This window comes from Pseudomonas sp. Xaverov 259 (genome assembly GCF_019352915.1).
GTDB lineage: Bacteria > Pseudomonadota > Gammaproteobacteria > Pseudomonadales > Pseudomonadaceae > Aquipseudomonas.
The window spans coordinates 161,049-260,883 of record NZ_JAAAFV010000057.1; the positions used below are offsets into that span (position 1 = coordinate 161,049).

93 protein-coding genes are annotated in these 99,835 nt (G+C 60.1%); 49 read left to right on the top strand and 44 right to left on the bottom strand.

The genetic code is table 11. From position 1 onward, the window contains the following. The first annotated feature begins 91 nt into the window (after positions 1 to 91). Positions 92 to 1,318, top strand: a complete 1,227-nt coding sequence (locus tag K0H48_RS23435; protein ID WP_219269380.1) for a TIGR03862 family flavoprotein — start codon at positions 92 to 94, stop codon at positions 1,316 to 1,318. A gap of 123 nt (positions 1,319 to 1,441) precedes the next feature. Here K0H48_RS23435 and K0H48_RS23440 read toward each other — a convergent pair whose 3' ends face one another. Together K0H48_RS23440 and yedA are read right to left on the bottom strand one after the other, a co-directional pair. After that, positions 1,442 to 2,779: a DEAD/DEAH box helicase gene (locus K0H48_RS23440; protein WP_219269381.1), complete on the bottom strand. Its 1,338-nt coding sequence runs from the start codon at positions 2,777 to 2,779 to the stop codon at positions 1,442 to 1,444. Positions 2,780 to 2,842: 63 nt separating this feature from the next. Next, entirely contained in the window at positions 2,843 to 3,739 is an 897-nt protein-coding gene (gene yedA / locus K0H48_RS23445) for a drug/metabolite exporter YedA (protein ID WP_219269382.1), read from the bottom strand. 160 nt (positions 3,740 to 3,899) lie between these two features. Between yedA and K0H48_RS23450 the strand changes: the two genes are divergently transcribed. The 3 genes from K0H48_RS23450 to K0H48_RS23460 all read left to right on the top strand — a co-directional run bounded on the left by K0H48_RS23450 (position 3,900) and on the right by K0H48_RS23460 (position 6,027). Continuing rightward, on the top strand, positions 3,900 to 4,355 hold the full coding sequence (locus K0H48_RS23450) for an Lrp/AsnC family transcriptional regulator (RefSeq protein ID WP_219269383.1): 456 nt from the start codon (positions 3,900 to 3,902) through the stop codon (positions 4,353 to 4,355). Next, positions 4,345 to 5,043: a cyclase family protein gene (locus tag K0H48_RS23455; protein WP_219269384.1), complete on the top strand. Its 699-nt coding sequence runs from the start codon at positions 4,345 to 4,347 to the stop codon at positions 5,041 to 5,043. Before K0H48_RS23450 ends, K0H48_RS23455 begins: the two co-directional genes overlap by 11 nt. Positions 5,044 to 5,718: 675 nt before the next feature. Continuing rightward, the gene (locus tag K0H48_RS23460; protein WP_219269385.1) at positions 5,719 to 6,027 is read left to right on the top strand and encodes a DUF3077 domain-containing protein; all 309 of its coding nucleotides are present in this window, start codon (positions 5,719 to 5,721) and stop codon (positions 6,025 to 6,027) included. A gap of 132 nt (positions 6,028 to 6,159) precedes the next feature. Here K0H48_RS23460 and K0H48_RS23465 read toward each other — a convergent pair whose 3' ends face one another. From K0H48_RS23465 to K0H48_RS23475, 3 genes are all read right to left on the bottom strand, one after another. Continuing rightward, the gene (locus K0H48_RS23465; protein WP_099547600.1) at positions 6,160 to 6,771 is read right to left on the bottom strand and encodes a PolC-type DNA polymerase III; all 612 of its coding nucleotides are present in this window, start codon (positions 6,769 to 6,771) and stop codon (positions 6,160 to 6,162) included. Between the two features lie 42 nt (positions 6,772 to 6,813). Then, entirely contained in the window at positions 6,814 to 7,290 is a 477-nt protein-coding gene (locus K0H48_RS23470; RefSeq protein ID WP_017139349.1) for an NYN domain-containing protein, read from the bottom strand. A 118-nt stretch (positions 7,291 to 7,408) separates the two neighbouring features. Further along, positions 7,409 to 8,179, bottom strand: coding sequence for a DUF2076 domain-containing protein (locus tag K0H48_RS23475; protein WP_219269386.1), 771 nt, complete (start codon positions 8,177 to 8,179; stop codon positions 7,409 to 7,411). A gap of 180 nt (positions 8,180 to 8,359) precedes the next feature. Here K0H48_RS23475 and K0H48_RS23480 point away from each other — a divergent pair, with 180 nt between their 5' ends. After that, positions 8,360 to 9,019, top strand: coding sequence for a YciC family protein (locus tag K0H48_RS23480; RefSeq protein WP_219269387.1), 660 nt, complete (start codon positions 8,360 to 8,362; stop codon positions 9,017 to 9,019). A gap of 41 nt (positions 9,020 to 9,060) precedes the next feature. Then, positions 9,061 to 10,149 carry an endonuclease/exonuclease/phosphatase family protein gene (locus K0H48_RS23485; RefSeq protein ID WP_219269388.1) on the top strand — a complete coding sequence of 363 codons (1,089 nt, stop codon included), beginning with the start codon at positions 9,061 to 9,063 and terminating at the stop codon, positions 10,147 to 10,149. 139 nt (positions 10,150 to 10,288) lie between these two features. Here the strand turns inward: K0H48_RS23485 and hrpB are convergent, their stop codons facing one another. Next, entirely contained in the window at positions 10,289 to 12,796 is a 2,508-nt protein-coding gene (gene hrpB, locus K0H48_RS23490) for an ATP-dependent helicase HrpB (RefSeq protein WP_219269389.1), read from the bottom strand. A gap of 220 nt (positions 12,797 to 13,016) precedes the next feature. On the opposite strand from hrpB, the gene K0H48_RS23495 reads away from it, so the two are divergent. Further along, the gene (locus K0H48_RS23495) at positions 13,017 to 13,436 is read left to right on the top strand and encodes a polyribonucleotide nucleotidyltransferase (protein ID WP_138813719.1); all 420 of its coding nucleotides are present in this window, start codon (positions 13,017 to 13,019) and stop codon (positions 13,434 to 13,436) included. A gap of 8 nt (positions 13,437 to 13,444) precedes the next feature. Then, a complete protein-coding gene (locus K0H48_RS23500) occupies positions 13,445 to 14,338 on the top strand; it encodes a cation diffusion facilitator family transporter (protein WP_219269390.1) in 894 nt (297 codons plus the stop codon). Here K0H48_RS23500 and K0H48_RS23505 read toward each other — a convergent pair. Further along, positions 14,335 to 15,393, bottom strand: coding sequence for a DUF6515 family protein (locus K0H48_RS23505; protein WP_219269391.1), 1,059 nt, complete (start codon positions 15,391 to 15,393; stop codon positions 14,335 to 14,337). The two genes, K0H48_RS23500 and K0H48_RS23505, sit on opposite strands and share 4 nt — an antisense overlap. Positions 15,394 to 15,825: 432 nt before the next feature. Between K0H48_RS23505 and K0H48_RS23510 the strand changes: the two genes are divergently transcribed. Then, positions 15,826 to 16,305: an Lrp/AsnC family transcriptional regulator gene (locus K0H48_RS23510; RefSeq protein WP_003194418.1), complete on the top strand. Its 480-nt coding sequence runs from the start codon at positions 15,826 to 15,828 to the stop codon at positions 16,303 to 16,305. A gap of 45 nt (positions 16,306 to 16,350) precedes the next feature. Here K0H48_RS23510 and K0H48_RS23515 read toward each other — a convergent pair whose 3' ends face one another. Further along, a complete protein-coding gene (locus K0H48_RS23515) occupies positions 16,351 to 16,617 on the bottom strand; it encodes a hypothetical protein (RefSeq protein WP_078739244.1) in 267 nt (88 codons plus the stop codon). Between the two features lie 267 nt (positions 16,618 to 16,884). On the opposite strand from K0H48_RS23515, the gene K0H48_RS23520 reads away from it, so the two are divergent. Beyond that, positions 16,885 to 17,094: a DUF2788 domain-containing protein gene (locus K0H48_RS23520; protein ID WP_025999909.1), complete on the top strand. Its 210-nt coding sequence runs from the start codon at positions 16,885 to 16,887 to the stop codon at positions 17,092 to 17,094. Here K0H48_RS23520 and K0H48_RS23525 read toward each other — a convergent pair. From K0H48_RS23525 to K0H48_RS23540, 4 genes are all read right to left on the bottom strand, one after another. Next, on the bottom strand, positions 17,089 to 17,724 hold the full coding sequence (locus K0H48_RS23525; RefSeq protein WP_257627097.1) for a pseudouridine synthase: 636 nt from the start codon (positions 17,722 to 17,724) through the stop codon (positions 17,089 to 17,091). The genes K0H48_RS23520 and K0H48_RS23525 overlap by 6 nt on opposite strands. A 71-nt stretch (positions 17,725 to 17,795) precedes the next feature. Beyond that, positions 17,796 to 19,268 (bottom strand): AMP nucleosidase, encoded by a 1,473-nt coding sequence (gene amn, locus K0H48_RS23530; protein WP_162238864.1) that lies wholly within the window; start codon positions 19,266 to 19,268, stop codon positions 17,796 to 17,798. Between the two features lie 186 nt (positions 19,269 to 19,454). Then, positions 19,455 to 21,104, bottom strand: a complete 1,650-nt coding sequence (locus K0H48_RS23535) for an acyl-CoA dehydrogenase family protein (RefSeq protein WP_219269392.1) — start codon at positions 21,102 to 21,104, stop codon at positions 19,455 to 19,457. Positions 21,105 to 21,194: 90 nt separating this feature from the next. Further along, the gene (locus tag K0H48_RS23540) at positions 21,195 to 23,573 is read right to left on the bottom strand and encodes a hybrid sensor histidine kinase/response regulator (RefSeq protein WP_219269393.1); all 2,379 of its coding nucleotides are present in this window, start codon (positions 23,571 to 23,573) and stop codon (positions 21,195 to 21,197) included. A gap of 276 nt (positions 23,574 to 23,849) precedes the next feature. On the opposite strand from K0H48_RS23540, the gene K0H48_RS23545 reads away from it, so the two are divergent. The 4 genes from K0H48_RS23545 to K0H48_RS23560 all read left to right on the top strand — a co-directional run bounded on the left by K0H48_RS23545 (position 23,850) and on the right by K0H48_RS23560 (position 27,414). Then, on the top strand, positions 23,850 to 24,647 hold the full coding sequence (locus tag K0H48_RS23545) for a hydroxymethylpyrimidine/phosphomethylpyrimidine kinase (RefSeq protein ID WP_219269394.1): 798 nt from the start codon (positions 23,850 to 23,852) through the stop codon (positions 24,645 to 24,647). Between the two features lie 20 nt (positions 24,648 to 24,667). After that, positions 24,668 to 25,297 (top strand): thiamine phosphate synthase, encoded by a 630-nt coding sequence (gene thiE, locus K0H48_RS23550; protein WP_219269395.1) that lies wholly within the window; start codon positions 24,668 to 24,670, stop codon positions 25,295 to 25,297. Positions 25,298 to 25,308: 11 nt separating this feature from the next. Then, entirely contained in the window at positions 25,309 to 26,592 is a 1,284-nt protein-coding gene (gene hemL, locus K0H48_RS23555) for a glutamate-1-semialdehyde 2,1-aminomutase (RefSeq protein WP_219269396.1), read from the top strand. 237 nt (positions 26,593 to 26,829) lie between these two features. Next, positions 26,830 to 27,414, top strand: coding sequence for a tetratricopeptide repeat protein (locus K0H48_RS23560; protein WP_219269397.1), 585 nt, complete (start codon positions 26,830 to 26,832; stop codon positions 27,412 to 27,414). Here the strand turns inward: K0H48_RS23560 and K0H48_RS23565 are convergent. The 7 genes from K0H48_RS23565 to K0H48_RS23595 form a co-directional block, all read right to left on the bottom strand. After that, entirely contained in the window at positions 27,396 to 28,508 is a 1,113-nt protein-coding gene (locus K0H48_RS23565) for a succinylglutamate desuccinylase/aspartoacylase family protein (protein WP_219269398.1), read from the bottom strand. The two genes, K0H48_RS23560 and K0H48_RS23565, sit on opposite strands and share 19 nt — an antisense overlap. Positions 28,509 to 28,517: 9 nt before the next feature. Then, positions 28,518 to 29,228, bottom strand: a complete 711-nt coding sequence (locus K0H48_RS23570; protein ID WP_219269399.1) for an ABC transporter permease — start codon at positions 29,226 to 29,228, stop codon at positions 28,518 to 28,520. Further along, positions 29,225 to 29,941: an ABC transporter permease gene (locus K0H48_RS23575; protein ID WP_219269400.1), complete on the bottom strand. Its 717-nt coding sequence runs from the start codon at positions 29,939 to 29,941 to the stop codon at positions 29,225 to 29,227. The genes K0H48_RS23570 and K0H48_RS23575 overlap by 4 nt, the downstream gene beginning before the upstream one ends. A 31-nt stretch (positions 29,942 to 29,972) precedes the next feature. Continuing rightward, on the bottom strand, positions 29,973 to 30,743 hold the full coding sequence (locus K0H48_RS23580) for a transporter substrate-binding domain-containing protein (protein ID WP_219269401.1): 771 nt from the start codon (positions 30,741 to 30,743) through the stop codon (positions 29,973 to 29,975). Positions 30,744 to 30,779: 36 nt separating this feature from the next. Next, complete coding sequence (locus K0H48_RS31120; RefSeq protein ID WP_219269402.1) at positions 30,780 to 32,837, bottom strand: FAD-dependent oxidoreductase; 2,058 nt, start codon at positions 32,835 to 32,837, stop codon at positions 30,780 to 30,782. A gap of 75 nt (positions 32,838 to 32,912) precedes the next feature. Continuing rightward, complete coding sequence (locus K0H48_RS23590; protein WP_219269403.1) at positions 32,913 to 33,767, bottom strand: MurR/RpiR family transcriptional regulator; 855 nt, start codon at positions 33,765 to 33,767, stop codon at positions 32,913 to 32,915. A gap of 105 nt (positions 33,768 to 33,872) precedes the next feature. After that, positions 33,873 to 34,199 (bottom strand): DUF1820 family protein, encoded by a 327-nt coding sequence (locus K0H48_RS23595; RefSeq protein ID WP_003194436.1) that lies wholly within the window; start codon positions 34,197 to 34,199, stop codon positions 33,873 to 33,875. Positions 34,200 to 34,330: 131 nt separating this feature from the next. Here K0H48_RS23595 and miaB point away from each other — a divergent pair, with 131 nt between their 5' ends. From miaB to lnt, 5 genes are all read left to right on the top strand, one after another. Continuing rightward, the gene (gene miaB / locus K0H48_RS23600) at positions 34,331 to 35,659 is read left to right on the top strand and encodes a tRNA (N6-isopentenyl adenosine(37)-C2)-methylthiotransferase MiaB (protein WP_219269404.1); all 1,329 of its coding nucleotides are present in this window, start codon (positions 34,331 to 34,333) and stop codon (positions 35,657 to 35,659) included. A gap of 229 nt (positions 35,660 to 35,888) precedes the next feature. Further along, the gene (locus tag K0H48_RS23605) at positions 35,889 to 36,893 is read left to right on the top strand and encodes a PhoH family protein (RefSeq protein WP_219269405.1); all 1,005 of its coding nucleotides are present in this window, start codon (positions 35,889 to 35,891) and stop codon (positions 36,891 to 36,893) included. Beyond that, positions 36,886 to 37,359, top strand: a complete 474-nt coding sequence (gene ybeY, locus K0H48_RS23610) for an rRNA maturation RNase YbeY (protein ID WP_138813702.1) — start codon at positions 36,886 to 36,888, stop codon at positions 37,357 to 37,359. The genes K0H48_RS23605 and ybeY overlap by 8 nt, the downstream gene beginning before the upstream one ends. Positions 37,360 to 37,386: 27 nt before the next feature. Next, entirely contained in the window at positions 37,387 to 38,226 is an 840-nt protein-coding gene (locus K0H48_RS23615; RefSeq protein WP_015373027.1) for an HlyC/CorC family transporter, read from the top strand. 273 nt (positions 38,227 to 38,499) lie between these two features. Next, positions 38,500 to 40,023, top strand: coding sequence for an apolipoprotein N-acyltransferase (gene lnt / locus K0H48_RS23620; protein WP_219337600.1), 1,524 nt, complete (start codon positions 38,500 to 38,502; stop codon positions 40,021 to 40,023). A gap of 140 nt (positions 40,024 to 40,163) precedes the next feature. Here the strand turns inward: lnt and K0H48_RS23625 are convergent, their stop codons facing one another. Further along, positions 40,164 to 40,925 carry a YdcF family protein gene (locus tag K0H48_RS23625; protein WP_219269406.1) on the bottom strand — a complete coding sequence of 254 codons (762 nt, stop codon included), beginning with the start codon at positions 40,923 to 40,925 and terminating at the stop codon, positions 40,164 to 40,166. Between the two features lie 104 nt (positions 40,926 to 41,029). Further along, complete coding sequence (locus tag K0H48_RS23630) at positions 41,030 to 41,341, bottom strand: hypothetical protein (RefSeq protein ID WP_138813700.1); 312 nt, start codon at positions 41,339 to 41,341, stop codon at positions 41,030 to 41,032. Between the two features lie 262 nt (positions 41,342 to 41,603). Between K0H48_RS23630 and leuS the strand changes: the two genes are divergently transcribed. The 5 genes from leuS to K0H48_RS23655 all read left to right on the top strand — a co-directional run bounded on the left by leuS (position 41,604) and on the right by K0H48_RS23655 (position 47,774). Continuing rightward, positions 41,604 to 44,210: a leucine--tRNA ligase gene (leuS, locus tag K0H48_RS23635; protein ID WP_219269407.1), complete on the top strand. Its 2,607-nt coding sequence runs from the start codon at positions 41,604 to 41,606 to the stop codon at positions 44,208 to 44,210. Between the two features lie 88 nt (positions 44,211 to 44,298). Beyond that, complete coding sequence (gene lptE, locus K0H48_RS23640) at positions 44,299 to 44,904, top strand: LPS assembly lipoprotein LptE (RefSeq protein WP_219269408.1); 606 nt, start codon at positions 44,299 to 44,301, stop codon at positions 44,902 to 44,904. 39 nt (positions 44,905 to 44,943) lie between these two features. Beyond that, positions 44,944 to 45,981, top strand: coding sequence for a DNA polymerase III subunit delta (gene holA / locus K0H48_RS23645; RefSeq protein WP_219269409.1), 1,038 nt, complete (start codon positions 44,944 to 44,946; stop codon positions 45,979 to 45,981). Positions 45,982 to 46,222: 241 nt separating this feature from the next. Continuing rightward, the gene (arfA, locus tag K0H48_RS23650; protein ID WP_003176285.1) at positions 46,223 to 46,387 is read left to right on the top strand and encodes an alternative ribosome rescue factor ArfA; all 165 of its coding nucleotides are present in this window, start codon (positions 46,223 to 46,225) and stop codon (positions 46,385 to 46,387) included. A 61-nt stretch (positions 46,388 to 46,448) separates the two neighbouring features. After that, entirely contained in the window at positions 46,449 to 47,774 is a 1,326-nt protein-coding gene (locus K0H48_RS23655) for a lytic murein transglycosylase (protein ID WP_219269410.1), read from the top strand. A gap of 124 nt (positions 47,775 to 47,898) precedes the next feature. Here K0H48_RS23655 and K0H48_RS23660 read toward each other — a convergent pair whose 3' ends face one another. From K0H48_RS23660 to K0H48_RS23720, 13 genes are all read right to left on the bottom strand, one after another. After that, entirely contained in the window at positions 47,899 to 48,831 is a 933-nt protein-coding gene (locus tag K0H48_RS23660; RefSeq protein ID WP_219269411.1) for an LD-carboxypeptidase, read from the bottom strand. 119 nt (positions 48,832 to 48,950) lie between these two features. Then, complete coding sequence (lipA, locus tag K0H48_RS23665) at positions 48,951 to 49,952, bottom strand: lipoyl synthase (protein ID WP_057444888.1); 1,002 nt, start codon at positions 49,950 to 49,952, stop codon at positions 48,951 to 48,953. Positions 49,953 to 49,978: 26 nt separating this feature from the next. Next, complete coding sequence (gene lipB / locus K0H48_RS23670) at positions 49,979 to 50,626, bottom strand: lipoyl(octanoyl) transferase LipB (RefSeq protein WP_219269412.1); 648 nt, start codon at positions 50,624 to 50,626, stop codon at positions 49,979 to 49,981. Further along, positions 50,626 to 50,907: a DUF493 domain-containing protein gene (locus tag K0H48_RS23675; protein WP_017136054.1), complete on the bottom strand. Its 282-nt coding sequence runs from the start codon at positions 50,905 to 50,907 to the stop codon at positions 50,626 to 50,628. Before K0H48_RS23675 ends, lipB begins: the two co-directional genes overlap by 1 nt. A gap of 85 nt (positions 50,908 to 50,992) precedes the next feature. Beyond that, positions 50,993 to 52,150: a D-alanyl-D-alanine carboxypeptidase family protein gene (locus tag K0H48_RS23680; RefSeq protein ID WP_017136053.1), complete on the bottom strand. Its 1,158-nt coding sequence runs from the start codon at positions 52,148 to 52,150 to the stop codon at positions 50,993 to 50,995. A gap of 171 nt (positions 52,151 to 52,321) precedes the next feature. After that, positions 52,322 to 53,323 carry a septal ring lytic transglycosylase RlpA family protein gene (locus tag K0H48_RS23685; protein WP_219269413.1) on the bottom strand — a complete coding sequence of 334 codons (1,002 nt, stop codon included), beginning with the start codon at positions 53,321 to 53,323 and terminating at the stop codon, positions 52,322 to 52,324. Further along, positions 53,323 to 54,333, bottom strand: coding sequence for a lytic murein transglycosylase B (gene mltB / locus K0H48_RS23690; RefSeq protein WP_138813693.1), 1,011 nt, complete (start codon positions 54,331 to 54,333; stop codon positions 53,323 to 53,325). Before mltB ends, K0H48_RS23685 begins: the two co-directional genes overlap by 1 nt. A 17-nt stretch (positions 54,334 to 54,350) precedes the next feature. Continuing rightward, positions 54,351 to 55,454 carry a rod shape-determining protein RodA gene (gene rodA / locus K0H48_RS23695; RefSeq protein ID WP_065911239.1) on the bottom strand — a complete coding sequence of 368 codons (1,104 nt, stop codon included), beginning with the start codon at positions 55,452 to 55,454 and terminating at the stop codon, positions 54,351 to 54,353. A 31-nt stretch (positions 55,455 to 55,485) separates the two neighbouring features. Further along, positions 55,486 to 57,384, bottom strand: coding sequence for a penicillin-binding protein 2 (gene mrdA, locus K0H48_RS23700; protein WP_219269414.1), 1,899 nt, complete (start codon positions 57,382 to 57,384; stop codon positions 55,486 to 55,488). Positions 57,385 to 57,399: 15 nt separating this feature from the next. After that, positions 57,400 to 57,867: a 23S rRNA (pseudouridine(1915)-N(3))-methyltransferase RlmH gene (gene rlmH / locus K0H48_RS23705; protein ID WP_003176297.1), complete on the bottom strand. Its 468-nt coding sequence runs from the start codon at positions 57,865 to 57,867 to the stop codon at positions 57,400 to 57,402. A 9-nt stretch (positions 57,868 to 57,876) separates the two neighbouring features. Next, complete coding sequence (rsfS, locus tag K0H48_RS23710; protein ID WP_003215432.1) at positions 57,877 to 58,371, bottom strand: ribosome silencing factor; 495 nt, start codon at positions 58,369 to 58,371, stop codon at positions 57,877 to 57,879. 69 nt (positions 58,372 to 58,440) lie between these two features. Beyond that, complete coding sequence (gene nadD / locus K0H48_RS23715; protein WP_017136048.1) at positions 58,441 to 59,085, bottom strand: nicotinate-nucleotide adenylyltransferase; 645 nt, start codon at positions 59,083 to 59,085, stop codon at positions 58,441 to 58,443. Next, entirely contained in the window at positions 59,085 to 60,350 is a 1,266-nt protein-coding gene (locus tag K0H48_RS23720) for a glutamate-5-semialdehyde dehydrogenase (RefSeq protein WP_219269415.1), read from the bottom strand. Before K0H48_RS23720 ends, nadD begins: the two co-directional genes overlap by 1 nt. Before the next feature lie 174 nt (positions 60,351 to 60,524). Here K0H48_RS23720 and K0H48_RS23725 point away from each other — a divergent pair, with 174 nt between their 5' ends. Both K0H48_RS23725 and K0H48_RS23730 read left to right on the top strand, forming a co-directional pair. Further along, entirely contained in the window at positions 60,525 to 61,208 is a 684-nt protein-coding gene (locus K0H48_RS23725; protein WP_219269416.1) for a DNA-3-methyladenine glycosylase, read from the top strand. 155 nt (positions 61,209 to 61,363) lie between these two features. Further along, entirely contained in the window at positions 61,364 to 62,680 is a 1,317-nt protein-coding gene (locus tag K0H48_RS23730; protein ID WP_219269417.1) for a bifunctional DedA family/phosphatase PAP2 family protein, read from the top strand. Here the strand turns inward: K0H48_RS23730 and K0H48_RS23735 are convergent. Genes K0H48_RS23735 through K0H48_RS23745 form a run of 3 tightly spaced genes read right to left on the bottom strand, consistent with a single transcriptional unit; the run spans position 62,674 to position 64,355 of the window. Further along, positions 62,674 to 63,267, bottom strand: coding sequence for an LON peptidase substrate-binding domain-containing protein (locus K0H48_RS23735; protein ID WP_017136044.1), 594 nt, complete (start codon positions 63,265 to 63,267; stop codon positions 62,674 to 62,676). The two genes, K0H48_RS23730 and K0H48_RS23735, sit on opposite strands and share 7 nt — an antisense overlap. A 21-nt stretch (positions 63,268 to 63,288) precedes the next feature. Then, positions 63,289 to 64,005, bottom strand: a complete 717-nt coding sequence (locus K0H48_RS23740) for an LrgB family protein (RefSeq protein ID WP_219269418.1) — start codon at positions 64,003 to 64,005, stop codon at positions 63,289 to 63,291. Beyond that, entirely contained in the window at positions 64,002 to 64,355 is a 354-nt protein-coding gene (locus tag K0H48_RS23745; protein WP_219269419.1) for a CidA/LrgA family protein, read from the bottom strand. The genes K0H48_RS23740 and K0H48_RS23745 overlap by 4 nt, the downstream gene beginning before the upstream one ends. A 164-nt stretch (positions 64,356 to 64,519) precedes the next feature. Between K0H48_RS23745 and K0H48_RS23750 the strand changes: the two genes are divergently transcribed. From K0H48_RS23750 to K0H48_RS23760, 3 genes are all read left to right on the top strand, one after another. Continuing rightward, a complete protein-coding gene (locus K0H48_RS23750) occupies positions 64,520 to 64,975 on the top strand; it encodes a MaoC family dehydratase (protein WP_034117724.1) in 456 nt (151 codons plus the stop codon). Positions 64,976 to 65,080: 105 nt separating this feature from the next. Continuing rightward, entirely contained in the window at positions 65,081 to 66,799 is a 1,719-nt protein-coding gene (locus K0H48_RS23755) for a C13 family peptidase (RefSeq protein WP_219269420.1), read from the top strand. Positions 66,800 to 66,828: 29 nt separating this feature from the next. Further along, entirely contained in the window at positions 66,829 to 67,470 is a 642-nt protein-coding gene (locus K0H48_RS23760) for an oxidoreductase (RefSeq protein ID WP_056861956.1), read from the top strand. Between the two features lie 117 nt (positions 67,471 to 67,587). Here K0H48_RS23760 and K0H48_RS23765 read toward each other — a convergent pair whose 3' ends face one another. The 6 genes from K0H48_RS23765 to K0H48_RS23790 form a co-directional block, all read right to left on the bottom strand. Next, positions 67,588 to 67,872 (bottom strand): YceK/YidQ family lipoprotein, encoded by a 285-nt coding sequence (locus K0H48_RS23765; RefSeq protein WP_219269421.1) that lies wholly within the window; start codon positions 67,870 to 67,872, stop codon positions 67,588 to 67,590. Further along, positions 67,865 to 68,494, bottom strand: a complete 630-nt coding sequence (ubiX, locus tag K0H48_RS23770; protein ID WP_138813688.1) for a flavin prenyltransferase UbiX — start codon at positions 68,492 to 68,494, stop codon at positions 67,865 to 67,867. The genes K0H48_RS23765 and ubiX overlap by 8 nt, the downstream gene beginning before the upstream one ends. Continuing rightward, positions 68,491 to 69,840: a UDP-N-acetylmuramate:L-alanyl-gamma-D-glutamyl-meso-diaminopimelate ligase gene (mpl, locus tag K0H48_RS23775; RefSeq protein ID WP_219269422.1), complete on the bottom strand. Its 1,350-nt coding sequence runs from the start codon at positions 69,838 to 69,840 to the stop codon at positions 68,491 to 68,493. Before mpl ends, ubiX begins: the two co-directional genes overlap by 4 nt. Positions 69,841 to 69,954: 114 nt before the next feature. Next, positions 69,955 to 71,013, bottom strand: coding sequence for a hypothetical protein (locus K0H48_RS23780; protein ID WP_257627098.1), 1,059 nt, complete (start codon positions 71,011 to 71,013; stop codon positions 69,955 to 69,957). A 479-nt stretch (positions 71,014 to 71,492) separates the two neighbouring features. Further along, the gene (locus tag K0H48_RS23785) at positions 71,493 to 74,705 is read right to left on the bottom strand and encodes a hypothetical protein (RefSeq protein ID WP_219269423.1); all 3,213 of its coding nucleotides are present in this window, start codon (positions 74,703 to 74,705) and stop codon (positions 71,493 to 71,495) included. 382 nt (positions 74,706 to 75,087) lie between these two features. Beyond that, entirely contained in the window at positions 75,088 to 76,998 is a 1,911-nt protein-coding gene (locus tag K0H48_RS23790; protein WP_219269424.1) for a sigma-54-dependent Fis family transcriptional regulator, read from the bottom strand. 271 nt (positions 76,999 to 77,269) lie between these two features. On the opposite strand from K0H48_RS23790, the gene K0H48_RS23795 reads away from it, so the two are divergent. From K0H48_RS23795 to fic, 10 genes are all read left to right on the top strand, one after another. Next, positions 77,270 to 78,790 carry an aldehyde dehydrogenase family protein gene (locus K0H48_RS23795; protein ID WP_056861948.1) on the top strand — a complete coding sequence of 507 codons (1,521 nt, stop codon included), beginning with the start codon at positions 77,270 to 77,272 and terminating at the stop codon, positions 78,788 to 78,790. Positions 78,791 to 78,972: 182 nt separating this feature from the next. After that, positions 78,973 to 80,406 (top strand): ethanolamine permease, encoded by a 1,434-nt coding sequence (gene eat, locus K0H48_RS23800; RefSeq protein ID WP_219269425.1) that lies wholly within the window; start codon positions 78,973 to 78,975, stop codon positions 80,404 to 80,406. A 64-nt stretch (positions 80,407 to 80,470) separates the two neighbouring features. Beyond that, the gene (locus K0H48_RS23805; protein WP_177033929.1) at positions 80,471 to 81,865 is read left to right on the top strand and encodes an ethanolamine ammonia-lyase subunit EutB; all 1,395 of its coding nucleotides are present in this window, start codon (positions 80,471 to 80,473) and stop codon (positions 81,863 to 81,865) included. Next, positions 81,862 to 82,695 (top strand): ethanolamine ammonia-lyase subunit EutC, encoded by an 834-nt coding sequence (gene eutC / locus K0H48_RS23810; protein WP_219269426.1) that lies wholly within the window; start codon positions 81,862 to 81,864, stop codon positions 82,693 to 82,695. Before K0H48_RS23805 ends, eutC begins: the two co-directional genes overlap by 4 nt. A 92-nt stretch (positions 82,696 to 82,787) precedes the next feature. Next, the gene (locus K0H48_RS23815; protein ID WP_138813679.1) at positions 82,788 to 83,246 is read left to right on the top strand and encodes an N-acetyltransferase; all 459 of its coding nucleotides are present in this window, start codon (positions 82,788 to 82,790) and stop codon (positions 83,244 to 83,246) included. 313 nt (positions 83,247 to 83,559) lie between these two features. Further along, a complete protein-coding gene (locus K0H48_RS23820; RefSeq protein ID WP_056861943.1) occupies positions 83,560 to 84,213 on the top strand; it encodes a DedA family protein in 654 nt (217 codons plus the stop codon). A gap of 6 nt (positions 84,214 to 84,219) precedes the next feature. Further along, positions 84,220 to 85,050 carry a zinc-dependent peptidase gene (locus K0H48_RS23825; RefSeq protein ID WP_219269427.1) on the top strand — a complete coding sequence of 277 codons (831 nt, stop codon included), beginning with the start codon at positions 84,220 to 84,222 and terminating at the stop codon, positions 85,048 to 85,050. A 93-nt stretch (positions 85,051 to 85,143) separates the two neighbouring features. Continuing rightward, positions 85,144 to 85,671: an inorganic diphosphatase gene (gene ppa / locus K0H48_RS23830; RefSeq protein ID WP_003176323.1), complete on the top strand. Its 528-nt coding sequence runs from the start codon at positions 85,144 to 85,146 to the stop codon at positions 85,669 to 85,671. 214 nt (positions 85,672 to 85,885) lie between these two features. Further along, positions 85,886 to 86,656, top strand: a complete 771-nt coding sequence (locus K0H48_RS23835) for a S24 family peptidase (protein WP_219269428.1) — start codon at positions 85,886 to 85,888, stop codon at positions 86,654 to 86,656. Positions 86,657 to 87,153: 497 nt separating this feature from the next. Beyond that, complete coding sequence (fic, locus tag K0H48_RS23840; protein ID WP_219269429.1) at positions 87,154 to 88,275, top strand: protein adenylyltransferase Fic; 1,122 nt, start codon at positions 87,154 to 87,156, stop codon at positions 88,273 to 88,275. Between the two features lie 65 nt (positions 88,276 to 88,340). Here fic and K0H48_RS23845 read toward each other — a convergent pair whose 3' ends face one another. Further along, a complete protein-coding gene (locus K0H48_RS23845) occupies positions 88,341 to 88,577 on the bottom strand; it encodes a hypothetical protein (RefSeq protein ID WP_219269430.1) in 237 nt (78 codons plus the stop codon). Positions 88,578 to 89,131: 554 nt separating this feature from the next. On the opposite strand from K0H48_RS23845, the gene K0H48_RS23850 reads away from it, so the two are divergent. From K0H48_RS23850 to ycaC, 10 genes are all read left to right on the top strand, one after another. Next, complete coding sequence (locus K0H48_RS23850; RefSeq protein WP_219269431.1) at positions 89,132 to 89,704, top strand: DarT ssDNA thymidine ADP-ribosyltransferase family protein; 573 nt, start codon at positions 89,132 to 89,134, stop codon at positions 89,702 to 89,704. Beyond that, on the top strand, positions 89,701 to 90,345 hold the full coding sequence (locus K0H48_RS23855) for a DUF4433 domain-containing protein (protein WP_219269432.1): 645 nt from the start codon (positions 89,701 to 89,703) through the stop codon (positions 90,343 to 90,345). The genes K0H48_RS23850 and K0H48_RS23855 overlap by 4 nt, the downstream gene beginning before the upstream one ends. Further along, complete coding sequence (locus K0H48_RS23860) at positions 90,342 to 91,430, top strand: macro domain-containing protein (RefSeq protein ID WP_219269433.1); 1,089 nt, start codon at positions 90,342 to 90,344, stop codon at positions 91,428 to 91,430. Before K0H48_RS23855 ends, K0H48_RS23860 begins: the two co-directional genes overlap by 4 nt. Before the next feature lie 413 nt (positions 91,431 to 91,843). Then, positions 91,844 to 93,241: an amino acid permease gene (locus K0H48_RS23865; protein ID WP_219269434.1), complete on the top strand. Its 1,398-nt coding sequence runs from the start codon at positions 91,844 to 91,846 to the stop codon at positions 93,239 to 93,241. Then, positions 93,225 to 94,520 carry an aspartate aminotransferase family protein gene (locus K0H48_RS23870; RefSeq protein WP_219269435.1) on the top strand — a complete coding sequence of 432 codons (1,296 nt, stop codon included), beginning with the start codon at positions 93,225 to 93,227 and terminating at the stop codon, positions 94,518 to 94,520. Before K0H48_RS23865 ends, K0H48_RS23870 begins: the two co-directional genes overlap by 17 nt. Positions 94,521 to 94,594: 74 nt before the next feature. Continuing rightward, entirely contained in the window at positions 94,595 to 95,323 is a 729-nt protein-coding gene (locus K0H48_RS23875; protein WP_219269436.1) for a TetR family transcriptional regulator, read from the top strand. A 119-nt stretch (positions 95,324 to 95,442) separates the two neighbouring features. Beyond that, complete coding sequence (locus tag K0H48_RS23880; protein ID WP_219269437.1) at positions 95,443 to 97,440, top strand: acetoacetate--CoA ligase; 1,998 nt, start codon at positions 95,443 to 95,445, stop codon at positions 97,438 to 97,440. Continuing rightward, entirely contained in the window at positions 97,437 to 98,615 is a 1,179-nt protein-coding gene (locus K0H48_RS23885; protein ID WP_219269438.1) for a thiolase domain-containing protein, read from the top strand. Before K0H48_RS23880 ends, K0H48_RS23885 begins: the two co-directional genes overlap by 4 nt. A gap of 1 nt (position 98,616) precedes the next feature. After that, on the top strand, positions 98,617 to 98,997 hold the full coding sequence (locus K0H48_RS23890) for a Zn-ribbon domain-containing OB-fold protein (RefSeq protein ID WP_219269439.1): 381 nt from the start codon (positions 98,617 to 98,619) through the stop codon (positions 98,995 to 98,997). Positions 98,998 to 99,120: 123 nt separating this feature from the next. Continuing rightward, entirely contained in the window at positions 99,121 to 99,753 is a 633-nt protein-coding gene (gene ycaC, locus K0H48_RS23895; RefSeq protein WP_219269440.1) for an isochorismate family cysteine hydrolase YcaC, read from the top strand. Positions 99,754 to 99,835 lie beyond the last annotated feature (82 nt).

Below are 99,835 nucleotides of genomic sequence, written 5' to 3' on the forward strand. Positions count from 1 at the left end.
GGCTTGTAGGAAAGTGTACATTTTTTGATCAGGCAGCTACGCCGCCGTCGGGTAGAATGCTCGGCCTATTCAAGCGACCGTAGCCCTGCCCATGCCTCAGACCCCTTCCCAACACGTCACTATTATCGGCGGCGGCCCTGCCGGGCTGATGGCCGCTGAGGTCTTGAGCCAGGCGGGCGTACGGGTGGACGTGTACGACGGCATGCCTTCGGTGGGGCGCAAATTCCTGCTGGCGGGCGTGGGCGGCATGAACATCACCCACTCCGAGGCGTACCCGGCGTTCCTGTCGCGCTATGCCGAGCGCGCATCGCAGATGGCGCCGCTGTTGCGGGCGTTTGGTAGCGACGCCTTGTGCGAATGGATTCATGGCCTGGGCATTGAAACCTTTGTCGGCACTTCCGGCCGCGTATTCCCTACCGACATGAAAGCCGCCCCACTGCTGCGCGCCTGGCTCAAGCGCCTGCGCGACCAAGGCGTGGTTATCCACACCCGGCATCGCTGGCTGGGCTGGACCGATGACGGCGGTTTACTTATCCACAGCCCGGACGGCGATAAAACTGTCCACAGCGATGCGGTGTTGTTGGCCTTGGGTGGCGGCAGTTGGTCGCGCCTGGGCTCCGACGGTGCCTGGCTCAAGCTGCTGGAAGATAAAGGCGTGCCCTACGCCGCACTGCAACCGAGCAATTGCGGCTTCGAAGTGTCGGGCTGGAGCGAGTTGATGGTCAGCAAATTCGCCGGTGTGCCACTGAAGAACGTCGCCATCGGCCTTGGGCAGGACAAGCCTCGGCTGGGCGAATGCGTCGTCACCGCTATGGGCATCGAGGGCAGTTTGATCTACGCGCTGTCGGCGCCGATTCGCGAAGCGATCAACCGTGACGGCTCAGCCACTGTGCATATTGATTTGTTGCCGAGCAAGCCGCTGGACAAGGTGCAAGCCGCCTTGGCCAAGCCCCGTGGCTCGCGGTCGATGAGCAAGCATTTGCACAGTCAGTTGGGTTTGGATGGGGTCAAAGCGGCGCTGTTGCGTGAGTTGGCGCCAGCTGAACACTTTAATGATCCGGCGCAACTGGCGGTGGATATCAAGGCGCTGCCGCTGACACTGGTGAAGACTCGACCGATCGATGAGGCGATCAGCACGGCGGGCGGTGTGCCGTTTGAGGCTATGGATGAGCGGCTGATGCTCAAGCAATTGCCAGGCGTGTTTTGTGCGGGGGAGATGCTGGATTGGGAAGCGCCGACCGGCGGGTATTTGCTGACGGGGTGTTTTGCCAGTGGCCGGATGGCGGGGCGGGGCGTGTTGGAGTGGCTTAAGCGCTGAGGTTTGTGGCGAACTCAAAGCAGCCTTCGCGAGCAAGCCCGCTCCCACATTTTGAATGTATTCACAGATCAAAATGTGGGAGCGGGCTTGCTCGCGAAGAGGCCTTCAGCAGCACCTCAAGACTTACTTCTTCTTACGCGGCCCAGTATTGAACACCGGCACTTTGCGCACCGGTTTAATCGACGGCTCAGCCGGCGCCACGTCGCCACTGTCCACCCACTTACCCAAATTGCGCTTGCCGCCACCGCCGCCCGAGGTTTTAGGCTTCTTCGGCTTTTTCGGTTTCTTCACCACCTGCCCGCTGGCATCGGTGTCCGGCACGCGGTGCTCCGGTTCAAAATCCGGCTCCATCTTGCGGGTCAGCGTCTGACGCGTGAGCATCTCGATGGCCGACAGCATGTTCACTTCATCGGCACACACCAGCGAAATCGCCTCACCGGTGTTACCCGCCCGGCCAGTACGGCCGATGCGGTGGATGTAGTCTTCAGCCACGATCGGCAGGTCAAAGTTGACCACCAGCGGCAGGTCTTCAATGTCCAGGCCACGGGCCGCCACGTCGGTGGCCACCAGAATCTGCACGTCGCTGGATTTGAAACGGTCCAGCGCGCGTTGGCGCGTCGCTTGGGGTTTGTCGCCGTGGATACCGTCGGCATTGATGCCCAGGCCCTGCAACTTGTCCACCAGCGCATCCACACCGTTACGGGTCTTGGCGAACACCAGCACCTGCTTCCAACGGCCTTTGCGCATCAAGTGCACAAACAGCTCCGGCTTGCGCTTCTTGTCCACCGGCACCACCCACTGCTTCACGGTACTGGCGGCGACGTTGCGCGGGCTCACTTCGATGCTCAGCGGGTCGTTGAGCATCTGCCCGGCCAGTTGGCGGATTTCATCGGAGAAGGTTGCGGAGAACAGCAAGGTCTGGCGCTTTTTCGGCAGCATGCGGTAAATGTTCGCCAGTTCTTCGGAGAAGCCCAGGTCGAGCATACGGTCGGCTTCGTCCAGCACCAGGGTTTGCAGCTGGTTGAGTTTCAGCGCGTTCTGGCGGAACAGGTCGATCAGCCGGCCAGGCGTGGCGACCAGAATGTCGACGCCCTTGCGCAGCTTCATCATCTGCGGGTTGATGCTCACGCCGCCGTACACCGCGTAAGTGGTCAGCGGCAGATTCTGAGCGTACTCGGCGACGCTGGCGTGAACCTGCTCGGCCAGCTCGCGGGTCGGGCACAGGATCAGCGCACGCGCCGAGTTGGCGGCGACTTTCGGCCCTTCCATGGTCAGCAACTGCAAGAGCGGCAGGGCGAAACCTGCGGTCTTGCCGGTGCCGGTCTGGGCCGCGGCCATCAGGTCGCGACCGGCCAGCACCGCCGGAATGGCTTGCGCCTGCACCGGCGTCGGGGTCTGGTAGCCAAGCGTCTCAAGGGCGCGCAGCAAGGGTTCGATCAGGCCAAGTGTGGCGAAAGTCATGTGTTTACCGTAGGAAAAGTTCAGCGCCATAAGCGGGTAAAAAAAGCCGTAATGCGCCGCAGTTTACCTTATTTCCGGTTTTGGCTTACGCCACTGTGGCAGGCTGATCAATAGCACCGCGCTGATGATCACCAGCATCGCCAGGGCTTCTTCCATGCCGATGGTCTCACCGACGAACACAATCCCCAATAACACCGCGACTGCCGGGTTCACATAGGCATAGCTGGTCGCCGCCGCCGGGCGTACGTGCTTGAGCAGGTACATATAGGCATTAAAGGCAATGATCGAGCCGAACACGGCTAAATACGCCAGGGCCAGCCATCCGGCAAGCGGCGGCACAGCCTGCAGGCGTTCGCCGGTGAGCGCACTGCCCACCAACAGCAAGGCACCGGCGATGATCATTTCCGCCGCGCTGGCCATGGCACCGGCCGGCAATGGCAGGTGTTTGCTCCACACCGAGCCGAACGCCCAGGAGGCAGCGGCAAACAGCAGCAACATCGCCCCGGTCGGGCTCGATTGCAGGTTGGAGCCCATGTTGAGCATGGCAATGCCGATAATCCCCAGCACCACTCCGGCCCATTCCAGGCGGGTATTCCGTGCGCCCCAGAAATAGCCGCACAGCAAGGTGAACAACGGCACCGTCGCCACTGCCAACGCCGCCACACCCGAGGCAACCCCCGTGTGCTCGGCCACCGTCACCGCGCCATTGCCAAAGGTCAGCAGCAAAATGCCGATCTTGGCCGCAGCCTTCCACTGCACCCACGTCGGCGCAGGTGCCCCGCGCCAGCGCAAAAAGCCATACATCGCCAAACCCGCGACCAAAAAGCGAATCCCGCCGAGCATCAGCGGCGGCCAGTATTCAACGCCGATTCGAATCACCAGGTAGGTGGAACCCCAAATCACATACAACGCAAAAAAGGCAGCGATTAACGGTAACGGAAAGCGACGTGGGCCAGGCATTGGGCGGCTCTATGGCAGGAGGTGGGAGGCTTATTCTAAAAAGGCAGCACGCTAAACATAAGTTACAAAACCTGTTTAAAGCGCCCATACACTTTTCAAAACATGGTTATGAGGGCTATAACCCGTGCTTTCGAAAGCCACGCGTTCCTGGAGCCTTCTCATGGACAAATACGACCGCATGCTCCTCAGCGCCCTGCTCGAAGACGGCCGCGCGTCCTACGCGCAATTGGCCCGCACGGTAAACCTTTCTGCGCCTGCCGTGGCTGAGCGCGTGGCCAAACTTGAGGCCAGCGGCGTGATTACCGGGTATCAGGCCAAGGTGGACCTGTCCAAAATCGGCCTGCCGATCCAATGCACGATCGAACTGCGCTTGACCAATAACGGCAGCCAGAAGGTTTACGACGCCCTGGCTGAAATCCCCGAACTGACTGAATGCCACCGGGTCACGGGCGACCCGTGCGTGATCATGCAGGCGGCGGTGGGGTCGATGCCGGAGCTGGAGAATTTGATTAACCGGGTGGCGAAATTCGGCTTCAGCAAGACCTCGATTATTTTGTCCAGCGCGATAGAACGGCGGGTGCCGTTGGGGCAGTTGGAGGTAAAAAATGCAGGGTAAGCACAGCAAAATCGTCAGCCTCAGCCACCCGATCACTGCGCGCATTCCATTATGGCCGGGGGATCCGCCGGTGGTATTTGAAGACGTCGCGTGCCTGGAAAAAGACGGCTATTTCCTGCGCCGCTTCAGTATGGGCGAACACAGCGCCACCCACATGAATGCACCGAACAGCTTCTATGCCGATGGCATCGGGATTGACGGCTATCAACCCCAAGACCTGGTTCGGCCTGCCGTGGTGATTGATGTGCGCGCGCACACCCAAGGTAACCGCGACTACCAGATCAGCCTGCATGATCTTCAAGCCTGGGAACACCAACACGGGCGCATCGAGCCGGGCTCGGTAGTGCTGATGTACACCGGCTGGCAGCACCTCTGGAACGATCCCATCGGCTTTTTTGGCGAAGATGCCCAAGGCCTGCACTTCCCGGGCATTGGCGAGCCGGCGATACGCTGGCTGCTGGAACACCGACAGATCGCCGGCGTGGGCATTGATACCCACGGGGTTGATCCGGGGCAAAGCACTGCCTTTGCCACCAACCATGCCGTACTGGCCGGCAATGGCATCGTATTGGAGTGCCTGACCCATCTGGAGCGGCTGCCGGCCAAGGGCACCACCCTCGTGATTGGCGTACTGGGACTGGAAGGCGGCTCGGGATCGCCGGTCTCGGTGATGGCGTTTATTCCCTGACGACGCCATCGCAGCGGTGCGACGATTCGACAAGCCAGCTCCCACAATCGTCGATCGTTCCCACGCTCTGCGTGGGAATGCAGCCCAGGACGCTCTGCGTCCGCTCTTGAAGTCGTGACGCGGAGCGTCACAGGAGGCATTCCCACGCGGAGCGTGGGAACGATCAAAGGTCGCTTTCCTGCATGACGTAGTCCCTTTACGTAAATAGCAGGCGAGATGTTAAGTCGCAAAAAGGAGCGATAGACGGGTGAAGGGAAAAACCGGAAAGGTCCGACGACGCAATAGGGCTTCCCCTACTTACCATTCAGAAAGAGTGAAGAAGGCCCTAAAAACAGCTGATGTTTTGGTGGCCAGGAGGACCGATCCCTTTCATTTGCGGGACGTTTCCTAGAGAATTCCACGGCCTTGTTTCCGTCGGATCAGGTAGTTAGTCTCGCTCCGTCATCGAATGTTCGGTGGCCGGACGTGCAAGTCCGATCAGTGGAAAATGCGCAAAAGCCTTACCATCCAGGGCCTAATTTTATTAGGCGTTGGCACGTTATGGCAGCTGTGCGCGGGAGGCCATTCGGCCTGCTGGGTTTTCCGCCCCGGTCTTGCACACCCGCGTACTGCTGCCACCCTAATTCGCGTGCAAGCGAACGGGTGCAGCTTCTTACCTAGCGGAGAAGTTACACCATGGTCAAAATAACCCCCGATCCACCTCGCTCCAAACCCGACTTCCTCAGCGAAGACGCCCTCCTCAACCGCCGAGCCATCGACTACTACCTCAAAGCATCTGCCCCGGACGCGCCTAACTTTGTGCTCAATGACAACCTGAGCTTCGAAGACGCCCTCGCCCATGCGGCCGACTTGCTGCATTGCGCGGTGGAAACGGTGAATGTGTCGGGTGAGACGCTGAGCACCCAGCAGCGGGCGGTGATGCATTTGGTGGGGATGGCCAAAGGTGTGGTGGATCGGGCGTTGGATTGTGTGCAGCCTCGATAGCCAGCCGCCGATCGTTCCCACGCTCTGCGTGGGAATGCAGCCCAGGACGCTCTGCGTCCGCTCTTGAAGTCGTGACGCGGAGCGTCACAGCAGGCATTCCCACGCGGAGCGTGGGAACGATCATCGTCAGGGTTAGAACCCGCGGTGCTTCTTCAGGTGCTCGTTGATCTTCGCCGCCGGCACTTTCTGCAAAGTACACAGCAAATCGTGGGACAGTTCGCGCAAGCCGTGGGTGCCGCGCAGTTCCTGGGCGAGGTGCGCGGTGAGGTTGGCGGCCATCTCCGCATCGGCCATCGCCCGGTGAGCCTTGCCGGTGTGGGGCAGTTGGGCGAGCGCGTTCAGCGTGCCGAGCTTGTGGTTGGGCGCCGACGGCATCAGGCGGCGGGCCAGCAGCAGCGAGCAGGCGAATTTTTGCAGGCGGGTGCGGCGTATCAGGCCCAGTTCAAAGTCCCAGAACCTCTGGTCGAACGCGGCGTTGTGCGCCAGCAGTGGCGTGGTGCCGACAAATTCATTTACTTCATTCATCACCCGCTCGGCCGGTGGCGCGCTGCGCAGCATGGCGTTACTGATGCCGGTGAGTTGCTCGATAAAGCCCGGCACGCGCACGCCGGCGTTCATCAGGCTTTGGTAGCGGTCCACGATTTGGCCGCGCTCGAGGATGACCACCGCGATTTCCGTGGCCCGGCAGTGGCTGCTCGGGGTGATGCCGGTGGTTTCAAAGTCGATGACCGCTATACGTTCCAAACCTGTTCCAACTCCGTCTAACTATTGATTAAGCCGCAGCACTTATTTAAGCAGCAGCGCGCCTTCGATGGGCACGTAGCGGCTGGCGGCGCGTATCAGCGAGTTGGCCGTCAGCCCCGGCACGCCGTAGGCCACGGCTTCAACGCCGTGCTTTTGGATGATGCGTTCGAGCAGCATGTCGAAATCACCGTCGCCGGAAGCCAGCACCACTTCGTCAACGTGGTCGGCGGCGTCCATGATGTCCAGGGTGATGCCCACGTCCCAGTCGCCTTTAGCCGAACCGTCGGCGCGCTGGATATAGGGTTTGAGTTTTACCGTAAAGCCCAGGTTGCGCAGGATCTGCTGGAATTGCTGCTGCTTGCTGTCGCCACGGTCGATGGCATAGGCATACGCCTCGACGATCTGCCCGCGCGAGCTGATGTCCGCCCACAGCGCCGCATAGTTGAAGTGGCAACCGTAAGCCTGGCGCACGGTGTAGTAGAGGTTTTGTACATCGGCGAACACTGCAATTTTTTTCACCGCACTTCCTCATGACTGCCAGGCGCCAAGGCCCGGAAAGGTTGCCAGTATGCCAGCCATGGGAAAGTTTCAGCGAAAAATCAGCCCGGGGCGACGAAGCGCCCCGGTTGAGGATGGGTCAGACGAAGGAGTCGTCGTCGCCGAAGGAGGAGGAATCGTCGGAATAGTCGCTGTCTGCGAAGCTGTCGGATGAGTTGTCATTGCCCCAAGTGTCGTTGCCGGCAAACTTCTGGTCGTCATTGCCCCAGTTGCCGTTGTCGCTGGCCGGTGCCGGTTCTTCGCGGATGATTTCTTCCACTACCTGCGGTTGCTGCGAGTTGTGGCTGAACAGGCTGCTGATACCTTCGGCCAGCATTACACCACCGGCCACACCGGCGGCGGTTTTCAGCGCGCCGCCAAGGAAGCCACTGCCGATAGGCGCGGCGGGGGCTTGCTGCGGCTGTTGATAATTCTGCTGTGGGGCAGCGTAGTTCTGTTGCGGTGCAGGCTGGCCGAAAGACGGCCGCGCCGGTTCACGCCAGCCGCCACCCGAAGAAGGCGCAGCACTTTGTGCCGGCTGCGAGTCGCGGGAGCTGCTGCCACCAAAGATGCTCGACAGGAAGCCGCCACTGCTCGGCGCCGGTTGCGCGGCCTGGGCACGCGCCTGTTGCAGCTCATCCTGCAATTGCTGGATCTGCTGCGCCTGTTGCTTGTTCTGCGCGTCGAGGCTCTTGATCGCGTGTTCTTGCACCAGGATCGACTGGGTCATGTAGTACCCGGCGGCCGGTTGGCGAGTCATGTGCTCCTTGATCCGCGCTTCGGCCAGGGCGTCGCGGGGGGCTGAGTCCGTTTCGGCTTGTTGCAACCGTGAAAACAGTCCATCGATCAGGGTTTGCTCTTCGCTGTTCATGGCGACCTCGTTAGATTGCCGGTAGAAATCATGGGCCCGCCTGTGATCAGGCGAGCTACAGCCTAGTTATGGGGGTGTTACCAGACGTTTCAATGGTCTTTACGCAAGGTTTACGTTTGCTTACCTCTCGTCATGATCGGTTAAAGTGTTGGCCTTGCTTTTAGGCCTGTGACGAACCTGATGAATCCGTTAGACGTATTGCGCGACTCCTTCCGTTTCACCCAACGCAACCTGGGCGCCATCGTCCAGCTGTGCCTGCCGTTGGTGATCCTCGAAGCCCTGCTGCAACAGGTGCTTGACCACACGCTGGGCGCGGATGCGTTCCCCGGTTACAGCGTGGTCGTCGGGTTGTTGGTGTACCCGCTGTACACCGGCGCCTTGATTTTGTTTCTGGATGCACGCACCCGGGGTGAGTCGCCCAGCACTAAAAACGTGTGGGCCATGGCCCTGGCCATGTGGCCGCGTTTCGCCCTGCTGACGGCGGTCAGCACCTTGCTGATTCTGCTGGGGCTGTCGCTGTATTTCTTGCCGGGCCTGTGGCTGATGGTGGTGCTGGCGTTTGCCGAGTACCTGCTGGTGTTGCGTGGCATGTCGGCGCTGGAGGCGATGAAGGAAAGTTTTCGCCTGACCCGTGGGCATTTCTGGCGAATCCTGGTGTGCCTGCTGTGCGTGATGACACCGTTGTGGCTGCTCAAGGGCGCCAGCGTGGCGGCCTATCCGAACCCTGCGCCGCTGCTGGGTGTGCTGATCGACAGCGCCCACAGCTTCCTGCAACTGTTTACCAGCGTGGTACTTTTCCGTTTGTTCATGCTGATCGGTGGCGATGCCGACGCGCGGTGATATGCTCCGTGCCACCTCTGATAACGCTATAAGCCGAGCCAATGACCCGTTTATTGCGCATCACCCTGTTGAGCCTGTTGATCATCGCAGGCCTGCTTGCGGCCCTGATCTACAGCCTGACCTGGCGCCCTGTCGACAAGCAGACCCTGCCCGTCAGCTGCGTCGCGCCACGTGCGCCGACCTTGCTGCCGGGGCAGGCGCTCAAGGTCATGACCTGGAACGTGCAATACCTGGCCGGCAAGAACTATGTGTTCTGGTACGACAGCCCCGACGGCAAAGGCCCGGACGAGCGCCCCACCGTGGAAGACATGGCCTTCAGCCTGGACGAAGTGGCGCGGGTGATTCGCGACGAACAGCCCGACATCCTGCTGTTGCAGGAACTCGATGAAGGCGCCAAGTCTTCCCATTATCAGGATCAGGTAGCGTTGCTCCAGGAGCGCCTGGTCGACCTCTACCCGTGCAGCGCCCAGGCCTTCGACTGGAAAGCCGACTTTGTGCCCAACCTGCATATCTTCGGCAGCGTCGGCCGCAAGCTCGTCACGCTGAGCCGCTACCAGATCGAACATGCCGAGCGCCTGCAACTGCCGGTATCGCCGGCCAATTTCATCAGCCGCCAGTTCCAACCCAAACCGGCGTTGCTGCTCACCTATCTGCCACTGAGCGATGGTGGCCAACTGGCTGTGCTCAACACGCGCCTGGACGGCGATAAGCCTGGGCGTTCAGCCGTGCAGGAGCAGGTAAAAGCCACAGTAAAACTGCTGGACAAGTTCGAAGGCCGTGGCACGCCGTGGTTGATTGGTGGGGATTTCAACTTGCTGCCGCTGGGGCAGTTCCTGCGCCTGGATGCCGGCAAGCGTGGGCAGTATTCGCCCGACAGCGAGTTGCATTTGTTGTGGGATAAGTACCCGATGATCCCGAGTAACAATGAATCCAGTGGGATTGACCGGGCGAAGTGGCTGACGCACTTCCCCAATGACCCGAGTGTGGATGGGCCGGATCGGACCTTGGATTATTTGTTCTACAGCCCAAGGATCAAGCGGGTGGAGGCCAAGGTGCGGCAGGAGGATACGCTGCGTATCTCCAACCACCTGCCAGTGATCGCCCGGTTCCTGCTGCCGGCTGCGCAATAACCCGCACTACAGCACCCCCTGTGGGAGCGGGCTTTTGTGGGAGCTGGCTTGCCTGCGATAGCATCGCCTCGGTGGAACGGATAGACCGAGTCGTCTGTATCGCAGGCAAGCCAGCTCCCACAGTTGATCTGTGTTTGGGCTATTTGCGGGGTTTGATTCTGGCAGTGGGTTCGGCCACCAGTGGATCATCCGGCCAGTAATGCTTGGGGTATCTTCCCTTCAAATCCTTCTTCACCTCCGCATACGTACTGCGCCAGAAGTTCGCCAGGTCCTGCGTCACCTGCACCGGCCGCCGCGCCGGAGACAGCAGGTGCAGCTTGACCACCTGACGCCCGCCAGCAATGCGCGGTGTGTCCGCCAGCCCGAACAATTCCTGCAAGCGCACCGCCAGAATCGGCGGCTGTTCGCTGTAGTCCAGGCGCACCGATGAGCCCGAGGGCACCTTCACATGCTGTGGCGCCAGCTCGTCCAGGCGCTGGGGCAGCGGCCAGGGCAGCAGGTTGTGCAGGAAGCTGGAAATATCCAAATTAGAAAAGTGGCTCAGGCGCGAGACTTTGCCCAGGTAGGGCATCAGCCAATGCTCCAAATCGGCCAGCAAGGCTTTGTCGCTGATATCCGGCCATTCGCTGGTTTTACCCGCGTCGAGCTGGCGCAGCAGCATGACGCGCGCCTGCCACTGGCGCAGTTCTGGCGTCCAAGGCAGCAGCTCCAAGCCTTTGCGGCGCACCAGGTTGACCAGCGCCTGGCTACGGGCGGATTCGTCCAGCCCGGTGAGCGGTTCGCGGCTGAGCACCAGCTCGCCGACTTTGCGCTGACGTTCGGCGCGCAGCACGCCTTCGCGCTCATCCCAATCAAGCTGGTCGACCGTGCGCACTTGCTCGGCCAGCACGCTGTCGAACAGCGCCGGGTCAAAGTCCGCAGCCAGGTAGATGCGTTCTTCGCGCTGGCCCTGGCGGCTGCCGAGGTCGGCGATCACCAGCCAAGGCTGTTTCATCAGGCTGTCGGCCTCGGCGAACAGCGCGGCGCGGCCATTGGCCAGGCGGTATTCGGCGCCGCCGGGGCGACGTTGCTGAGCGACGCGGTCCGGATAAGCCAACGCCAACAAGGCGCCTAGCCAACGCGGGTGGTCGGGGTCGGGCACCGCTTGAGTCGGCTGGCCTCGCAGATAGCCACGGTACTGACGGGCCAGTTGCTTGGCCCGCTGCACGCCGCCCTGGGTGCCACGCGCGCGCTCTTCGCCGGACATCAATACCAGGCGGCTGTGCAAATCCGCACCGCCACCGCGCAAGATATCGCGCTCACCCAACAAGGCCGCCACATCACAGGCGGTCGCGGCCAGCCCCAGGTCCTGCCCGCGTAGCAACAGGTGGGCAATACGCGGGTGCGCGGGCAACTCCGCCATTTTCTGGCCATGGGCGGTGAGTGTGTCGTCGTTCAACGCGCCAAGGCGCACCAGCAAATCCTGGGCCTGGGCATACGCGGCGGTCGGCGGCACATCCAGCCACACCAGTTGCGTGGGCGTAACGCCCCAGCGCGACAGTTGCAAGGCGAGGCCCGCCAGGTCGGCGGCGAGGATTTCCGCGCTGCCGTAGGCGGCCAAACCTTCGTGCTGGTCTTCGGACCACAGGCGATAACACACGCCCGGTTCCAGGCGCCCTGCCCGGCCGGCTCGCTGGGTGGCGCTGGCGCGGGAAATGCGCTGGGTGTCGAGGCGGGTCATACCGCTGCCGGGGTCGAAACGCGGCACACGCGCCAGCCCGGCATCGATCACCACACGTACGCCATTGATGGTCAGGCTGGTCTCGGCAATGTTGGTGGCCAGCACCACTTTGCGCTTGCCGGCGGGCGCCGGGTCGATGGCGGCACGCTGGGCGTTGAGGTCGAGTTCGCCATGCAGCGGGCACAGCAGCACATCCGGGCGATCACCCAAGGCGTCGGCCAGTTGTTGATTGACCCGGCGAATCTCGGCCTGCCCCGGCAAAAACACCAGAATGCTGCCGGTTTGTTCCTGCACCGCGTCGAGGACGGTCTGCACCACACGCGGCTCGATAAATTCTCCAGCCTGGTACGGCCGCCCCCAACGCATCTGCACCGGGAACATGCGCCCTTCGCTGCGCAGGATCGGCGCGTCGTCGAGCAGACCCGCCAGGCGCTCGCCTTCGAGGGTGGCGGACATCAACAGGATTTTCAGCGGTTGCTCGTCACGAAACAGCTCGCGGCCATTGAGGCTCAGGGCCAGAGCCAGATCGGCGTCGAGGCTGCGCTCGTGGAACTCGTCGAAGATCAGCAGGCCCACACCATCCAGCGCCGGGTCGTCTTGCAGGCGGCGAGTGAGAATGCCTTCGGTGACCACTTCGATGCGGGTATTGGGGCCGACTTTGCTGTCCAGCCGAATGCGGTAGCCGACGGTTTCACCAACCTTTTCACCCAGCTCACTGGCCAGGCGTTCGGCCGCCGCACGCGCGGCGAGGCGCCGAGGTTCGAGCATCAGGATGGTTTGCCCGGCCAGCCAAGACTCATTCAATAAAGCCAAGGGCACACGGGTGGTTTTACCGGCACCGGGCGGCGCTTCGAGCACGGCTTCATGGCGACTCGCCAAGGCGTCACGCAGGGCGGGTAAAACATCATCAATCGGCAACGAATTCATACTGGCTCCAAAGCAGAGCGGCGAGTATAACGGCGAACGTTCGCCCTTAATTGGAATGCAGGTAAATGTGGGAGCTGGCTTGCCTGCGATAGCGGTGGGTCAGCCCGCCCATGTGGCACTGATATACCGCTATCGCAGGCAAGCCAGCTCCCACATTAGAGCGGCGTGGCTCAATAGAATTGTCATATAGTTTCTTATCAACCGTGTTCAGGAGCATTTCATGCGTATCGCTTCCCGTGTCATCGGCGGTGTCCTCGCCGTCACCCTGCTCAGCCAACTGACGGCCTGCGGCTCGATTTTCTACCCGGACCGTCGGGGCCAGATCGACGGCAAGATCGACCCGGCCATTGCCGTGCTCGACGCCGTGGGCCTGCTGTTTTATGTGATCCCGGGCCTGATCGCCTTTGGCGTGGACTTCGCCACCGGCGCCATCTACTACGAGCCGGGCAAGACCGCCCAGGTTGCACCCGAGAAGCTGCACGAAGCCATTGGCGCCGACGGCAAGGTCGACAACGCCAAGCTGCAAACCATCATTGAAAAGGAAACCGGCCGCCGCCTGCCGCTGGATGACCCGCGCATGATCCAGTTCAAGGGCAGCGTGCAACAGCTCGCGTCCCTGGGCCTGCAACCCGCCGCTTGAGGACTCGTATGACCAGCAGCCCCGAACACGCCAGGCTCCTGCGCCTGGCCACCCGCGCCTCGGTGGGCGTGGCCTGTGCGCTGATTATCACCAAGGCCATCGCCTGGTGGTTCAGTGGCTCGGTGAGCATGCTCGCCGGGTTGACCGACTCGCTGCTCGACGGCGTGACTTCGCTGCTGAACTTGCTGGCGGTGCATTACGCGCTGCGCCCAGCCGATGACGATCACCGTTATGGGCATGGCAAAGCCGAATCGCTGTCGGGCATGGCCCAGGCGTTGTTTATCGCCGGCAGTGCGGTGTTGATCGCGTTCCAGGCCTATCAGCGCTTGCAGCACCCGGAGCCGGTGGGAGCGCCGTGGCTGAGCATTGGCGTCATCGTGTTTTCACTGGTGATGACCGTGGCGCTGCTGATGCTGCAATATCGGGTGATCCGCGAAACCGGCTCCAACGCCGTGCGCGCCGACTCACTGCACTACCGCTCCGACTTGATGCTCAACGGCAGCATTCTGGTGGCGCTGGTGTTGGCAGGGTTTGGCTTTCATCAGGTGGACGCGTGGTTTGGCCTCGGCATTGCCGCGTATATCCTCTGGAGTGCGATCCAGATCGCCCGCGAGAGCTTTGCCGTGTTGATGGATGAGGAACTGCCGCCGGATGTGAGCCAGCACATGCTGGAGTTGGCGCGCAATGTACCGGGCGTGCTAGGTGCGCATGATTTGCGCACGCGCATTTCCGGCAGCCACTGGTTTGTGCAGTTGCACCTGGAGTTGCCGGGGGAATTGACCCTGTCAGTGGCCCACGGCATCAGCGACCAGGCCGCCGATGCCATTCACAAGGCTTACCCGCGTGCCGAAGTGCTGGTGCACGCCGACCCGCGGGAAGTGGTTACGGGCAACAAGGCCTAGTACTGCACCTGATAGCCGCGACTGGTCAGGCAGTTGCCCTGGGCCTGGCGGTAGGTTTGCACCACCGCCGGATCCGGGGCGTAGGTGACGGTGCGTGGGTCGAAGCCACTTTGCTGCACTGCCCAGCGATAACAGTCGTAGCCGTCCTGCTGGACCTGGGCCGGTGACTGGCCGTTGGCCGGGTAGGCCACCACGTCATAACCGTTGCCCTGCGGCGCGGGTTGTGGCGCCGGCACTGCGGTCGGCGGTTGTACCACCACGTATTGCTGGGTGGCGTTTTCGTAGGTGTAGTAAGAACCCGCCGCGAGGAAGAACAGCGCGCTGCCCACCCACACTTCCCGTGCGTAGTCCGGCAGGTATTGCACCCGGATGCCATAGGGCGGCGTTACCACCACGTAGCGCGGGCCTTGCGGGCGATACCAGTAGCCGCCGGAGAAGAAGTAATCCTGGCCACGGTAAGGCACGCGGTAGTTGCGGTCGGGGAAACGGTCGACCATGTAACCGGGGCGATACTGCGGGCCTGGCCCCCAGCCGTTGCCGTGCCCTGAAGGGCGACCCGGCCAGCGGTTGTCATTGGGGTGACCATTATTAAAACCGCCACCCGGACGTGGGCCTGGGCCATTGCCGGCCTGCCAGTGCTGGTTGCCATCATTGCGGCGCGGGATGTCCCGATAGTAGCCCTGGCGGGGTTCCTGGGTTTGGCGCACGGTGTCCGGGCGGCCCTGGATCGGCAGGTTGTTCGCCGGCTGCGGCGCCGGCCGCGGTTGCTCGTTATTTTGCGGGCGGCCTTGCCACTGCCCACCGCCGTGCTGCTGTTGCTCGGCACGGTCAAAGTGCTGGTTTTGTGGCCGTGGCTGGTTGTTTTCCGGACGTGGTTGATTATTCTGCGGACGCGGCTGGTTATTTTGCGGGCGCCCTTGTTCGTTACCGCGCCCGCTTTCCGGGCCTCTTTCATGCTGACCACCGCCTTCATAGCGCGGGTCATCGGCCATTACCTGCGTGCCGACGCTCACCATCAGCAAACCTACACCTGCCATACGCCAGATGCGCTTCATGCTATTCCTCACTGCGGGTTGGGGCCTGGAATGTCCGGCCTTACTGCATGAGACTGGAAAAGCCTCACCCGGTTCTGAGACAGGTTATCAGTCACAAGAAGAATTTTCTTAAGGCAAAAGAAAAGGGGCGACCCGTCGGCCACCCCTTGAGAATTTCGTCCTGGCTCAACGCTTTTGACGTTGGCTCACCTCACGCCGTCTTGTGGACAGTGTGCAGCCTGGAGGCCGGCTCAACCCTGCTGGGGCGGCGGCCGCAGCAGGCCTGATTGGGCTCGCTGCAGTGGACTGTTGTCCAGGCGGTGATTCTGTTGATAAAGATACAGGCCAACGTCCGACAGATGATTGCGAAGATTGCGTCAATAAACAGTGCTTGCGCAATTTTTAACCCTTCATAGATAATTCACCGCAATAGTTACGACAAAGGCCAACCCAATGAGCAAGCTTGACCGATACGACCTGAGTATTTTGGCGGAATTGCAGCGCGACGCGAGGATCTCCAACCAGGAGTTGGCCGAACGCATCGGCCTGTCGCCGTCGCCGTGCTCACGCCGGGTCAAGCAATTGGAAGACGACGGCTACATCGCACGCCAGGTCGCGCTGCTCGACCGCAAGATGCTGGGCTTGAGCCTTACAGCCTATGTGCTGATCGGCATGGACCGTCATACGCCTGAGCGTTTCGAGAATTTCGAAGCGGCGATCCGCACCCTGCCGCAAGTGCTGGAATGCAGTTTGGTCACCGGGATGGATGCGGACTATCAGTTGAAAGTAGTGGTGCCGGACATGGACCACTATCAAAAATTGCTGCTGGGGCATTTGACGCGGATTGAAGGCGTGACCAGCGTAAGGTCGAGCTTTGTGCTCAACCAGGTGCTCAACAGCACCGAGCTGCCGTTGACGCACCTGCGTACCTGAGTGCCGACTCACCGTAAAGCGAACGCCGACGATATCAGGCAGGGCTTAGGTATGCCCTCCTACCTGTAAAATGGTCACCGTACGGGTAGCCGTATCCACCAGGAACGTCGCGCGTTCGGAACCAGATAGACGAATTTGGTACTGATCCGAGGTTCCTAACCTTTTGTAGTCGGCGCTGCCGAGCATTTGAGCCGCGTCTCTTGGGTGAATACCCAAGTTATGGATCGCATTCTGGAAGGTATCAAAGTTGTTCTGTGCGGCGCGGGGAAGATGGGCGGTAAACGACGCGGTGACTTTATTCAGGTGCCACATTGGGTTGTGCTCCTATGACGTGCCTTGCATCCAACGAGCATTGAAGTTGACGCGGCTTTTCAATGAGCCAACTCAATAGCGTTAAACGCTGCGCACTGCACTGTTTTGATGACTTCAATAAAACAGCGCCACAGGCTTTTTTATTCCACGGCTTTCACACTTTTGCTTCTGCCTTCGTGTGCGACTGACCGACGCAGGTCAATTCCAGGTCGATGCCACTGCCCTATACTCGCTGTCTCCTCCGCCGGAAAAACGCCCATGAACTACATCGACCCCGCCCTCTTTGAAGAATGGATGATGACCGGCCTGGTCACGATCCTGATCATCTTCATGGGCTTTATCGTCTGGGACCTGGCAAAGAAATCCAAGGCCGGGCGCTTTGGGTCGTTCATCCTGTTTTTTGTACTGGGCCTGGGTGTGGCCGCGTTCATCATCAAGAGCGTGGTGATCGGCCTGATCGAGTCCGGCGCCTTATAAACGCGCTGGCACTTCTTTCCATTGGCCTTGGTCGAGACCATCAATCGACCAGTCACCAATACGCACACGCACCAGGCGCAAGGTCGGCAAGCCCACCGCAGCCGTCATGCGCCGAACCTGGCGGTTACGCCCTTCGCGAATCACCAGCTCCAGCCAGTGCGTCGGCACGCTTTTGCGAAAGCGCACCGGCGGGTTGCGCGGCCACAGTTCGGGCTCGTCCAACTGCCGCGCTTCGGCAGGCAAGGTCATGCCGTCATTCAGCTCCACGCCGTCACGCAGGCGTTGCAGCTGCTCTTCGGTGGGCTCGCCTTCAACTTGCACCCAGTAGGTTTTCGCCAGCTTGTGCTTGGGGTCAGCAATGCGCGCCTGTAGCTGGCCGTCGTTGGTCAGCAACAGCAGGCCTTCGCTGTCGCGGTCCAGGCGCCCGGCCGGGTAGATGCCGGGGATGTCGATAAAATCCTTCAGGGTCGCGCGCCCGCCTTCGTCGCTGAATTGGGTCAGCACGTCGAAGGGTTTATTGAACAGGATCAACTTCGGCTCGGCCGGTGGCGCCTTGGCGACACGCCGCGTTGCGGAGTACGGAGGTTTCACGCCAGGGCGGCGCGAATCGGGGCGGGTAGGACGGGACATGGCAAAGGAACATCTAGCGGTCAGGACCGACAATGCTAGTGGCCTGACCGCTAAATGACCATCCCAACCGCTTAGCGGAACGGCGGCTCGTCGAAGCTGCGCAGTTTGCGCGAGTGCAACGAGTTGAGTTCGGTGCGCAACAAATCCACCGCCTCGATGCCGATCTTCAAGTGCTGGCTGACCGCGCGCTCATAAAACGCGTTGGCCGAACCCGGCAGTTTGATCTCGCTGTGCAGCGGCTTGTCCGACACGCACAGCAAGGTGCCGTACGGAACCCGCAAGCGGTAGCCTTGGGCGGCGATGGTGCCGCTTTCCATGTCCACCGCCACAGCGCGAGACAGGTTGATCAGTGGCCGCTCTTGCGCCCAACGCAGTTCCCAGTTGCGGTCGTCGTAGGTCAGCACGGTGCCGGTGCGCAGGCGCTTTTTAAGCTCTTCGCCTTTCTCGCCGGTGACATTCGCAGCGGCTTGCTGCAAGGCCATCTGCACTTCGGCCAGGGCCGGGATCGGGATGTTCGGCGGCACGACGCGGTCGAGAATCCCGTCGCGACGCATATAGGCGTGAGCCAGTACGTAATCGCCAATGGTCTGGGATTGGCGCAGGCCACCGCAGTGGCCGATCATCAGCCAGCAATGCGGGCGCAGCACGGCCAGGTGGTCGGTGATGTTCTTGGCGTTGGACGGGCCAACGCCGATGTTCACCAGGGTCACGCCGTGGCCATCGGTGGCTTGCAGGTGATAGGCCGGCATCTGGTAGCGGTGCCATACCACGCCGGCAGCAATGGCCGAGGCTTCACCGTGGTCCATGCTCTTGTCGATGATCACGTTGCCCGGCAGCACCATGCGGATAAACCGCGGGTCGCTGCGCAGTTGCTCCAGGCCATGCAGGATGAACTGGTCAACATAACGGTGGTAGTTGGTCAGCAGGATCCACGGCTGCACATGGCGCCAGTCGCTGCCGGTGTAGTGCACCAGGCGGCGCAGGGAAAAGTCCACGCGCGCCGCATCGAACAGCGCCAACGGCAGTGGGTCGGTGTTTTCCCAGTCGTAGAGGCCATCGGCAATGCCGTCGGTGGCGGCCGACAAGTCGGTGCTGGGGAACACACGGGCGAGGGTCGCGGCAGTAACGCCGGAGCCGGCCAGTTCATCGCCCTGCTCCACCACATACGGGTACGGAATATTCTGCTGGCTGACGCCGACTTCCACGGTCACGGTGAAGTCGTGCATCAACGGCACCAGTTGCTCCAGCAGGTATTTACGGAACGCCGCCGGATGGGTGACGGTCACGCTGTAGGTCCCCGGCAATTGCACCTTGGCGTAAGCGCGGGTGGTCTGAGGGACTTCGCCGTGGCAATGGTAGGTCAGGCGCAGTTCCGGGTAGCGAAACTGCGCACGTTGTTCAGCGTCAGGCTCGACGCGGTCCTTGAGGTATTGCTTGAGGGCTTGGTTGAGCGCGCCGGTGGCACGCTCATGCAGAGCCGCCAGCCGGTCCACGGCTTCTTCGGCGGTTTGAACGACAACAAAAGCTTCGGTCACGGTAAGCATCCTGTGTTCTGACTTGCAGGCCTTTATCTTGCCTGTATCCCAGGCTCACCGAAACACCAGAGTTGCAATGCTGCTTTTAAAGGTGGGAGCTGGCTTGCCTGCGATGGCGGTGTATCAGCCAGCAAATGTAGGACTGACACACCGCTATCGCAGGCAAGCCAGCTCCCACAGTTTGACCGAGTTTTGTCAAAGGGCTGGCGTTGAGCGCGTGACAATCGCCGCCACATCCACACCACGCGGCAAAGTGCCGTACACCCGGCCGGACGATGCCCCGAGGCGGCTGGCGATAAACCCATCGCTGACCACCGAATTCCCGGCCTCCAGCAACAGTTTGGCCTGCAACGCCACGGCAATGTCCTCGGTCAACTGCCGCGCGCGGTACTGGATATCCTGGGTATCCATAAACGCCGACTTCAATTGCTCGATATGCCGCGCCAGGTGCTTATCGCCATGGCCATCGCCCAGTTCGACAAACAACGCCTCCAGCACGCCTGGTTCTTTGGACAAAGCGCGCAGCACGTCCAGGCACTGCACATTGCCGGAACCTTCCCACGTCGAATTCACCGGCGCCTCACGGTAAAGACGCGGCAGGATGCTGTCCTCCACGTACCCGGCGCCGCCCATGCACTCGGCGGCCTCATTGATCATGGCCGGTGCGCGCTTGCAGATCCAATACTTGCCCACCGCTGTCACCAGCCGCGCGAATTTGGCTTCCTGTTCGTTATCCAGATGGTCCAGCGCCCGGCCCATGCGCATGCTCAAGGCCAGGGAGGCTTCGCTTTCCAGCGCGAGGTCGGCCAGCACGTTTTGCATCAACGGCTGTTCACTGAGGACGCGGCCGCCGACCGAACGATGGGCGCAATGATGGCTGGCCTGGGTCAACGCCTGGCGCATCAAGGCGCTGGAGCCGACCATGCAGTCGAAACGGGTCATGGCGACCATTTCGATAATGGTCGGCACGCCCCGGCCTTCTTCGCCGATCATCCAGGCCAGGGCGCCACGGAACTCCACTTCGCTGGAGGCGTTGGAGCAATTGCCGAGTTTGTTTTTCAGGCGCTGGATGTAGAACTGGTTGCGGGTGTCATCCGGGCGATGCCTTGGCAGCAGGAAACACGTCAGGCCCTTGTCGGTCTGCGCCAGGGTGAGGAACGCATCGCACATCGGCGCCGAGCAGAACCACTTGTGCCCAACCAGCTCATAGGCCTGGCCAGGGCCGCCGGCGCCCACGGGATAGGCGCGGGTGGTGTTGGCGCGCACGTCGGTGCCGCCTTGTTTTTCGGTCATGGCCATGCCGATGGTGGCGCCGGTTTTGTGGGCGATGCCAACATTGCGCGGGTCGTATTCGGTGTTGAGGATTTTTGGCAGCCAGGTCTGCGCCAGGTCCGGTTGCAGGCGCAGGGCCGGGACGCAGGCGAAGGTCATGGTCAACGGGCACCCGCTGCCGGCTTCGGCCTGGCTGTGCAGGTAGGTCATGGCGGCGCGGGCCACATGCGCGCCGGGCTGCGGATGCGCCCACGGCAGCGATGGCAGGCCATGCTCGACGGCGGTGCGCATCAACTCGTGATAGGCCGGATGAAACTCCACCAGGTCGATGCGATGGCCGTAGCGGTCATGGCTGTTGAACACCGGTTTGTTCTGATTCGCCAAAAAACCTGCCGCCATCAACGGCCCACCGGCCAGCGCACCGTACGCATCAATACGTGCCTGTGCCCAGCCGGCGCCAAAGCGGCGCGACCATTCTTGCAGGGGCAGGTCGATGCGATAGAGGTTGGCACCGTCCAGGGACGGCGGCTGGTTAGTGACGTCGTGGGTCTCGGCAAACTGATGCAGGTTCATGACGGGCCTCCTGGAAAATAGGCCACGTGCAGTTGAGGCCTGAATTTCAGTTAAGCACCGTCATCGGGCTTAAAAAAGTGGCATACCCGCCTATTGTTCGGCGCTTTCGCCCTCTAACGGGCACAACAGGCGCCGTTCCAGCACCGTTTGCAATGCCTCGAAACGTACCGGTTTGCTGAGGCGATCGGTAATGCCGACCCCATGGCAGCGTTCGCGATCCGGGGCGTGCAGCGAGGTGCTCAGGGCAATCACCGGCAGCTCGCCGCAGCCGGGTAGCGCACGGATCTGACAGCACAACGAGAAGCCGCCCTCGGGTATATCCAGCAGCACCGCATCAAACGTCTGGTCCTGCAACAGCGCCAAGGCGGCCGGGCCGTTATCCACGGTTTTTACCCGGTAACCCAGTTTGAGCAACATGCCGCGTACCGCCAATTGGCCGACGCTGTTGTCGTCCACCAACAGCACCGTACATTCCTGGGGCGCTCGTTGCGCATGGGCTTTGTGCGTTGCGGGCAACGGCTCGGGCGGCACCGGGCTCACGCTCATGTCCAACTGGAAGCGGCTGCCCTTGCGAGGCTCGGAATGATGGGTGAGGCGCCCGCCGAGCAGTTCGATCAGTTGCCGGCAAATCGCCAGGCCGATGCCCAGGCCGCCGTATTCGCGCGTCATCGAACCGTCGACCTGGAAGAAGCGCTGATACAGCGTGGCCTCGTCGAGGAAAGCGAAGCCGATGCCGCTGTCGGTCACAATAAAGCTCAGGCGCAGCTCGCCGTCACTGTGCGGCACACCCACCACGCGCACGCGTACCGCGCCTTCGTGGGTGAACTTGAAGGCATTGTCGAGCAGGCAGTCCAGGCACTGTATGAGTTTGCCGGCATCGCCAATCACCCGGTCCGGCAGCTCATCGGCCACATCGATAGAAAACTCCAGGCCTTTACTCTGGGCGCTGGCGGTGAATTGCTGGCGCAAGGTGTCGAGCGTGCCCCGCAGGCTGAAGACCTGGGGCTGGGCGGTGAGGCGCCCGGCTTGCAATTCGGTGAGGGTGAGAATGCCGTTGACCATGCGCATCATGTCCCGCGCAGAACCGGCGGCGGTTTGCTGGTACTGGGTGAGGTCGTCGTCCAGCGGCACGGTTTGCATCAGCTCCAACGAGCCGATCACGCCGTTCATCGGTGTGCGCAGTTCGTGGGTCAGCGTGGCGAGGAACTCATCTTTGAGGCGGTTGCTGCGCGCCAATTGCTGGTTGAGCACTTCAAGCTTCTGGCTGGCGTCGAACAGGATCTGCGCCTGTTGCTCACGCATGCCGTTGATGCGGTCCGCCAGGGCCAGGGACAACAGCGCCACTTCGATGGCCGAGCCGAGCTGGCTGGCGTACATGGTGAGGAACATATTGGGCAGGTAGCCCAACACCATCATGGTGTTGACCACACCGCCGATCAGGAAAGCCGACCAGGCGAAAATGAAATAGCGCGCCATGCGCTGGCCGCAATACCAGGCCTTGATGGCGGCCACAAAGATGGTCACGGTAAACACCAGCGCAAGGCCGGTGGCCAGACGTAGGGCCACGGCGTAGCTGGTCAACAGCGCCAGCGCCATCACCACAGCACCAGCGGCCGCGAGCGCCAGCAATATCCGATCCAGCCAGCGACTGTGCTGCGCGGTGTGCAGGAAACTGCGCGCGAACAAGCTCCCGAACAACGCCGCCGAACCAATCAGGAATGGCACCGCCGCATTCGCCCACCACGGGTTGTTCGGCCAGAAATATTCCACCGCCACGCCGTTGACCGAGAGCTGATAGAGGCCGAACGAGGCGATATAGAGAATGTAATAGAGGTAGCTGGTGTCGCGCACGCTCAAGTAGATGAACAGGTTGTAAACCAGCATCCCCAGTAACACGCCGTAGATCGCCCCCAATACATACAGGCGCAGCGGCTGCTGCTCCAGGTACGCGGTGGCAGACCAGAGCGTCAGCGGTGCCTGGATCGAACCCTGGCTTTGCAGGCGCAGGTACACGGTTTGCTGCTGGTCGGGTACAAAATTGAGCTTGAACAGGTAGTTGGCCTGGCGCACTTCACGGCTGGAAAACGCCAGGGTGCTGCCCGTGCGGGTGGTCAGGCGATAATTGCCGGTGCTGTCGCGCTGGTACAGGTCCAGTTGGTTAAGCGGCGGGTACGCCAACTCCAGAAACCAGGTGCGCGGGGCGCGAGGGTCAGTGGCGGTGTAATGCAGGTCGATTTTTAGCCAGAACACCGAGCGTGAATAACCGGCGTTAAGGGTGGCTTTGTCATGGGTTTTGAAGTGGGCGGCGTAGGCCGGAGCGCTGACATCGGCGATGGTGAGGGCGTCGGTTGGGTCTTCGAGCACTTGCATGACGCGGCCCAGCGGCCGGCTTCGAGTGTCCGGGTTGAACTCGATGGCGCTGGCGAGCATCGGCAGCCCGCACAATAAAAAAATCAGCAAATAGCGCATAGAGCCCCAGCGTGGCCTGTCCGGTTATGTCAAAAGCCCCCATTCCTTTTGAGTAGACGTATACCGGCGATACATTAAGTTGTTTGGATCCACTCTAGCATAGCCGCTAGAGGCCATTGGACACCATTGAAATAATTTTTTGAAAGGCTCTAGAACGGGCCTTTCAAGCGCTTCCTGAATAAAAAATCAGCTAGGCCACACCTCTGAACATAAGCTGGAAATTCCCCTCGCGCCCAACAGCCACGCCAAAAGCGTTTGGTGGTAAGCTCGCGCACCATGAATATCTACAGCTCTCGCCCCGTTGTCCTCTGTCTCTCCGGCCACGACCCCAGTGGTGGCGCCGGCTTGCAGGCAGATATCGAAGCCCTGCTTGCACAAGGCTGTCATGCGGCCCCGGCCGTCACCGCCTTGACCGTGCAGAACACTGTGAATGTCAGCGATTTCCGCGTGCTCGACCGCGAGTGGGTGCTGGCCCAGGCCAATGCCGTGCTCAGCGATTCCGAAGTCGCGGCGGTCAAGCTGGGCATGCTCGGATCCACTGCGATGGTCGACACCGTGGTCGAGCTGCTGCAGGCGCACCCACACCTGCCGGTGGTCTGCGACCCGGTGCTGCGTGCCGGTGGCGGCGGCAGTCTGGGCAAGGACGAAGTCGGCTATGCCATGCGTGAGCGGCTGTTGCCGCTGTCGCTGATCGCTACGCCGAACTTGCCTGAAGCGCGCATCCTCGCTGAATTGCCCGAGGGCACGGCGGACGAATGCGCCGAGAAGCTGCTTCCGTATGTAAAGCATCTGCTGATCACCGGCGGCCACGGCGACGAGCATGAAGTACACAACCGCCTGTACAGCCGCGACGGCACGCGCCAGACCTTTACCTGCCAGCGCCTGCCCGGCAGTTATCACGGCTCGGGCTGCACGCTGGCCAGCGCCTTGGCCGGCCGCATCGCCCAGGGCGAAGGCTTGGCCAGCGCAGTGCAATCGGCGCTCAACTACACTTGGCGCACCCTGCGTGACGCCGAACAACTCGGCCAGGGCCAGTTCGTGCCGCGCCGTTTGCCGCTGGATTTCTGCTCTTAACCGCACAAGAGGCCTGCCCGATGAAACTACGTGGCCTTTACGCCATTACCGACAGCCAGCTGTTGGCCGGCAAATTCCTCGCCTACGTCGAAGCGGCGCTGGACGGTGGTGTCACCCTGTTGCAGTACCGCGACAAAAGCAGCGACGAAGCCCGGCGCCTGCGTGAAGCCGAGAAGCTGCGCGAGCTGTGCTCACGTTACAAGACCCAGTTGATCATCAACGATGACGCCGAATTGGCCGCGCGCCTGGGCGTCGGCGTACATCTGGGCCAAACCGACGGCCCACTGACCCCGGCCCGCGCATTGCTCGGTTCCAAAGCCATCATCGGCGCGACCTGCCACAGCCAGATCGAACTGGCCGAGCAGGCTGCCAAGGAAGGCGCGAGCTACGTCGCCTTCGGTCGCTTCTTCAATTCCAACACCAAACCCGGGGCGCCGGCCGCCACGCTCGACATGCTGGCCCAGGCCCGCACGCGCTTGCAGCTGCCGATCTGCGTGATCGGCGGCGTCACCCTTGAGAACGCCGAACCCTTGGTGGCCCACGGTGCCGACCTGCTCGCCGTGGTCCACGGCCTGTTCGGTGCCGACAGCACCCAGGAAGTCACGCGCCGCGCCCGCGCCTTCAACGACCTTATTAAAGTTAAAGTGTAGAGAGCCCGATCATGTCCCGTTCCGAAACCCTGTTTGCCAATGCCCAGAAACACATCCCCGGCGGTGTGAACTCCCCCGTGCGTGCGTTCAAGAGCGTCGGCGGCACACCGTTGTTCTTCAAGCATGCCGAAGGCGCCTACGTCACCGACGAAGATGACAAGCGCTACGTTGACTACGTAGGTTCCTGGGGGCCGATGATCCTCGGCCACAGCCACCCGGACGTGCTGGACGCCGTGCGCCAGCAACTGCAACACGGCCTGTCCTATGGCGCGCCCACCGCCATGGAAACCGAGATGGCCGACCTGGTGTGCTCCATCGTGCCATCCATGGAAATGGTGCGCATGGTCAGCTCCGGCACCGAAGCCACCATGAGCGCCATTCGCCTGGCCCGTGGTTTCACCGGTCGCGACAGCATCATCAAGTTCGAAGGCTGCTACCACGGCCACTCCGACAGCCTGCTGGTAAAAGCCGGTTCCGGCCTGCTGACCCAAGGCGTGCCAAGCTCGGCCGGTGTGCCGGCCGCGTTTGCCAAACACACCCTGACCCTGCCGTTCAACGACATCGCGGCCGTTGCGCAGATGCTCAGCGAAGTGGGCCAGGACGTGGCGTGCATCATCGTCGAGCCGGTAGCCGGCAACATGAACTGCGTGCCACCGGCGCCGGGTTTCCTGGAAGGTTTGCGCGAGCAGTGCGACAAGCACGGCGTGGTGCTGATTTTCGACGAAGTGATGACAGGCTTTCGCGTTGCCCTCGGCGGCGCCCAGGCTTACTACGGCGTTACGCCAGACCTGAGCACCTTCGGCAAGATCATCGGCGGCGGCATGCCCGTGGGCTGCTTCGGCGGCAAACGCGAAATCATGCAGCACATCGCGCCGCTGGGCCCGGTGTATCAGGCGGGCACCTTGTCGGGTAACCCATTGGCCATGGCTGCCGGCCTGACCACCCTGCGCCTGATCAGCCGCCCGGGTTTCCACGCCGAACTCACCGACTACACCACGCGCCTGCTCGACGGCCTGCAACAGCGCGCCGACGCGGCGGGTATCCCGTTCGTGACCACCCAGGCGGGTGGCATGTTTGGCCTGTACTTCAGCGGCGCCGACGACATTGTTACCTTTGATGACGTGATGGGCAGCGATGCCGACCTGTTCAAGCGCTTCTTCCACCTGATGCTCGAAGGCGGCGTTTACCTGGCGCCGAGCGCTTTCGAAGCCGGTTTCACCTCGATCGCCCATGGCGAAGCCGAGTTGAAACTGACCCTGGATGCTGCCGAGCGCGCTTTCGCCGCTCTGAAGTAAGCCCTGATAAAAGGGACACACACATCTGACGTTGCCCCACGCAGCGTCAGATTTGCTACTTTGCCTACAGAGATTTCCTGCATTTTTCGAGAAATCACCTGCAATCCGGCAGATAACTTGCCTACGCAGCAGAAAAACGAGTAAAGACTTTGTAAGCAGGGGCCTGCTTATTTCATAATGCGCGCTTATTGGACTCCCCGAGGGTCCGCGTGCCCCGTCAGAGGTAAGTCGATTCCCATGAAACGCACCGGCCGCACCCTGGTTCTGGGCTGCCTGTTGCTCCTTCAGCCGCTGCTGGCACATGCCCAGGCAGGCGGCAACTCGTTGTTAATCCCAGCGATGGGTCGTTGCACCCTCAATACCCAGCCAGACAGCCAGGCCGAAGCCCTGAGCGCGTGCCAAAAACAGGCCGAAGGTGGGGATGCGCAGGCGCAATACGAGTTGGGCGAGTACTTCCACGACGACAAAAACCCGGCCCGCGACCTCAACAAAGCCCTGAGCTACTTCGAGAAGGCTTCGCTACAGGGCCACGCTGAAGCCCAATTCAAGCTGGGCACCATGTTCTTCCACGGTGAAGGCGTACCGGCCAATAACGTCCAGGCGTACATCGTGCTGAAAATGGCGGCGGTCAACGGTGCCGAAGACGCGCTGGACACGGCCGACGAAGTTGCCGAGCACATGCAGCGCGATGAACTGGAAGTGGCCACCCAGGTGCTGGGCCAGATCTTCCGCAATTACCTGCAGGAATTGCAGAGTGCCGATGGGCGTTCGCCCTTCTCGCCCCTGCCCGACCCAGTCGCGCCTCAAGGCGACAACAGGTAGCCCTGCCGAAAAGCCTCTGCACCGGCAACATGCGCAATCGTCATGCCACTGGTGGCCATGCGCCTTAGTGACCGCACATACAGTAAACCTGCTCGAGTACAGGCAATGGCCGTCACGCTGTCGCTGATCGGGTCAATGATGTGTGCCACGACTTGCCCAGCGCTCAAATAATCCCCGACCTGCGCACAAAACACGATCAAACCGCCCACCGGGCTGACAACGGGCTCAACGCCGGCCAGCGGCGTGGGCGGGTTCAATAATGGCGGCAGCTCAGGCGCCTGGCCCTCGATGACGCCCGCGTGCGTGAGGTAGTCAATCAAGCCCTGACAATCCTGATCGGCCAGCTCATAACTCACGTCGGCCACACCTCTCAGCTCCAGCGTTACAGCAAAACCGGGCGGCGCCAAACGTTGCGGGAAGCGCGCCTCCATATGCTGCCAAAACAAGTTGAAGCACTCATCGAAGGACTGCCCACCGGCGTCTGTCGCCATAAAGCACGCTTGTGCCCCCAGGTAACGGGCCAGAGGTTCCACTTGCGGCCAGCAAACCGGCGACACATACAGATGCTGCACGGCCTCGAAATCACAATGCAAGTCGAGCACGATATCGGCATCGCAGGCCAGGCGCTGAAGCGTCAGGCGCATGGCTTGTACCTGGTTGGCAGGCACTTGGCTGGCGAGCATGCGAATCAGCACCGAACGAATCAACCGCAAGTTTTCCTCGGGGTCATCGGTCAGCCGTGCCTCGACGGCATCACCCACCTGCCGGCTGACATCAAGGAAGTGCCGATTGAAGTTCTCCCGGCTGTCGTAATCGAAACGGCCTTGAGGCACATCCATCAACACTTGCTCCAGGCCCATGGGGTTGGCCACCGGCACCAACACCACCGGACCGCGCAATAGGCCCTCGGCCTCCAATCGCAACAACCTCAGCTTCAGATGCCATACCACCAACATCCCCGGCAGCTCATCGGCATGCAGGGAAGACTGGATATAGACTTTGCCCACGCCATTGGCCGGGCCGTAGTGAAAACTATGGATCTGCCGCGTCGTGCCCGGCACGGTTGCTGGCAATTGATGCACGCGTTCATACATGGCGACCTCCTATCGGCCTGGGTCAAGAAATCTCAGCCAACGCTTCTCGGCCAGGTGAAAAAGGCCGACCAGAGCGAAGGTGATGCATAGATAAATAGCCGCGGCGATGCCGAAGGACTCGAACGTCAGAAAGGTCGCGGCATTGGCATCCCTGGCCACTTTGAGCACATCGGGGACCGTAGCGGTGAACGCCAACGTGGTGGAGTGCAGCATGAAAATCACCTCATTGCTGTAGTACGGCAATGAGCGGCGCAGGGCCGACGGCATGATCAGATAGGTGTAGAGCTTCCAGCCGTCGAACCCTAACGCCCTTGCCGCCTCCACTTCACCGCGCGGCATTGAGCGGATGGCACCGGCGAGGATTTCTGTGGTGTAGGCGCCCGTGTTAAGGGCAAAGGCCAGCAGTGTGCAGTTCAGCGCATCACGAAAAAAAGCGTCCAGAAGCGGCTGTTCGCGCACCGCCGCCAGGCTGTATATACCGGTGTAACAGACCAGCAGCTGGACATAGAGCGGCGTTCCCCGAAACAGATAAGTAAAGCTCTGCACCGGCCACCGTACCCAAGAGCGGGTTGAGACCCGGGCAATCGACAACGGCAATGCCACTAGCAGCCCAAGGCATAACGAAGCACTGGTGAGCCACAGCGTCATGGCCAGGCCAGTGATTTGCTGACCGTCGGAATAGAGAAACGGCCGCCAATATTCCTGTATCAGGTCAATCATCGCTGCGCCTCCTGCCCTGCACCGCCATAACGACGCTCAAGCCAGCGCAGCACCGCATTGGAGGCGCTGCTGAGGAGCAGATAAATAAGCCCCGCCAGCAGTAGAAAGCTCAATAGCTGCTGGCTGCTTTTGCCAGCCACCTGAGCCACCTTGACCAAGTCTGCCAAACCGATAATCGACACCAATGCGGTAGCCTTGAGCAAGACCATCCAGTTATTGCCCAGGCCCGGTAAGGCGAAGCGCATCATTTGCGCAAAGGTTATGTAGATGAAGCTTTGGCTGGGCTTCATACCCAGCGCTTTGGCCGCCTGCGCCTGCCCACGTGGCACCGCCAACAATGCGCCACGAAAGGTCTCGGTAAAATAAGCACCGTAGATAAACCCCAGCGTCAGCACGCCCGCAGTCAAAGGGTCAATTTCGAGGTAGGCCCAGCCCATCACAGCCGTCAGCCGGCTCACAGCGGTTTGTACGCCGTAAAAAATCAGCAGCATCAGCACAAGGTCCGGCACCCCACGAATCAACGTGGTGTAGGCCTGTGCTGAAACACGCCAGGCCCTGACGCGTGACAGCTTGGCACCCGCCCCGATCAGGCCGAAGATCAGCCCCAGCAACAGCGATAACAGCGCCAGCTTCAAGGTCACCCATACACCTTGCAGCAGTAACGGCGCAAACCCCTCCAGGGTCGCGACAAAGCGCGCAACGTTCTCCAGCATGACGACGCCCTCCAACGATGATGGCGGGCGGTCAATTGCCGCTGAACATGTCGACGCCTGGGAAATACTGTTCCTGCAGGCGAGCATAGGTGCCATCGGCATGCAGCGCTGCCAGGCCTTGATCGAGCAAAGTCTTCAGCGCCTGATTACCCTTGGCGATGCCAATGGCGCTCATGGAAGGCATCAGTTCGCTTTCTATGACCTTGCCCAATTCGAAACCGGCACCTTGAGGCGAGCGCAAAAAGCCACTTTGCGCCTGTTGGGCGTCCTGCAACGAAGCGTTAAGCCGACCCGCCACAAGGTCGGCGTAAACCTGTTCCTGATCGGCGTAGGCCACCACTTTCATGCCCTGGATGGCCAACACGCGCTTGGCGTAGGCTTCCTGAGTACTGCCCTGCAAATAGCCCACGGACTTGCCCTTGGCGTCGCCAAGGTCGGTGCCGACCTTGAACACCATGGCGGAGGGGCTGGAGAACACTTCAGAAGTGAAGTCGATGATCTTGCGCCGCGCTTCGGTCACGGTTACCGACGCCAGTATGGCGTCGATCTTGCCGGCCCTGAGGCTGGGTACCAGGCCGTCAAAGTCGCTTTCGACCCATTGGCAGCGCACCTTCAAATGTGCGCAGATGGCGTTGCCGATATCAATCTCGAAACCGACCAAAGTACCGGTATTGTCTTTATAGGCAAAAGGCGCGTAGTTAGGGTCAGCACCGAAGCGTATGACCTCATAGTTGTTGGCGGACACCCAGTTGCTCACCACTACGGAAGCCAACACCGATAACATAAGAACTAATTTTTTCATTATTTTATTCCTTGTTATTGTTTGCACAGCAGGAAGTTACAACACCTCTAAATGAGGAATTTCGCGACGCATGACCAACGAGCCGGCGGGCGCATCAAACTCACGCGCCAGCCGATGCCCTGAATACACGGCAGCTGCAATGGTTCCAGGCGCCAGGCAGTCCCCCACCAAAGCGATCGACTCAATACCCGCCTCAAAGCGTTGCTCAGTAGCCTCGTTGAGTGCCTGGTACAGGCCTTGCTCAGGCTCACGGGAGGTCACCAGCACCAACGACGCCACGGGAATGAACCTGGGCCGGCCGGTGTACATACAGCTGGCAACCGCACCTTCAGGCGTCACCGCCGCCAGCGAGTGGGAGGCGATGATCGTGACATTGAGTTCCAGCAGGCGACGCTGGATGCGGTGTTGTTCCAGCGTGTTATGGGTCCAGGTCGCCACATCCGGCGCCGGGGTGACAAAGATCACCTCCACGCCCAGCGCTACCAACTGCTCTGCCAACACACTGCCCATGTAGTAGTGGTCATCATCGAACAGCAGCACCGGTGAAGCAGGGACTGTCCCGGCCAGCAGATCATCCGGGGTCCATACCGGCAGATGTTCCAACCCCGGCAAGGCCTGGCGCAATGCACGCCCCAGACCATCGGCGCGCCAGCGCGAACCGGTGGCGATAAACACGTGGGCGGCGGCGAAGTCCAACACGTCCTGGGCTTGTAGCTGGCTTTCTCGATAGATCTCTACTGCAGGCAATCGACTGAGGGCGTCCAGCCGGTAGTCGAGCACCCGTGACCAACTCGCCAACCCAGGCAGCCTGGCTTCAAGAGACACGCGCCCGCCCAGCGTGCGCGTGCCTTCTACCAGCGCCACCTCCATGCCGCGCGCGCCCAGTATCCGCGCGCATTCCAGGCCGGCAGGCCCTGCCCCGACCACCAGCGCGCGTGCGGGGTTATGCGCACGGGGCGTCGACTCGGGGTGCCAGCCGCGCCGCCATTCTTCACCCAGGGTGGGGTTTTGTGTGCAGCGCAGCGGGGTGCTGGTGTGGTCACCACTGACACAGACGTTGCAGCCAATGCATTCGCGAATTTCTTCCAGGCGCCCTTCCTCTATCTTCTTTGGCAAGAAGGGATCGGCAATCGAGGGACGGGCAGCGCCGATCAGGTCCAACACGCCTCGACGCACCAATGAGACCATGGTGTCCGGTGAGGTAAACCGGCCCACGCCCACCACCGGCTTGGTGGTCAGCGCTTTGAGCCCGAGCAGGAACGCCTCTTGAAAACCTTCAGGGGCAAACCGCGAGGTCACGCTGTCGTTGGACCAGTCGGCAACGTTGATATCCCACAGGTCCGGCAGCTGCGCCAACAGCGAAAAAATCTCGCGGCCTTCGCCCTCGCAGGCCAGCCCGCCAGCGACCTGTTCATCCACGGCCAGCCGCACGGCGACTGCGCAACGATCACCCACCGCATCGCGGGTGTCTTCAATCAACTCTCGCAACAGCCGTACACGATTCTCCAACACCCCACCGTACTCATCGGTGCGCCGGTTATTGCGCGGGGTCAGAAAGTGAAACGGCAGCCCAAGGTCGTGGCCGGCATACACGTAGATAATGTCGAAACCCGCCTGGCGTGCCCGCAACGCAGCAGCACGATGCATCTGGCGCAGTTGCTTGATATCGGCGCGGCTCATGGCCCGGGCTTGCACCGGGTCGTAACCACGCACCGGTGTATTGGAAGGCGCCCAGGGGATTTCGCGGCTATAGCGATTGGGCGCCGAATAGCCATTGAACGCCAGTTCGACGCCGGCCAATGACCCATGCAGATGGACGGCCTCACACATTTTCGCCAGCGCCGGGATGTCGCGCTCATCCCATAAGCGCGCTTCTATATAGGGCGAAAACTCGCTCAGCGGGCTGATCTCGCACTCCTCCGTACACACCACCCCCCAACCCCCCTCGGCTTTGACCCCGCGCATGGCGGCCATGGCCGAGGGGTGCACATGGCCCATGCCATTACAGTGCGGCACTTGGTAAAAGCGATTACGGGTGCGAACCGGCCCAATGTGTACCGGCTCAAAAAGAATGTCATACCGAGGATCGCGCACAGGGCTACTCCCGAACCAATAAAGTTCGCTAATGACAGTTAAATAAAAAGCGTTAGTTAAATAACGCTTAAGCGGTCAACTCTGGGTGTAACCCACAAACGCCTGATGCAACTGGGCAATCGCATTCAAGTGTTCTTCCATTTCCGGGCCCAGTTGTTTGGACATAGCGTTAATCAACAAGTGAGTCAGCGATAACATGGTGGCCGTCGAGTCCCATAACAAATCAAACTCGGTCGACACCCGAAACACTTCGTTGGCGTTTTGCTCAGCCCACTCACAAAAGTTGTCGGTTATAAGCGTGACCGCAATGCCGCGTTTGCGTGCCGCCTGGCACAGCAGTAAAGACTGACGGGAATGGCGTCGCGCCTCATAGACAATCAGCATTGAATCGGCAGACGGCGCCAGCAACACCTCGCCGAAATGCCCTGACGCACCATCCACCAGATGCACGCCTGTGCGCAGGTATTGCAACATGTGAACCATGGAGCAGGCGATGCCCCGTTCGGTGCCGAAACCGGCGACAAAAACCTGCGGGCTTTGCGCCAGCCTTGAAGTCACCACGCGCCAAGGCTCGGTGCGGGTGTACTCGTAGACCCGCACCAACGCCGCGATCTCCAGTTGCAGGCTGTTGGCCAGCGGGTTTGCGTCGCCTTCTGCCTGGAACGCGCGCAGCCGGTCGCCGATCAGCCATGGGCTGTCACCCAGGTCGTCTTTGAGTTCGTGCTTAAGGTCTTTGAAATGCTTGTAGCCCAACGCCCGGCAAAAGCGGCCGACGGTGGACTCGCTGATCTGGAGCTTGTGCGCCACCTGCGCCGAATTCTCGAACGGCAGGTCTTTGAGGTTCGCCAGGATATAGGCCGCCAGCGCCCGATAAGCCTGGGACCTGGATGACAACTGGTGTTCGAGGGATTTTTTTATGGATGTGCTCATGGCGTCCTCTCTGCATGGGCACAAACTGCTATTTTTCTGTCAAGCCGTCAATCGCGACTGAAAAGTTTCAGAATCGTCTTACAAAACCCCACCACCAGCGCAGTGTTACTTTTCCGGCATGGGCATCGGAAACGGCATCACATTGCTGGTGCCACGCGCTTCGCTGATCTTCGGCGTGCCCAGGCGCTCGACTTCATCGATGCGCACAATCGAATGCATCGGCACAAAGCTGCGCACCACGCCTTCAAATTGCGCCTTGAGTTTTTCTTCGCCCGGGTCGACGACCAACTGGGTGCGCTCGCCAAAGACGAACTCTTCCACCTCCAGGAAGCCCCACAGATCACTTTGATAGATCTGCTTGGCGTACATTTCGAACACCTGGCCCTGGTTGAGGAAAATCACCTTGTAGATTGGAGCTTCACGTTTGGTCATGGTGGGCGAACAACACATCGGGGATATAAAAGAGGGCGCGAACTATAGCATGGCACCCGATGCACAGCGCTAGGAACCAATGGGCATGCCCCCTATAATGCGCGGTTCTTTACCACCAGTTGATGATTCCCATGGCCAAGAAGCTTTACATCGAAACCCACGGTTGCCAGATGAACGAGTACGACAGCTCGCGCATGGTCGATCTGCTGGGCGAACATCAGGCCCTGGAAGTCACCGCCCGCGCCGAAGATGCCGACGTCATCCTGCTCAATACCTGCTCGATCCGCGAGCGTGCCCAGGACCGTGTGTACTCCCAGCTGGGCCGCTGGCGTGAATTGAAACTGGCCAACCCGGACATGGTGATCGCCGTCGGCGGTTGCGTGGCCAGCCAGGAAGGCGCCGCGATCCGCGACCGCGCCCCCTATGTCGACGTGGTTTTCGGCCCGCAAACTTTGCATCGCCTGCCGGAAATGATCGACGCCGCCCGCATCACCAAGCTGCCGCAGGTGGACGTGTCGTTCCCGGAAATCGAAAAATTCGACCATTTGCCCGAGCCGCGCATCGACGGGCCGAGTGCCTACGTGTCGGTGATGGAAGGCTGCAGCAAGTACTGCACCTTCTGCGTGGTGCCCTACACCCGTGGCGAAGAGGTCAGCAGGCCGTTTGACGACGTACTGGCGGAGATCATCCACCTGGCCGAAAACGGCGTGCGTGAAGTGACCTTGCTGGGCCAGAACGTCAACGGCTATCGCGGCCAGACCCACGACGGGCGCCTGGCCGACTTGGCGGAGCTGATCCGCGTGGTGGCGGCGGTGGATGGCATTGAGCGTATTCGCTACACCACCTCGCACCCGCTGGAGTTCTCCGACAGCCTGATCCAGGCGCATGCCGAGGTGCCGGAGCTGGTCAAGCACCTGCATTTGCCGGTGCAGTCGGGTTCGGACCGCATTCTGGCGGCCATGAAACGCAACCACACGGCCCTGGAGTACAAATCCAAGCTGCGTAAATTGCGCGCCGCTGTACCGGGCATCTGCATCAGCTCGGACTTTATCGTCGGCTTCCCTGGCGAGACCGAGAAAGATTTCGAGCAAACCATGAAGCTGATCGAAGACGTAGGTTTCGACTTCTCGTATTCGTTCGTCTATAGCCAGCGCCCAGGCACGCCGGCTGCAGACCTGGCAGATGAAACGCCGGAAACGCTGAAAAAAGAGCGCTTGAACGCGCTGCAACATCGCCTGAACCAGCAAGGTTTCGAGATCAGCCGACAAATGGTCGGTTCGATCCAGCGCATCCTGGTGACCGACTACTCGAAAAAAGACCCGGGCGAGTTGCAAGGCCGTACCGAGAACAACCGGATCGTCAATTTCCGCTGTGACACGCCCACCCTGATCGGCCAGTTTGCCGATGTGCACATCGATGCGGCGCAACCGCACTCGCTGCGCGGGTCGCTGGTGAACTGATTGCTCTGACCTGATGAAGATCAAAATGTGGGAGCTGGCTTGCCTGCGATAGCGGTGGGCCAGTTAACACAATTGGCACTGATACACCGCAATCGCAGGCAAGCCAGCTCCCACAGTGGATTTTCATGGTTCTTGAGATTGAGCCAGCCTATATAAGTGCTTTCGCACGCCGAGCGCTGGCGTTATCCTCTCCTTCACCTAAACAGCCAAAGGGCGGCTAAAAGCAACCTTGAACGCACCCATAGCAGAACCCCATCGTTTTATCCTCGAGCCGTTTGAGGCTCGCCGTTTCGCCAACCTGTGCGGACAGTTCGACGAGCACCTGCGCCTGATCGAACAACGCCTGAGCATCGAGATCCGCAACCGCGGCAATCAGTTCGAGCTTATTGGTGAACCCCAGCACACCACGTCTGCAGAAAACCTGCTCCGCCGCCTCTACCGCGAAACCAAGGGTAGTGAGCTGTCGCCGGAGACCGTGCACCTGTATCTGCAGGAATCTGCCGTGGAAGACTTGGCCAACAACCCGGTGGCCGAAGCCAGCGTGGCCCTGCGAACCAAGAAAGGCATGATTCGCCCAAAGGGCTTGAATCAGCAGACGTACGTCAAGGCAATCCTCGGTAACGATATCAATTTCGGCATCGGCCCCGCCGGTACCGGCAAGACCTACCTGGCCGTGGCCTGTGCGGTCGACGCCCTGGAGCGCGAGCAAGTGCGGCGCATCCTGCTGGTGCGCCCGGCGGTCGAGGCTGGCGAGAAGCTTGGCTTCCTGCCCGGCGACCTGGCCCAGAAGATCGACCCGTACCTGCGCCCGCTCTACGACGCGCTGTACGAGATGCTTGGCTTTGAATACGTGGCCAAGCTGATTGAACGTCAGGTGATCGAGATCGCCCCGCTGGCCTACATGCGCGGCCGCACCTTGAGCAACAGTTTCATCATCCTCGACGAAAGCCAGAACACCACGGTCGAGCAAATGAAGATGTTCCTGACCCGCATCGGGTTTGGCTCCACGGCCATCATCACCGGCGACATTACCCAGGTTGACCTGCCCAAGGGCACCAAGTCAGGGTTGAGCCATGTGATTGAAGTGCTCAAGGACGTGCCGGGGATCAGTTTCACGCACTTCTCACCCAAGGACGTAGTGCGCCACCCGCTGGTGCAGCGCATCGTCGAAGCCTACGAGCGCTTCGAACACCGTGATGACGGTTTGTCCAAGGACGCCCGCCACAATGCTTGAGCTAGACCTGCAGCTGGCTACCGAAGCGCCAGCCCCCAGCGAAGATCAGTTCCGTCAATGGTGCGCCCTGGCCCTGCGCCAGCGTACCGCCGACTCGGAACTGACCATTCGCCTGGTAGACGAGCCCGAAGGCCGTGAACTGAATCACACCTGGCGCCAAAAGGATTACGCGACCAACGTGCTGTCCTTCCCCGCCGACGTACCGGATGAGTTACTGGATATCCCGCTGCTGGGCGACCTGGTCATCTGTGTCGAGGTGGTGGAGCGTGAAGCGAAGGAACAAGGCAAGGAACTTGAGGCCCATTGGGCCCATCTAGTCATCCACGGCTGCCTGCATCTCTTGGGTTACGACCATATAGACGATGACGAAGCCGAAGAAATGGAAACACTGGAACAAACGTTGCTTGCTGAACTGGGTCACCCTGACCCGTATGCAGACGACGAAATCGAAACGACACCTCACTGAAACAACAAAGGATTTAGAGTAATCGCTATGAGCGAAGACCGATCGAGCAACGGGCAGAAGTCATGGCTGGGTAAACTGACCCAGGCTTTTGCCCACGAGCCGAAAAACCGCCAGGAGCTGCTGGAGCTGCTGCGCGAGGCCCACCAGAACAAGTTGCTGGACAGCGAAGCGCTGGCCATCGTCGAAGGCGCCATCCAGGTGGCTGACCTGCAAGTACGCGACATCATGGTCCCGCGCTCGCAGATGATCAGCATCAAGGCGACCCAGACTCCACGGGAATTCCTCCCGGCCGTGATCGACTCGGCGCACTCGCGCTACCCGGTAATCGGTGAAAGCCATGACGACGTCATGGGTGTCCTGCTGGCCAAGGACCTGTTGCCGCTGATCCTCAAGGAGAACGGCGACAACTTCAACATCAAGGACCTGCTGCGCCCGGCCACCTTCGTGCCTGAATCCAAGCGCCTGAATGTGCTGCTGCGCGAATTTCGCGCCAACCACAATCACATGGCCATTGTGATCGACGAATACGGCGGCGTGGCCGGTCTTGTGACCATCGAAGACGTGCTTGAGCAAATCGTCGGCGACATCGAAGACGAGCACGACGTCGAAGAAGACAGCTACATCAAGCCGCTGCCCAGCGGTGACTTCCTAGTCAAGGCGCTCACGCCGATCGAGAACTTCAACGAGTTCTTCGACAGCGAATTCTCCGACGATGAGTTCGACACCGTGGGCGGTTTGGTGATGAGTGCGTTCGGGCACCTGCCAAAACGTAACGAAACCACTGAGATTGGCGCTTATCGCTTCCGCATTCTGAATGCCGATAGCCGTCGGATTCACTTGATTCGCCTGACCCCGATTGCCCGCTAAGGAAGGGGCGGGTCATCAGCTATTTCCTGTGTCGCGTTGCCCCTGAGAGCGGGCCAGGCAAGGCGCAGGCCGCAGGAAATGGCGTTTCCTTTTCAAGGCCTGCAACGCAGCATGGCCCGCTCTCAGGGGCAACCCGAAGGGCCGGGCCTGCTGCGGCACAGGGCTGCGTTACTCGTCGTTCATTTGGAAAAACCAAACCACACTCCTCGCGCCTTGCCCTGTGCCGCAGCAGGCCCGGCGCGACACAGGAAATAGCTGATGACCCACCCCTACATGCGCCGTCTCATCGCACCCGGCTGGCCCGGTAACTTGCTGGCCGTGGTGGCTGGCGCTATCACTACCCTGGCGCTGGCGCCCTTCGATCTGTGGCCGTTCGCGCTGCTGGCGGTAGGGCTGTTCTACATCGGGCTGCGCGAGCTGACGCCACGCCAGGCCTTGGGCCGTGGCTGGTGCTTCGGCTTTGGCCTGTTCGGCGCCGGCACCAGTTGGATCTACTACAGCATCCACCATTTCGGCGGCGCTTCGGTGTTGCTGGCTGGCTTTTTGATGCTGCTGTTTACCGCCGCGATTGCCTGGTTCTTCGCCCTGCCTGCCTGGCTGTGGGCACGGTGGCTGCGTCGCAATGAGGCGCCGCTGGCCGATGCGCTGACCTTTGCGGCGTTGTGGGTTGGCCAGGAAGCGTTTCGTGGTTGGTTCCTGACCGGCTTCCCTTGGCTGTACTCCGGTTACAGCCAACTCGACGGCCCGCTCACTAGCCTGGCGCCACTGGGTGGCATGTGGCTGATCTCCTTCGCCCTGGCGCTGACGGCGGCCGTGCTGTGCAACCTGCCACGTCTGTTGGCAAGCAAGCGCAACGGGTTTATCGGTGCGGGGCTGGTGCTGTTGGTTGCACCCTGGGCCATCGGCTTGGCGCTCAAGCATCACGCCTGGACCTCGCCCTCCGGCGCACCACTGACCGTGGCGGCGATTCAGGGCAACGTCGAACAAAGCATGAAGTGGGACCCCGCGCAGATCGATGCGCAGTTGGCGCTGTACCGCGACATGAGCTTCAGCTCCAAGCCGGTGGACCTGCTGGTATGGCCGGAAACCGCCGTGCCGGTGCTCAAGGAATCGGTGGAAGGCTACCTGGGCATGATGGGCAAGTTTGCCGCCGATCGGCACACCGCGCTGATCACCGGCGTACCGATCCGCCAGGAAGTGCACCACCAGAAGCGCTATTTCAACGGCATCACCGTGGTGGGCGAAGGTGAAGGCACTTACCTCAAGCAAAAGCTGGTGCCTTTTGGTGAGTACGTGCCGTTGCAAGACATGCTGCGTGGGCTGATCGCCTTCTTCGACTTGCCGATGTCGGACTTCGCCCGCGGCCCGTCCGACCAGGCGATGCTGCAGGCCAAGGGCTATCAGATTGCGCCGTTCATTTGCTATGAAGTGGTGTACCCGGAATTCGCCGCAGGCCTGTCGGCCCAGAGCGATTTGCTGCTGACCATCAGCAACGACACCTGGTTTGGCCGCTCCATCGGCCCGCTGCAACACCTGCAAATGGCGCAGATGCGTGCGTTGGAGGCGGGCCGCTGGATGATCCGCGCCACCAACAATGGGGTGACTGGCCTGATCAACCCGTTCGGGCAGATCACCGCGCAGATCCCGCAGTTTGAACGCGGGATTCTCTACGGCGAAGTGGTGCCGATGCATAACCTGACGCCGTACCTGCAATGGCGTTCGTGGCCGTTGATCATTGTGTGCCTGGTTTTATTTGGTTGGGCGTTGCTGGCAGGCCGGATGTCGAAAACCGTCTAAACGAACACCACAAAACCAGTGTGGGAGCGGGCTTGCTCGCGAATACGGTGTATCAGTTAACGAATAAGCTGACTGACACACCGCTTTCGCGAGCAAGCCCGCTCCCACATGAACCGCTTTCCACATTTGGAATTGCTGCGTTACCGGTAAAACACCCGATACCCCACCTGCCCCACCGCCTCGTTGATCAACTGCCCGCTGCGCCATACCGATACAAACTCCGGCATCCAGCCGCCCAGCGGCCGCGCATTGTCTACGCCCAAAAAGCCCACCGGCCCAGGCACCACGGTAAAGCCAGCCTTCTCGAAGCTCCACACCGCACGCGGCATGTGCCAGGCCTGGGTCACCACCACCACGCGCTTGATACCTTGCGGCAGCAGGATCTCGGCGCTCATCTGCGCGTTTTCCCAGGTGGTGCGGCTGCGCTCTTCTTTCCAGCGCACCGTAACGCCGAAGTCATCCTGCATCGACACGGCCATCAGCTCGGCCTCACTGGGCGGCGTGCCGTAATGCAAGCCGCCGCTGGTCAGCACCGGCAAGCCAGAGGCCTTGGCCAGTCGCGCGGCATAACGCTGGCGTTCAAGCCCTGTGCCGGTGGGTTGATCGAAGCCCCACGCGGGGTCGCCGCGTTCCCGCCCGGAACCCAGCACCACAATCGCATCGGCGCGCTGGGCCAGCGTCGCCCATTCTTCGCGGGCCAAGGGTGGCTCGGTCTCCAGGGCATGCGCGCCCCATTGCACCATCACTGGCAGGCTGATCAACCATAAGCCGCCCAACCCCACGGCAAAGCAGCACCCGGCCAGGCGCGGGCGACTTTTACGCAACCACCAGGCAAGCGCCAGCAGCAGCAAAAAAATGCCGGGCGGCAAGAGCAATTGTTTAATGAAATAACGAAAAGGCATCGGGCATCTCCAAAGATGCCCGAAGCCTAGATGCAACGGGGTTCAGCGACAATCTTTACCAACCTGTTTCGAGACGACTCAAAGGAAAACGCGGTGCTCCACGTTTACCGTACGGCCCGACGCTTATCGGGACCGCGACCAGCAGACACATCTTTCAGCCAGATCACCTTGGCCGAACGCAAAGGCTCTTGGGCGGGCGGGGCAGCCCGTTCCTGAGAGGCACGGTGGTGATTCAATTCCAGGTAGCACTTGATCAATTCAAGCTCGGCCTGGCTCAAGCCTCGCAACTCCAGCTCCAGAGGCCGTTCATCACGCAATCGGCCTGCGGTTCTTGCGGCATCCAATGCCCGACCCAAACGGTCGATCAGTCCTTCATACAATTGCGGTTTCATTAAAGTTCGCTGCGATTCAACCATCCCCTCACCTCATTGAAGATAAGACTCACTCCCCAATAAACAGCGTAGTCCCCGTGGCTGCGCCTGCCTGGCGCCGCGACAGACGGCCCTCGCCGCGCAATCAGGGTTTCCCTCGATAGAGTGGGGTCATGTATGCTACGGCGCTTCCTGTAACTCCACTTCCCGCAGGGTTTGGGCACGGACGCGCCGTTTTTTGGTGTCGATCAACCTGAATGTTGTACCGAAGAGGATTAGGCCACCCCTATTCAGTTCAAAAGTAGCCATGCACGAACAATATCAGCCCCGTGAAATAGAAAATGCCGCCCAAACTTTCTGGGACGAGCAAAAGTCCTTTGAAGTCAGTGAACAGCCAGGCAAGGAGACTTACTACTGCCTATCGATGTTCCCTTACCCCAGCGGCAAGCTACACATGGGGCACGTGCGTAACTACACCATCGGCGACGTGATTTCCCGCTACCAGCGCATGCTCGGCAAGAACGTCCTGCAACCTATGGGTTGGGACGCCTTCGGCATGCCGGCGGAAAACGCCGCGATGAAAAACAACGTGGCGCCCGCCAAGTGGACCTACGAAAACATCGCCTACATGAAGACCCAGCTGCGCAGCCTGGGCCTGGCGGTGGACTGGTCCCGCGAAGTGACCACCTGCAAGCCCGATTACTACCGTTGGGAACAGTGGCTGTTCACACGCCTGTTCGAAAAAGGCGTGATCTACCGTAAAAACGGCACCGTGAACTGGGACCCGATCGACCAGACCGTACTGGCCAACGAGCAGGTGATCGACGGTCGCGGCTGGCGTTCCGGCGCGGTGATCGAAAAGCGCCAGATCCCGATGTACTACTTCAAGATCACGGCCTACGCCGATGAGCTCTTGTCGAGCCTCGACGACATGCCGGGCTGGCCTGAACAGGTCAAGACCATGCAGCGTAACTGGATCGGCAAATCCAAAGGCATGGAAGTGCAGTTCCCGTACAACGTCGATTCGATCGGCGAAGCCGGCGCACTCAAAGTTTTCACCACCCGTCCGGATACCCTGATGGGCGCGACTTACGTCGCCGTGGCCGCCGAGCACGCGCTGGCTACCCAGGCCGCACAGAACAACCCTGAGCTGCAAGCGTTCATCGCCGAATGCAAAGGCGGCAGCGTGGCCGAAGCCGACGTTGCCACCCAAGAGAAAAAAGGCCTGCCAACCGGCCTGTTCGTCGAGCACCCACTGACCGGCGAAAAACTGCCGGTGTGGGTCGCCAACTACGTGCTGATGCACTACGGCGATGGCGCAGTGATGGCTGTGCCGGCCCACGACGAGCGCGACTTCGAGTTCGCCACCAAGTACAGCCTGCCGATCAAATCCGTGGTGCGTACCAGCTCGGGCGATACCAACCCGGCCCCGTGGCAAGACGCCTACGGCGAGCACGGCGAACTGATCAACTCCGGTGAGTTCGACGGCCTGGACTTCCAGGGTGCCTTCGACGCCATCGAAGTTGCCCTGATCAAGAAGAACCTCGGTGCCTCGCGCACTCAGTTCCGCCTGCGCGACTGGGGCATCAGCCGCCAGCGCTACTGGGGCTGCCCGATCCCGATCATCCACTGCGAAACCTGCGGTGACGTGCCGGTGCCGGAAGACCAGTTGCCGGTGGTGCTGCCCGAAGACGTGGTGCCGGATGGCGCCGGTTCGCCATTGGCGCGCATGCCCGAATTCTACGAGTGCGCTTGCCCTAAGTGCGGCGCACCTGCCAAGCGTGAAACCGACACCATGGACACCTTCGTCGAGTCCTCGTGGTACTACGCCCGCTACGCCTCGCCACACTATGAAGGCGGCCTGGTAGAAAAATCCGCAGCCGACCACTGGTTGCCGGTGGATCAATACATCGGCGGCATCGAACACGCAATTCTTCACCTGCTTTATGCGCGTTTCTTCCACAAGCTGATGCGCGACGAAGGCCTGGTGAGTTCCGACGAGCCGTTCAAGAACCTGCTGACCCAAGGCATGGTGATCGCCGAGACTTACTATCGCCGCGAAGCCAACGGCGCCTACACCTGGTTCAACCCGGCAGACGTCGAACTTGAGCGTGACAGCAAAGCCAAGGTGATCAGCGCCAAGCTGAAATCCGACGGCCTGCCGGTGGAAATCGGTGGCACCGAGAAGATGGCCAAGTCCAAGAACAACGGCGTCGACCCACAGTCGATGATCGATCAGTTCGGCGCCGACACCTGCCGACTGTTCATGATGTTCGCCTCGCCGCCCGACATGAGCGCCGAATGGTCCGATTCCGGGGTTGAAGGCTCGCACCGCTTCCTCAAGCGCGTCTGGCGCCTGGCGCACGCCCATGTCAGCCAAGGCCTGCCGGGCAAGCTGGACGTAGCGTCGTTGAGCGATGAGCAAAAAGCCATTCGCCGCAGCACCCACCTGGCCATCCGCCAGGCCAGCCAGGACGTGGGCCAGAACCACAAGTTCAACACCGCCATCGCCCAGGTGATGACGCTGATGAACGTGCTGGAAAAAGCCCCGCAAGCCACCGAACAGGACCGCGCGCTGGTACAGGAAGGCCTGGAAGCCGTGGTGCTGCTGCTGGCGCCAATCACGCCGCACATCAGCCATGACCTGTGGAGCCGCCTGGGCCACAGCGACGCGGTCATCGATGCGCGTTGGCCGGTGCAGGATGACAGCGCACTGGTACAAGACACATTGCAACTGGTTATCCAGGTTAACGGTAAACTGCGTGGCCAGATCGACATGCCGGCCAGCGCCAGCCGTGAAGACGTGGAAGCCGCAGCGCGCATCAACGAAAACGTGCTGCGCTTTACCGAAGGCCTGACGATCCGCAAAGTGATCGTAGTGCCGGGCAAACTGGTCAATATCGTCGCCAGCTAATCGGATCGGGCGCAGGGCTTGAGCCCTGCGCCGAACTAAACCTTTAAGGCCTCGATAAGGCCCACATGGTTTCAAGGGGAGCAACAAAATGATCAAACGCAATTTGCTGGTGATGGGCCTCGCTGTGCTGCTGAGCGCTTGCGGCTTCCAGCTGCGTGGCACCGCCACCAATGAACTGAGCATCAAGGAACTGGACGTCAGCGCGCGCAACGCCTACGGCGAAACCGTGACCCAGCTGCGCCAAACCCTGGAAAGCAGCGGTGTGCACGTCGGCTCCGGCGCGACTTACAAACTGAACCTGGTGGACGAGAAAGAAACCCAGCGTAACCTCAGCTACGCCAGTGCCGGCCGTGCGTCGGACATTGAGCTGAACACCCTGGTCGTCTATGAACTGCAAGGCCGCGACCACCTGCCATTGATGGGTGACAAGGTTGAAGTGCAAAAAGTCGTGAGCCACGACGGTAACAACCTGGTGGGCTCGGACTCGGAAATCATCCAGGTTCGCAAGGAAATGCGTCGTGAGCTGATCCAGCGCCTGATGATTCGTCTGCAACAGCTGACGCCAGAAAAACTGGCCGCCTTGCAGCTGACCGCCGACAACAAGGCCAAGGCTGACGCCGACGCCCTGAAAGCTGCGCAAGAATACGAAGACAACACGCCGAAACAATCGCCTGCCGAAGTCCCTGTCGAGTAAGCCAGACGGGGCGCCCCTGGCGCCCCGTTCGCCCCGCCTATGAAACTTGCCCCCGCCCAACTCGCCAAACACCTGCAAGGTGGCCTTGCGCCTGTCTATATCGTCAGCGGTGATGACCCGCTGCTGTGCCAGGAAGCGGCCGACGCGATTCGCACCGCCGCGCGCCAGCAAGGCTTCGATGAACGCCAGGTGTTCAGCGCCGACGCCAGTTTCGACTGGGGCACGCTGCTGCAAGCCGGTGCGAGCATGTCGTTGTTCGCCGAAAAACGCCTGCTGGAACTGCGCCTGCCTTCGGGCAAGCCGGGTGACAAAGGCGCGGCGGCGTTGATGGAATACTGCTCGCGACCGGCTGAGGACACGGTGCTGTTGATCAGCTTGCCCAAGCTCGATGGCAGCGCGCAAAAAACCAAGTGGGGCAAGGCGCTGGTAGAAGGCCCGCAAACCCAGTTCATCCAGATCTGGCCAGTGGACAGCAACCAGCTGCCGCAGTGGATACGTCAGCGCCTGTCGCAATCGGGGCTGTCGGCGACACAAGACGCCGTCGAGCTGATCGCCGCCCGGGTCGAGGGCAACCTGCTTGCCGCCGCCCAGGAAATCGAAAAGCTCAAACTGATGGCCGAAGACGGGCAGATCACCGTCGAAACCGTCCAGGGCGCGGTGGCTGATAGCGCGCGCTTTGATGTGTTCGGCTTGGTGGACGCGATTCTCAATGGCGAACCCGCCCACGCCCTGCGCATGCTCGAAGGCTTGCGCGGTGAAGGTGTGGAACCGCCGGTGATTCTGTGGGCGCTGGCTCGAGAGCTGCGAGTGCTGGCCAATATTGCCCTGCAATACAGCCAAGGCACGCCGCTGGAAAAGTGCTTCAGCCAAGCCAGGCCGCCGGTGTGGGACAAGCGCAAACCCCTGATGAGCAAAGCCCTGCAACGCCACTCGGCGCAACGCTGGGCGCAGCTGTTGTTGGAAGCGCAACGCATCGACGCGCAGATCAAAGGCCAGGCGGCCGGTTCGCCGTGGATGAGCCTGAGCCGTTTGTCACTGTTGATGTCCGGCCAACGCCTGACACTCCCCGCCGAATAACCCCACTGTCCCCTGTGGGAGCTGGCTTGCCTGCGATAGCGGTGTGTCAGCCACTGCATTTTTGCTGATGGACCGCTATCGCAGGCAAGCCAGCTCCCACATTGGCCGTGCCCACTTGAATAGGTGAAACCACCTACACATCGCCGGGCTTTACAGCCGCGCCACTTCGGCAGATGATTTGCACCGCTTCACCTCACCTCAAGCCCGCACCTCAAGCCCGCACCTCAAGAGAGTACCGACCATGAGCAAAAAGCCATCCAAGCATGGCCCCAACAAGGCCAAATCCATCATCGCCCAGCCACTGTTCCGCAGCCGTCAGGAACGCGCCGGCAAGGGCAAAGGCAGCTACCGCCGCGAAGCCTTCCAGTCTAATAGCTGGGAGGCTTCTTACTTTCTGGCTGCCTGAAGGCAAGTGCCCCTCCGGCATGATAAGGTCGGTACTTGATTTGTAATCCCTGGACCTGTGCATGCCCTCTAGCCTTTCCCGTCGTTGGCACCTTCGCCAACTGATCGCTGCCTCCAGCCTCATTCTGCTTGTCGCCTGCGCCGAGAAACCCACCGCCGCGGACGCGCAACCCCTGCCAAAAGTCCAGACCGTGCCGGCCGTCGCGCCCGCCGTGGTTCCCCCTTTGGCCGTGGACAATCTTGATATCCAACCGACCCAGACCTTTGCCGAATGGCAGGCGGGCTTTCGTGCGCAAGCGCTGAGCGCGGGGATCACACCCGCCGTCTTCGATAATGCCTTTGCCGGCGTGACGCCCGACATGGCGGTGATTCGCGCTGACCGCAGCCAGCCGGAGTTTTCCCGCCCAGTGTGGGAATACCTCGATGGCGCCCTGTCGCCGCTTCGCGTGCGTAATGGCCAAGCGTTGCTGATCAAATACGCCGATATCCTGCAGCGCATTGAAGAGCGTTATGGCGTTGATCGCCAGGCACTGGTTTCGGTGTGGGGCATGGAAAGCAACTTTGGCCAGTTCCAAGGTAATAATTCGGTGATCCGTTCCCTGGCGACCCTGGCCTATGAAGGCCGCCGCCCAGCGTTCGCCCAGGCGCAACTGCTGGCGGCGCTGCAGATCATCCAGCATGGCGATATCTCTGCCGACCAGATGAAAGGCTCGTGGGCCGGGGCCATGGGCCAGACCCAGTTCATCCCGACCACCTACAACACCCATGCCGTGGATTTCGATGGCGACGGTCGCCGCGATATCTGGAACAGCCCGGGCGATGCTCTGGCCTCAACTGCGCACTACCTGCAAAGCTCCGGCTGGCAACGCGGCCAGCCATGGGGTTTTGAGGTAAAACAACTGCCGGCGAACTTCGATTACGCCCTGGCCGACGGCGGCATACGCAAAACCGTTGGCGAGTGGATGAGTCTGGGCATTCAGCTGCCACCTGGCGCAAGCATGCCGCCGAACGTCGAGCACCTGTCCGCCGCCCTGCTGTTGCCGGCTGGCTACCGTGGGCCAGCGTTCCTGGTGCTGGATAACTTCCGCGCGATCCTCAAGTACAACAACTCATCGTCCTACGCGCTGGCCGTGGGCCTGCTCTCGGAGCGGTTTGCTGGCGGCGGAGTAATTCGTGGCGATTGGCCCAAGGATGAACTGCCGCTGAGTCGTTCCCAGCGTATCGACTTGCAGACGGTGCTCAGCGCCAAGGGCTATGACGCGGGCAACCCGGACGGGATTATCGGCGCCAACACGCGCAAGGCGATTCGGGCGGCGCAGCAGTCGTTGGGTTGGCCTGCGGATGGGTTTCCGACGGTGAAGCTGCTGGAGTCGCTGCAGAGCCGCTGAGGACACGATCGTTCCCACGCTCCGCGTGGGAATGCCGTCTTGGACGCTCTGCGTCTGCTCTTGAGGGAGTGACGCGGAGCGTCACAGGATGCATTCCCACGCAGAGCGTGGGAACGATCGACGCTCAGGGCTTGAACACTACATCCTGCTCCAACACCAACTGCTGCTCCCCCGCATCCAACCGCACCAACGCGCCCATCGGCAGCGTCAGGTTCGGATCGCAGTGCCCACTGCGCCAGCCGGATAACACCGGAATACACAGCGGTTCAAAGGTCTGCTTGAGCAGTCGCTCCAATGCCGCCTTGTCCACACCCGAGACATCCCCTACCAGCACACCGGCGACCTGGCACAGCTTACCCGCCAGGCGTAAATGGGTCAGCAGCCGGTCAATTCGGTAGAGCGGCTCGTTGACGTCTTCGATAAACAGAATGATGCCTTCGGCGTCGATCTCAAACGCCGTGCCCATCACCGCTGCAATCATCGACAGGTTGCCGCCGAGCAAACGCCCGCAGGCCACACCCGGCTCAATCGTGGCCAGTGGGTAAGCAACCGGGTGTGCCAGCACGCTGCACTCGCTCAGTTGCCCGCGCAGCATGCTGAACAACGATGACTCGGTAGGCTGCTGTTTGTCACCGAGCAGGTCGGCGTTGAGCATCGGCCCGTGAAAGGTCACGAACCCAGCGTAGCGGTTGATGGCCAGGTGCAACGCGGTGATGTCGCTGTACCCCACGAACGGCTTGGGGTTGGCTGCAATCAGGTCGAAATCGAGCTGATCCAGCAGACGCGGTGTACCGTAGCCGCCACGCAGGCAGAAGATGGCATCAATTTCGGGATCGGCAAACGCGGCATGCAGGTCGCGCAGGCGCACCTCGTCGCTGCCGGCCAGGTAGCCGTCGCGTTCATACACACCGGGGAATATGCGCAGCTCATGACCACGGGCGCGCATCCATTGGCCGGCTTTTGCCACATCCAGAGCGGCAGGGCCGGCGGGGGCGATCAGGCCGATTACACCTTCGGGGCGCAGGGCAGGCACAGCAGCCGAGAGTTGAGTCGTCATCCATGGTTCTCCGTGGTTGGATACCCAGGCACTCTAGCCAGTGATGGTTGCAAACAGAAGGGAGAAAAGGAGGGAAACTCTGTAGGAGCAGTTCGGCTGCTCCTACAGAGGGGAAGCGTTTACGAAACCAGGCTTGCCTTGACCAGCTTGGCTTGTTCATCAGCGTGGTACGAGGAACGCACCAGCGGGCCGGAGGCGACGTTTTTGAAGCCCATCTTGTAACCTTCCTCGGCGAACCAGGCGAAGGTATCCGGGTGCACAAAACGCTGCACCGGCAAGTGGCTGCGCGACGGTTGCAGGTACTGGCCCAGGGTCAGCATGTCGATGTCGTGTTCGCGCATGCGCTTCATGACTTCGATGACTTCTTCGTCGGTCTCGCCCAAGCCCAGCATCAGCCCGGATTTGGTCGGGATGTGCGGCATCATCTGCTTGAATTTTTGCAGCAGGGTCAGCGACCACTGGTAGTCCGAACCCGGACGCGCAGCCTTGTACAGGCGTGGCACGGTTTCCAGGTTGTGGTTGAACACATCCGGTGGCTCGGCCGCGGTGATTTCCAGCGCAACGTCCATGCGGCCACGGTAATCCGGCACCAGTGTTTCGAGCATCACGTTCGGCGACAGCTTGCGGATCTCGCGGATGCAGTCGGCAAAGTGCTGGGCACCGCCGTCACGCAGGTCGTCGCGGTCTACGGAAGTGATCACCACGTATTTGAGTTTCAGGTCGGCAATGGCAATGGCCAGGCTTTCCGGCTCGTTGACATCCAGTGGCTTCGGCCGGCCGTGGCCAACGTCGCAGAACGGGCAACGACGGGTGCAGATGTCACCCATGATCATGAAGGTGGCGGTGCCGCCGGAGAAGCATTCGCCCAGGTTCGGGCAGGAGGCTTCTTCGCACACGCTGTGCAACTTGTGTTTGCGCAGCAGGGCCTTGATACGGTCGACTTCCGGCGAAACCGGGATGCGCACGCGGATCCAGTCAGGCTTCTTCGGCAGTTCGGTGGTCGGGATGATTTTCACCGGGATGCGTGCAACCTTCTCGGCGCCGCGCAGCTTGACGCCGGCTTCGACCTTGGCACGCGGGGCCGGGGCCGGACGCTCGGTAATGTCCAGCGTCGGGATCATGGTTTGCACTGCATCAGTAGTCATAATCAGTCGATTCCGCCCGTAAGGGTCGTCTGCTCAGCATAGTCGAGGTGTTTGACGAGCTGCGCACGCAGCCGGGCACTTACCTCGGCAAATTTAATCGGTGTGGCGTGGTCGCTCAGTTGAGTCATCGCCAGCCCGGCGTAACCGCACGGGTTGATGCGCCGAAACGGCGCCAGGTCCATGTCCACATTCAGGGCCAGGCCATGAAAGGAACAACCATGGCGAATGCGCAACCCGAGAGAGGCGATTTTCGCGCCGTCCACGTATACACCGGGTGCATCGGGCTTGGCCGCGGCAGTCACGCCGTAACTGGCCAACAGCTCGATCAGGCAAGCCTCCATGCGGCTCACCAAGTCACGCACGCCAAAACCCAGCTTGCGCACGTCCAGCAGCAAATAGGCCACCAGCTGACCAGGGCCATGGTAAGTCACTTGGCCACCTCGGTCGACCTGCACCACCGGAATATCACCCGGCAGCAGCAGGTGCTCAGCCTTGCCGGCCTGGCCCTGGGTGAAGACCGGCGGGTGTTCCACCAGCCAGATTTCATCCGGGGCCGAGCTGCCGCGCTCGTTGGTGAAGCGCTGCATGGCATGCCAGACCGGCTCGTAGGCCATCCGGCCGAGCTCGCGAAAGCCCAAAACCTGTGACATCACAACACCATGTGTACGAAGCCGGTGGCCCGCAGTTCACTGTTGATGTCGTAGAGCTGGTCTTGACCGGTCGCAACGATGTGCAACTGGATCGTGGTGTATTTACCGTTGGAGCTCAAACGCTCGTCCACCCGGTTGTCGTTGATCGTCGCGTGTTTACGCACGATCTCGAGAATCTTGTCTTTGTTGCCCACACCGGTATCGCTGATCACCTTGACGGGATAGTCCACGTTGGGGAATTCGATCTTTGGCGCCTTTACTTCTACTTCTTTATCGGTCATGGCAGAACAGCCTCGTAAGCGCTAAGCCGTGGCGACGGGCAAAGCCCCGCGCTGGATCAACGCGGGGCTTTGCAGGTGCGCACAATCAGTTGAACAAGCCGTAGAAGAATAGACGGATGCTATCCCACACGCGGCGGAAGATACCACCTTCGTCAACGGCGTCCAGTGCGATCAGGTCGGCGCTGTGCACCACCTTGTCATCGAGCTTCACTTCGACTTTACCGATCACGTCACCCTTGGCGATTGGAGCTACCAATTGCGGGTTCATGGTCATGCTGGCAGCGAGCTTTTTCAGCTGGCCTTTAGGCATGGTCAGGGTCAGGTCATCGGCCAGGCCGGCCTTGACTTGATGGGTCGCGCCTTTCCATACCGGGGCTTGAGCCAGCTCAGCGCCCTTCTGGTAGAAGGTCTGGGTTTCGAAGAAGCGGAAGCCGTAAGTCAGCAGTTTTTGCGTCTCGGCCGCACGGGCCTGCTCGCTGTTGGTGCCGAAGACCACGGCGATCAGGCGCTGGCCGTCACGTACAGCCGAAGACACCATGCAGTAGCCGGCTTCGTCGGTGTGGCCGGTTTTCAGACCGTCGACGGTCTTGTCACGCCACAGCAGCAGGTTACGGTTAGGCTGCTTGATGTTGTTCCAGAAGAATTCCTTCTGGGAGTAGATCGCGTAGTGCACCGGGTCGACACGGATGATCGCGCGAGCCAGCACGGCCATGTCGTGAGCCGACGAGTAGTGCTCTGGGTTCGGCAGGCCGGTCGGGTTCATGAAGTGGCTGTTGGTCATGCCCAGGTCGCCGGCGGTCTTGTTCATCAAGTCGGCGAATGCGTCTTCGCTGCCGGCGATGTGCTCGGACAGGGCCACGCTGGCGTCGTTACCGGACTGGATGATGATGCCGTGCAGCAGGTCGCTGACGGTAACCTGCGAACCGACCTTGATGAACATCCGCGAACCGCCGGTGCGCCAGGCGTTTTCGCTGACGGTAACCGGGTCATTCTCGCCGATCTGGCCGCGACGGATTTCCAGGGTCGCGATGTAGGCCGTCATCAGTTTGGTCAGGCTGGCCGGGGGCAGGCGCTGGTCACCGTTGTTCTCGACCAGCACGTTGCCGCTGGCGGCATCCATGAGGACCCAGGCCTTGGCGGCCAGTTGCGGGGAAGCTGGCACCATTTCAACCGCCCAGGCGGCCGGGGTGATGATCAGCGAAAGAAGCAGGCACGTGCGTTTGGCTAAGGTGGTGATGTTCATCCGTCTCTCGAAATTGCTTATGGAAACTTGCCCTCGCGGGCAAAACTATTCAGACAGCCCGCTGCCAGACTGTCGCGTGTTCGGTTGCCCGCTCACCCCTTGCCCCTGGGTTTTTATTGTTCACGAGCCAACAACCTGGGTTCAGGCGAACCTGAACCATCAATCCTTTACTTATTCAGCAGTGACGACGCTGGGTTGCCCCAGGTTGGCCAGGCGCACGCTGTTCTGTACTTGCGCCACTTCGCTTGGCGAACCAATCGGCCCCATGCGTACACGGTGCAGGGTTTGCTGGTTACGCACGATGGAGCTGATAAATACGGGCGCGCTGACCATGCCGCTGAGCTTGGACCTTAACAGTTCTGCCGCATCCGGGTTGGCGAAAGCGCCGACCTGCAGGTACTGGCCACCGACTGTAGATGCCCCTGGCGCTGCATGCGGCACCACTACTGTGTCCGGTGCGTGCTGCGCCGGTGGCGGCGTCCACTGCTCGATCTTGCCGGTCGAGGCGGTCACTTGCGGTTGCGGGGTTTGCGGCTCGTTGAGCATCAAGGGTGCCGGTTTGCCACGCTGAGCCCAGTACTGCGCGGGGTCGATACCTTCGACTTTCACGCGCGCGGTGCCGGTTTCGGCATAACCGAGTTTCTTCGCGGCGGCGTAGGACAAGTCGATGATCCGGTCCGAATAAAACGGCCCACGGTCGTTGACCCGCAGGATCACCGTGCGGTTGTTGTCCAGGTTGGTCACGCGTACATAGCTGGGCAGCGGCAAGGTCTTGTGGGCCGCGCTCATGCCGTACAGGTCATAGACTTCGCCGTTGGCGGTGTTCTGGCCATGGAATTTGGTGCCATACCAGGACGCCGTGCCCGTTTGCGAGTAGGTCCTGGATTCCTGCAGCGGAAAGTAATTCTTGCCCAGCACGGTATACGGGTTGGCTTTGTAAGGCCCGGTGTGCAGGGTGGGCGTGGCGTCCGGGATCTTCGATACGTCGACATCCCACCACGGCGCGCCGTCTTTGTGCGCGCGGTTGATGTCCAGGCCCGGCTGGGCGCGGACGATAGCCCCGCCCTTCTGCGCCGGGGCGCGACTGGTGGTGGAGGAGCAACTGACAACCAGCAAGGACAACGCGGCGAACGCCACCAGCTTGAGCGGTTTTTGGAACGGCGATACCCGCATTACTTGTTGCCCCGTGCTTGGACCAGCATGTCTGACAGCTGATGCACGGCCATGGCGTACATCACACTGCGGTTATAACGCGTGATTGCGTAAAAATTCTTCAGGCCCATCCAGTATTCCGGGCCATTTGCGCCTTCCAGGCGGAACGCCGTCACCGGCATATCATCGCGTGGCGCATTCTGACTCGACCAGCCCAGCGCTCGCAACTCCCCGACGGTCTTGACCGGCTCAATACCTTGGGTCAAACCTTCGTCGGCGCGATCGCCCGTGACATCGGCGCGGATCACCACCGGTTCGCCGGCCACCCAGCCATGGCGCTTGAAGTAGCTGGCCACGCTGCCAATGGCATCGTCCGGGTTGCTCCAGATATTGATGTGGCCGTCGCCGTCGAAATCCACCGCGTACGCCCGGAAACTGCTCGGCATAAACTGCGGCAGGCCCATCGCACCGGCGTAGGAGCCCTTGAGGGTCAGCGGGTCGACCTGCTCTTCGCGGGCCAGCAACAGGAATTCACGCAGCTCCTTGCGGAAAAACTCGGCACGCGGCGGGTAATCGAAGCCCAGGGTCGACAAGGCGTCGATCACCCGATAGCTGCCGGTGTTGCGCCCGTAGAAGGTTTCGATGCCGATGATGGCGACGATCACCTGGGCCGGCACACCGTATTCCTGCTCGGCGCGCGCCAGCACGGCTTCGTGCTGGCGCCAGAAGTCCACGCCCCGCGCCACACGGGCGTCGGTGAGGAACATCGGGCGGTAGTCTTTCCACTGTTTGACGCGCTCGGCGGGACGCGAGATCGCGTCGAGGATCGCCTGCTTGCGCTGGGCTTCGCGGAATACGCCCATCAGTTGTTCACCGGCGAAACCGTAGTCGCGGGTCATTTCACCGACAAATTCGGCGACCTGGGGTGAACCATCGTAGTCACCGGCCTGCACCTCTTGCGTCGCGCCCAGCAGCCCAATCAGGCCCATCCAGGACGCGTGCCGAGTCGCCCAGCCGCGCATTACTTGCATTGACATCTTCACCTTATTCAAACCTGAGCGATCCACTTGCGATGCGTGTGAATCGACATCAAAACCCCAAACGCTGACATCAATGTCACCAGCGAAGTTCCGCCGTAGCTAATGAACGGCAACGGCACCCCAACCACCGGCAACAGGCCACTGACCATACCGATGTTGACGAAAACGTAAACAAAAAAAGTCATGGTCAGGCTCCCGGCGAGCAATTTGCCGAACAGCGTCTGCGCCTGGGCGGTAATCACCAGGCCGCGACCAATCAACAACACATAGATCAGCAACAGGGCGCAAATGCCCACCAGGCCGAACTCTTCGCCCAATACAGCAATAATGAAGTCGGTGTGGCTCTCGGGCAAAAAGTCCAGATGCGACTGCGTGCCCAGCAACCAGCCCTTACCAAATACGCCACCGGAACCGATGGCGGCTTTGGACTGGATAATGTTCCAGCCAGTGCCCAGCGGGTCGCTTTCCGGGTCAAGGAAGGTCAGGATCCGCTGCTTCTGGTAGTCGTGCATAAAGAAGAACCACATCGCCACGGCGACCGGGATGGCGGCGGCCAGCACGCTGAGGATCCAGCGCCAGCGCAGGCCGCCCATAAACAGCACGAACGCGCCGCCCGCGAGGATCAGCAGCGAGGTGCCGAGGTCGGGCTGGCGCACGATCAGGATAAACGGCACGCCGATCAGGATCAGGCTCACCCCCACGTGCTTGAGTTGCGGCGGCAAGGTGCGCTTGGACAGGTACCAGGCGATGGTCGCCGGCATCAGGATCTTGAGGAATTCCGATGGCTGGAAGCGAATCACCCCGGGTATGTTGATCCAGCGCGTCGCGCCCATGGCGTTGTGGCCCATGACATCCACCACCACCAGCAGCAATACGCCGACGACATACCCCAAGGGCACCCAGCGCGCCATGAAGCGTGGTTCCAACTGGGCGATCACCACCATCGACAACAGACCCAGGCCGAACGACGACGCCTGCTTGATCAGCAAGTCCCAGTTCTTGCCGCTGGCCGAATACAGCACGAACAGGCTGCCGGCCGCCAAGGTCAGCAGCAGGATCAGCAGCGGGCCATCAATGTGCATGCGTTGCAACAACGTCGCACGGCGACGCATCACATCCTCACTGGAGAGGATGCGGTCAAAATTACTCTTCACGGGCCGTAACCTCGGTGCTTGAAGGGGGGCCGCCATATTCGGATTTAAGCCTGCCGTCGTCGGCCAACAGCCAAGCGTCCATGATCTGACGCACCACCGGCGCCGCGACGCCGGAGCCGGACTCGCCGTTCTCGACCATCACCGCCACCACGATTTTCGGGTCGTCGGCCGGCGCAAAGCCGACAAACAAGGCGTGGTCGCGGTGCCGTTCCTGAACCTTGGAGCGGTCGTATTTCTCGCCCTGCTTGATCGCAACCACCTGGGCCGTACCGCTTTTGCCGGCAATGCGGTATTGCGCACCGGCTGCGGCCTTGCGCGCCGTGCCTCGGGCGCCGTGCATCACTTGCTGCATGCCGTGGTTGACCTTGGCCCAGTCGGACGGGTCGCGCAGCACGATGTCGGGAATCGGGTTTTCATCCACAGGCTTCTGACCTTCGATGGTCTTGGCCAGGTGCGGGCGGTTCCACACGCCTTTGTTGGCCACCAGCGCGGTGGCCTGGGCCAGTTGCAATGGCGTGGCCTGCATATAGCCCTGGCCGATGCCGAGGATCAGGGTTTCGCCCGGGAACCACGCCTGGCGACGGGTCGCACGCTTCCACTCGCGCGATGGCATCAGGCCAGGGGATTCTTCGAACATATCCAGGGAGACTTTCTGACCGAGGCCGAACTTGCCCATATAGGCAGACAGCCGATCAATCCCCAGCTTGTGGGCCAGGTCATAAAAATAGGTGTCGTTGGAGCGCATGATCGCGGTGTCCAGGTCGACATAGCCGTCACCGGTGCGGTTCCAGTTACGGTATTTGTGATCGTAGTTGGGCAGCATGTAGTAGCCCGGGTCGTACACGCGGCTCGAAGCCGTGACCACACCCGAATCCAGGCCGGCAATCGCCACCGCCGGCTTTATGGTCGAACCCGGCGGATACAGCCCGCGCAGTACGCGGTTGAACAACGGCCGGTCGATGGAATCACGTAACTCGGCATAGGCCTTGAAGCTGATACCGGTCACAAACAGGTTCGGGTCGAAACTCGGCTGGCTAACCATCGCCAGCACTTCGCCAGTGGACGGGTTAAGCGCCACCACGGCGCCACGACGACCGCCCAGGGCCATCTCCGCCGCTTCCTGCAACTTGATGTCCAGGCTCAACACAATGTCTTTGCCAGGGATCGGGTCGGTGCGCTTGAGCACGCGCAGCACGCGGCCACGGGCGTTGGTCTCGACTTCTTCGTAACCCACCTGGCCGTGCAACTCCGGCTCGTAGAACCGCTCGATGCCGGTTTTGCCAATATGGTGGGTGCCGCTGTAATTCACCGGATCGAGGCTTTTAAGCTCTTTCTCATTGATGCGCCCCATGTAGCCCACGGAGTGCGCAAAGTGCGCGCCTTGCGGGTAATGCCGCACCAACTGCGCCACCACCTCTACGCCCGGCAAACGGAACTGGTTCACCGCAATGCGCGCGATCTGTTCTTCGTTGAGCTCGAACAGGATCGGCACCGGCTCGAATGGCCGCCGCCCCTGCCTCATGCGTTTTTCGAAGATCACCCGGTCTTCCGGCGTCAGTTGCAGCACCTCCACGATTACATCGAGGATCTGCTGCCAGTCGCCGGAACGCTCGCGGGTCATGCTCAGGCTGAAGCTGGGCCGGTTATCCGCCACCACCACGCCATTGCGGTCGAAAATCAGCCCACGGGTCGGCGGGATCGGCTGCACATGCACCCGGTTGTTTTCCGACAAGGTGGAGTGATAGTCGTACTGGATCACCTGCAGGTAATACAGGCGCGCAATCAGCACCGCAATCAGACCCACCACCAAAAAAGCGCCAAACACCACGCGTGCGCGTACCAGACGTGCGTCTTTCTCGTGGTCCTTGATGCGGATCGGCTGGGTCATCGGCAATGGCGCAGATTATTTGTGGTAAGGGTGCCCGGACAGAACTGTCCAGGCGCGATACAGCTGTTCACCGATCAGAATCCTTACCAACGGGTGCGGCAACGTGAGTGCCGACAGCGACCAGCGCTGGTCCGCCCGCGCGCAGACTTCCGGCGCCAGCCCTTCGGGGCCGCCGACCATGAAGTTGACGGTACGCGAGTCCAGGCGCCAGCGGTCCAGTTCCACCGCCAACTGCTCGGTGCTCCAGGGCTTGCCGTGCACCTCGAGGGTGACGATGCGCTCATTGGGGCCGACCTTGGCCAGCATGGCTTCGCCTTCCTGACGGATAAAGCGCGCCACGTCGGCATTCTTGCCCCGGGTGTTGAGCGGTATTTCCACCAGCTCCAGCGACAGCTCAGCGGGCAGACGCTTGGCATACTCGTGCCAGCCTTCTTCCACCCACTTGGGCATGCGTGAACCGACAGCGATCAGACGCAGGCGCACAGCCGTTCCTTATTCCTGGTCTTTGTTGAGCTTGTCGAAGTGCGCGTGGCCCACTTCCGGGCTGTGGTGCTTGCCATCAGCCGCGCGGCTCTGCTCGGCGCCTTTCCACAGACGCTCCAGGTCGTAGAACTGACGGGCGTTGCTGGTCATCATGTGAACGATCACGTCGTCCATGTCCAGCAGTACCCAGTCGCTGTCGCCCTTGCCTTCTTCACCCAGCGGCTTGACGCCTTGAGCTTTGACGGCTTCGCGAACCTTGTCGAGCATCGCGCCGATCTGGCGGTTGGAGGTACCGGTAGCAATGATCATGAAATCGGTGATGCTTTGCTTGTCACGCACGTCCAGCACCTGGATGTCCTGGGCTTTAACGTCTTCCAGGGCAGCTACGGCGACTTTTACCAGCTCTTCGCCAGCCAGCTCAGGGCCGGTGTGCGCTTCTACTGGCAGCGGGGCGCTTTTGAAAGTGCCTTTGCGCTTAACTTTGCTTACGTCTTTGTTCGTCATATAAAACTCGTTTTGCTCGTATGTTCGGGCGCTCGCTGCACGAATGTTCGTGCGATCAAGCGCGCCTTTTCAGTTCGACGCACGGTAAAGCCCGTGCGCATCGATGTAGGCCAGGACCGCGTCAGGCACCAGGAAACGTACCGACTTCCCGCTGGCCAGCAGTTGACGGATCTGGGTGGCGGACACCGCAAGCGGGGTCTGCCAGACGAATGCAATATTCCCGTTCGGCCCGGTCAGGGCCAAGGGGTCACTTACCGACCGCGCGGCCAGCAGGTTGCGCAAGGCATCCGGCGGTTCGCTGTCGGCATCCGGGCGTTGCAAAACCAGGATGTGGCAATGCTGGAGGAGTTCCTCCCAGCGATGCCAAGAGGGCAGGCCGCAAAATGCGTCCCAGCCCAAAAGCAGAAACAACTGGTCATCTGCGGCCAACTCGGCGCGCATCAGTTCCAGGGTGTCGACAGTGTAGGACGGTTTATCGCGTTTGAGTTCGCGGTCGTCCACCACCAGCGGCGGTATACCTTCTACAGCCAGGCGCACCATTTCCAGGCGTTGCTGCGCAGACACCTGCGGCATATCGCGATGGGGCGGGCGCGCATTGGGCATCACGCGCAACTCATCCAGCGCGAGGGCATCCGCGACTTCCAGGGCACTGCGCAAATGGCCGATGTGCACGGGGTCGAAGGTGCCGCCGAGCAGCCCGATGCGTTTACCCATCAAGTGCGCACATGACCATCGCCGAACACCACGTACTTCTCGCTGGTCAGGCCTTCCAGGCCAACCGGACCGCGTGCGTGGAGCTTGTCGGTGGAAATGCCGATCTCCGCCCCCAGGCCATACTCGAAGCCATCGGCAAAACGCGTCGAGGCGTTGATCATCACCGAGGCGGAATCCACTTCGGTAAGGAAACGCCGGGCATCGCTGAAATGCTCGGAAACAATAGCGTCGGTGTGCTTGGAGCCGTATTTATTGATGTGTTCGATGGCCTGGTCCAGGTCGTCGACGATGCGGACCGACAGGATCGGCGCCGTGTACTCGGTGTACCAGTCTTCTTCAGTCGCTTCGATCACGTCCGCACCCAGCAGCGTACGGGTGCGTTCGCAGCCGCGCAGTTCCACGCCCTTGTCACGGTAGATGGCAGCCAGCGGCGGCAGCACGCGCGCGGCAATGCCAGCGTGCACCAGCAAGGTTTCCATGGTGTTGCACGGGGCGTAGCGGTGGGTCTTGGCGTTGTCGGCGATGCGGATCGCCTTGTCGAGGTCGGCCGCGATGTCGATGTACACATGGCACACGCCGTCCAAGTGCTTGATGACCGGCACCTTGGCATCACGGCTGACGCGTTCGATCAGGCTCTTGCCACCGCGCGGCACGATCACGTCGACGAATTCCGGCATGGTGATCAACGCGCCCACGGCGGCGCGGTCGGTGGTTTCCACCACCTGCACCACTTCAGCCGGCAACTCGGCCACGGCCAGGCCTTGCTGGATGCACACAGCAATGGCGCGGTTGGAATGGATCGCCTCGGAACCGCCACGCAGGATGGTGGCGTTGCCCGACTTGAGGCACAGGCTCGCGGCGTCGATGGTCACGTTGGGGCGCGACTCATAGATGATGCCGATCACGCCCAGGGGCACGCGCATCTTGCCCACCTGAATACCGGACGGCAGGTAACGCATATCGCGGATTTCACCGATGGGGTCAGGCAGCTTGGCCACCTGACGCAGGCCTTCGATCATGTCGTCGATACGTACAGGCGTCAGCGCCAGGCGGTCCAGCAGCGCGGGTTCCAGGCCATTGGCACGGCCGTTGGCCAGGTCCAGCTCGTTGGCGGCGGCCAGCTCGGAGCGCGAAGCATCCAGAGCATCGGCGGCAGCCAGCAGGGCACGGTTCTTCTGCGCAGTGCTCGCACGGGCGATCAACCGCGAGGCCTGCCGGGCAGCGCGACCCAGGCGGGTCATGTAGTCAAGAACGGACTCAGTCATGGTCAGGGAGTCTTGGCAAAGAGGAAAGCGGCAGATTATAGCTGTGACGCCGCCCGACTGACAGCGGTGAGGGGCGGATGGTCGAAATGAACTGTAAAAACTTGGGGTTCAGCGGTAATTAAGGTGGGAGTTGTTATTATTCGGTCACATTTAGCCGTATTAACCCTTACCGCCATGTCCAGTTTTGCCCCCCAACTGCCCGCCAGCGCCCTGCCCGACAGCTTCTTCGACCGTGACGCGCAACTACTTGCGCGCGAATTGCTCGGCAAAGTCATCCGCCACCGCGTCGGTGAAACCTGGCTTTCGGCGCGAATTATCGAAACCGAAGCCTATTACGTGGCCGAAAAAGGCAGCCATGCCTCACTCGGTTACACAGAAAAGCGTAAGGCTTTGTTTCTGGATGGTGGGCACATCTACATGTATTACGCCCGTGGCGGCGACTCGCTGAACTTCAGCGCTCACGGCCCCGGCAATGCGGTGCTGATCAAATCGGCTTATCCGTGGGTCGATGAAGTGTCCGGCCCGGCAAGCCTGGCGCAGATGCTGCTCAACAACCCGGACGCCAACGGCCACCCGCGCCCATCGCAAAAACTCTGCGCCGGCCAAACGCTGCTGTGTAAGGCGCTGGGCCTGAAAGTGCCGATGTGGGACGCCAAGCGCTTCGATCAGGAACTGCTGTTTGTTGAAGACGTTGGCCAAACCCCGACACAAATCATCCAGACCACCCGCCTGGGCATCCCCAGCGGGCGCGATGAACACCTGATGTACCGCTTTGTGGATGCGGGTTATGCGCCGTATTGCACCCGGAACCCGCTGCGTCGGGGCCAGGTCGAAGGCCGTGATTATTTTTTGATTTGAACAGACTGAAGCAGCCCAGCAGATCGAATGTGGGAGCTGGCTTGCCTGCGATAGCGGTTGAACATTCACTCTCGAGGTGACTGACACGCCGCCATCGCAGGCAAGCCAGCTCCCACAGTTGATCGCCACTGCCGACACAAATGGAGTGACGTTTTATGGGCCAATGGCTCGATAGCATTACCGGCTGGCTCACCCTGAACCCCGAATGGCTGGCGGTGGCGGTATTTATCGTCGCGTGCGTGGAGTGCCTGGCCATCGCCGGTCTTATCGTGCCAGGCACGGTATTGCTGTTTGCCATTGCGGCCCTGGCCGGCAGCGGCGCGCTGTCATTGAGTGAAACCTTGCTGCTGGGCTTTCTCGGCGGCTTGCTCGGCGACGGAGTTTCCTACTACCTCGGCCGACACTTCCATCAGAATATCCGGCGTTTGCCCGGTTTACGCCACCACCCGGAATGGATGAACGGCGCCGAAACCTACTTCCACAAGTACGGCATCGCCAGCCTGCTGGTCGGGCGTTTCATCGGCCCGCTGCGCCCCATGCTGCCAATGGTGGCGGGCATGTGCGACATGCCGTTCCCACGTTTTGCCGCCGTGAGCATTGTGGCCGCCGCCGGCTGGGCGGTGGCCTACCTGCTGCCGGGCTGGGCCACCGGCGCCGCCTTCCGCCTGCCGCTGCCGGAAGGTTTCTGGCTGGAGGCCGGGATTGTGGCCGGGTGTATCGCGGTGTTGCTGGGGCTGAGCTTGAACAGCAGCCTGCGCGGCCATCGTCGCGCCACCTTGTGGGTCGGTTGCGCCAGCCTGACCTTGTTGATCGCCTTGTTTATCGGCTATCCCCACCTCAACCACTTCGACCAGGGCCTCAGTGCGCTGGTCCAGGAACATCGCAGCCCGTGGCTGGACGAGGTGATGGTGCGGATTACCCAATTGGGTGAATTCAGGAAGATGTTTATCGCCAGCGCGATTTTCACTGGCCTGCTGCTGGTGGCGCGGCAATGGCGACATGCCGTGTTCGTCGGCGCCACGCTGGCTGGGGCGGCGGTGATCAACACCGGCACCAAGCTGTTTTTCGCCCGTGGCCGCCCGGAAATCCTCACCGACCCACTGACCAGTTTCAGCATGCCCAGCGGCCACGCCTCCGGCGCGTTTGCCTTTTTCCTCGCGCTGGCGGTGCTGGCCGGGCGCGGGCAACCGACGCGCCTGCGCCTGACCTGGATGTTGCTGGGCTGTATTCCCGCCGCCGTCATTGCCTTGTCGCGGGTGTACCTGGGCGCGCATTGGCCGACGGACATCCTCGCCGGCACCTTGCTGGCAATGACGGTGTGCGCTTTCAGCCTGGCCATCAGCCAGTACCGAACCCCGCTACCGGCCATGCCGCAAAAAACCTGGTGGCTGTTACTGCCGGCCATCGTCGCGGTGCTGGGCTTTATCGCCCTCACCGGCACCCCCCACGCGATGCTGCGCTACGCCTACTGAGTAAAGAGTTCGCCCTGCAACTCGTCGAGCAGCATCTGGATCGCATCCAGGCGCTGCTGCGGGTCATCGAGTTGCAGCAGGTCGATCTTGTCGGCCTCGGTGAACGGCAGCAGATACGCCAGCTGATTGCCCAAGGCTTGCTGGCCCTCGGCATGCGCGTCCATGTCGAGCGAGGCCACCATCGGGTGCTCGGCCAGGGCTTGGAGCAACGCCAGCAGGTCGGCGTCTTCTTCTTCCAGGGGTTGGTCGGGCAGTTCTTCGAGCCATTGCACCTCGGCCACCAGCAACTGGTCCTTCTGCACGCCGGCGTCACGCACGCGAAAGCGCCGCCCGCCTTCGACACGAATGCCCAGCAGGCCGTTGTCCTGCTGTTTGAAATCGCGGATCAGCGCTTCACAGCCGATCAGCGCGTAGCCGTCCGGAGCCATGCCGACTTCCTTGCCATCGAGGATGCACACCACGCCAAAGCTTTCGCCCTTTTTCATACAGCGGCTGATCATGTCCAGGTAGCGCGCCTCGAACAGTTGCAAGTCGAGGGTGCAGCCAGGGAACAGCACGGTATTAAGCGGGAACAGCGCCAGACTCATAAAGGTTTCCTTAAACCTGGTTTAAACAATCACCGACACGGCCAACGGCAGGAAAACCGCCGTGCCCACGCCCATCAGACTCATCGCCAGCGCCGCAAAGGCGCCGCACTCTTCACTTTCCTGCAAGGCCACCGAGGTGCCGACGGCGTGGGCGGTCATGCCCAACGCCATGCCGCGCGCCTCGGGGCTGTGCACGCCCAGACGTGACAGGTACGCCGGGCCGATCATCGCGCCAATCACCCCGGTAATCAGCACAAACACGGCCGCCAGCGCGGCCACGCCGCCGATCTGTTCAGCCACCAGCATGGCAATCGGCGAGGTCACCGACTTGGGCGCCATGGTCATCAGCATCATATGTTCGGCGCCGAACCACCAGCCCAGCAGCACACACAAGCCAGTGGCCACCAGGCCGCCTAACACCAGCGTAGTAAAAATCGGCCAGAACAATTGACGAATCCGTCGCAGGTTCAAGAACAGCGGCACCGCCAGCGCCACCGTCGCCGGGCCAAGCAGGATGCCCATGATCTCGGTGCTCTTGCGGTATTCGACGTACGTCAGGCCGCAACTGAGCAACACGCCGATCACCAGCAGCATCGACACCAGCACCGGCTGCAGGAAGATCCAGCGGGTTTTCTCGAACGCCGCCAGCACCAGCTGATAGGCGCCAAGGGTGATGCCGATGCCGAACAAGGGGTGATGAATGACGGCCGACCACGCGCCCTGCCAGTCGCCGATCATTGATCGTGCTCCTTGCGCTTGACCATGCGCTGCATCAGCACACCGACAAAGCCCATGGCGATCACCAACGACAACACCAGCGCGCCGATGATGGCCCAGAAATCGGCGGCAATATCTTTGGCGTAGACCATTACACCCACTGCTGGCGGCACCAGCAGCAACGGCAAGTAACGCAAGAGGCTGCTGGCGGCCAGACTCAGGGGCTCGCCGACTTCACCGCGCCAGATCAAAAAACCGAGCATCAGCAGCAAGCCGATGATCGGCCCCGGCAGCACCGGCAACAGCAAATGGTTGATCGCGGTGCCGATCAGTTGGAACAGCACCAGCCAGGTCAGGCCCCGTAACAGCATCGCTCTCTCCCCCTCTAAAGCTGGGACGCATTATAAGCACGCCCGCCGTATGCTTCGGCATTCGCCAAAAGCATGGTGGGTTGACCGGGTGGGTTGCCCATGATGATCTACATTGGTTCTCTGTAACCCATAAAAACAGAATCGATGAACCAAGGAGAGTCGCAATGCCCTATGTACCTGTAGCGCAGCTCAAAGATTATGTCGGCAAGGAACTGGGACGTTCCGAATGGCTCACCATCGACCAGGCGCGTATCAACCTGTTCGCAGAAGCCACCGGCGATCATCAGTTCATCCACGTCGACCCGGTCAAAGCCGCCAAGACCCCGTTCGGCAGCACCATCGCCCACGGTTTCCTGTCGCTGTCGCTGATGCCCAAGCTGATGGAAGACATCCTGATCATGCCCGAAGGCCTGAAGATGGCCGTCAACTATGGCCTGGACAGCGTGCGTTTTATCCAGCCGGTGAAGGTCGATTCCAAGGTCCGCCTGAACGTCACCCTCACCGACGTGACCGAGAAAAAACCTGGCCAATGGCTATTTAAGGCCACCGCCACCCTGGAAATCGAAGGCCAGGAAAAACCTGCTTACATCGCCGAGTCGCTGTCACTCTGCTTCGTGTAAGGCCGGGCCTGTGGCGAGGCAATAAACCTTGCCACAGTGTATGTAAATTTATGTATGAAACTCGCAGCTGCGGCATACTCGGCGCTTAATTATCCGGATCCCGCTATGCGCCCACTCGCCCCCCTTGCCCTTGCCCTGTTGCTCACCGCTTGCGGAGACGGCGAATCGCTGTTGCCGCCCGATGCGCGCCTGCCCGACGGCGGCCGTTACCGGGGTGACGTGGTCAACGGTTTGCTGCAAGGCCAGGGCCGCGTGGACTACCCCAACGGCAGTTGGTACGCCGGCCAGTTCGACAAAGGCCAGTGGCACGGCCAGGGCGAATGGCATGGCAGCAATGGCGAGGTCTACAAAGGCCAGTTCCAGCAAGGCCTGTTCGACGGCCAGGGCAGCCTGACCACAGCGGGCAGCAGCTACGTCGGCGGTTTCAAGAACGGGCGACGCAACGGCGAAGGCACCCTCAAAGAGGGGCAGATGACCTATCGCGGCGAATTCAAAAACGATCAATATTCCGGCCTTGGCCGCCTCGAGCTGGCCGACGGCAGCCAGTACCAGGGCCAGTTCGTGCACGGCAAACCGAATGGCGAAGGCCAGCGCAACGACGACAGCGGCAACCAGTTCAGCGGCCGTTTTGTCGATGGCCAGCTTGAAGGCAACGGCACCTTCAACAGTGCCGACGGCGATATCTATGTGGGCCAGTTCAAACAGAACCAGCTCAACGGCAAAGGCCGTTATGAAAACGCCGACGGCGATGTGTGGATCGGCCAGTTCAAGGAAGGCGCACTCAGCGGCAAAGGCGAGTTGATCGGTGTGGACGGCAGCCACTACGTGGGCCAGTTCAGCGAATGGCGCTTCAGCGGCGAGGGCCGCCTGAACCTCACCGACGGCAGTTTCTATGTCGGCGGTTTCGACAGCGACAGCTATCAAGGCAAAGGCACCCTGGTGCTCACCGACGGCACGGTGCAGGCCGGCACCTGGGTCAACGGCATGCGCGTGCGCGATGCCGATGGCAAGTTGCTGCCCGACCCGCTTGAGGTCGGCATACTGGCCCAGGGCCGCCTGCTCGATGCCGCGCTCGCCGCCGTGCCGCCCTCCACGCCCGCTGTCGAGCTGTACACCCTCGTATTGGCCGGCGATGGCAAACAAAGCGTGTTCCTGCGCGAAGCCGACTACGTCAGCAACATGCTCGCCACCCGCTTCGGTGCGCGCGGGCAGATTCGCCTGGTCAACCATCGCGACCACATCGCCGACCGCCCGTTGGCTACCCGCGAAAGCCTGCGCCGCGCCGTGCAAACCCTGGCCGAGCGCACCGGGCCGCAAGACCTGGTGTTTATCTACATGACCAGCCACGGCACCCACGAACACGAACTGGTGCTCGACCAGCCGCGCATGGAACTGGCCGACCTGCCCGCCGATGAGCTGGCCGCCGTGCTTGCGCCGCTCAAGGAGCGTGACAAGATCATCGTGATTTCCGCCTGTTATTCCGGCGGGTTTATCCCGGCCTTAAAAGACGAACACACCCTGATCATGACCGCTTCGCGCGCGGATCGCGTGTCCTTCGGTTGTTCCGAGGAAGCGGACTTCACCTACTTTGGCGACGCCCTGTTCGCCCAGGCCTTCAACCAGACCGACGATTTGCAACAAGCCTTCAAACTGGCGCAGTTGCATGTGGCCGAACGTGAACAGGCGGACAACTTCGAAGCCTCTGAACCGCAGATCTGGGCGCCCAAAGGCGTGATCGCCCACTGGCAATTGTTACGTAAACAGCAGGCACGAAAGGCGCTCGAAAGCGTCTCAATGAATAGCAAGGAAGCCAAAGGCAACTAAGCTGTAACGTGTAACAAGGGGGAAACACCATGTACCTGACACCTCAGCATATCTTGCTCGCCGGCGCCTCCGGCCTCACCGGTGAACACCTGCTCGACCGCTTGCTCAACGAACCCACGGTGACCCGCGTACTGGCACCTAGCCGCAAGCCACTGGCCGAACATCCGCACCTGGAAAACCCGGTGGGCGACCCAGCGGTGTTCCTGCCGCAACTGAGCGGCCAGGTGGATATCGCCTTCTGCTGCCTGGGCACCACGATTAAAAAAGCTGGCTCAGAAGAAGCCTTCCGCGCGGTCGACCTGGACATGGTGGTGGCCTTCGCCAAGCGCGCACGGGAGATGGGCGCGCGGCACTTGATCGTGATCAGCGCAATTGGCGCCGACCCGAAATCCTCGATTTTCTACAACCGCGTCAAAGGCGAAATGGAACAGGCGCTCAAAGCCCAGGACTGGCCGCAACTGACCATCGTGCGGCCTTCGTTGCTGCTGGGGGAACGTTTGGAAACGCGCCTGGCCGAGAAGATCGCCGGGCCGCTGTCGCGGTTGATTCCGGGCAAGTACCACGGTATCGAAGTCTGCGAACTAGCCCGCGCCATGTGGCGCCTGGCGCTGGAAGAGCAAGATGGCGTGCGGGTGGTGGAGTCGGATGAGTTGCGCAAGCTCGGCAAATGATCGTTCCCACGCTCTGCGTGGGAATGCCGCCTGGGACGCTCCGCGTCCGCTCTTGAGGGTCGTGACGCAGAGCGTCACAAGATTCGCTCCCACGCAGAGCGTGGGAGCGATCGGGGGTTAAAGCCCGCCGGTTGCGTTAAACCCCACGCCCAACACCGTCAATACCGACAACGGCAACAACAAGGTATCGAGCAATGCACTGGCCGGCAGGTCCACATGTGGATAGCTCGGCGCCTCAGCGCCAAAGCGGTCCTTGGCGCAACAGCCGCCGTTGATCGCATACAAATCCAGCCGTGCGCCGGCATACACCACCGGCGCCCCAGGTTGCGCGGCATCCAGCGTGCGCGCCGTGGCGCAGCCCGTCAGCTGCAGCGCCAGCACCACCAGCAGCGCCTTATTCATCACTGCTCAAATGATGTTCGCCCCAACGCGGCAGCATGTCCTGGGGAATGTTCAGCAGGTTGAGGATGCGCGCCACCACAAAGTCCACCAGGTCATCAATGGTTTGCGGCTGGTGATAAAAACCCGGCGAGGCCGGCAAGATGGTCACGCCCATGTTCGACAACTTGAGCATGTGCTCCAGGTGAATGCTCGAATACGGCGCCTCGCGCGGCACCAGGATCAACTGGCGGCGCTCCTTTAAAGTCACGTCCGCCGCACGTTCGATCAGGTTGTTGCAAGCGCCCGTGGCGATGGCCGACAAGGTGCCGGTGGAGCACGGCACCACCACCATCGCCGCCGGCGCACCGGAGCCGGACGCCACCGGCGACATCCAGTCCTCTTTAGCGTAAACCTTGATCTGCCCCGCCGCCGCACCGGTGTACTCGGTAAGGAAGGCTTGCATCATCTGCACTTTGGGCGGCAGTTGCACATCCGTTTCGGTGGCCAGCACCAGTTGCGCGGCCTTGGAGATCAAAAAATGCACCTCGCGGTCTTCGCGCACCAGGCAATCCAGCAGGCGCAGGCCATACGGCGCACCGGAGGCACCGGTCATCGCCAGGGTAACGCGTTCCGGGCCGCTCACTTCAACGCCTCGGCCAGTTTGCCGTGCAGGCCGCCGAAGCCGCCGTTGCTCATGACCACCACATGGGTGCCGGGCTTGGCTTGGTGTTTGACGTGTTCAATGATCGCGTCAATAGAATCACACACGATCGAGGGCACCGTGCACAGCGCCGCAATCGCCGGCAGATCCCAGCCGAGGTTAGTCGGCGCGTACCAGACCACCTGGTCGGCGTCGTTGACGCTTTCCGGTAAACCATCGCGGTGCGCGCCAAGCTTCATGGAATTGGAGCGCGGCTCAATAATGGCAATGATATTGGCATCCCCGACGCGCTTGCGCAGGCCATCCAGTGTGGTGGCAATGGCCGTTGGGTGGTGAGCAAAGTCGTCGTAGATGGTAATACCATTTACCTCAGCGACTTTTTCCATGCGGCGTTTCACGCTCTTGAATGCGCTCAAGGCAGCGATGCCCATGGACGGCACCACGCCCACATGCCGCGCGGCTGCCAGGGTGACCAGGGCATTGGCGACGTTATGCTGACCGGTCATGTCCCAGTCGACGACGCCTTGGGCCTCGCCTTCGAACAGCACTTCAAAGCGCGAGCCGTCTTCGCTGAGCAAGTTGACTTGCCACTGCCCGCCCGCGCCGGTGGTTTGCACCGGCGTCCAGCAGCCCATGTCGATCACGCGCTTCAAGGCCGGCTCGGTAGTCGGATGAATCACCAGGCCTTCACTCGGGATGGTGCGCACCAAGTGGTGGAACTGGCGCTCGATGGCAGCCAGATCAGGAAAGATGTCCGCGTGATCGAACTCAAGGTTATTGAGGATCGCCGTGCGCGGGCGGTAGTGGACGAATTTGGAGCGTTTGTCGAAGAAGGCGCTGTCGTACTCATCGGCCTCAATCACAAAAAATGGCGTGTCGCCCAGGCGCGCCGACACCGAGAAATTCTGCGGCACACCGCCGATCAGGAAGCCCGGGCTCATGCCCGCGTGCTCCAGCACCCAGGCCAGCATGCTGCTGGTGGTGGTCTTGCCATGGGTGCCCGCCACAGCAAGCACCCAGCGGCCTTGCAGCACATGGTCGGCCAGCCATTGCGGGCCGGAGACATAGGGCAGGCCCTTGTTGAGTACATATTCGACCGCCGGGTTACCACGGGACATGGCGTTGCCGATCACCACCAGATCCGGGACCGGGTCGAATTGCGCGGGGTCATAACCTTGGGTCAGCTCAATACCCTGGGCCTGAAGCTGCGTGCTCATGGGCGGATAAACGTTGGCGTCGGAGCCGGTGACGTGATGGCCCAACTCTTTGGCCAGAACCGCCATCGAGCCCATGAATGTGCCGCAGATACCCAGAATATGAATGTGCATAGTTGACCTCGTAAACATCGAGGCAGGTTAGCGCAGGGAGTAGGAAATCGCACCTTTTAAACGGATGCAGCGCGAGCGAAATGCGCCAGGCACTTCGCTCGCAGGTGCCTGCCGTCAGGCGGTGGTGGTTGTTTCAGTTTCGCGCTGGCTGGCTTTCATTGCGGCGAGCAGACGCAGGTTTTCATAAGACTCAAGCATGCGTTGGAACTTCTTTTCAATCAGGTCAAGACGCCCTTTTGTATCGGCAGGTATGGGTTCGCCGGGTCTATAGGGTTTAAAATTGATGCCATTGCGCCGAGTGGCTTTTTTCAAGTGTTGTTCAGAGAACCCGAGTAACTTTTCCAGGTTACTCAAGCGCCCGGCTTCATCGGTTGGCCAACGTTCATCCTTGGTATATACGCGGTCGGTCTCGCCCAACAGAATCATGACGGTAGAGGCCATACCCAGCAGTTTCGTCTCGAAGTCATCCAGGCGCGGGCCGATCGTATCCGTAGGGGCTGGTGTCGCATCAATTGGCTCGACAGGGGCGCCATTCTTGGGCGCAACGGTGGCGCCCGGCAAAAACGGTGGCGGCAATACACCAGGGGCGTACGAAGACTTTATTCGCTCGCCGGTGGCCACGGAGCCAGCATAGGCTGCTACGTTGATCGGCGCGCTGACCATCCCGGTAATGCCGGCGCTGATAGCCGCATCACGGGCCACGCGCAGGGCACTTGGCCCGGTATCAATCACACCCGCCTTCACCAGTCTATCTGCGTCTAACACTCGTTTAGCGGCCTCGGCGACACTCACCGGTGCCTGCTTGCGTAGATTCGCCATCATCAGCTCGTCACTGGCCGTTATTTTATTGGCATGGATGACGGTTTTTCCGGCGTCTTTAAAGCCGCCACCCGCAGGCTTGGGTGCAGGTCCGGGTTTGGGCGCGACGGGTTTTGGTGCAGGTTTAGGCGGCAATGGCGGGCGCGGTGGTACTGGTGGCGGCGTGGGTATGTGCGGCGTCCGTCCTCCACGCCAGCCCTTGAAAAGAAAGTTCAGGCTTTTAACCCCTAACTCTTTCTGCGCTAAAGGGAAATGGTCGAGATCACCTTTATACCGTTCGGGCTGCGCAGGAGCCGTGTTATCCAATACAGGTACTTGGGGTATGAGAGGAATGATTGAAGTGGTGATGTTCATCGTGTTCACCCGAATGATTGTTATTATATGAAACCAACGTAATCAGTTGCCTTGATTGAGTGGGCAATGACTTATGAGTGGTTCCGTAAGAGCAACCCACTGCAAGGCGTACGACACTGGCGCTCACTTTAGGGTGGTCGCTGCACTTCGCGTGGTCACGTTCACGTCAGACGATGGCTGTAAATCTGGCGTAGGCAGGGTAACCAATGGATTAATAGCAGCAGGCACGCTACCTAACCAAGAAAAGCCACCCGCAGCGCTGCCAGGCTGACCTTTCTGGAGGCATACCCAGTGCTGGTCTACGAGGGCAGCGTAGCGGGCGCAGCGTTTATTTGAGACGTCTCCAAGTGTGCAAACGCGGTTGGACTGACTGTTTAAACTTATCCCCTCCTGCGGTGACGATCAAAAGAAGCGCCTTAATGATCATCACCCTCCTGCAGCGTGGGTTGTCTAACCAACACCTACCGGGCCGCCTGCAGTCAAGAAGGCTGCGGGGGCGGTGTCGGAGCCGATGAAGCGTTCGCATAATTGCCTATTGCCTCAATAACACCATCACTGTCCTTTGCTGAAGTAGCCGTGTCATAGCGAAGATTACCCAACTCTTTCACAGTGATAGGCGTGAAGTCTTTCAACGCAGGGCCATAGGGCTGCAGTGTTTCGACATCAAACGCATACCAGTTATTGCCTCGTTGCGCCGCAACGACGGGAACGTCGCTACCACTGTTACTCAGCGGCCGATAAGTGCCATCGGCGATGGTCTGAGTGTTGGCACCGTGCGGGATATCCCAACTACGCCCACGCAGGTGAAGTCTCTCGGTAAACGAGGTCAAGTTAACAGGAGGCGCCGCTTTCAAAGCAGTATTGCCCAGTTTGAATAAACCCTTCCCGGAATCATAAAAACCCTTAAAAGGGATAGCAGCCTTGCCCCCTGACTTGGCAGCCCCTTTGAAAAAGGTCAAGGCTGAACTCACCCCTTTGGCGCCGACTGTAACAGCTTTGAAGCCGCCTTTAGCAGCAGGATTAAATAAGCCGATAAAGTCAAAAACCCCGCTGATGACTGCCTCATGTTTATCGCCCTTGATAATATTGCTCACAAGGTCGTGAAAGGGAAGGAGGCTCAACAAGAAGCTCATGGCCACTTTATTTCGAGCACTACTTTTTTCAGTATCGGTCATGCCATTGGCCGCGTCTTTTAATTTGCTTACAGCCTCTTTATAAAGATAACTTATCTTCCCTGCAAAAGTACTGAACCTATCCGTCGGAGTGTTCCCCGGCGCTAAAATATGTGGCTCTGGGCGTTCATCTGCACCTACTGTATGCCAGATCGTTTTTATGACGTGTCGCTGCCCCCCAACATTCAAACTGAAAAAAGGAGCGCGATGACTGCGCTTTATAGTCCACGTTTCAGAAACACCCGGCAGAGGATCGCCATTCTTGATAATTCTTCCTAACTGCGGTGAGTAAACATACTCAACCGCTTCACCGTTCAATGTCGTTTTAATAAGAAACGAACCCACTCCGAACAGATCAAATAACGCACTACTCTCACTGTCTTTAGGGAAATTCGAATCTTTCGATTGGCTCAAATGATGAATTTCCACTGCACCAAACTCAAAGCGCTTGCGATCTTCACTCCGCAGCTGTGATAGTTGATGTAGAAACATCTCACCCGCCGCTTTGCTGAAGCTGTCGGCGTACGCGTCAAAGACCCCAACAAAATCCTTCTTGATATTAGGCAATTTATTAATGCCTTCACGAACAACCTTATCAGAAAGGCGTGAATCATTAGACCGCCATGTGTGCCCGGGGTAAAGTTTGCCGGACATAAAAAGATCCAACAGGGAAGCGCTATGCGTAATCAGCCCAACGCGACGGGAGAATATTTTTTTGTCAAACAGGTCTGCGTTTTCTTCACCGTACACTCGTTTTAATTCTGGCAACGCCAACTCTTGGCGAGTCGGCAGTGGCGCTAGAATACCTTCCAGAGTACCGGCCAGGCGTTTGGCTTGTTTTTCCATGGCAGCCGTTACACTCGCGATGGTTTCCTCGCTATAGCCCTCGCTATTTTCCTTGATAATGTTTGTGGCTATACCCCAGTCGATCACTGCCTGCACGGCCGCCGCTTTCGCCTGATACTCTTGCTCCAGTGTCACCGGCTGCAACTGCCCTTGTTCCCTGATTTGATCATAGCGCTTGCCTACCGACGATCCTGGGGCGCGCTGTTCACGGTAAAATACTTCACCGCTGAACATTAGCCATTGCGGGGAGCCAAAACTCACTGAGGGTGGCACCTCTTTGACCGTAAACTCCGCAGCCCACATACTCATCAATTGAAACGCGGCTACCTTCGCCATCTTAGGGCCGACGATACTTTCCATATGTGCTTCAAAACGCTTGACGATCTCAGCTGGCATACGCCCTACGTTGTCTTCTTGACGCAAGTTATATCCGGCTAAATTATTGCGATCCGTCACCGCTGCTCCCCGGTTGGCTTCTAGCCCCAACGCCGTGAGCAATGCTTCCTGGGCACTGGTAGAGGTGGGCAAAGCGCCAATTGCTTCCTGCAGTTGCTTACCCAATTCACGGGCTTGAGGGGTGTCTATCAAGGCTTTTAGAAACGCCTCTGGATCTGTTTCGGCCAACGCGCTCTTAGACGCTGGAACGGCGCGACTCAAATAATCGAAAAGACTGGGAGACATCCCTCCTTCGTTCAGCGGAACCTGAGTTTGAAGAGACTTCCAGGCACTGACGGTTTCGCTTATCTTTTTCTGCGCGTCCTCGCTCAGTGGCACACTCTTAGTATGCAACCCACCATAATCACCTGCACTGGGCGCACTTAAGCGTGGCGCGAACAACACGCACTCCAAATTGGCGAGTGCTTCCAGTGTGGTTGGCACTTCCAAACCGTAACGGGTCATTAATTGCTTGAGGTTCATCGTGACAGGCTGCGGTTGTTCTTCGCGCCAAAAGACGGAGTACGGTGCGATCTCTACGGTAATGGATTCCAGCCCCGGCTTGGTGCCGGGCGCCTCAATCTGTTTTTTCAAAGCGGCGACCACGTTATGCTGCGTTTCGGCTTCGCCCGTTTTCCTTAAAATATCGACAGGCACCTGATGGTCGGACAACGCATTCGGACTGGGGCCAGAAATAAATTGACCAACAACGCTTGAAGCAACTGTGTTCGCAGTGTGCGATGACTCAACGAAATCATAAATATCTCGACGGTGCAACGTTTCAAAAGGCGCCAATTTTTTAGCGATCACCATCAAGTTATCAAACAACGCTTTAGCGCCCGGAACATCGTTGAGCTCCGGGGAGTCTTTATTTAGTTTTTTGCGCCCGCCGTCAAACCAAACTTCACCTTTGGAGTGATCAATGTGAGTAAACGCGCCCTGCCCACCAAATCTGTCTTCCAGTTGCTTGAACGCAGAAGAACGGATCACAGACTTCAGTGCTGTCACCCAGCGCCCCAGGGTCGATTCTGGCGGAACCGACACGCGCGAGCCGGCTGAAGCTTGCTTCAAATAATCTTGCTCGACACGCGCATCGGCCGCCTTTCGGGACGCCTCAGTGCCTTCCGGCGCAGCGTTTTCACTTATCGAGGATGGGGCACTGTTCGCGTGGAGGTTTGGTTGAGGAAAATTATTCTTTGGCGCGCCAAAGGGCAAAACATTTGCACTGTGCACAGTCATAGTTATCTCTTTTTCACGATTTGATTAACAGTTCCCAACACACTTGAATTAACAGTGCGAATCACGACTGCGTAAAACCGGTCAAGTTTAACGCCCGTTTAATAAGCGCCAACCTTCAGAGTCAATCATTTCCACGGCCAAAACTGGCGAGCCGTTTTAAATCCCTATAACATGAACGCAGACCACCAGATCAGCAAACCAATCAGGCAGCGCTTGACATTGAAGAGTGGTTCACCCGGCTCTCAAACATTAAGTGGCGCCACCACTCAATAAAGTTCCAAAACAAATAGCCACACCCCAACCATATCGATTGAATATAACTAACAGCGCAATAGAACCTGCCTATTAACGAAGCCCGATCTTTGAAAATATCCTTACACACTCACTCATCGTTTCGCTTGGACGCCACCACTCCATACTTGCGCAACTTTCGGTATAGCGTATTACGGCTGACGGCCAACTGCTCTGCGGTACGGGTAATATGCCAACGGTGCTGTTCAAGAGCACTCAACAGGGTTTTTCGCTCGGCCTCCTCCAAAGGCGAAGTATTCGCAGGCATACAGGGCGCAGGGCTCGGCAGGCGCACGTTCACAGGTAAATCAGCTTCTACAACACGCCCGTTCTCAGCCAACGCCACCAGCGTGCGCAATACCATGCGTAATTGCCGCACATTACCCGGCCAGGCGTAAGCGAGCAGCGCCTCCCGTGCCGCCATGTCCAGGTTGACAGGCTGCCCTTCAGACTCCTGGCCCAGTATAAAATCCAGCAATTGAGCCTTGTCGGTGCGGTCACGCAGTGCTGGCAGCGCGACCTCCAAACCATTGAGTCGGTAATACAAGTCCTCGCGAAAACTGCCCGCCCGGACTCGCTCAATCAAGTCACGATGGGTAGCACTGATGATTCGTACGTCCACCGCCTGCGCAGCCCCACCGATAGGCACCACGATGCGATCTTCCAACACCCTTAAAAGGCGGGTTTGCAGAGCGAAGGGCATATCGCCGATCTCATCGAGAAACAAGGTTCCGCCATCGGCCTGTTGCAGTTTGCCGCGCATGCCTTCTTTAAGGGCCCCGGTAAAACTGCCACCGCGATAGCCGAACAATTCGCTCTCAATCAGGTTTTCGGGTATGGCAGCACAATTGAGGGCGACGAAAGGCTTGCTGGTACGCAGGCTGGCCTGATGCACGGCCTTGGCGAAGGCCTCTTTGCCGCAACCGGTCTCGCCGCGGATCAGCAACGGTACGTCGCGCTCAAATACCTTCAGCGCCTTGCGAAAATCACTTTGCAGGGCTGCATCACCCAAGCAGATTCCGGGTAACCGTGGTGCCTCGGGCTTGGCCATTGGAGCCGGCACACTGAGTGGCTGCCCGCGCAACGCGGCAAATAGCTTGCGACCATCGCGCGTACGCAACGGCCAACTAGCGGTGGCATTGGCACTGGCGCGGCCGAGCAACTGGTCCAGCGAGCATTCGAAAAACGCCTCCACCGGCTGCCCCAGCAAACCGCCACGCGCTTGCCCCAGCAGGTTCAGCGCACTCTGGTTGAGCGCGCAGATACGCCCTTCACCGTCGAACGCCAGCAACCCTTCGCTGAACAACCCCACGGACTCCGCCTGCAAGTGAAAGCGCAGCAGCCAATGCTTTTCAAAATGGCGCAGGAAGTAACAACTTTCGATCATCTTGGCCGACAGGTTCACCAGCGCCATGGTGTGGAACTGGCTTTGACGCGACACCGCCTCACGCGCCGATGACACGTCCAGCACAGCCAGCAATTCGCCGTAGGGATCGAACACCGGGCTCGCTGAGCAGGTCAGGCCGGTGTGGCGGCCGCGAAAATGCTCATCACGGTGAATGGTCAGCGACTGGCGCTCCACCAGGCAGGTGCCGATGCCGTTGGTGCCTTCACAGGCCTCGCTCCAGTCGGCGCCCAGCCACAGCCCGGCGCGCTCGAAAACCTGGCGCTCGGCCGGCGCGGTAACGCAGTTGAGGATCACCCCACGCGCATCGGTGAGCAGCACCGCATGCCCGGCGCCGGAGAGCTGTTGATGCAGGTTGTTCATCTCGCTGCCGGCAATGTGCAGCACTTGCTGCATACGCTCGCGGCTTTCCAGCAGGCGCCCGTGCTCCAGCACTGTGGGGGCCATGGTCAGCGCGGGGTCGAGGTGATAATCCTCCAGGCAGCGCAGCCAGGAGCGGGCGATGGACGGGTCGCTGCCGGGGCCGTGGCCGGGATCTTGCCCACGGGTGACGGTCAGGACTTGCTGGGCATGGCGACTGAAATGATCGTTATGCATGTTCTTATTATTCTCCCTGCGTGAGAACGGCCAGCATCCCCCAGCCATCCGCCCATTGCAATCGTGCGTCAACCCACTCGTCAGAGGCTGTACCGTTTATGGCACAAACTGTCACTCCACCTGTACCAAGCCTGTCACAGCAACGCCTTGCAACAAAGCCCAAGCCCTTGATTTACCTGGCGTGCACAGCGGTGGCCCGTCCTTTGCTCTACGCTTTATCAAGCGCAATATCGCTGTACTCCAATAAACATAAAAGCAGGAGATAACCACCATGCGTTACGCACATCCCGGTACTGAAGGCTCGATCGTGTCCTTCAAAGCCAAGTACGGCAACTTCATCGGCGGCGAATTCGTTGCGCCGGTGGACGGCAACTATTTCACCAACACCTCGCCGGTCAACGGCAAGCCTATCGCCGAATTCCCGCGCTCCACCGCCAAAGACATCGACAAGGCACTGGATGCCGCCCACGCCGCCGCTGACGCCTGGGGCAAGACCTCGGCTCAGGACCGTTCGCTGGTGCTGCTGAAAATCGCCGACCGTATCGAACAAAACCTCGAACTGCTGGCCATCACCGAGACCTGGGACAACGGCAAGGCCGTGCGTGAAACCCTCAACGCCGACATCCCGCTGGCCGCCGACCACTTCCGCTACTTCGCCGGTTGCATCCGCGCCCAGGAAGGCACCAGCGCCGAGATCAACGAACTCACCGCTTCCTACCACTTCCACGAGCCGCTGGGGGTGGTTGGCCAGATCATCCCGTGGAACTTCCCGCTGCTGATGGCTGCGTGGAAACTCGCACCGGCCCTGGCCGCCGGTAACTGCGTGGTGCTCAAACCCGCCGAGCAAACCCCGCTGGGCATCAACGTGCTAATGGAGTTGATCGGCGACCTGCTGCCGCCGGGCGTGCTGAACGTGGTGCACGGCTTCGGTAAAGAAGCGGGCGAAGCCCTGGCCACCAGCAAGCGTATCGCCAAGATCGCCTTCACCGGTTCCACGCCGGTGGGCTCGCACATCATGCACGCGGCGGCCGAAAACATTATTCCGTCGACGGTCGAGCTGGGCGGCAAGTCGCCGAACATCTTCTTTGCCGACATCATGAAAGCCGAACCTTCGTTTATCGAAAAAGCCGCCGAAGGCCTGGTGCTGGCGTTCTTCAACCAGGGCGAAGTGTGCACCTGCCCTTCCCGCGCACTGGTGGAAGAGTCGATCTATGACGACTTCATGAAAGTGGTGATGAAGAAGATCGAGCAGATCAAACGCGGCGACCCGCTGGACACCGACACCATGGTCGGTGCCCAGGCGTCCGAGCAGCAGTTCGACAAGATCCTGTCCTACCTGGAAATCGCCAAGGGCGAAGGCGCGCAACTGCTTACCGGCGGTAAGGTCGAGCAGCTGACGGGCGACATGGCCGGTGGTTATTACATCCAGCCGACCCTGCTCAAGGGTACCAATGAGATGCGCGTGTTCCAGGAAGAAATCTTCGGCCCAGTGGTGAGCATCACCACCTTCAAGGACGAAGCCGAAGCCCTGGCGATTGCCAACGACACCGAGTTCGGCCTCGGCGCAGGCGTGTGGACCCGCGACATCAACCGCGCCTACCGCATGGGCCGCGCGATCAAGGCGGGCCGTGTGTGGACCAACTGCTACCACCTGTACCCGGCGCATGCCGCGTTTGGTGGCTACAAGAAGTCCGGCGTGGGCCGTGAGACCCACAAGATGATGTTGGATCACTACCAGCAGACCAAGAACCTGCTGGTGAGCTACGACATTAATCCGTTGGGCTTTTTCTAACCCTCCCGATCGTTCCCACGCTCTGCGTGGGAATGCCGCCTGGGACGCTCCGCGTCCCGATGTCTGCACAAGGCTCAAGCCGGTGCAAGGTGACGCAGAGCGTCACGGGATGCATTCCCACGCAGAGCGTGGGAATAATCTCGCTTGCTACACACAATAATAACAACGGACGGTACTTTCCCATGCCTAGCGAACCCACTGGCTCTTCCGTCGACTTCGAAAAAGTCGGCACCGACTATTTCCAACAACGCGAACTGAAAAAAGGCGCCGCCGGCTGGGTGCTGCTGGTCGGCCTTGGCGTTGCCTACGTGATCTCCGGCGACTACGCCGGTTGGAACTTCGGCCTGGCCCAGGGCGGCTGGGGCGGTATGTTCCTCGCCACCTTACTGATGGCCACCATGTACCTGTGCATGTGTTTCTCCCTGGCCGAACTGTCTTCCATGATTCCTACCGCCGGCGGTGGCTATGGCTTTGCCCGCAGCGCCTTCGGCCCTTGGGGCGGGTTCCTCACCGGCACCGCCATCCTTATCGAATACGCCATCGCCCCCGCCGCCATCGCGGTGTTTATCGGCGCCTACTGCGAGTCGTTGTTCGGCATCGGCGGCTGGATGATTTACCTGGCGTTCTACATCATCTTTATCGGCATCCACATCTTTGGCGTGGGTGAAGCCCTGAAGCTGATGTTTGTGATCACCGCCATCGCAGCGATTGCCTTGGGCGTGTTCCTGGTGTCGATGGTGCCGCACTTCAACGTCGCCAACTTGCTCGATATCCCGGTGACCGAGGCCAAGGGCGCCAGCACCTTCCTGCCGTTCGGTTATGTCGGTGTGTGGGCGGCGATTCCCTACGCGATCTGGTTTTTCCTCGCCGTCGAAGGCGTGCCCCTGGCCGCCGAAGAAACCAAGAACCCCAAGCGTGACCTGCCGCGTGGCTTAATCGGCGCCATTGTGGTGCTGACCAGCTTTGCCCTGTTGATTCTGGTGATTGCGCCAGGCGGCGCCGGCACCTATGCGCTGATCAAATCCGGTAACCCGCTGGTCGAAGCGCTGGCCTTGTCGTACGGCGGCTCGACCTGGATGGGCAGCTTCGTCAACCTGGTCGGCCTGGCCGGGCTGATCGCGAGCTTTTTCTCGATTATCTACGCCTATTCGCGGCAGATCTTTGCTTTGTCCCGCGCCGGCTACCTGCCGCGCAAGCTGTCGCAGACCAATAAAAGCAAGGCACCGGTGCTGGCATTGGTGATCCCGGGCATCATCGGTTTTGGCCTGTCGCTGACCGGCCAGGGAGACTTGCTGATTCTGGTGGCGGTGTTCGGCGCGACCATTTCCTACGTGCTGATGATGGCCGCGCACATCACCTTGCGCATCCGTCGCCCCAAAATGGAGCGTCCGTACCGCACGCCGGGCGGTATCTTTACCTCCAGCGTCGCGCTGGTACTGGCCTGCGTGGCCGTGGTAGCGGGCTTTCTGGTGGATCCACGGGTGGTGATTGGCGCTGCGATCATCTATGGAGTATTAATTGCTTACTTTGCTTTCTACAGCCGGCATCACTTGGTAGCAGGCACGCCCGAAGAGGAATTCGCGGCGATCCAGGCCGCAGAGGCCGCCTTGCACTGATAGCCGTAAACCTCGACGCGGGCGCCTTGCTCACGAGCAGCCCGCGTCGCCAAGGAGACACTGTATGGCAAGCTTTTCCCACGCGGTAGGTACACAGACCTACCGCTTCGACAGCCTCAAAGACGTGATGGCCAAGGCCAGCCCGGCGCGTTCCGGCGACTTCCTGGCGGGCGTGGCGGCGCAAAACGACGGCGAGCGCGTCGCGGCGCAAATGGCGCTGGCGAATATCCCGTTGAAACACTTCCTCGAAGAAGTGCTGATCCCCTACGAAAGCGACGAAGTCACCCGGCTGATCATCGACACCCACGATAAACAGGCGTTTAGCGCAGTCAGCCACCTCACCGTTGGCGGCCTGCGCGACTGGCTGCTCAGCGATGCGGCCGACGAACATTCCCTGCGTGCTTTGGCGCCCGGGCTGACCCCGGAGATGGCCGCCGCCGTCTCCAAAATCATGCGCGTGCAGGATTTGGTGCTGGTGGCGCAGAAGATCCGCGTGGTCACCCAGTTTCGCGGCACCATGGGCCTGCGCGGGCGCCTGTCGACCCGCCTGCAACCCAACCACCCGACGGATGAACCCGCAGGCATCGCTGCAAGCATTCTCGACGGCCTGCTCTACGGCAACGGCGACGCCATGATCGGCATCAACCCGGCCACCGACAGCATCGCCTCGATCTGCGCCATGCTGGAGATGCTCGACGCGATCATCCAGCGCTACGAAATCCCCACCCAAGCCTGCGTGCTCACCCACGTGACCACCTCCATCGAAGCCATCAACCGTGGCGTGCCGCTGGACCTGGTGTTTCAGTCGATTGCCGGCACCGAGGCAGCCAACGCCAGTTTCGGCATCAGCCTGAGCGTGCTGCAGGAAGGCTACGAGGCGGGTTTGAGCCTGAATCGCGGCACCTTGGGCCAGAACCTGATGTATTTCGAAACCGGCCAGGGCAGCGCCTTGTCGGCCAACGCGCATTTTGGCGTCGACCAGCAAACCTGTGAAACCCGCGCCTACGCCGTGGCACGGCATTTCAAACCGTTTTTGGTCAACACAGTTGTAGGCTTTATCGGCCCGGAGTACCTGTACAACGGCAAACAGATCATCCGTGCCGGCCTCGAAGACCACTTCTGCGGCAAGCTGCTTGGCGTACCGATGGGCTGTGATATCTGCTACACCAACCACGCCGAAGCCGACCAGGATGACATGGACACCCTGCTGACCTTGCTGGGCGTGGCCGGGATCAACTTCATCATGGGCATCCCGGGCTCCGACGACATCATGCTCAACTACCAGACCACCTCGTTCCACGACGCCCTGTACGCCCGGCAAACATTGGGTTTAAAGCCAGCGCCGGAGTTTGAACAGTGGCTGGCGAAAATGGGCATATTCACCCAAGCCGACGGCAAGGTGCACTTCGGCAACAGCCTGCCACCAGCGTTTCGCCACGCCTTGAAGCAATTAGGATGAAGGAGCCGCCTGTGCAACTCGACCTGCCTGACAACCCGTGGCTGGAGCTGCGCCGCCTCACGCCTGCGCGTATTGCGCTGGGCCGCACCGGCACCAGCATCCCCACCAAGGCGCAGCTGGACTTTCAATTTGCCCACGCCCAGGCGCGCGATGCGGTGCACTTGCCCTTCGACCATGCGGGCCTGAGCAGCCAAATGGCCGAGCGTGGGCGTGACAGCCTGTTGCTGCACAGTGCTGCGGTAGACCGGCACATGTACCTGCAACGCCCGGATTTAGGCCGACGGTTAAGTGATGAATCAGCTCAGAGCCTGCGCGACTATGCCGACGCCAACCCCGGTGGGGTGGATTTAGCCGTGGTGGTGGCCGATGGCCTGTCGGCGCTGGCGGTGCATAAACATACGCTGCCGTTTCTTACGCGCATGGAGGAACAGACCCAGGCTGAAGGCTGGTCCTTGTCGCCGGTGATTCTGGTGGAACAGGGTCGCGTGGCTGTGGCCGATGAAATCGGCCAGTTGCTCGGGGCCAAGATGGTGGTGATTCTGATCGGCGAACGGCCGGGGCTCAGCTCGCCGGACAGCCTGGGGTTGTATTTCACCTACAACCCCAAGGTCGGCCTCACCGATGCCTACCGCAACTGCATCTCCAATGTACGCCTGGAGGGTCTGAGCTACGGCATGGCCGCCCATCGCCTGCTTTACTTGATGAAAGAGGCGTGTCGTCGGCAGCTGTCGGGAGTCAACCTCAAGGACGAGGCGCAGGTTCAGACCATCGAATCGGATGATCCTGACCTGACAAAAGGCAACTTCCTGCTCAGCCCACCCAATGACTGATCGCTGCACGATTGCGCTTTTTTGCGTCATTAGGCAGCATCGAGTCACGGCCGCGTGTGTGGTCATACCCCATTTGGAAGTTGAGGCCTGGCATGCGGATTACTCAAGCGACCCTGGAACACCTGGACCTGTTGACCCCGTTGTTCGTCAAATACCGCGAGTTTTATGGCGCACTGCCCTTCCCGGATTCATCGCGGGCCTTTCTGGAAAAGCGCCTGCGCCGTAAAGAATCGGTGATCTACCTGGCTCTGGCGGACGATGACGACAAGAAGTTGCTAGGGTTCTGCCAGCTGTACCCGAGCTTTTCGTCGCTGTCGCTTAAACGCGTGTGGATCCTCAACGACATCTACGTCGCCGAAGATGCCCGCCGGCAGTTGGTGGCCGACAACCTGATGCGCACCGCGAAGAAGATGGCCAAGGAGACCCAGGCCGTACGGCTGCGGGTATCGACCAGCAGTGACAATGAGGTGGCGCAGAAGACCTATGAGTCGATCGGGTTTCGGGAGGATACGGAGTTCAAGAACTACGTGCTGCCGATCAGTGAGGACTGAGCAAACACCACCGATCCACTGTGGGAGCTGGCTTGCCTGCGATAGCGGAGTATCAGCGGATACATCATTACCTGGCCCACCGCTATCGCAGGCAAGCCAGCTCCCACATTTACATCTAGGCAACATTTGGATCGGTGTAAAGCCTTGCTACCAGCGACACTCCCCGCTACAAAACCAACACGCTTTTCACCTCTCAATCCGTATAATGCGGACCTCTCAGAGCTGTAAGAATCGCGACATAAGCTTGTAGCCTAACTTACCCGTAGCTTCCGCACAGGCCTGCTGAGCCGGGCCATTCACACAGGTGCCATCCATGGACTTCAACCCGCTCGACCTTATCCTGCATCTCGACGTGTACCTCGACATGCTGGTAAGAAACTACGGAGTGTGGATCTACGCCATTCTGTTCCTGGTTATCTTTTGCGAAACCGGTCTGGTGGTTATGCCTTTCCTGCCCGGTGACTCCTTGCTGTTTATCGCCGGCGCCATCGCCGCAGGCGGCGGCATGGACCCGGTACTGCTGGGCGGCCTGTTAATGCTCGCAGCTATCCTCGGCGACAGTACCAACTACGTGATCGGACGAACGGCCGGGGAACGCTTGTTCAGCAACCCGAACTCGAAAATCTTCCGCCGCGACTACCTGCAAAAAACCCACGATTTCTACGACAAGCACGGCGGCAAAACCGTGACCCTGGCGCGCTTCCTGCCAATCCTGCGCACCTTTGCACCGTTCGTGGCCGGTATCGCCAAAATGCCTTACCCACGCTTCTTCGGCTTCAGCGTGTTCGGCACCATCCTGTGGGTTGGCGGCCTGGTCACCCTGGGTTACTTCTTCGGCAACGTGCCGTTTATCAAGAAGAACCTCTCGCTGCTGGTGGTGTTTATCATCCTGCTGTCGCTGGTGCCGATGATCATCGGCGTGTTCCGCAGCCGGTTTGGCCGCAGTTCCGAAGCCAAGCCGCAGTAACCGGCAATGTGGTCCCTCAGCGCCTGGCGTCGCCGGCGCCTGCTGGCCAAGCATCCGATTGCCGATGACACCTGGCAGCGGGTGCGCCATCACCTGACCTTTCTCGACGGCATCAGCGCCGAGCAGGACCAATGGCTGCGCGAAGCCTGCGTGGTGTTCCTGAGTGAAAAGCACCTCACCGCCCTGCCCGGCGTCGACCTGCATCAGGAACAACGCCTGCTGCTCGCCGCCCAGGCACAGTTGCCGCTGATGAACCTGGGCGACCTCGACTGGTATCAGGGCTTCCACGAAATCGTGCTGTACCCCGACGACTTCCTGAGCCCCCAGCGCCATCGCGATGCCAGCGGTGTCGAGCACGAGTGGGACGGTGAGCACAGCGGCGAAGCCTGGCAGCAAGGCCCGGTGATCCTCGCCTGGCCCGGCGTTCTGGCCAGCGGCCAGTGGGAAGGCTACAACCTGGTGATCCACGAGCTGGCGCACAAGCTGGACATGCTCAACGGCGACGCCAACGGCCTGCCGCCGCTGCACCACGACATGCGCGTGCAGGAATGGGCCAGCGTGATGCAAAGCGCCTTTGACGACCTCAACCGCCAGCTGGATGCCAACCCGGACGCCGAAACGGACATCGACCCCTACGCCGCCGAAAACCCGGCGGAATTCTTTGCTGTCACCAGCGAATATTTTTTCAGTGCCCCGGATTTACTGGTCGGCACTTATCCCCAGGTGTACGCACAACTGAGCCGCTTCTATCGCCAGGACCCGCTGGCCCGCCTGCACCAACTGCAAACCAGCGATGCCCGTTACCAGACTGAACCGCTGGCGCCACACGACGTCTGACGCATGGCATCGGCGTCAGAATATGCCTATAATCGCCGCCACTTTTAGGCCAATCCGGCCATGTTTCATGGCCAACTACGGGGGCATCGCCCAATGAGCTACAGCAAGATTCCGGCTGGCAAAGACCTGCCGAACGACATCTACGTCGCCATCGAAATTCCGGCCAACCACGCGCCGATCAAATACGAAATCGACAAAGACAGCGACTGCCTGTTCGTTGACCGTTTCATGGCCACCCCGATGTTCTACCCGGCCAACTACGGTTTTATCCCTAACACCCTGGCTGACGACGGTGACCCCCTCGACGTGCTGGTAGTAACCCCTTACCCGGTTACCCCAGGCTCGGTGATTCGCGCGCGCCCAGTCGGCATCCTGAACATGACCGACGACGGCGGCGGCGATGCCAAAGTTATCGCGGTGCCACACGACAAGCTGTCCCAGCTGTACGTGGACGTGAAGGAATACACCGACCTGCCGCCACTGCTGCTGGAACAGATCAAGCACTTCTTCGAGAACTACAAAGACCTCGAAAAAGGCAAATGGGTGAAGATCGACGGTTGGGGCAACGCAGACGCCGCCCGCGCCGAGATCATGAAGTCGGTTGCTGCCTACAAAGGCTGACACCCGCTCCTCATTGCCCCGGCAATCAAAAAAGCCCCGACGATTCGGGGCTTTTTTTGTGGGAAAAATTAAACGCTGAGTGCAATGTTTAATTCGACGCGTTTAATAAAGTTAGATAGCTGAAATATCAGCCTACAACTAAGCAAATCCCTACACGCGAAACTCAACGCATAGTTTATTTGATGTATTTTTCCGGCCAGTAAACTCTGCGTTTATGAATACATCAGGTGATCGACTAAAAGCGTTACTGCGGGAAGTTCATCTTTCCGCCTCCGACTTCGCCAAAAACCGTGGTGTCACGCCTCAACACGTGAACAACTGGTTCAAGCGCGGCGTGCCCATGGGCCGACTCAACGAGATCGCAGAACTGCTCTGCGTCTCCAGCCGTTGGCTGCGCACCGGCGAAGGCCTCAAACACCCACCGGCCAACTTCCTGCTGGAAGGCCCGGACCCAAGGAAAGGCATCGCCACCCGCGAAGAAAGCGGCAAGTACCTCACGGGCCCCGCCCGTCTCCCAGAAAAAATCGACGTGGAGATCCCCCTCCACCCCACTTTCACCTCGACCGAGCGCATCCGCGTCTCCCTGCACACCCTCGAAACCCTCAACGTAAACCCCGACCGCGCGGTAGGCGCCTACATGGTCGACAACAGCATGACCGACATCATCCAGCAAGGCGCCACCCTCGCCATCGACCGAGGCCGCAGCCAAATCACCGACGGTGAAATCTACGCCGTCGAACACGACGGCATGCTTCGCATCAAATACCTCTACAACCGCCCCGGCGGCGGCCTGCGCATGCGCAGCCACAACGCCAACGAACACCCGGACGAATACCTCACCCACGAACAACGCTTTGAACAGAACTTCGAGATCGTCGGCTGGGTGTTCTGGTGGTCCACCCTCAACAACCGCAGGCCGGTCCCACTGGACGAACACCTGCTGGGCTGGGAAGGCTCTAAATCGGACCCGGAGGTAGGCATATGAGGTGAATGTGGGTAGAATGCCGCCCACATTTGGCTGGGGGTGGCTTTGCGCTACCTATCCTGCCTGGCGATGCGGAGGAGTTCCCGCAGATGCCCCTACTATTCAGCCCGACGCGATGTGGGCTGAGCGATTTTAAGGCTGGTGAGGTTTGTCAAAAACAAGCTGAGGCAGTCCCCGAGAAGCCGGCCACAAGCCGGCTTTTTAATGCCATTTAAACCTCAAAAACGCGTGGGTACCTGCTGGGGCGAGTAGGTCCGCTGCGTACTATCACCTCTACTCCGCAAAAACTCTGTTCTAAAGCGCACGCCTAAATGAATAGTCGCCTGGCCGGTTGGCTCTTAGCTAAAGTGTCGTCGCCAGCGACACAAGAACAAGACATGTCGCAAAAATCACAAAATAGCGACACATGACGCCCACATGCTTACACTGATGCCATGAGAGGACGTTTATGACAGCGACCTCGCCTATAAATGGACCTCGTGGACACACTCTCATCCATGACAACACCTCATTTCCCATGGCAAGCAGACAAGCCTTACAACCAGCTTCCGCCACTGCCGCCGTCAGCAGAGCTGGAAACCCGGGCAGTACTCAAACGCTGCATTGAAGCCCGCGCAGCCTTGGCCGAATTGAAACAAGCCGCCGAGCTGATCCCTAACCAAACGATGCTGATCAATACCATCCCCTTGCTGGAAGCCAAGGACAGCTCCGAGATCGAAAGTATCGTCACCACCACGGACTTGCTCTTCCAGCATGCCCAGGATGGGGCCAACCATGCAGATCCCGCGACCAAAGAGGCCCTGCGGTACCGCAAGGCTCTTCATAACGGTTACCAATCGTTGGCTGAGCGCCCACTCTCCACAGGCACGGCAGTAGAAATCTGTCGCACGCTCAAGGGCGTGAACATGGACATTCGCCGTGTACCAGGCGTCCAGCTAGCCAATGACCGCACCGGCGAGATCATCTACACGCCACCAGAGGGCGAAGATCGCTTACGCGACTTGCTAGCCAATTGGGAACGTTTTTTACACAACGAGACAGACCTCGATCCTTTGGTACGCATGGCCGTGGGGCACTATCAATTCGAGGCCATTCACCCGTTCACCGACGGCAATGGCCGCACCGGCCGGGTAATCAATACCCTGTATCTGATTCAGGAAGGTCTGCTGAATCTACCGATTCTCTACCTTAGCCATTTCATCATTGCGCATAGAGCCGATTACTACCGACTACTGCTTGATGTGACCCGCGAGCAAGCCTGGGAGCCCTGGCTGCTTTACATGCTCACCGCAGTAGAAGAAACCGCCCGATGGACCAGTGCCAAAATTGCCGCCATTCGCAGCCTATCCGAGCACACAAGCCAGTTTGTTCGCGAACGTCTGCCGAAAACCTATACCCGCGAATTAGTGGATGTGATTTTCGAGCAACCCTACTGCCGCATTAGCAACGTCGTCGATAAGCAGATCGCTCAACGCCAGGCTGCCTCTCGCTACCTCAAAGAGTTGGTCTCCATTGGCGTTCTACAGGAGGTTCAGGTTGGCAAGGAAAAGCTCTTCATTCACCCCAAGCTGATGCAGCTACTGATTCGCGACAGCAACGACTTCAAGACGTACGCCTGAGCCATACTGAAGGACATTGAGTATTGAGTCGCCTGAACGGTGAAGACTGAACAGGCGACGTTTTCTTACTTCGGCTGCATACACTCCACAGCTCGATCCGCCACCATCTTCGCCATCTCCACCAAATGCATCACCGCCCTATGCGGCGCACCCAGCGGTTCACCAAGCGCCTGCGACGTAGCCACCGCACACTGCAGCAACTCGGCCACGCGCACCCAGGCATCTTCAAAGCTCAGCTCTTCATTAACAGTAAATGGCTTAGTTGCAGCAGATGAGGGTAAATCCGAAATAACGTTATCCATAGAAAACCTCTAGCGGTAAGTGAATACCACCGTCCTTTCGCGACTAAACGAGCAGAGGTGGCGGCTGTACGCAGGTTAGTCGACCGGCCGCTAGGCACCGGCGCACCCGAAGGTGCCCTGCGCACAGCCACCATAAAGTGCAGGTGAGGAAACACCTGGCTTTGGGATGGCGCGTGCGCCTAGCGAAGTCCGGGCGACTAAACCCGATCACTGAAAAAACAGTGACGGAACGCAGCCTAGTCGCGGAATTTAGCTGGCGCAAGCGACTGGGATTCTCTAGGAAACGTCCTGCAAATGAAAGGGATCCGCCCTGCTGGCACATAGAATTCGAGCGGCCTACACGACCTGTTGTTCCGATTAACTGTCAGCAGTAGTCAGTGAAAAGCACATGAGCCATTCAACCAAACCCCTTTCATTAGTTGAACCTCGCGAGCCGAAGTGATATCACAATAGAATCACCCTCTCTAATCCTGCGATACTTATTGGGCTGCCTGCACTGATGAGCAAGCAGGGATGAAGCTAGCTCAACTCATGCATAGGTCAAGGAGACCGACATGCCGGACATCAGGGAACAAAAACTTCTTTATCACCTCACTTCGCTTGAAAACCTGAGCAGCATTTTTCAGAACGGATTGAAACCGAGAGCTCAACTCAAAGCGTTCGCAGATGTGGCTGATGCGGAGATTTTGAAAAAACGACAAGGTCTGGCATTAGAGCAGTACGTGCCTTTTCACTGGTTTGCCAAGAACCCATTTGATGGAAGCGTCCAGCGCAGACGGCCTGACGATCAATTCGTCGTAATCTCGGTTCACCGCAACGTGGCGGTTAGAAACCAGTGGAAAATCATTCCCCGCCATCCATTAGCTAATGATGCGATTCAATTGCTCGACTATGCCGAAGGCTTCGCAGCAATTAATTGGGACGTCATGAATGCCAGGGACTACCACGACCCACAATGCAAAAGCATCTGTATGGCAGAGTGCCTATCGCCGAAAGTCGTTTTTCCTAACGATTTCTTTAAGGTTTTTGTTTCAAATGCCGAAGTTGAGGCCCTGTGCGAGGCTAAAATGCGCCAGGCCGGTGTTAATGTAGAATTCGGAGTGAATCGGGGAATGTTTCTTAGATGATTTATAGCAGTCTGAATCCAGAAAAAGCGCTGATTTGGCGGATAGTCCACCGCGATAATCTGCCCTGGATTCTGGACAACGGCCTGCACTGCGCCAGCTCCGAGGTGCAGGCCCCCCAGTACGTGAACATTGGCAACGCTGACTTAATCGACAAACGCCGCACTCGCCGTGTGCCTATCGCGCCTGCAGGTGTGTTGGCCGACTACGTGCCCTTCTACTTCACCCCTTTCTCTGTGATGATGAAAAATATCCACTCCGGGTGGAGTGTTCAGCAACGCAGCAATGACGAGATCGTGATCTTGGTCTCTAGCCTGCACCGCGTCGCTGAGCTAGGCCTACCGTTCGTCTTCACAAACGCACACGCTTATCCGGATTGGACAGACTATTACAACGATCCGGAGAATCTCCATGAGATCGATTGGTCTATCCTTCAACGACGCGACTTCAAACGTGACCCCGATGACCCTCGCAAGATGGAGCGTTATCAGGCTGAAGCGCTGATTCACCACCACCTACCGATTACAGGACTCCTTGGCATCATGTGCTACACCGATGCAATGAAAGAACGCATACAGCAGGACGTCGCCGCTAGAGGCCTGACATTGTCTGTGCATGCGCGTCCGGGATGGTATTTCCAATGATCAGATTCACCCAAGGCAACCTTTTGGAAGCCAACACCGAAGCGCTCGTCAATACGGTGAATACCGTGGGCGTGATGGGCAAAGGTATCGCGCTGATGTTCAAAGAGCGCTTTGCGGAAAATTATCGCCTGTACGCAGCTGCCTGCAAGGCTGGCGAGGTAGAAACCGGCAAGGTCCACGTAACGGCGGTCAACGAACTGGATGGTCCTCAATGGATCGTTAACTTCCCGACCAAACGTCACTGGCGATCGCCATCGCAGATGGCATGGATAACCGAAGGTCTGCACGATCTACGTCGTTTTTTGATCGAAAACCATGTGAAGTCTGTAGCGGTTCCACCGTTGGGCGCGGGTAATGGCGGCCTGAAATGGCCGGAAGTCCGTGAGCAGATTGTTGATGTCTTGAGTGATTTGGATGTCGATGTGCTGGTATTTGAGCCTTCCAATCAGTACCTGAACGTCGCCAAGCGAAGTGGCGTGGAGAAGCTCACTCCCGCCCGTGCACTCATTGCTGAGCTGGTCCGTCGCTACTGGGTTTTAGGTATGGAATGCAGTCTGCTTGAAATTCAGAAGTTGGCCTGGTTTCTAGAACGCGCCATTGAGAAGCTGCCGGATGCAAAAAAACCGTTGGATCTAAAGTTCGTTGCCCATAAATATGGGCCGTATGCCAATCGGTTGGAGCATTTGCTTAATAACCTGGATGGCAGCTATCTGCATTGCGACAAACGCATCAGCGATGCAGGTATCAGCGATGTAATCTGGTTTGACCAAGACCGTAAAGCTTTCCTCCAAGCCTACCTGAAGACGGAGGCCAAGGAATATTCACAAGCACTGGAGCTTACCGCCGAGTTGATCGACGGCTTTGAGTCCCCCTTCGGTATGGAGTTGTTAGCGACGGTCGACTGGTTACTTAGCCAGGAACACGTTTCCCCGACGGTTACCGCTGTGCGTGAAGCATTGAAACGTTGGGACGGCGGTTCAGGTGCGGCTACTCGCAAAAACAAGCTGTTTGACGATCAAGCGATTGATATTGCGCTGAAGCGGCTGACCTCCAGTATTTTCAGGCCTCAGCTGGCCACCTGCTAGAGTGGTCCAGCAACTTTGTGCAACGGCAAACTATGGTTCCTAGGAAGCCCTCTTCATCATCTGCTGCTGCCTATTAGCCATTCAAATAGCTGTAAGCAAGCCGACGGAACGCTCCAGGAAACGTCCTGCAAATGAAAGGGATCCGCCCTGCTGGCCCTTGAAAATCACCCGTAATTCTCGACCGTGTGCCCCCCACCCATCTGTTTCCCCAGGTGACACGCTTGCGCCCTCACCCCAATCAACATCGCCCCAACGAACCTTCCTACAAACATATCTAAACAGCCCGTTTAAAAACCGCTCGCCACCGCGTTTAGCATTTGGCCCAAAACCTGCTTATTGCACACCGTACAATAAAATCCGGTTTGAGCCGGGCCACCTCACTACTGCTGTGCAATACAGCTTGGGGAATGCTGATGTCCACACCACCGCTTCACTCTTCCAACCATGGCTTGGCGCGGTCGCTCAAGGAGCGTCATGTGATGTTGATTGCTATCGGCGGCATTATTGGGGCCGGTTTGTTTCTGGGTTCGGGTAAGGCAATTGCCACGGCGGGGCCGGCGTTGTTGCTGGCGTATGCGTTGTGTGGGGGGATGGTTTATTTGATTGCGCGGGCGCTGGGGGAGTTGTCGTTGTATCGGCCCGGTAGCGGGTCGTTTGCGACGTATGCGGAGGAGTTTTTGGGGCCGCGGGTGGCGTTTATTACGGGGTGGTCGTATTGGTTGATCTGGATTCTGGTGGGGGTGCTGGAGGTTACGGGGATCGGCTTGTTGATGAAATATTGGTTCCCGGAGTTGGCGCAGTGGATTCCGGCGTTGGTCACCACGGTGGTGTTGATGGTGATCAATTTGTTTGCGGTGAAGACGTTCGGCGAGGTGGAGTTCTGGCTGGCGTTGATCAAAGTGGTGACGATTGTCGGGCTGATTGCCGCAGGCTTGGCGATTCTGATTTTCGGGCTCGATACATCGTCGCAGTCCACCCCTTCGATCACCAACCTGTGGCGGCACGGTGGGTTTTTCCCGAATGGCTGGAGTGGCTTTTGGTTCGCGATACCGTTGGCGGCGTTTACCTTTGCCGGGGTCGAGGTGATTGGCTTGGTGGCGGCGGAAACGGCCAACCCGGAGCGCACATTGCCGCGGGCGATCAATAGCATCATCTGGCGGATGGCAATTTTTTATATCGGCTCGATCGCGGTGATCATGGCCCTTTATCCCTGGAACCAGATCGACACCTCGCAAAGCCCGTTTGTGATGGTGTTCGACAGCATTGGCCTGGGGATTGCGGCCGGGCTGATCAATTTTGTGGTGATCAGTGCGTTGGCGTCGTCGTGCAATACCGGGTTGTTTGCCACCAGCCGGATGTTGTTTGCGCTGTCGCATATTCAGCAGGCGCCCCGCCAATTGCAGGTGCTAAGCCCGCGCCAGGTGCCGGCGCGTTGTTTGATGGTGTCGACCGCGATTTTGCTGGTGGGGGTATTGCTGAACTTTCTGATGCCAGAAAGCATTTTCAACCTATTGATCACCGGCATTTTGGGCCTGTTGATTTGGGTGTGGGCGGTGATCATCACCACGCATATGGCGTATCGGTGCAAGGTGCAGCGGGGTGAGTTGCCGCTGATGCCGTATCGCTTGCCGTGGGCTCGGGGCAGCAGCGTGTTGGTACTGTTGTTTTTGGCTGGGTTGACGGTGCTGGTGATTCGCGACCCGGAGACGCGCACGGCGTTTTACGTGGCGGCGGCCTGGTTTGCGCTGTTGCTGCTGGTATATCCAAAGCGCAACGCCCCCAAGGAGGTGAGCGATGTTCACAGCGCCTGATAGGTCCGTGTTGCAGCGCTGCATCAACCGCTATACCCACGCCAACCCCAACAGCGCCCGGCAACTGGACGTGGCCGCGCGGGTAATGCCGGGTGGCAATACGCGCTCAGTGCTGTTTTATGAACCGTTTCCGTTGGTGATGTCGGGCGGCGCGGGCTGTTTTCTGGATGACCTGGACGGGCATCGTTATGTCGACTTTCTCGCCGAATACACCGCAGCGCTGTATGGGCACTCTCACCCGGTAATCATCCAGGCGCTGACGACGGCGATGGCGAACGGGCTGAACCTCAGCGCCCCTACGCAACTGGAAGCGCGGTTGGCAGCGTTGATCGTGGAGCGCTTTGGTTGTATCGAACAGGTGCGCTTTACCAATTCCGGTACCGAGGCAAATCTGCTCGCACTGGCGGCGGCACGGGCCTACACCGGGCGCGACGGCGTCATCGCGTTTAACGGCGGTTATCACGGCGGCGTGCTGAGTTTTGCCGGGCCAGGCACGCCGATGAATGTGCCCCACCGCGTGTACCTGGCGGATTACAACGATCTAGGCAGTGTCGAGCGTTTGCTGTTTGAGCACCCTGGCGCGTGTGCGGCGATCCTCGTGGAGCCGATGTTGGGCGCCGGTGGCTGTATCTGCGCCGCGCCGGGCTTTCTCGAGGGTTTGCGCGAGTTGAGCCGTGCATATGGGGTACTGCTGGTGTTCGATGAGGTGATGACTTCACGCCTTGGCCCAGGCGGTTTACAAGAAAAGCTCGGTATAACGCCTGACCTGATGACCCTGGGCAAATACCTCGGCGGCGGAATGCCCTGTGGAATGTTGGGTGGCCGACGAGACATCATGGCGCAGTTCGATCCGCGCCATGGCAGCCTCTCTCACGCAGGCACCTTTAACAACAACGTACTGACCATGGCGGCGGGTATCGCTGGATTGGAGCAGGTGTATACCCGTGAGCAAGCCATTGCGTTGAATACAAGGGGCGACCGGTTGCGCGAGCAACTGAACGAGGTGCTCGCCTCTATGCCGATGCAGTTTACCGGGCAGGGTTCAGTGATGAACCTGCATCCCACAGGCTTGCCGATTCTTCGGCCCACTGATATCCCAACGGACCGAAACCGCCTACGGGATCTGTTCTTTTTTCACCTGCTTGAATGTGGGATCTACAGTGCGCGGCGTGGGCTGTTTGCGTTGAGCCTGCCGCTGACCGAGCACGAAATGAATCGGCTGGTTAACGCTACACAGGCCTTTGTAGAACGCTATGGAGGCATGTTGACCAGAGACTGACACCACGCCTGGAAGAGCGACAGCGAATCGACGACCGGCTATCCTTTCGCCGTCGCTCAACCGGAATAACGTCCATGACCAGCAAAACCGCAAACCCACGAGGCAGGCGTAAAAAAACCGTTGGCGAAGACCCGCAAAACCAGCTGAATAAAGACACGATTATCGCCGCCGCATTGGCGTTGATCGACCGCGAAGGCCTGGAAAAATGCAGCCTGCGCAACTTGGCAAATAGCCTGGGCGTGTACCCGACCGCCATTTACTGGTACGTCTCGTCACGTGAATTGCTGTTGAGCGAAGTGTTGGCCAAAGTCCTCGAAAGGGTCGCGCCGCAGCCCCAGGAACGCTGGCAGGACTACCTTCGCGCCACCCTGGTTAATTGCCATAACGCTGTGCACCAGCACCCGAATGTGGCGCCGTTGCTCGGTGCGCAACTGGTCTCCAACACCCGCACCGACTTCAAGTTGGTAGAAGGCGTATTGGCAGCATTGCAGCAAGCGGGTTTCAGTGGGCCTTCATTGGCTGGCGCCTACAACACGTTTATCGCCGCCCTTGCCGGTTTCACCACCTTGGAGTTCGCCCCGCTGCCGGAGAACACCGAAGCGTGGCAGCAGCAAGTACAGGAAAGCCTGCAGACCGTTGACGCCGAGCAGCACCCGACCCTTGCGCAGAACATGGACCAGCTCAGCAACCGAGGTTTCAGCCTGCGCTGGCAAAATGGTGTGCACGCGCCGCTGCATGAGAGCTTTGCGTTTTATGTCGACACCCTCCTCTGCGGCCTGGAAACCCTGGCGGCGCGTCGCTGAAAAATCGCACAACATAATCAGAAAGCCTATCAATTGTACGTCGTACAATTTATCGCTACAGTCCGTCACGCATGAATACCCCATGACCCTAAAAACAAAAACGTCAGAGGTCTTAAATCGTGGCGACTGCATTCAACGAAGTAGTCCAGGGCCAACGGCTTTGGCAGCCCTCCCCTGAACATATCCAACATACCCGCCTCACGCATTACCTGGCTTGGCTCAAACGCGAGCGCGGGCTGAGCTTTGTCGACTACCACGGGCTATGGCAGTGGTCGGTCGATGATCTGGACGCTTTCTGGCAATCGATCTGGGACCACTTCAAGGTGCAGACCAGTAGCCCATACCACGCGGTGCTGGGTGAACGTACGATGCCAGGTGCAGAGTGGTTTCCCGGCGCGCAGCTGAATTTTGCTGAACACATTTTGCGCAACGAACGGCAAGGCGATGCGCTGCTCTACCTGAGCGAATCCAGCGCTTTGCAGGGCTTGCCCTGGGTCGAGTTCTGCGACCAGGTGCGCACGCTCGCCGGCTATCTGCGAGAGCTGGGCGTAGTACCCGGTGATCGCGTGGTGGCTTACCTGCCAAATGTCCCCGAGGCGATGATTGCGCTGTGTGCCTGCGCAGCCATCGGCGCGATCTGGGCCAGTGGCTCGCCGGATTTCGGCAGCGAGGGTGTGCTGGATCGGGTGCGGCAATTAGCGCCAAAAGTGTTGTTGGCGGTGGACGGCTACCGGTATGGCGGCAAGGCGTTTGACCGGCGTGACCAGGTCCGGCAGATCGTCGACGAGTTGGGCAGCATCCAGCAGGTCATTGTGCTGCCGACGCTGTTTCCTGATGAGCCATTGACGCTGCCTGACGCCATCGACTGGCACAGCTTGCGCCTGCGCCCCAGCGTGCCCGCCGCCGATTTCCAGTGCGAGCAAGTCCCCTTCGATCATCCGTTATGGGTATTGTTCTCGTCCGGCACCACGGGGGTGCCCAAAGCCATCGTTCACAGCCATGGCGGGGTTCTGCTGGAGCAGCTCAAAGCACTGCATTTGCACCTGGATTTTCGTCCGGGTGACACCGCCTTCATTTTCACCACCACCGGCTGGATGATGTGGAACACCTTGTTCAGCGCCTTGCTTTGCGGTGTACGCCCGGTGCTTTACGACGGCCATCCCACCTGGCCAGGCACCGATGCACTGTGGCAAATTCTGCAAGACAGCCGCGCGAGTTTTTTCGGCACCAGCCCCACCTACATTGAGTTGATGCAGCGCGAGGGCGTGGTGCCCGGCGAGGGTTTTGACCTGCACGCACTGCGCACGGTAATGCCGGTGGGGTCGCCGGTTTCACCGCAGTGTAATGCTTGGTTTTACCGCAACCTGAACACGGCGGTGTGGGTCAACACGGGCAGCGGCGGTACGGATATCTGCACCGGCCTTGTCAGTGGCGTACCGACCTTGCCGGTGTATGCGGGCGAGATCCAGGCGCGCGCCCTCGGGGTGGATGCCCATGCGTTTGATGCGCACGGCCAACCGGTGATCGATCAAGTCGGCGAGCTGGTGGTGAGGTCGCCCATGCCGTCGATGCCGGTGTATTTCTGGAATGACCCCACGGGCGAGCGCTATCGCGACAGCTACTTTCAGCCGTGGCCGGGCGTGTGGCGCCATGGGGATTTCTTTTTGCTCAATGCTCGCGGCGGCTGCCAGGTGCTGGGGCGTTCCGATGCGACGCTGAACCGCTTTGGCGTGCGGATCGGCACGGCGGAGATTTACCGGGCGCTGGAGCACATCGCAGAAATCGAGGATGCACTGATCGTTAACCTTGATTTGCCCGAGGGCGGTTTCTTTATGCCGCTGTTTGTACAGCTGCGTGCCGGCGCGGTGTTGGATGAGACTTTGCAGCAACGCGTGAATGATTGCCTGCGCCTGGCGTGCACTCCTCGGCATGTGCCCGACTGCATCCTGGCTGTACCGCTGATTCCCACCACCCTCACCGGTAAAAAAATGGAAGTGCCGGTACGCCGGATCCTGATGGGCCACGACCCGCAGAAAGTCGCCAACCCCAGCGCCATGCGTGACCCGCAGGCGCTTGAGTTCTTTATCGAATACGCTGCCAGGAGCCGCCAGCCATGAGGGGTAAAGCTTATATCGTGGGTGCCTATGAACACCCAACACGTCACGCCACTGACCGCTCCCTGGCGCAGTTGCATGCCGACGTGGCCCGCGGCGCCCTGGAGGATGCGGGGCTGAGCCTCAGTGATGTCGACGGTTATTTCTGCGCCAGTGATGTGCCGGGCTGGGGGGCGCCAGGCGTAGGGCCGTTCTCCATGGTCGAGTACCTGGGCATCCAGCCACGGCACCTGGATACGACGGAAAGCTGGGGCTCGTCCTACATGCATCAAGTCGCCCAGGCTACACGCGCCATCGCCGATGGGCGCTGCCGTGTCGCCTTGATCACCCAGGCCGGCCGCCCGCGTGCCGAGCGCCAACGTCCGGAAAGCAGCGCATTAGACCCCGCGTACAGCGCCTGTGAAGCACCGTTTGAAACGCCCTATGGCGCTGCCGTGGTCAACCTCTACGCGATGTGCGCCATGCGCCATCAATACGAACACGGCACCACGGCCGAGCAACTGGCCTGGATAAAAGTCGCGGCGTCGCACCATGCCCAGCACAACCCGCAGGCCATGTTGCGCAATGTGGTGACGGTGGAAGACGTACTGAGTTCACCCTTGGTCGCCGCCCCTTTGCGGCGCTTGGACTGCTGCGTGATCAGCGACGGTGGCGGCGCCCTGGTGCTGGTCCATCCGGCCATTGCGCGCTCGCTCAAACGGCCGCTGATTACGCCTATCGGTTCGGGCTATGCGATTAACCATTTGAACGGCGGTTACTTCGACCTGTTGACCTCGGGCGGCGCGCAATCCGGCGCCGATGCATTTGGCGAGGCGCGCCTCACACCTGGCGATATTGACTACGCCTCGCTGTACGACAGCTTCACCATCACCGTATTGATCCAGCTGGAAAACCTCGGCTTTTGCGCCCCTGGCCAGGGCGGCGCCTTTGTCGCCGACGGCAAGTTAATCAGCGGTGTCGGCCCTTTGGCGGTAAACACTGACGGCGGCGGCCTGTGCAATAACCACCCCGGCCATCGTGGCGGCATGGCCAGGCTGATCGAGGCCGTGCGCCAGTTGCGCGGCGAAGCACACCCGGCCGTTCAACGGCCCCATTGCGCACTGGCTCTGGCCCACGGCACCGGCGGCCTGCTGGGTTCACGCCACGGCAGCGCCACACTCATACTGGAGCGCCTCTGATATGCCACTGACCTCACCGCACATCACCGCGGAAAGTGCGCCGTTCTGGGCCGCTGCCAATCAAGACCAACTATTGCTACGCCGCTGCCTGGACACCGGCAAGGCCTACTACTATCCGCGTGATCACAGCCCCTTCACCGGCAGCACCGCAACCGATTGGTTCGTCGCCATCGGTGGCGCCACCTTGTACAGCTTCAGCTATAGCGGGCGCGCAGACGACGTGCATTGCATTGCCTACGTGACCCTCGACGAAGGGCCGACGATGTTATCGGTCATCCAATGTGACGCTCCGCACCACTTGTGCATCGGGCAACGGCTCAAGGTGGCGTTTGCGACGACGCCGAGCGGCCAAAAAGTCCCCGTGTTTATTCCGTCGGTTTGATTGTCCTTTTCAAGTTGACGGTAAGACACGTGCCAGCGGATTTATCACTTACAACCCACCCATTAATCTGTGCCCATGTTGAACGCAACGCCAAACCAACCTAAACAAAAAAGGATTTCAACCATGAGCACTCCAACCCTCAGCCGCCTGAACAAAGACGACGCCATTGTTCTGCTGATCGACCACCAAACCGGCCTGATCTCGCTGGTGCAGGACTTCTCCCCCAATGAGTTCAAGAACAACGTACTGGCCCTGGCGGACGTGGCCAAGTTCTTCAACTTGCCGACCATTCTCACCACCAGTTTCGAGCAAGGCCCCAATGGTCCGTTGGTGCCGGAGTTGAAGGAGATGTTCCCGGAGGCGCCGTACATCGCTCGCCCTGGTCAGATCAATGCGTGGGACAACGAGGATTTCGTCAAGGCGGTCAAGGCGACTGGGCGTAAGCAGATCGTCATTGCGGGTGTGGTGACGGATGTGTGTGTGACGTTCCCGACTTTGTCAGCGCTGGCGGAGGGGTTTGAGGTGTTTGTGGTGACGGATGCGTCGGGCACGTTTAATACGACGGTGCAGCAGGCGGCGTGGAGCCGGATGGTGCAGGCCGGGGCGCAAATGATGAATTGGTTTTCGGTGGCGTGTGAGTTGCAGGGGGATTGGCGCAACGATATCGAGGGGCTGGGGAATTTGTTGTCGCAGCGGATTCCTAATTATCGCAATTTGATGAACAGCTATTCGGTGTTGGCGGCGCGTCAGGGCTGAGATTGATAGGCTTTGTGGCGAGCGGGCTTGCCCCGCGTTGGGCTGCACAGCAGCCCCATTACAGGCGCCGAGTTCATCCAAA

Excerpts from the sequence above, each read along its gene's own strand:
- K0H48_RS23720 (WP_219269415.1), bottom strand. The coding sequence starts at position 60,350 with ATGACTGAGTCCGTTCTTGACTACATGACCCGCCTGGGTCGCGCTGCC.
- ppa (WP_003176323.1), top strand. The coding sequence starts at position 85,144 with ATGAGCTACAGCAAGATTCCGGCTGGCAAAGACCTGCCGAACGACATC.
- K0H48_RS23630 (WP_138813700.1), bottom strand. The coding sequence starts at position 41,341 with ATGGTTGAATCGCAGCGAACTTTAATGAAACCGCAATTGTATGAAGGA.
- K0H48_RS23435 (WP_219269380.1), top strand. The coding sequence starts at position 92 with ATGCCTCAGACCCCTTCCCAACACGTCACTATTATCGGCGGCGGCCCT.
- K0H48_RS23745 (WP_219269419.1), bottom strand. The coding sequence starts at position 64,355 with ATGCTGTTACGGGGCCTGACCTGGCTGGTGCTGTTCCAACTGATCGGC.
- K0H48_RS23860 (WP_219269433.1), top strand. The coding sequence starts at position 90,342 with ATGATCAGATTCACCCAAGGCAACCTTTTGGAAGCCAACACCGAAGCG.
- mpl (WP_219269422.1), bottom strand. The coding sequence starts at position 69,840 with ATGCACATTCATATTCTGGGTATCTGCGGCACATTCATGGGCTCGATG.
- K0H48_RS23795 (WP_056861948.1), top strand. The coding sequence starts at position 77,270 with ATGCGTTACGCACATCCCGGTACTGAAGGCTCGATCGTGTCCTTCAAA.
- K0H48_RS23680 (WP_017136053.1), bottom strand. The coding sequence starts at position 52,150 with ATGAACATCACCACCTTAGCCAAACGCACGTGCCTGCTTCTTTCGCTG.
- miaB (WP_219269404.1), top strand. The coding sequence starts at position 34,331 with ATGGCCAAGAAGCTTTACATCGAAACCCACGGTTGCCAGATGAACGAG.
- fic (WP_219269429.1), top strand. The coding sequence starts at position 87,154 with ATGACAACACCTCATTTCCCATGGCAAGCAGACAAGCCTTACAACCAG.
- K0H48_RS23595 (WP_003194436.1), bottom strand. The coding sequence starts at position 34,199 with ATGACCAAACGTGAAGCTCCAATCTACAAGGTGATTTTCCTCAACCAG.
- K0H48_RS23535 (WP_219269392.1), bottom strand. The coding sequence starts at position 21,104 with ATGAACCTGCATCAGTTTGCCGAGACCCACGACGTCACTAACCAGCCG.
- mrdA (WP_219269414.1), bottom strand. The coding sequence starts at position 57,384 with ATGACCCAGCCGATCCGCATCAAGGACCACGAGAAAGACGCACGTCTG.
- K0H48_RS23725 (WP_219269416.1), top strand. The coding sequence starts at position 60,525 with ATGTCCAGTTTTGCCCCCCAACTGCCCGCCAGCGCCCTGCCCGACAGC.
- eat (WP_219269425.1), top strand. The coding sequence starts at position 78,973 with ATGCCTAGCGAACCCACTGGCTCTTCCGTCGACTTCGAAAAAGTCGGC.
- lptE (WP_219269408.1), top strand. The coding sequence starts at position 44,299 with ATGATCAAACGCAATTTGCTGGTGATGGGCCTCGCTGTGCTGCTGAGC.
- K0H48_RS23455 (WP_219269384.1), top strand. The coding sequence starts at position 4,345 with ATGCAGGGTAAGCACAGCAAAATCGTCAGCCTCAGCCACCCGATCACT.
- lipB (WP_219269412.1), bottom strand. The coding sequence starts at position 50,626 with ATGTCACAGGTTTTGGGCTTTCGCGAGCTCGGCCGGATGGCCTACGAG.
- lnt (WP_219337600.1), top strand. The coding sequence starts at position 38,500 with ATGCGCCGTCTCATCGCACCCGGCTGGCCCGGTAACTTGCTGGCCGTG.
- hrpB (WP_219269389.1), bottom strand. The coding sequence starts at position 12,796 with ATGAATTCGTTGCCGATTGATGATGTTTTACCCGCCCTGCGTGACGCC.
- K0H48_RS23450 (WP_219269383.1), top strand. The coding sequence starts at position 3,900 with ATGGACAAATACGACCGCATGCTCCTCAGCGCCCTGCTCGAAGACGGC.
- K0H48_RS23505 (WP_219269391.1), bottom strand. The coding sequence starts at position 15,393 with ATGAAGCGCATCTGGCGTATGGCAGGTGTAGGTTTGCTGATGGTGAGC.
- K0H48_RS23785 (WP_219269423.1), bottom strand. The coding sequence starts at position 74,705 with ATGACTGTGCACAGTGCAAATGTTTTGCCCTTTGGCGCGCCAAAGAAT.
- K0H48_RS23870 (WP_219269435.1), top strand. The coding sequence starts at position 93,225 with ATGTTCACAGCGCCTGATAGGTCCGTGTTGCAGCGCTGCATCAACCGC.
- K0H48_RS23575 (WP_219269400.1), bottom strand. The coding sequence starts at position 29,941 with ATGCTGGAGAACGTTGCGCGCTTTGTCGCGACCCTGGAGGGGTTTGCG.
- K0H48_RS23765 (WP_219269421.1), bottom strand. The coding sequence starts at position 67,872 with ATGAATAAGGCGCTGCTGGTGGTGCTGGCGCTGCAGCTGACGGGCTGC.
- thiE (WP_219269395.1), top strand. The coding sequence starts at position 24,668 with ATGAAACTACGTGGCCTTTACGCCATTACCGACAGCCAGCTGTTGGCC.
- K0H48_RS23790 (WP_219269424.1), bottom strand. The coding sequence starts at position 76,998 with ATGCATAACGATCATTTCAGTCGCCATGCCCAGCAAGTCCTGACCGTC.
- K0H48_RS23540 (WP_219269393.1), bottom strand. The coding sequence starts at position 23,573 with ATGCGCTATTTGCTGATTTTTTTATTGTGCGGGCTGCCGATGCTCGCC.
- K0H48_RS23625 (WP_219269406.1), bottom strand. The coding sequence starts at position 40,925 with ATGCCTTTTCGTTATTTCATTAAACAATTGCTCTTGCCGCCCGGCATT.
- K0H48_RS23560 (WP_219269397.1), top strand. The coding sequence starts at position 26,830 with ATGAAACGCACCGGCCGCACCCTGGTTCTGGGCTGCCTGTTGCTCCTT.
- K0H48_RS23750 (WP_034117724.1), top strand. The coding sequence starts at position 64,520 with ATGCCCTATGTACCTGTAGCGCAGCTCAAAGATTATGTCGGCAAGGAA.
- K0H48_RS23885 (WP_219269438.1), top strand. The coding sequence starts at position 97,437 with ATGAGGGGTAAAGCTTATATCGTGGGTGCCTATGAACACCCAACACGT.
- K0H48_RS23525 (WP_257627097.1), bottom strand. The coding sequence starts at position 17,724 with ATGTCCCGTCCTACCCGCCCCGATTCGCGCCGCCCTGGCGTGAAACCT.
- K0H48_RS23780 (WP_257627098.1), bottom strand. The coding sequence starts at position 71,013 with ATGAACATCACCACTTCAATCATTCCTCTCATACCCCAAGTACCTGTA.
- K0H48_RS23545 (WP_219269394.1), top strand. The coding sequence starts at position 23,850 with ATGAATATCTACAGCTCTCGCCCCGTTGTCCTCTGTCTCTCCGGCCAC.
- K0H48_RS23655 (WP_219269410.1), top strand. The coding sequence starts at position 46,449 with ATGCCCTCTAGCCTTTCCCGTCGTTGGCACCTTCGCCAACTGATCGCT.
- K0H48_RS23515 (WP_078739244.1), bottom strand. The coding sequence starts at position 16,617 with ATGTGGCACCTGAATAAAGTCACCGCGTCGTTTACCGCCCATCTTCCC.
- K0H48_RS23865 (WP_219269434.1), top strand. The coding sequence starts at position 91,844 with ATGTCCACACCACCGCTTCACTCTTCCAACCATGGCTTGGCGCGGTCG.
- K0H48_RS23740 (WP_219269418.1), bottom strand. The coding sequence starts at position 64,005 with ATGATCGGCGACTGGCAGGGCGCGTGGTCGGCCGTCATTCATCACCCC.
- ycaC (WP_219269440.1), top strand. The coding sequence starts at position 99,121 with ATGAGCACTCCAACCCTCAGCCGCCTGAACAAAGACGACGCCATTGTT.
- K0H48_RS23440 (WP_219269381.1), bottom strand. The coding sequence starts at position 2,779 with ATGACTTTCGCCACACTTGGCCTGATCGAACCCTTGCTGCGCGCCCTT.
- K0H48_RS23660 (WP_219269411.1), bottom strand. The coding sequence starts at position 48,831 with ATGACGACTCAACTCTCGGCTGCTGTGCCTGCCCTGCGCCCCGAAGGT.
- K0H48_RS23565 (WP_219269398.1), bottom strand. The coding sequence starts at position 28,508 with ATGTATGAACGCGTGCATCAATTGCCAGCAACCGTGCCGGGCACGACG.
- K0H48_RS23820 (WP_056861943.1), top strand. The coding sequence starts at position 83,560 with ATGGACTTCAACCCGCTCGACCTTATCCTGCATCTCGACGTGTACCTC.
- K0H48_RS23460 (WP_219269385.1), top strand. The coding sequence starts at position 5,719 with ATGGTCAAAATAACCCCCGATCCACCTCGCTCCAAACCCGACTTCCTC.
- K0H48_RS23685 (WP_219269413.1), bottom strand. The coding sequence starts at position 53,323 with ATGCGGGTATCGCCGTTCCAAAAACCGCTCAAGCTGGTGGCGTTCGCC.
- holA (WP_219269409.1), top strand. The coding sequence starts at position 44,944 with ATGAAACTTGCCCCCGCCCAACTCGCCAAACACCTGCAAGGTGGCCTT.
- K0H48_RS23500 (WP_219269390.1), top strand. The coding sequence starts at position 13,445 with ATGACCAGCAGCCCCGAACACGCCAGGCTCCTGCGCCTGGCCACCCGC.
- K0H48_RS23850 (WP_219269431.1), top strand. The coding sequence starts at position 89,132 with ATGCCGGACATCAGGGAACAAAAACTTCTTTATCACCTCACTTCGCTT.
- K0H48_RS23615 (WP_015373027.1), top strand. The coding sequence starts at position 37,387 with ATGAGCGAAGACCGATCGAGCAACGGGCAGAAGTCATGGCTGGGTAAA.
- lipA (WP_057444888.1), bottom strand. The coding sequence starts at position 49,952 with ATGATCCCGACGCTGGACATTACCGAGCGTCCGGCCCCGGCCCCGCGT.
- K0H48_RS23760 (WP_056861956.1), top strand. The coding sequence starts at position 66,829 with ATGTACCTGACACCTCAGCATATCTTGCTCGCCGGCGCCTCCGGCCTC.
- K0H48_RS23805 (WP_177033929.1), top strand. The coding sequence starts at position 80,471 with ATGGCAAGCTTTTCCCACGCGGTAGGTACACAGACCTACCGCTTCGAC.
- K0H48_RS23890 (WP_219269439.1), top strand. The coding sequence starts at position 98,617 with ATGCCACTGACCTCACCGCACATCACCGCGGAAAGTGCGCCGTTCTGG.
- K0H48_RS23590 (WP_219269403.1), bottom strand. The coding sequence starts at position 33,767 with ATGAGCACATCCATAAAAAAATCCCTCGAACACCAGTTGTCATCCAGG.
- nadD (WP_017136048.1), bottom strand. The coding sequence starts at position 59,085 with ATGGGTAAACGCATCGGGCTGCTCGGCGGCACCTTCGACCCCGTGCAC.
- leuS (WP_219269407.1), top strand. The coding sequence starts at position 41,604 with ATGCACGAACAATATCAGCCCCGTGAAATAGAAAATGCCGCCCAAACT.
- K0H48_RS23495 (WP_138813719.1), top strand. The coding sequence starts at position 13,017 with ATGCGTATCGCTTCCCGTGTCATCGGCGGTGTCCTCGCCGTCACCCTG.
- K0H48_RS23855 (WP_219269432.1), top strand. The coding sequence starts at position 89,701 with ATGATTTATAGCAGTCTGAATCCAGAAAAAGCGCTGATTTGGCGGATA.
- rodA (WP_065911239.1), bottom strand. The coding sequence starts at position 55,454 with ATGCGTCGCCGTGCGACGTTGTTGCAACGCATGCACATTGATGGCCCG.
- yedA (WP_219269382.1), bottom strand. The coding sequence starts at position 3,739 with ATGCCTGGCCCACGTCGCTTTCCGTTACCGTTAATCGCTGCCTTTTTT.
- eutC (WP_219269426.1), top strand. The coding sequence starts at position 81,862 with ATGAAGGAGCCGCCTGTGCAACTCGACCTGCCTGACAACCCGTGGCTG.
- K0H48_RS23835 (WP_219269428.1), top strand. The coding sequence starts at position 85,886 with ATGAATACATCAGGTGATCGACTAAAAGCGTTACTGCGGGAAGTTCAT.
- amn (WP_162238864.1), bottom strand. The coding sequence starts at position 19,268 with ATGCTTACCGTGACCGAAGCTTTTGTTGTCGTTCAAACCGCCGAAGAA.
- ybeY (WP_138813702.1), top strand. The coding sequence starts at position 36,886 with ATGCTTGAGCTAGACCTGCAGCTGGCTACCGAAGCGCCAGCCCCCAGC.
- K0H48_RS23510 (WP_003194418.1), top strand. The coding sequence starts at position 15,826 with ATGAGCAAGCTTGACCGATACGACCTGAGTATTTTGGCGGAATTGCAG.
- K0H48_RS23570 (WP_219269399.1), bottom strand. The coding sequence starts at position 29,228 with ATGATTGACCTGATACAGGAATATTGGCGGCCGTTTCTCTATTCCGAC.
- K0H48_RS23485 (WP_219269388.1), top strand. The coding sequence starts at position 9,061 with ATGACCCGTTTATTGCGCATCACCCTGTTGAGCCTGTTGATCATCGCA.
- K0H48_RS23875 (WP_219269436.1), top strand. The coding sequence starts at position 94,595 with ATGACCAGCAAAACCGCAAACCCACGAGGCAGGCGTAAAAAAACCGTT.
- K0H48_RS23825 (WP_219269427.1), top strand. The coding sequence starts at position 84,220 with ATGTGGTCCCTCAGCGCCTGGCGTCGCCGGCGCCTGCTGGCCAAGCAT.
- K0H48_RS23735 (WP_017136044.1), bottom strand. The coding sequence starts at position 63,267 with ATGAGTCTGGCGCTGTTCCCGCTTAATACCGTGCTGTTCCCTGGCTGC.
- rsfS (WP_003215432.1), bottom strand. The coding sequence starts at position 58,371 with ATGACGAACAAAGACGTAAGCAAAGTTAAGCGCAAAGGCACTTTCAAA.
- K0H48_RS23815 (WP_138813679.1), top strand. The coding sequence starts at position 82,788 with ATGCGGATTACTCAAGCGACCCTGGAACACCTGGACCTGTTGACCCCG.
- K0H48_RS23845 (WP_219269430.1), bottom strand. The coding sequence starts at position 88,577 with ATGGATAACGTTATTTCGGATTTACCCTCATCTGCTGCAACTAAGCCA.
- hemL (WP_219269396.1), top strand. The coding sequence starts at position 25,309 with ATGTCCCGTTCCGAAACCCTGTTTGCCAATGCCCAGAAACACATCCCC.
- K0H48_RS23580 (WP_219269401.1), bottom strand. The coding sequence starts at position 30,743 with ATGAAAAAATTAGTTCTTATGTTATCGGTGTTGGCTTCCGTAGTGGTG.
- mltB (WP_138813693.1), bottom strand. The coding sequence starts at position 54,333 with ATGCAAGTAATGCGCGGCTGGGCGACTCGGCACGCGTCCTGGATGGGC.
- K0H48_RS23675 (WP_017136054.1), bottom strand. The coding sequence starts at position 50,907 with ATGACCGATAAAGAAGTAGAAGTAAAGGCGCCAAAGATCGAATTCCCC.
- K0H48_RS23755 (WP_219269420.1), top strand. The coding sequence starts at position 65,081 with ATGCGCCCACTCGCCCCCCTTGCCCTTGCCCTGTTGCTCACCGCTTGC.
- arfA (WP_003176285.1), top strand. The coding sequence starts at position 46,223 with ATGAGCAAAAAGCCATCCAAGCATGGCCCCAACAAGGCCAAATCCATC.
- K0H48_RS23480 (WP_219269387.1), top strand. The coding sequence starts at position 8,360 with ATGAATCCGTTAGACGTATTGCGCGACTCCTTCCGTTTCACCCAACGC.
- K0H48_RS23730 (WP_219269417.1), top strand. The coding sequence starts at position 61,364 with ATGGGCCAATGGCTCGATAGCATTACCGGCTGGCTCACCCTGAACCCC.
- K0H48_RS23475 (WP_219269386.1), bottom strand. The coding sequence starts at position 8,179 with ATGAACAGCGAAGAGCAAACCCTGATCGATGGACTGTTTTCACGGTTG.